The following is a 115,343-nucleotide window of genomic DNA, read 5'->3' as shown; positions in this document are numbered from 1 at the left end:
TTATAAGTTTTGACACTGATCGTATTTCCGACACAGTCATTCAACAAGAGAAGAAAAGCTATACGTTTGAGAACACGGATTGGAATCTGGACTGGTGTTATCTTCGTCATCCCAATACAGAAAATTACTTGTTAGAGCAAGGCAACATAAAGTTAAAAGGAACCGAAGTGACACTGGATGTTCCAGCATCCCCGACATTCATTGGCCTACGTCAAAAAGACTTTGGCGCGACCATCTCCGTTGACGTTAGTCTTACGAATGGAGAGGCAGGCATCACCATCTATATGGATGAACAGCACCATTATGACTTGGCTATTCGCAAAGAGCAGAGCGAGTATAAGGTAATTGAGCGTCTGAATATTGGGGATATCAAATCAGTCGAAAATGAAGTTGAACTGGGAAGTGATCATCATGCCACATTGGTTATACAGGCAAGCCATGAACGCTACAGCTTCCTTATTCATGCAGATGGCAAGGACATCCTCTTAGGTACAGCACAGACGAAATACCTTTCCTCAGAAGTTGCCGGGGGCTTTACAGGGGTGCTCATTGGTCTATACGCGAGTGGCGAAGGTTCTGTAGCTGAGTTTTCTAAATTTAAATGTGATTATATTTGAAAAGGTAAGGGGAGGGACTTTTGTTCCTTCTCTTTTTTTTGAATTCTCGTGATTTCTCAAACAAAAGTGTAATAGCGCGTGTTTATGTATTATATGCCGCAAGCAAATAACGAGTTGTATGCTGAGAGAATAGAATACATAGTACACCATATTCGGATTACCACCCAGGAATAAGCTGTAGTAGAGAGGGGAAAAGGCGATGAATGATAGTACTTCATATTCTTTAGTCGTTGCGAATCAAACTAGCTATGCCAAGTACTTTGCGACGTATAGAAAGAATATCTGGTTTAGACCGAGCTGGGCATCTCTTCAAGAAATGATGCTAGACGCAAGTGATTGTTATTGGATCTATCAAGACAATCAACGAGTGGGCGGGATTTCTTTGACAAGTAATGAACTTGGATCTTTCTTTATGATTCCTCCGTCCACGTTGACTGTAGATCTGGTTCATTTCTTAAAGAATTATGCCATTCAAAATTCAGGGGGTCAGTCAAAGGTAGATGCTTACAATGTTCTGGCTGAACATATTGATGTGTTGAAGTCAGCGGGTTTCGAAGTTTTAAACACAAGAAAATGTATGGTTAGACCTACAGAGAAGATTGAAAATGACCTCCATCCTGATTATATTTCTATCAAACCCCAATTGGAGCATTTGCCAAGCATTGTTCAAGTCATGAACGAATCATATCTTGGGGGAATGGATGAAGGAAATCTGGATACATATCGGAATGACGTGAGTTATTATTTTGAACATAACCGCCAGGATGAGCTATTGAATGCATCATCGGTTTTAGTAGATAAAAAGACGAACGAGGTCGTTGGATTTTGTTTGATTTCGATGTGGGAGGATATGCCTCTTGTGTATGATATATCGGTTAAGCCGGGCTATAGTAATCAGGGTTTGGGAAGATATATGTTATACAAGGCGATTTCTCTTCTGGAAGACTTCTCTCCAACCATTCGTTTGTTCGTTACTATAGGAAATAAGGCTGACTATTTATATACCAAATTAGGTTTTCTTTCAGGAGAGGAAGCATCTCACTTGGTTTATAGAGTCGTGTAGAGAAATGATGATAGAAACTATACTTAATGAAATTGAAGGGAGGACTACATGGAAGATCAATGGAGAATTGCAACGTATGATGCTACCTGGAGGCAAATGTTCCTCGAAACCGGGATGAGATTAAGAGAAGCCTTGGGAGAAAAGGCTGTGCGGATCGACCATGTCGGATCAACTTCCATCGTCGGAATAGATGCTAAACCCGTCATAGATATACAAATTTCCATATCTAATTATGATGGTTATCTTAACTACAAGCATGAAATCGAAGCGGTCGGCTTCATATTCAGAGAAGATAATCCGGATAAAACCAAGCGATATTTTCGCGAAATACCCGGAAGCAGGAGAACACATGTACACGTAAGACAAGCAGGGAGTTTCTCTGAGCAGATGAACTTGCTTTTTAGAGATTATTTGAGGGAACATCCAGCGGATCGATTGAAATATGCGGAAGAGAAGCACAGACTTATGGCATTATACAAGGACCAGCGACCCAAGTACGTGGAAGGCAAAGGACCGATGGTGTGGAGCATATTAGAGAAAGCTCATATATGGTCCCAAGAAATCGGTTGGCAACCGGGAGAATCTGACGCATAAGAACATCTATTGCATGTGAATAATCCTATGGGAGTGGTGAGATGAACATTGGAAGAAAGCTGCTAACGACCGTTCTAACCATCATTAGTTTTACTTTAATTGCAAGTATAATATCCATGAATGAATCCTACAACTTTGATTTTTATATTCTTGTTTATCTTGTATATGCGACTCCCCTGATCACATTGATCGGGCTACCTTTATCTTTATTGCTGGATTATCTGTTGAGTAGATCTCGTTTCGCAAATTATGTAATTTATCTAAGTTTGAGAATACTGGGCTACGCATGTGCTGGAGTCTTAGGAATGTATATCTATTATTTGCTCATGGGCGCTGGAGAAGAAATTTTGAATTTTAAAGAGTCGATAGTTTTAACCTTATTTGGCGTTCTAGCTGCTATACTATTTGTGTTGATCGATCTGGGTTTGGAAGGTTTGTTAACGGTGCGAAAACGCAAGACGTAGTCATAACAATTGCTGATTTAATACTATTTTTCAGGAGGAATATAAGATGCCAACCCACTGTGCACTTCTTGTTATCGATGTTCAGGTAGCCATGTTCGATGAATCAGATCCCGTATATCAGGGGGACGTATTGCTTCAGAGAATACAACATTTAATTTCCAAGGCTCGGCAAAAAGGTCACTCCGTCATCTACATTCAGCACAGTGAAGGAGCAGGGAGTCCCCTTGAACGTGGAACGGCAGGTTGGTCGATTCACCCGTCCATTGCGCCGATCACTGGTGACCTTGTTATTGAAAAGCAAACCCCTGATTCGTTTCACGAAACAGATCTTAATCTGAAATTGCAAGAAAACGGAGTGACGGATCTTATTCTGACTGGCATGCAGACGGAAATATGCGTGGATACGACTTGTCGCAGAGCAAGTAGCCTTGGCTATGCACTAACCTTGGTTCGTGATGCTCACAGCACATGGAATTCCAATATTCTTCAAGCTGAGCAGATTATAGAACATCACAATACGGTTCTGAGCATGTTTGCGAATGTGGTGGATACCGAAAATGTAATGAATGGATGAGATGAATTGACGTTTAATAAAAGAATATTTAATCTTTCGGCTTGGATTGCCGTGTTAGCTGTGATCTTTATTCCAGGAACAGCCTATACAGAGGGGCCTTTACGAACAGAGTATGGTTTTCCATTGCGGTTCTTTACTGATTATCACTATAAGAAACCTGATGATACGATCTGGTTCCTTTCCACTGTATATGTGAATGCTCTTCTGTATTTATTTAATGTCCTGTTTATATACGCTGGAATTCATGTTTTACTCTATGTAAAGAAGAGAATAACGACACCAAAAGAGTAGGGAGCTGCGACGATCGCGGCTCTTTTGTTTTTACCATATCAAAAGTTGCCGTGAGTTCCCAATAGAAGGCTTATGATAATTCGGGTATACAGCCAGCTAGCGGACTGACAGTAGGGATCGTTGCAGAAATGCTGACGATCCTTTTTGTATACCTTGGACATGAAGCTTAATGGGATATTATTAGTCTAATATAATTCCCCTGTTCTCTACCGTCCGCAAAGGTATACAAGAAAGTTTCATCAGATTCAGAAAACCCAAGCTTCTTTGTTCGGGTATTTTTTTGCACATGATTTCACAATTGTATAACACTTCTTTTTTAATTGGAGTAGCTTCAAGCGTCCCTCTAACGAAAAAACAACAACATACCGCTCGTTAGGAGCAGTATGCTGGGTCCGACAAGTATTAGGTCGTCGCGAATTCCTCGCAGACTGAGGGGGACGATTTCACTGAACCACCATCCACCCGCAGGGGTTTGCAGTCTAATTTCTAAATTCCCGCTTGTTTGTACAGTGCCCGTTTTTGGGATAATAACGGCAGGTATGTCGGTATCATGATTGCGATATACGCTGGCAACTTTATTCAGCACACCTTTATCAAAAAAGGCATCGAGATTTTCATAAACTCTCCTTTGATTAGGCGCTCTTGATTTGGGAGAATACCCCTCTCTATTTATTATCATCTTACTAGGCTTAGCGGTTAAAGGCTACTTGCGAAAGCAAGTGACTTTTTTGTATCATCTGTAATGTTTTTGAGCTAGCCGCCCATAAAATTTTGAAATTGGAATTATTTTATTCTTGTATATACATGTAACTTATGGTAAATTTGCAAAGCTATTTTTATGTATATTTTTGAATAAGAGGGGTTTTTAATTATGAAGAAAAGCACTTTGTTCGTAGGTTTGTCGGCATTATCCTTGGTAGCAGCTGTCACGGTTGCATCTGCAGCACCAACAAATAATGTAGGGGACTCATCAGCAACTACTGCATCTACACAAGGCGAAGGAATCATTACCCCAATGGCAGTTGATAATGAGATTGTGAATTCACAGATTTCCGGAAGTAGCTACACGAAGAGTTTTAATATCCAAGCAAATTATGGATGGGTCAAAGTTTGGGTTCAAAATACATCTAAGGAAACCCTCACTGTCCGAGTTACTCAAAGTACTCTGTCTGGTACTCAAAAAATGTTATTCTCTGTAGCTCCTGGTGCAACTTGGTCTGAATATGGAACAAAACCATGGGCAACAGGTACCCACTGGGTTAGCATCAGCACTAAAAACGGTGGCAACATGTCAGGATTGCTTTCTGTTAAACTTGCAAATACGAAGGAAGAGCTTTAATACGAAATAAAATAGAAATCTTAGGCTGTAAACTGAATTCGGTATTTACCGGCGTCAGATGTTGTTTTCAACTAGCAGGCTGACAAAAAAGGATCGTTGCAGATATGCTGACGATCCTTTTTTGTATACCGTTAGGGACGGTAGAGGACGAGAAAACGAGTGATGACGCCTTATATAAGCTATCGGGCAGGTTAGTTAAACAGATGCAGAGAATAGTCACTAATACAAATGAGTGTTTCACCGAGCGCAATTAATAGGTGGGAATTGAAATACACACGATAGTTATTTCTGCTACAAATCAGTGAAATGCCTGTCACATATCGTCAGAATGGTCTTCAACTCAAAAAAATTTCAACGGACTATCATTAGTTAGTTCTTTTTCTTTTGTTGAAGAAGTGAGGAATTACAGTGAATGCGCTGCTTAGTTTGAAATGAACGTACTTTGCCGGTTTTATTTGTTCTCACCTTGGATTTGAAACTGACAGACTCCCTCCCTTATACAATTTTGTGTTTCATAATTATAAGCAATAACCATATCGTTACTTTGCTATCCATTTGTTAGTGAAAATACCGAGGTTATACTGAAGTGCTCATCAAGTAGTGGAAGCATAAGTTTAACAACTGGAAAAATTTTAGACTTAACCCATAAAGAGGTCAGATATTTACCCATAAGTATGTCAGAAAATTCTTAGAATTTTGGTGTTTTCGTGATATTTTAAATGTAGAAATATATGGTAATATTACATTGAGAATAAGTTGCCCAGGTAAACAAGGGTATTATCTTTTATGTAAAGGAGAGGAGTACGGTTATGGTTAGTAAAGAGATAAGGGACATAATTGAAAATTATCTTGAAGCATACAATTCATTTGAAATTGAAAGAATGGTCGAACTCTTACATAATGACATAATATTCAGTAATATTTCCAATGGAGAAACTACAACGGAGACCAGAGGAATACAAGCATTTAGGGAGTTGGCAGAACAGTCGTCAACGATGTTCTCTAGCCGTCGCCAGACAATTACCAATTACAGTGTTATAAATGATAAAGTAGAGGTAGGAATAGATTATGAAGGTATTCTTGCCGTGGATTTTCCTAATGCATTAAAGAGTGGGGATAAGCTGCAATTAAAAGGAAAGATAACATTCGAGATTAATGAAGGAAAAATTTCTTTGATTGAAGATTACAGTTGAATACACCACACGTTTTTTAAGCTAACGGGTAACGTTAGTTCAAATGAGTATGAAGCAGCCTGCAGGTTGTACAGGCTGTTTCTTTCCGTTGAACTATCCGGCAGATAAGTAAGTATAATGATTTTGCCCGTTTAGCGCTGTGATTACGTAATGGATGCATAAGTTTCTATAAGTTTTTGGAAGCATGACATTGGATTTTGGAAAACACCTTGAGCATTCGGGCAAGACTTTTGCCAACATGGAACTGATCAAAACACTTAAAACGCATGATATAGAAAAGGAGAATGGCTAAATGGAATCTTTCTTTCGTTATAACTGGATCGTGCGTGAGCAATGGTTTCAGTGGTGTGAGGATGTACCGCTGGAAGAGCTGCTTCAGCCTCGAACAGGTGGAGTAGGCAATATATTACAAACGTTTTTTCATATCATTGATGTAGAGTGGAGCTGGCTCCAAGTATTGCAGGGCAAACCGGATGGTATAGAGAACTTTGAAGACTATAAAACACTGGAAGCTATACGACAGTTTGAGCGCAAACTGCGACCCGAAGTGGAGGCATTTGTTCTATCCTGGGATTCCAGCATGGAAAAGAGACCCTACATCGATCCTGAATTGGATAGCACCGTCGTCAAGGAATCGTGGGGAGAAGTGATGCGTCACGTGATTGCTCATGAGATTCACCATATGGGGCAATTATCGGTATGGTCCAGAGAACTAGACAAGAAGCCCGTGTCTGCCAATTTCATTGGTAAAGGACTTATTGCTCCTGATAACTAGGGAGAAAAGGAGAGTTTATGATTCATTGCAGAGAAGCTAGAATTGGGGATGGAGAGGTGATGAGCCAATTATCCCGTCAACTGGGTTACACCAGTACAACAGCAGAAATCAGCGAAAGATTGAATCGACTAAGCTCATTGACCGATCATTATATTTGTGTAGCCGAGATTGATTCCGTTGTTGTGGGTTGGGGTCACGTGCAGGGAAGACATTCTATCGAGAGTGCCCCTTTTGCCGAGATTGGTGGCTTGGTTGTCGATGAGCATCATAGAGGTGCGGGAATCGGTAAAAAGATCATGAGCGAATGTGAGAAATGGGCACGGATAAACGGGTTTAACAAAATCAGGGTGCGATCAAACGGGATAAGGGAAGATGCGCATCAGTTCTATATTGCCATCGAATATGAAGAGAAGAAGTGGCAGAAGGTTTTTGATAAATCATTATAAAGATTAATGGAGTATCAGATAACGTTATTTCTAATTTCACAGTGAAGGGTCGAGCAAAATGAGGTTAACTCTGGAAAGTATACGTTGGGTGGAGTTGAGCGAAGAAATTCGCTGCCTGCTTGGAAAACCATATAACATGCTTCACCTATCACCAGGGCTGGAAGCAGACGTTGTGAAGATAGAATGCGGTGATCAATCTTATGTGTTAAAGATATGGAACAAGGACTCCAAACCTAATATTCGCAACCAGTATGAACTATTATCTGAACTATACGAGAGTGGAATACAAGTCTCCAAACCGTACGGTTGGGGCATGGATATGGATTCTAATCAAGTCCTGTTAATGAGTTATGACGGGGAGCCTATAGCCAAGTTAAGCAAAACCAAGCTGGAGCAATTGGCTCAAAAGTTAATTCAAGTCCATGGTTATGATATAAAAGATACGGGTAACGCGGATGCAAATTTCATACCACAATATGATTTCGTAGGATATTTTTTTCCCTCCATTGAACTGCATGAGGATATGCATCAGATTCTGGCCAGCCTTCTTCAAAGGACTGAGTTTAGGCAGGATCATTTGATCCATGGTGATTATAACCTGGGAAATGTTCTGGAGGCAGATGACCAATACACCATTATCGATTGGACGAATGGGCAGCGCGGTGATCCCAGGTACGATATGGCGTGGTCCATTTTTTTGATGACGATCTATGCGGGGGAACGAAACGGTAAGATCTATAGTGCTCTATTCAAGAGTCTATCGGAATACACACCGGACGATGCGGAGATTTTTGAAGCTATGGCTTGTTTGCGCTGGATTCTATTAAAGCGAGTGTCTAATGTTCCTATGGGCCCGGGTGTGATACAGCGGATTAAAAAGATTATTGGCAATAATTCATATTTAAATGATGAACTGCTGTAGTTCTGTCCTAAACTCTCCTTCGTTGCATACCTATGGTATAGAGGAGCGTGATGGGTATGGAACAGAAGGTGCAAACCTATTTTGAATTAAAGCAGCAGCAAAAAGAAATTGAACAACGACTATCTGTGTTGCGAGATGAGATTGTCGGGTATTGTGAGGAGCAGGGCGTCTATGAGACGCAAGTTGGCGGATACACTGTGAAAACGGTGCTTCAGCACCGTAAGGAATATGATGATCAGAAGCTGTACGCATCCCTTCCTGATCCGGACATCTGGCGACTGCTATCCAAGGTGGACAGTCATAAGCTGAAAAGCCTGATCAAGCTGAACATACTCACTGAGGAGCAGATTAGTCCAGCTTGTACGGTGAAGCCGGTAACATTATTACAGGTGGACAAGTTGTAACCCTTCGCACGCCATTATATATTAACTATTCTATAATCGCCATCACAAAGCACCTTCCACGGCATATTGCTCTGTTGCCATCATCGACGGAATACGGAGGTGTTTTTGTTTTGCGTGGAAGCAAAAGTTGGCCTTTGGTATTCGATCAGCAGTTACAACCGAAATAATCGTTTTGGCGCATTATTAAAAAGTAGCGATCATAGGCTCTTTGTCATTCGCACATATATGCAAACGCTCCCCGAGGAGCTGATTGAATCGGTCACGAGGTGGCCGGTTTTTTTGTTGTATGTAAAATTGTGTGCCCATTTCAGCCGTGCGTTTTAAGTCATCTGTAAGCATAGGCCTGATTCAGTGCCGGAATGAAATTAAGCGGATTGCTTTAAACAGTTATGCGAGCAGTTTATATGTTATAATTTGTAATTAATTCATATGCCATCTTTGATTAGGAGGGAGAAAATGAAGATTAAGTACTGGGCTATTGTTGTGCTCTTGTTTATTCTCGTAGGATGTTCTGACAGGATAATATCCCTGAATGGGGGAAAGCGAGCATTGGAAAGTTGTGGTCACCAACAGGTTTTAAACCGGTATGGTTGAATTTACGATTCGATATATCGGGGACGAAAATATGGTGAAAGATGTTGGTTATCAATTTGGCGGTAAAGATCTAACGGCAAGCGGATTGGAAGAAAATCTGGGTACACCTTTCCGGGATATTAAGCAGGCCTCGGGTCCGAAATATTTGGAGAATGAAGACTTTCCCATCCCTGTCCATATTCAATGGAATGAAGATCAGGAAGAGACAGTATATCTTCAAAAGTTGTAGACCGATGAGTTGAGGAGATGGACCATGAGGAAAAAAATAATTTCGATCGTGCTTGCCATCTGGGTATTGATGATTGTGATCAGTGTGGTTCTTCTGTTTCTGCCCAGAACGATCCATCTTGATGGTGTGGGTGTAAAATACCGGCTGGGGGGAGAAGACAACAGGGAACCAGAGCAAACGGTTCATATCAACATGGATGGCAAGCGTTATCTAACGACCTCGGGTGATTACATATTCAGAGGAACCATTGATATTGAAGGCGAACCTTTCCCTGTACCCGAAGATCAAAAGAGGCTCGAAATTCGTTTTCATAAAGGATACGGAGTGATAGAATACATCATTTTTGAAAATGGGAAAACGGATATCTTCTTATACGGCACACTATTTGTTGATCGTGCATTCAGCAAACTCACCATCGCCATTTCGGAGGAGGATTCGAACGGAGAGCAGAACAGTAAAAGCTGGAGCTCCGAAGATGGGCTCATGCTTTCCATGCCTGCAACGAATCGTTCCGAAGCCATTCAGCTCTCTAATGAACTGATGGAAACCTACTCGGGGGCTTTACATTAAAATGAGAAATCATAAACATAAACATAAACAGGCATGCATTTACCTTGAGGGCCTTCTCCCTTCATGTAAACGACATACCTGTTTTTTTTATTTATGTTTCAAATCTCTAGTAATCTTGTGTTCAGTTTCCAAGCAAAGCTTTTTCTACTTCATCCAGAACCTGACCATAGGCAATCGGTCCAAATCCAGCTACCCAGACCGTGTTGTCCACCAGGTAAACCTGGTCGTTCTTCACAGCCTTCATGCCTTTCCAGACTGCATTGTCACGCAGCTTGGTGAGTGCTTGTTCGTTATCTGCTTCACTACCGGAGATGATCATGAAAATACGATCCGGATTCAATTCAGGCAACAATTCGAGCGACACATTCTCAATAACTTCATTCATGACAATGCCTGCTTTGGCAAGATCAGGTGCATGGAGTCCGGCTATATCGTACAGCAGGTTCGGAGAATAGAAGGCGTCGGGTGATTTGTCACTTGGGGCAAACACCTGAATCTGCTTATCGGTCAAACGAAAAATCAGAATGGTGTCATCCGCGGCATCGCTGGCAGCAACTTTGGTGCCAAGATCCTTCGCCTTTTGATACAACTGATCCACGATTTCGTCTGCCTCTTTTTCTTTGCCCAATACTTTGGCTGTATCCTTGAACCACTCAAGCGAATTGCTGAAGTAGCTGCTCATATAGACAGGTCCAATCGCGCTGATCGCGTCGTATTCATCAACAAGTACTTCATTGGACAGAATGAGATCCGACTCTGTGTCCAGAAGGGCTTCCATGTGTAAACGGGTTGCCGTTAGAGGGCAGCCTGGTATGGTGCTCAATGGATGTAAGATTGTACATCGGGATGTCCCCCTCTATGAAGTCGAGTTCAGTGTGTTTTTATAGGTACTGGAATCAAATCCTGTGTATTATCTTATTATTCTAGCGAGTAACAGGAGCGCTATCAATCATCTTCGATGTTGCCTTCGATAATCTTCTATCCTCTGTAATGATCCAGCATGCGATGATTACTGTTTAATAGCGTTTACATTGAAATTCGAAGTGAAACACCGTAATTAAATGGATTATCCTCCTAAAACGATCGATCTGCCGTTGATTAAGTATGCCAAATGTTGGTCCGATTTTATAAGCTTATTCTGTAGGCCAAAGGGCTTTTGGACTATACAAAATAAAGGATAAAGGAGAGTCTTTGTGAACCCGAACTCAATGGCAAAAGAACGCCTCCCCTGGTCAGCTCTGCTCGCTTTGGCCATGGCTGGATTTATATGCATTCTTACAGAAAGCCTGCCGGCGGGGCTGCTGCCGCAAATAGCACAAGATCTGGAGATCAGGGAAGGTTTGGCTGGACAGCTCGTCACTTTGTATGCGGTGGGATCTCTTATGGCGGCAATTCCGCTGACGACAGCAACTCGTGGATGGAGACGCAGGCCGCTGCTGCTATTATGCATCTTCGGTTTTCTGGTTTTCAACACGATTACGGCCGTATCTTCGGTATATGGTTTGACCCTTGCTGCACGCTTCATGGCGGGTGTATCTGCTGGAGTATTGTGGGGGATGACTGCGGGTTACGCACGCCGGATGGTTTCAAGCTCGTTAAAGGGAAAAGCGATGGCTGTCGCCATGGTGGGCACACCGCTCGCGCTTGCGCTGGGCGTTCCCTTGGGAACCTTTTTGGGAAATTACGTAGGATGGCGCCTTATTTTTGGAACAGTCTCCTTATTGACGGTTGCACTTGTATTGTGGGTGCTCTGGAAAGTACCTGATTATGAAGGGGAACCTGCCCGTCATCAGCTTGCGCTTCATCGGATTTTTGTTATACCGGGGGTTCGTCCCATATTGTTTGTTGTTCTGACCTGGGTACTGGCCCATAACATTCTGTACACGTATATCTCACCTTATCTGAGCGAGACGATGCTGTCCGAACGGGTGGACCTGGTTCTGATGATCTTTGGAGTGACTTCGGTGATCGGTATATGGATTGTTGGGCTGTTGATTGACCGTTACATGAGATTATTGATTCTGGTTAGCCTTGTTCTATTTGCGCTGGCCTCGCTGGCGATGGGGATCTTTATCCATCAACCGATGATGATCATTTTAGGAGTAGTCGCCTGGGGGCTTACATTTGGAGGGGCGGCTACGTTATTACAAACTGCAATTGCGCAGGCTGGAGGCAAAAGTGCCGATATTGCCCAATCCATGCTGGTGACAGCATGGAACCTGGGGATCGGAGGAGGAGGGATCGTCGGAGCCATCCTTCTGGACCAGATGGGGGCTCGTTTCCTACCGATTTCCCTGATCCTGTTGATCGTTATGGCCTTACTCGTCGCCTGGTCCGCCAGTAAACATGGTTTCCCAAGATAGGTTATTGAACAGAACATTTACACGAAAACGGAGAGGTCAGAACAAGTCTGGAGAAGCGGAGCGTTCGCCTTTATCCCCTGATTTTCCCTTATGTATAAGGGATCAAAAAAATCTGGGGATAACAGCGATCGAAAGATGGTTCTGACCGCGCAGTGATCCAGTGTAAAATCATTTGTTCAACTTATATCGATGAAATATTTACACCGGATTCGTTCCTTCGATGAGATTTTTGGTTGCAATAGGTGAAGACATCGCGATGAGGGTGGTGTAAGTACCGTATTGATCGCATCGGTCTCCGAACGCTTCAAGACCAGCAATCGAATCCGTCATGATTTTCAACAGGTAATTGTGTTCTCCGCTCACGCGATGACATTCGACCACTTCGGGTGACGAACGGCAGAAATCAAGAAAGGCATGACAATCCCGTGTGCGAAAAAGAAGGTAGGAAGTACTCGATCTCCCTATTTTCTGCGGGGAAATGATAGTTCGGTACTCCTCAATTACACCGCTTTCTTCTAGACGCTTCACGCGTTCCGTTACGGCCGGTTGAGATAAACCTACCAGCTTGCCCAGTTCCGTCATGGATAGCCTTGCCTGGTTTTGCAAATGAAAGAGGATATTAGTATCGATTTGGTCCATGAGATGGCCTCCTTTTAAATTATAGGAAATGTTTTGTAAATGCCTTTATATTTATCGCAGATTAAAGCAGATAACTTGGTTGTCTTATGTAATATGGATGAGATCATTTATATAATAAGCACACTTACTTTAAATAATCAAGCACGTGGCACATGGAGGGGAAGAGTGAGATGGGAGACAGAAATATGAAGTTTAATCCTGCATTTGTAGAAGAAGTGATTAACCGTACGTTGGCAGAAAAAAGAATTGTGGGTTCCGTTGTTCAGATTGCCTGGAAAGGGGAAGTGGTCTATAACAGCGCGGATGGCCTCGCCGATCGAGAACAGAACAGACGCATGCAAGAAAATGCGCTGTTCAGGTATGCTTCTGTAACCAAACCGATTGTATCCACCGCCGCCATGGTATTGATATCCCAAGGTGAATTAAAGCTGGATGACCCGGTTATGAAATGGCTGCCTGAATTCCGTCCCAAACAGCCAAATGGAGAAGTTGCCTCCATGACGGTTCATCATCTGATGACACATACGGCGGGGTTAACGTATCGTTTTTTTCAGGAAAACGGGGGAACGTACGAACTTGCCGGAGTATCGGATGGGATGGATATCGCTGGCATTACGCTGGAAGAAAATTTGCAGAGGATTGCTTCTGCTCCACTGCTATATGAGCCCGGGAAGATGTGGAGATATTCGATTGCAACAGATGTACTCGGTGCAGTTATTGAGAAAGTGACAGGGCTGACACTGCGAGAGGCCGTAGAACTGCTCGTGACTCATCCACTGGGCATGAAGGATACGGATTTTGTCGCTGTGGACTCGGAGAGAATAACCGCTGCCTATGCGGACAGTTCCAACAGTGCGGGGCAACCTCGTCGCTTGCGCGATGAGGACCATGTACCTTTTATTGAAGGAACGGGGGGCTTCCAACTCGCACCCGAAAGATACCTTGATCCATCGTCTTATCTTTCGGGTGGTGCGGGCATGATAGGAAGTGCAGGAGACTTTCTTATATTGCTTGAAACGCTGCGTCAAGGTGGAGGTTCGCTTCTTCCTAAAGCGATGGTCGCCGAAATGACGACTAATCAGATTAGCGATCTGGACATGCCTTATTGGCCAGGCAGAGGATTTGGCCTGGGATTCACGGTGCTGAAAGATCCGGTTGAGGCGGGTACTTTGGAATCTACTGGAACGTGGCGCATGGGTGGAACCTATGGTCACTCGTGGTTTGTTGATCCAACAGAAGAACTGAGCGTTGTCGCTTTTACGAATACGGCTCTGGAGGGCATGTCCGGCAGATTCACAACTGAACTTTGCGAGGCGGTCTATGAGGGGATTGAGCGAAAGAGATAAGTTGTGTTATGGATTTATATGGAAAATCATGAGAAGGTAGAGCAGCAGATTACAGTGAAATCTAAATTTGATTCCGAAATGAGATGAGAAGATGGATCGCATCCGCAATTACCTGTTTGTTTTCGCAGGCAATTTTCTAGCTGCCTATATGATCTTTCCTGAAAGAACCATTGGTAAATCCGTGATGTTTGCTGCACTGATGCTGTTGCTGAGCATGGGGATGGATTTCATGAAAAGCAAACGGAAAGCAAATCCAGTTCAGTAATTCCGCATCGATCATCGAAAAAGGTGTGACACTCGTCCCATTTCGGTCCCTTCTGGAGAAGCTGGGCGTCCAAGTGAAATGGGATCAAGCGATCCGTACCGTGAGCGGTTCGAATGTAGGTCCCTCTTTCTCCCTGAAGATTGGCAGCACGATGAGGAATTGTTCTCAGGAGAAGCTGTCATCATGGATCGGTTCCGGTGGGGACTTGAAGTGATGCTGCGGGGAATTAATCTCGACAATAGTTAATAAGGGAGTAATTATATTTATATGAAGAAAAGCAACTGATTAAGTTCAGTTGCTTTTCTTTGTAATGGATCTTATTCTACTGCCTAACGTTTCAGTACGAGACTAAGCTGTCGTACATAAGGTGCTAACTCGCTAACTGAATCCAAAAAGTTTATATATACCCGTAGAAGAGTACCATTAGGCTTTGGTTGTCCTAACTCTAACTTTAGCCATTCGATAACCTCAAGCAGTTCATTCTGAATGGGCTCTGGCCGTGGTAGCTCGCGGATTTTATCGGCAAAAAACTTCAGAAGCTCATCTAGATTGTCCTGCCGGGTCTGGTCATCTGGTGGATTGATTTCGTTGAAAAAAGCACTTGATGCCTTGAGCACAGGTTGGGGTTTGCTGGCGATCAAATCTCCGATAACAACATCCAGCCGATCCACAATAAATCCGGCCAATTTAGCCATGGGAACAGCAATCACCGCTTGAAAAGTGTGAGACAAATATTCTTTGACCATGCCGCGGAAGATAGCGACAACATCCCCGAGATATGGGAGAATAGGCTCGCCGTATGTTTCATAGAAGCAATCCTGATGTAAGGTCAGCAGAGAGGCACGTTTTTTTCTCCATTCGATTAGAAAGTTCTCGTTGCTTGTGACCGGAAGCTCTTTAAACTCACTGGTGAAAAAATAATTTTCAAGCATATATTGCAGCTGAAATTCGATCTTCTGGCGCAGCACTTCCTTTGGTGGAAGCCCCTCGAGCCGAAGTCTCCGATCAAGCTCCCTTGCCTTTTCGAACAGGATTCTGTGTACCTCGACAAATACCCCGGTAAATAAATCTTCCTTAGAGGAAAATACTTTATAGATGCTCGCCTTGGCCATGCTACAAGCTTCTGCGATGTCCTGCATGGAGGCAGAGAAATATCCTTTTTCTCTAAAAATGCGCATTGCTGTATCGACGATTAGTTGTCTTTTGAATTGTTCCATTTTAACCACCCCTACACATTCTGACATGTCCTCTTATTGTGGTCAATAAAGGAAATTGACGCAAAAACCCCAAAGTCATATAATGAACCTGTGAGTTTTTTTATTTTATTTCTAGGGAGGTGAGCCAGAGCATTCGCTTTGGCGCAATATGAAAATTAACGAACAGATTGAAATGCTGGTGCTTACACTTAAGATGGGCGAGCATGATTTTGTTATTAACCCGGTGGCAATCCGTGACGAGCAATCTTATGTATTGGTGGATACCGGAATGCCTGGTTCTTACGGCCAAATTACGGAGCTTTTGACCCAAGCGGGAATTGACCCTGCGGCCTCTCATTCCATTATTCTAACCCATCAGGATGTCGATCATGTAGGTAGCCTACCACAGTTTAAGGGTGAAGGTGTTAAGGTATATGCCCATGTGGATGACCAGCCTTATATCGATGGACTTAAGCCGATGATTAAGTTCAGCGGGGAACGTAAGGAGGGACTTATCGCCTCTCTTCCGCAGGATCTTGCATCTGCGTTTGAAGCTACTTTTTCGGGAAAAGAAAAGAATGTAACCGACTTGCTGACAGATGGGGAAAAGCTGCCATTCGGAGGCGGACTGACAGTAATCTATACACCAGGGCATACGCCAGGTCATATCAGCTTGTACCATGAGCCTAGTAAGACACTCATTGCAGGTGATGCATTAAATGTTGAAGACGGTAAGCTGATAGGTCCTAATCCGGCAGTTACGCCAGATATGCCACTGGCGCTGGAATCACTCCGCACGCTGAAGGCTTATCCAATAGAGACTGTAATTTGCTACCATGGAGGCATTTTTAAAGGCGATGTTCAACAGGCCCTAGATAAAATAACGGAGAACCTGTAATGGACGCTACCGGCGAAGCCCGGGCTGCGTTGTGGAAAAAGAGTAAGTGGGTCCGTTTTGTGATGACCTTTGCCATTGCTGTCCTTGGTGGATTTGTTTTTCAACTGATCCATATGCCAATTCCCTGGCTACTCGGCTCCATGGTGTTCCTCGTGATCGGCTCCAGATTATTTAAAGGAATCACCTTATACTGGCCTGGACAAGTCCGCGATACCGGCATGATTATCATCGGCTATACCCTGGGGCTTTCGTTCACCTTGTCGACCTTAACGCAGATCGGACTTCAGCTACCAACTATGGTTCTATTTACAGCTTTGTTGCTGTTATGTGCCGGGGCCATCGCGTTTTTAATTTCGAAATTGTCCGGTATTCCTTTCCCAACGGTGCTCATGGGTAGCATTCCCGGAGGCCTCAGTCAGATGATTACGTTGGCCGAAGAAGTGAAGGGCATTGATATCACTGTCGTCACCTTTTTGCAGGTGTCCCGGCTAATGATGATTATTTTCTGTGTACCGCTGCTGATCTTCAGCCCATTGTTTCATGTGAGTGACAACCATAGCGCTGTAGCTGCTGTTGCGAGCGGATCTACTGGATTTGTTACATTATCACCGCATATTTGGGTCTTTGCCGCAGTATGCGTACTGAGTGCGTTCGTTGCTAAAAAGATCAAGCTCCCAACGGCATTTCTGCTTGGACCGATGATTGGCACGATCCTGATTAATTTGACCGGATATGAAGGTCATGCACTGCCACCTTTTGTGCTCAGTCTTTCACAGCTGATGATCGGGGGCTACATTGGTCTGCTTTTGGATCTGGAAAGTCTGAAGAACAAGACGAAAATCATTCTGCTTGCAGTACTAAGCGGAGTGCTGCTGATCGGGGTCTCCATGGGGCTAAGTCTACTGCTGACGCGAATGCATGACATCACAATCGTCACAGCATTTCTCGGCTTGTCGCCAGGTGGTATGGACCAAATGGCCCTCATCGCCAAGGAAGTGAACGGCGATCTGTCGATTGTTACGTGTTATCAGCTATTCCGAACATTTTTTATCTTTTTTGCTGTTCCGCCATTGCTCAAGCTGGCTTTCCGGTCAATGCTGAAAGGAAAACAGGTTACTAATTAAGTCTATAAGTTGAATTCTTCATGGAACTATTTGGATAGCTAGGGCAAATTTTTATATGCTCTAGCTGTTTTATTGTCCAACTATAAGAATTTATATGTTCCACGCTATAAATTATCCTTATATTTCTATGAGAAACACAGCGATCATATCTTCTTTTCAGATAAAAAATAATAGTTTCGTGCAAAGATTTTTAAGGAGAAAACCATTAATATAATTACTATCAAATGAAGATACTTATGGAGGCAGCATGTGATGAGTACACAGAAATTGTGGTATGACAAACCAGCGACTTCATGGTCCGAAGGCTTTCCGGTCGGAAATGGAAGATTAGCTGCAATCGTGTATGGCGGAGCAGAACAAGAAGTTTGGAACATTACTGAATCGACCTATTGGTCTGGAAAAAGAGAACCTATTACGAGTCATTCCTCTGGCAAGGATGATTTGGCACGATTACGACAGCACTTTTTCGATGGAGATTACGAAGGCGGCGAGCGGTTAGCGAGCCAACTTCTAGAGCCAAGCAAAGCGAATTTTGGCACCAATCTTCCTGTATGTGATGTGATTTTGAAGTTTAAAGCTGGCGGACAAAATGTTACTCGCGAGCTTAATCTTGAAAACGCAATCACGAAGACAACTTATGAAATTGAGGGTGCCAAGATACACCGTGAATTGTTTGTTTCTCATGCAGATGGACTAATCGTGTGCAAGCTGTGGAGCGAATCGCCGGATGGTGTTTCATTCATTATCCATTTGGAAGGCAAGACAGATCTATTCGAAAGTTGGAACGAGCCACAGGTTGAAGGCAGACTGTCCTTTAAGGGGCAAGCTCTTGAGCAGTTGCATAGCGATGGTAAATGTGGAGTTCGTTGCCAGGGAAGCGTACACGTTGAAACCCGGGATGGAATTATTGGCGGAGACGCCGGGCGGGTTGAGGTTTCGAATGCGAAGGAAGCTATTATTTATTTTGCAATAAATACAGACTATGGCGTGACCGGCGACGACTGGCTGAGTGTGGGAGACAAAAGGAACCTACTGGCGAAAGCCAAGGGATATGAGTCTCTTAAATTGGATCATATTGCGGACTATAACAGTCTGTATGGCCGAGTCAACTTAGAGCTTGGGACATCTGAACTAACGCTATTACCTACGGACGAAAGAATCCGCAATTTATCACAGGGCAAAGGCGAGGACCCTGCTTTATTCGCGTTGTTTTTCCAATATGGCCGGTATTTAACCCTCTGTGGCGCAAGGGAGGATTCGCCTTTGCCGCTGCATTTACAGGGGATTTGGAACGATGATCAGGCTTGCCGGATGGGCTGGACCTGTGATTACCACATTGATATCAACACGCAAATGAACTACTATCCAACGGAAACAACTCATTTGTCTGAGTCTCATCAGCCGTTAATTCGTTACATTGAACAGCTAGCGGAGAGTGGAAAAGCAGCGGCTCGAGATTTCTATGGTTCTAATGGCTGGGTTGCACATACTGTATCCAATGCTTGGGGATTTACAGCCCCGGCTTGGCAGAATTCCTGGGGGCTTAATGTCACAGGAGGCCTGTGGATTGCCATGCAGCTGCGTGATCATTACGAATATACGTTGAACGAGCAATTCCTAAGTCAAACAGCCTACCCTATTCTAAAAGAATCCGCTGTATTCTTCCTAGATTATATGGTTGTGCATCCGAAAAATGGCTGGCTTGTTACGGGACCTTCGATCTCCCCGGAAAATACCTTCCATGCCAATGGCACGCAGAAGCATCACTATCTGTCCATGGGGACAACGCTGGATCAGGTATTGGTAAGCGATCTGTTCGAATTTGTCTTGGAGGCTGCAGAGAAGTTTGGGGTAGATGAGCAGCTTCAAGCGGATTTGAAAAAAGCCATTGCATTGCTGCCACCCCTTCAGATCGGCCAGAAAGGGCAGCTTCAGGAATGGTTGGAGGATTACGTTGAGGCACAGCCTGAGCACCGTCATCTGTCCCATTTACACAGTCTATTTCCAGCTTATCGCATTACACCGCAGCATACTCCTGAGCTTAGTGAGGCTGCGCGTGTTACCTTGGAGTCTCGTAAATCGACCAACAATCATGAGGATGTGGAGTTTACGGTAGCTGCCTTTGCAGGCTGCTATTCTCGTCTACATGATGCAGAAAGTGCTTATGAGCAGATTTCACATCTGGTTGGAAACTTGTGCTTTGATAACTTGATGACCTTCTCGAAGCCTGGTATTGGCGGAGCGGAGAGTCCTATCTATGTGGCGGATGGCAATTTTGGTGGAACGGCCGCGATCGCGGACATGCTGCTACAGAGTCATGCAGGGGAGCTTCATTTGCTGCCAGCCCTACCGTCATTATGGTCTTCAGGGCAATATCAAGGACTTCGGGCAAGAGGAGCCTTGGAGATAGACGTCATCTGGTCGGAGGGACGATTGGATGAGGTGTCAGTCCGCGCATTAGCTACAGGAAACACCACGCTCCGCTATGGTGAACAGAATCTACCGTTCAGCTATGAAGCAGGGCGCAGCTACAGATTGGATTCCGAACTGCGAATAGAGTAAAGAGTAGATATCCTAACTAGATTACAGTGGTGGATGTCCACACCCTTAGTTTCAGTAACCCCAGACCTACAGTCTGGGGTTATAAGCATTTGACTTAAAGTTCAGTTTAACGCTTATAATAGAGCAAGCTGAAACATCTTATGAACTGGACTTGGGGGAGAGTAATTTGTTTACAATCAAGGAAGTATCAGAAAAATTAAATTGCCCTGCTCATACGATCCGATTTTATGATAAAGAAGGGCTTTTACCCGATATTCGTAGGGATGATCACGGCAACCGCCTTTTTGAAAAAAGAGATATAGACTGGATTCGCTTAATAACATGTTTTCGTGCCACAGGAATGAGCGTAGCGGATTTGAAAAAAATCGTTGACCTCGCCTTGCAGGGAGATGAAACGATCGGACAGCGCAGAGCCATACTAGAAGCCCATCAAGCGGAGATCAAGAGGAAGCAGCAAGTGCTAAATGAGGCTTTTGAAGCCGTTAGTCAGAAGCTTGAAGTGTATAACGATATAGAAAAGGGAAATCCTGAGGAACGTTTTCTCACGTACATCGGGGAATTAGATACGACCATATAAGTCGAGATTGTGACAAGTCACTCTGTGTAAGAATAGGGTGGCTTTTGCTGTAACCAAAAACTTACCTTAAAGTGAACTTTAAGGTATATACTAGCATGGTTAAAAAATTTTCATCGGAATAAGAAAGCAGGAGAGAAATCCGCTAACTTTATCGATGGGAAGTTTCGCAATCAAATACCGACATCGATGGATTATAGTTTAAAAGATACCGCTGGAGCCCTATACGATACGATAAAAGGAAACCCAAATGGCCAACCCAAGGTAACTCTTCCAATGGAGATCTTTGATGCAAAAGCATTTTCAGACAGTACCGAGGATCAAGTCATGTGGTTTGGTCATTCGACCCTATTGATGAAGGTCAGTGGAGTGAAGCTTCTGCTAGATCCAGTATTCAGTAAATACGCCTCCCCCGTTGCTTTCGCGGGGCCAAAGAGAAGAGATATAGCAATAAGCCGCTAGCACAGATTGAGGATTTGCCTGACATCGATGTAGTCTTGATATCGCATGACCATTATGATCATCTGGACTATGAGTCTATCCGCAAGCTAAAAGGAAAGGTCAAACAATTTATCGTTCCGTTAGGGGTCGCTGGACATTTGACAAAATGGGGCGTAGATTCAAGCCAGATTAAAGAGCTGTACTGGTGGGAGTCCATTAAAAAATAATGCTTGCCTTAAAGTGAACTTTAAGGGTTACGATAACTCACGAGCCAAGCTCAATTCGTGATCTGGAGGGAATACACTTGAGTAAAACCATTTTAATCACAGGCACATCAACAGGCTTCGGCAAAGAATTGGTTCTTCAATTTGCGAAGCGTGAATGGAATGTCGTCGCTACCATGCGGGATACATCGAAAGCTGCCGCTGAATTTAGCCAATATAGTAATGTACAAGTCCTGGCCCTGGATATTACTAATCAGGAAATGACCCACGAGGTTGTGGATGCGGTAACGCGCCAATATGGACGAATTGATGTGCTGCTCAATAATGCCGGATATGCTCAAGCAGGTATTTTTGAAGAAGTATCCGTTGACCAAGCACGTCAGCAATATGAAACGAATGTGTTTGGTGTAATGACCACCATTCAAGCCGTTCTTCCACAGATGCGGGAAAATCGCTCGGGTCACATTATCAATATCTCATCTATGGGTGGCGTACAAAGCTTGCCAACGCTGTCTATCTACTGTAGCTCTAAAGCAGCGCTTGAAAGCCTGAGTGAAGGTCTGGCAGCTGAGGTTAAGGGCTTGGGCGTAAACCTTACCCTTGTAGAGCCTGCAGGATTCAAGACAGGTTTCCAAGGAAATACACAAGAAATTACAAGCGATATCCCGGACTATCAACCGCTGTATGATTGGTATAATGATCTTGCTGAGACCGCGCCTTATGGCGATGTTGAAAAAGCCATGTCAGCGGTTGCTGATATTGCCGGCACAGACAATCCTCCAAGAAGACTGGCTCTCGGAAGCATGGGACTGGTGATGGCGCGTACGCAGCTGAATGGCATGCTTGAGGAATATGACAAGTGGGAACACATTACAGCAAGCGCAGATTAAATTGAAAGAAAGAGGAGTGGATAATACATCCGCTCCTCTTTTGCATAATAAAGAATCCATCATCTATTTATAAAAGCTAGTAATTATAGTAATGACAACATTGATCGTTGTGCCAAAGCACAGAAAGGTACCGATTTTTGCGCCCCAATCTTTGAGATGATTTAACCCTAATAGGACATCTGACACCGTAAGAACCAAGACAGCAAGAGCCAAAATGGTATGATTATGAAGTCAAAAGTTATCCCCTAGATATTCAATCACAGGAACGCCATTTTGAAAAGGACATTATGATGTAGCCAGACTCCACTCCAAGCGGAACAAATCATAGAAATCCGATATGAGACGGTGGAGCGAGCGGGCCCTTTTTTCTACAATGCGAAGATAGCTCATTTTTTCCTGAATCGAAACCTTAACCCCTTCGGGAAGAGAAGCAGAGTCCTTCTTTATCCGGCTCCCATTTACATGTCCACTATTGTTCATTACACTTGGTTTATAGTACCTACTTAAATCCAAACTCAGATGATCAGGAGGAATATATTTATGCATCAATCCGCACATATTCAGGAATCCAGAGACTACATATTAAACCGTATTAATGATAAGCCTGTTGTGGGCATGATTCTGGGATCAGGGCTAGGAGCGCTCGCCGACGAGATCGAGAATGCTACCGTCATTCCATATACGGACATTCCCTATTTCGCTCAATCCGAGGCTATTGGTCATGCCAACGAATTGGTCATCGGAGAACTGATGGGCAAGACAGTCATAGCGATGAAAGGACGCCTTCATTATTATGAAGGATTTACACTGGGTGAAGTCACGTTCCCGGTTCGGATTATGAAAGCACTGGGTGTCGAGCAGTTGATCATCACCAATGCCTGTGGGGCGATCAATACCAGCTTCGAACCTGGACAGCTTATGCTGATTACCGATCATATCAATCTGGTAGGCAATAATCCGCTGATGGGGCCGAATAATGCCGAGCTGGGCGTGCGTTTCCCGGATGTGTCACAGGTATATAATCGTGAATTGCGCAGTATTGCCATGAAGGTAGCGGAGGAGCAGAATGTTGGTTTGCAGCAAGGAGTATATGCATGGTGGAGCGGTCCTGCGTATGAGACTCCAGCCGAGATTCGCATGATTCGTACGATGGGCGCGGATGCTGTGGGTATGTCGACGGTACCTGAAGCGATTGTAGCTATTCATGGCGGGATGAAGGTACTGGGCATTTCTTGCCTGACCAATATGGCCTGCGGCATTCTGGATCAGCCGTTAAGTCATGATGAAGTGATTGAAGTTGCGGCAAAAGTGAAAACTACCTTCATCGGACTGGTTGAAGGTATTCTGAAAGAGATGTAATCTGTAATCGAGAAGGATGTTTCCTTTCAAAGCACTAATATTAAGCATTGTCCAAGACGGAGTGATTCCGTTGGGCAGTGCTTTTTTTACAAGATGAACATGTGCAAAAATATTCCTATATCGGTCAAAACGACCTATAATAATAAAGATTGAAGCAAAAAGGATCGGCTTTAGGCTGAAAAAGGAGACTGATAGAAATGGAAGAATTGGGCCCTACTGAGTACGTCATTTTTGAAAGGATTCAAGCAAACTGGTTAAGAGGTTTTGAAGGAGTAGGAGGGAAGCTTTTCCTTACTAATGAACGATTAGTTTTTATTCCTCATGGCCTGAATTTTCAGACGGAATGGGTTCAAATCGAGATCTGGGCTATGACTAAGATTGAGAAAAGTGCAACATGGGGACTAATCCCTAATGGAATTACCATTACATTGGACAGTGGACATGTCTTCAAGTTTGTTGTCTGGAATCGCTCTAAGATTATCAAGGAGATTGTACAAGCCAAGAGAATTAATAACGAAATAATGTAAGAGCTTGAGATGAAGTACATAAACCAAAAAAATGTGGGAGAATAAAGTGAACGGAGTTACCCTGGCCCTAGACCAGGGTATTTTCAATCTAAATAGCATCATTGTAGAGCAAAAGGAGAGTGAGCAAGTTTAAAAATATTGATGCACTATATTAGGAAGGCTTCTTTCAGACACGCATTAATTCTATGATATTTTTATTTAGCTTTCTAGGGAGATACACTCTTTTTATGTTTAATGAAAAACAAAAGAATCGCTCCCTGGAGTGCAGGCATCAAGCCGCACCAGGGAGCGATTCTTTTATGTTGGATTTAATAGGATGCGGGCCAGAGAAGCAATAGTGAACATAGAATCAGACCTGAACCGCCGCCCAAGGTATAGACCGTGAGCTGGCGGAGTAAGGACTTTTTCCAGAACGGCAGAGCTGTCTGGGTGCGAATCCGTTCATTTTCCCGTTGCAGGGCGTTGGATTCTCTGACAAACATGCGCTTGAGATCGCTGAACCCTTGCAGAAAGGGGTTCATGAACCCACTTTGCAGCACATGGATTGCTGTTCCGGCCAAGAGACATATCAGGCCGGCGACAAACAGCTGGTCTGAACCTTCATGTAGGCCACCGGAGCCACCTAGTATTCCGCAGAAGTCCAGCAGATAGGCGGCCAGGGCCGCTATCAGACCGGACAGAGCGTAACGGATAAACATTACTCGGATACCCGCTTGGTGAAGCGGAGATCCGGGTTGGAACGAGTATCAAAGATAACGCCCTCAATACTTGGACTAATCAATGCAGTGTCGGCAGAGAAGAGGATCGGTATAATTGGCAGTTCGTCCATTAGAATGGCCTCCGCCTGATGCAGCTCTTCAAACCGTTTAACTGGATCAAGCTCAAACGTGGATTCGCTAATCAACTTGTCGTATTCAGGATTGCTCCAGTTGGTGAAGTTGTTGGAGTTCTTCGATGTGTAGTGTTCCAGCACACCCAGCGGGTCGAGGAAGTTTCCTTCCCAGCCCATACGTGCGACTTGGAAATTCTTTTGCTTGAAGGTATCGATGTATGTTTTCCATTCCTGATTCTCCAAGTTGACTTCAATACCCAGATTGGTTTTGAGCATTTCCTGAATGGCTTCGGCTACTTTTTTGTGTTTGTCGGATGTATTGTATTTGAAGGTAACAGTCGGGAGTGCAGACAAGCCTTCTTCTTTCAATCCTTCCGCCAGCAATTCTTTGGCTTTTGCCGGATCGTACGCATAATATTGGGTTGGCGCCTCTTCCCGGAAATCTTTGCCGGATGGTGCTGTTACGCCGTAAGGGACATATCCGAAAGCTGGTGTTTCACCGCCCTTGGTTACACTTGTCGTCAACGCTTCACGATCGAGTGCATAAGCGAGGGCCTGTCTGATCTTTTTGTTCGTGAAAGGTTTTTCCTCCACATTGAAGGAGTAGGTATATACGCTGAACGAAGGATGTGACAGGAATTCCGCATTGTTCCGCTCCTGATCAAGCGTATCCACTGGCAGGGAGAGGATCAGGTCAAGCTCACCCGTTTTGAACAGTTGATAGTACGTGTTGGAGTCCTGAACCATTTTGAAATGGATGGTATCCATCGTGATGTTGGATTTATCCCAGTATTGATCATTTTTAGCCAGCGTAATTTGCTCATTATGTTTCCATTCCTTAGCAATGTAAGGACCGTTACCTACGATCGTATCGGCTTCTGCTGCCCACTTCTCATTATTGTCCACAACGGAAGCTTGAACCGGCAGATAAGCATGGCCAACGACAATGGTTGGGAAGAAGGCCAACGGAGATTTCAGCTCAACCACCAGTGTATGATCATCTTTGGCGGTCACGCCGACATCCTCAGCTTTTCCTTTTCCCGTGTTATAAGCTTCTGCACCTTTAATGTAATACAGAGAAGAAGGGTCATAAGCAGCAGTCGCAGGGTTCAATACACGTTTCCAAGAGTATTCAAAATCCTTGGCAGTTACAGGTTCATTATTCGACCATTTTGCATCGTCGCGAATGGTAAACGTGTAGGTTTTACCGTCCGGCGATACATCGACTTTGCTGGCTGCGCCTTCAACGATTTTGCCTGATTTGTCGTATGTATACAGTCCCTCATACAGATTATCAATCACCCAGTAGGATGTCGTGTCGGATGCCAGTGCAGGGTCTAGTGTGTATGGTTCTCCACCGGCCAGATTGGTGTTCAGTACTTGCTCAACGTTTGCCGCTGCTGCCTGATTGTCCGGTTTTGAAGCAGTTTCACCATTGTCGGTTGTAGAACTGGAGCAGGCACTCAAGGCAACGGATGCTGCCAGCAAGAGAGAGACGGCCCAGTTCGTTTTTGTTTTGTTCATTGTTCATTCCTCCATTAATGATTAATTCGTGTTATTCGTAAAGATGACATGCTACCCAGTGTCCTGTTTCGACCTCCCTTCCGGCAGGCATGCGGTTTGCGCAAACATCCATCGCGGCGAAACATCGTTGATGAAACGGACAGCCCGCCGGGGGATGAATGGGACTGGGCGGATTTCCTTGGAGGCGAATACGCTCCCTTTGCCCTTTTAAACGGGGATGTGCGGCGGGAATGGCCGACAGCAGCGCCTGAGTGTAGGGGTGGAGCGGATTGGCAAAGAGATCGTCCCGTCCGGACAGTTCCATCATTTTACCTAGATACATGACTCCGATCCGGTCGCTGATGTGCTTCACCATAGCCAGATCATGCGCGATAAATAGATACGTCAGTTCTTCTTCACGCTGCAGATCCTTCAGCAAATTGACGATCTGTGCCTGAATGGACACATCCAGCGCGGAAATGGGTTCATCCGCTACGATGAAACGCGGCTTGACGGCAAGTGCCCGGGCTATCCCTATGCGCTGGCGCTGTCCTCCGCTGAATTCATGCGGGAAGCGGTGAGCGTGATCCGGGTGAAGCCCGACGCGCAGCAACAAGTCCGCGATGATGTCTTTTCGAGCTGCTCCTCGTGCCAACTTGTAAGCGTCCAGCCCCTCAGCGATAATATCCCCGATGCGAAGCCGCGGGTTAAGCGAAGCGTGCGGGTCCTGAAAGATCATCTGCAGATGGCGGTTCAACTCCCGCTTCTCACGCGGCTTGGCCTGTCCGATATCTTGTCCGTTAAACAAAATCTGTCCTTCCGTAGCTTTTAGCAGCCCCACGATGGTTCGACCTAGTGTAGATTTGCCGCTGCCGCTCTCGCCGACAAGTCCGAGTGTTTCTCCCCGACGGATGTTCAGGCTGATGCCGTCAACGGATTTGACGGTCAGATTGGACGGGCCGTGAAAATGCTTCTTCACATTGCGAATTTCAATTATAGATTCGGTCATACTCATTCCTTTCTGCCGGGATACGATCATCGACTTGAGGAGCTCGAGGATCGTTTAGCCAGCATCTAGCACTGTGTTTTGATGAAAATATGGTTGCATCAGGCATTTCCGTCAAACAGATATCCATCGTGTGCGGACATCGGTCTGCGAACGGACAGCCAGGCGGGAGCGCAGCAATATCCGGGGGCGAGCCCTCAATAGGAATTAGCCTGTCATGTTCTGTATCATCCAGTCGCGGGGTGGACTGGAGCAGTCCCCACGTATATGGATGGCGTGGCCGATCAAAGATATCCTCTACCGTGCCGGTCTCCACAATGGTGCCTGCATACATGACAGCAACGCGGTGAGCCACTTCGGCGACAACGCCCAGGTCATGGGTAATCAGCAAAATTGAACTGCCCGTTTGCTGCTGCAAGCTGCTTAGAATATCCAGAATTTGCGCCTGAATAGTAACGTCGAGAGCGGTCGTTGGCTCATCGGCTATCAGCAGCTTGGGATCACAGGCAAGCGCCATCGCAATGGCAACCCGCTGACGCATTCCGCCGCTGAATTCATGAGGATATTGATGATAGCGGCTTTGTGCATCAGGAATACCCACGAGGTTTAGCAGTTCTACAGATCTGGCCCGAGCATCTTTGGGCGATAGTTTGCGGTGCTTGCGAAGTCCCTCGCCGATCTGAATACCGACCTTCATCGTTGGATTCAGAGAAGACATGGGGTCCTGGAATACCATGCTGATCTCGGAGCCTCGGATTCGGCGCATGGCTTTAGCGGATAATCCGCTGATAACTCGCCCCTCAAAGCGAATTTCGCCGCTGCGAATGCGGCCGTTCGGTGACGAAAACATACCCATCAGGGAACGGGCGGTCACGCTTTTTCCACTCCCACTTTCGCCGACGATGGCAAGTGTCTCTCCTTCATCGACGTGAAAAGAAACATCTCTTACAGCTTCAAGTTCTTTGTCACGTGTGGCAAAAGAGACCTTTAAATGATTGACCTCCAGTAAATGACTCATGGTGTGAACCTCCTTAACGGTTGGAGCGCGGATCAAAAGCATCCTGCAGCCCATCACCGAAAGCGTTAAATGCAAACATGGTGAGCGAGATCATTAGACCGGGAAATAACAGTCTCCACCATTGTCCGCTCAGAATGACCCCAAGCGAATCGTTGGCCATCGTCCCCAAGCTGGCGATGGGTGACTGGATACCGAGTCCCAAAAAGCTCAGAAAGGATTCGGAGAAAATAGCGGAGGGAATCGTGAAGGTCAGGTTGACGATAATGATTCCAGCCGCGTTAGGCAGCAGGTGCCTGAAAATAATCTTGGCATGGGATGTGCCGAGCTTCTGCGCTGCGAGCACGTATTCCTGTTGTTTCAATTGCAGGATCTGACCTCGGACGACGCGGGCCATACCAACCCAACCCGTAATGGACAGGGCAATAATCATCGTTAACAATCCCGGTTTCATAACGACAAGAAGTAGAATGATAACCAGCAAATACGGGATACTGTACAAAATTTCAATGATTCGCATCAAAAGGCTGTCGATTCGATCGCCTGTCCGTCCTTGTCCGGCGCAGTAGCCGGCGATTCCGCCAATCAGGACACCAAGCACGAGGTCTATGGCTGCAGCAGTAAAGCCAATCAGCAGCGATATACGAGCTCCTGACCAGGTACGGGCCCATATATCCCGTCCGAGATCATCCGTGCCAAACCAGTGATCAGCCGAGGGTGGCAGATTGGTCTTGAGTAGGGACTGTGAGCTTGGCGAGTAGGGAACCAGTAACGGACCTACCAGAGCCAGCGCAATAATTACAACGAGCAACAACAAGCCAAGTAAAGATAATCGATGGCGAAAAATACTGTATGTACGTTGTTTCCATAAGGAAAGACCCGGGCTGGCTATACGGTTCGCAGTCAACTGGCTTCGATCTGCCGGTGTGAAGCGAGGGTCCGATGTAATGGGGTCTGTAGTTGTAGCTTTCATGCTAATCTCCTTTGCTGGACAGCTTGATTCTCGGATCGACGATCCGGTACGACAGGTCGATCAGGAAGAGGGTAACCACCAGAATGACACTGTAAAAGATCGTCGTTCCCATGATGACCGGGTAATCACGATTGAAGATGCTGTCCACAAAATATTTGCCGATTCCCGGAATGGCAAATATCTTTTCAATCACGAAGGTGCCGGTGATTACGGAGGCGAAGAGCGGCCCGATAAAAGATAATACCGGAATGAGTGCGTTTCGCAGTCCGTGCCGGATGACGACTGACCAGGTAGACAATCCTTTGGCTTCTGCTGTTCTTATGTATTCCTGCTGCAACACATCCAGCATGCTGGTCCGCATGAAGCGGGCGATGACAGCCAGTGGCGTTACCGACAAAGCCAGCGAGGGCAGTATCGTATGCTGCCAGGTTCCCCAGGATGCAACGGGGAAGAGCCTCCATTGGACAGCCGCATATTTAATGAGCAGCGGTGCAAGAATGAAGCTCGGGACGGATATCCCGATGATGGCAATGAACATGGATATGTAGTCCAAGGGCCTTTTGTGGAATAGGGCGGCGACCGTCCCCAGTGCAATGCCTGCAATCAGTGCAATGACAATGGACTGGATGCCAAGAAGGGCGGAGGGCGGAAACCCTCTTGCGATCAACGTGTTGACATCGGTCGTTTTGGACTGGATGGAGGGTCCCAGGTCCAGCACCAGCAAATTTTTCAAATACAGCGCATACTGGACAGCAAGTGGTTCATACAGATGGTATCTTGCACGCATATTTTGCAGGACAGCTTCAGGTATCGTTTTGGAATCGTTGGAAAAAGGGTCGCCAGGGATCATGTGCATGATTAAAAAGGTCAGCGTCACAATGATCCAGAGCGTCAAAAGCATGGTGAAAAAGCGTTTAACAATATACATGATGCAAATCTCCTGTTCTGTTTCTCTAGGCACTCTTCCCATTTAATCTACTACTGTTCAATTAATCTTTGCACAGATATGCACACATTCGAAGTGGAATGCGAGAAACTATTAAAAGCTGATAAGAATACTAGGTATATTAAAGTGGTTTGTATATATTGTCAACATTAGGTTGTTAGGTTTGTCACCTTGGATAACTCTCAGAACCTAAAAATGGCTTGCTTTTTCCTGTATAATTGGGGTCAGATGAATTTATCAAATCCCCCACGGACCAATGATCCATCGAATCCTATATAGACAATATTAATAGCTCGAATGAAGAATAAAATAATCGGAAAAGAAGGAGTCTTCCAATGATCCAAATAACCATGCGTCAATCCAAGCAGACAGATCAGGAGCACCTTGCAGAATTGCGAGCCCTGGTTCTATATGATGACCTACATAGGTTGGGAAGGTACGATGAGGTGAAGGTTCGTGAACGTTTCCGTAATACATTCGACCCTGTCCACACATGGATTATTGAGGTCGAGGGTGCATGGGTGGGGTGTGTAGCGATGAAACCCAAGTTGGAGGAGATACTACTGGAACATTTCTATATCCATCCCGACTATCAGGGTAAGCAAATAGGAACTCAAGTGCTGAACATGCTGCTGAAACGGGATGAGGTTAAGGGCAAACGTGTTATTTTAAATGTATTGCAGGGCAGTCCGGCTCGGCGTTTGTATGAACGTTTTGGGTTTGTTTTGGACAGTGAAGATGAGGTGGATGTGTTCATGTCCGTTCAAGTGCAGTAATCGTTACGGTCAAAATAGAAGCATCTAACAGATCCATTCATTTAATTCTTGAATGGGTCTATTGAACTTTTCTATTATACTTTCCAGTGACGGTATCCTAATATGGATAATAACCTACTTTTTATATAGGAATTATATAGTATGGAGAATACCAAGATGCCGCATTGGAAGCGAAATCTGTATATTCTGTGGTTTGGCCTGTTTTTCAATCATATGGCTTACACCTTGTCTGTTCCGTTCTTTCCGCTGTTTCTGCAAAATGATCTCGGTATTCTGAGTGGGCTGGAAGTCTGGTCCGGCATTTCGATCTCGATCAGCTTTCTGATCAGTGGACTATGTGCTCCCTTCTGGGGATCGCTGGCTGACAGATACGGCAGCAAACTGATGCTGATTCGTTCGGGCGTTGGTCTCGCCATTGCTCACCTGGCTAACTATTTCGTTTATGATCCTTACACGTTTATCGCTGTGCGGATATTTCAGGGACTTATGGCCGGCTTCAATCCTGCATCCATTACGTTGGTCGGCACCAATACACCGGAGAAGCATGTAGGTTATGCGCTTGGTGTCATCTCCACATCCACGGCTGCCGGAGGAATTCTGGGACCGCTTATGGGTGGAGTACTAAGCCATTGGATCGGACTGCGCGGTTGCTTTATCGCCTCGGGAATCATTACGCTGCTCTCGGCCGTGATGGTGATATGGGTAAAAGAAGCCCGCGGTCCCCGCACTGTGGTTCGCACAAGTATTCTGGGTGATCTGAAAAAAGCTGCCTCCACTCCGGGATTAATGCGGATCTATGGTTTGATTTTGCTCGTTTCGACTTCCGTGCTCATTATCGAACCTGTACTGACGCTTTATGTTGTCCAGATTGGTGGAGACGTCAGTAGTGCAACACTTAGTGCAGGAATCGTCTTCTCGGCCATCGGCGTGGCAACGGTAATTATGGGGCCGCGTTGGGGACGGATTGGAGGGAAGATCGGATACGAGAAAACGCTATTTATCGGTCTGCTGGGTGGCGGCATTGGCAGTTTACTGCAACTGACGGCGTATAACCTCATTTATTTTGGAAGTCTGCGATTTGTCTATGGCCTGTTCTTCGCTGCGGTGTATCCAGCCTTGAATGCGTTAATCATCAAATATGCTGACCGGGATTTCCGGGGAAGGGCTGTCAGTCTGAGTCAGACCGCCAATCAATTCGGTATTGTACTCGGCCCTTTACTCGGTGGTTTTCTTGGCGGATGGACGGGGATTCCTTTTATTTTTCTCCTAACAGGCATTGTACTTCTGGGAGCAGCCTGGACAGTCCGGTTAAGCGAAAGGAACGAGGCGAATAAACCGGGATTGGGCATGGCAGCAGCAGAAGCAGGCGGAAACAGCATAAAGAAATGATGAAATGATCCTCAGAGAAAAAAAGGTACTTGGACTGAATTAAATGGTCATCACTACAACATAGGGAGGAATTAATATGTCACAACGACGATTGAGATTGGGAGCAAACTTGAATGGAGTGGGAAATAGCATTTCTTTTTGGCGACACCCGGATATTCCGATCAATGCCAGCGTAAATCTGGATTTCTACAAGAAGCAGGCGATTAAGGCGGAGGAAGGGAAGTTCGATTTGCTCTTTATTGCGGACGGCCTCTTTATTAACGAGAAATCCAACCCGCATTTCCTGAATCGTTTTGAACCATTAACCCTGCTCTCCGTTCTTGCGGGAGCAACTTCACATATCGGGCTAGTTGCGACGTTGTCCACCTCATATAGTGAACCGTTCACAGTTGCAAGACAGTTTGCTTCCCTGGACCATATTAGTGGAGGACGAGCCGGATGGAACGTAGTCACTTCACCACTGGAAGGCTCGGCTCTGAATTTTGGCAAAGGTGAACATCCGAACCACGCGCTGCGCTACGAAATTGCAGAAGAACATCTGAATGTGGTCAGAGGCCTATGGGATTCCTGGGAGGATGATGCGTTTATCGGGGATAAAGAGAATGGTGTTTTCTTCGACCCATCCAAATTGCATACGCTGAACCACAAGGGAGATCACTTCTCCGTTCAAGGGCCACTCAATGTTGCGCGCTCGGAGCAGGGACATCCGGTCGTTTTCCAGGCAGGTTCTTCCGAATCCGGCAAGGATCTGGCGGCCCGATCGGCCGATGCTGTATATACGGGGCATGAGACCCTGGAGGAAGCTCAGGAGTTCTATTCGGATGTGAAAGCAAGAGCGGTGGCTTATGGACGTAAGCCAGAAGATATCCTGATCTTCCCTGGCATCGGTCCCATTGTGGGTAGAACGGAGGAAGAAGCGGAGCGCAAGTATCAGGAGATCGCGGAGTTGGTCAGTATTGACCAGGCACTGAATTATTTGGGCCGTTACTTCGATCATTATGACTTCGCCCAGTTCCCATTGGATGAGCCCTTCCCGGAGATTGGTGATTTGGGCAGTAACAGCTTCCGCAGTACAACGGATAAGATCAAGCAGCAGGCACGAGAACAGGGACTGACCCTCCGCCAAGTGGCATTGCTTGCATCGACACCTCGCACATCTTTCATCGGTACACCGGATCAGATCGCTGATCAGATTCAGGAGTGGTTCGAAGGCGAAGCTGCGGACGGTTTCAATATTCGCACAGTCGTGCCAAATGGATTGGCAGACTTCGTGGATCTGGTCGTACCTGTCTTACAAGAGCGCGGCCTGTTCCGTACCGAGTATGAGCATGAAACACTGCGGGGTAATCTGGGTCTTGAGATTCCACGCAATCGATATACATTGGAGACGGTAAAATAAATAAAATCACAATGATGTTATATCGGAACTGGCTTCCAGTTCAAAATGCTATAAAAGCGATCCAGAAAGCCCCTATCATAACAACAATCCCGCATACCTTGCTCAAAAAGTAATCAAAGTCGCTAGGTTCGGCATCGTTCGCCCAGAACGAACGAAGCGAGAGGTAGAAAAGGAAGTCTTGAAATTTTTGATAACGGAAGCTGCACCATCCGAAAATCACTGCGGCTAATGCGAGAAACAGAAAACCTGGAGCACCACGTGTGTAATGATATTCTGGGTAAGCTGCTGTTACAAGCGTTGCAGGAGAGAATTGTTCTTCCCCATCCTGAAGTACTCTTTGGCTGCCAACGTAAAAGAAGACCTCGGAAACGCTATTGCCTTTTGCATCAAAACTTATTAATTGTCCGGAATGATCTTGGACTTCATATTTGTTTCCGTTAGGATATATCAAGTTATACGTTGTGCTGAACGTAGAATCAATTTTCGTAATGAGATATTGCTGATGATTGATGTAAACAGTCCGCTCCTGATGATCAAGGCGTACTTGAATAGGATCTGCCGTTCCGCTGCGATAAGTCGTTAGAACACCTTGTTCACTATCGAGTGTGTACTTGTTGTTCTCAACATGGAAAATCGGCTCTGTGAAATAAGGTTTGGACTGGATTGCGACGATTACAGACACAACCAGAACGCATGAAAAGAAAATGAAGGTGGGTGATTTAATTTTTTTGAGTAACACTGCCATATAAACGCCATCCTTTCCACTTTGTTCTATATTACGCCATTGCGAGGAACGGGTTGCGAACTGTTACTGCCTGAATCACGACCGAATAACGACAACAGAAGAAACCAGCCAGTCGCCATCATCTGGGGACTGGCTGGTTTCTTTGGTTAAGCTGCTGCATTTATAGGATTATACCCTCAGATCAATCTCAAACGTCTTGATTTCATAAGGTTCAAGAGCAAAGGTTATCGGTGTATCATACAGGAGTTCGCCCTCCGGTACTTCCATAAGATTGCATTCTCTCCACGCGTGAATCCGTAGATCGCTTGTCAGTTCAAGCGTATTCATGCTGCCGGAATAATCATGAACGCGTACGATGACATGATCGGAATCCTCGGCTTTCTTGACTGCCGAGATCATGGCTGTGCTGCCGGACAAGGTGAACATGGATCGACTTGGCTGCTCTGATTGGCCCTGTGTATATCGAGCCGGAGCATTCAGAAGCCAGGCCTGCTGCACGGTTCCGCCAACCAGCCAATCTCCCTGGTGCGGAAGAAGAGCATAGGTGAAGCTGTGCAGTCCCTGATCGGCATGTGGATCAGGATGCGTAGCGCTCTTGATCAGGGTCAGACGCATGACGTTATCTTTAATGTCATACCCATATTTGGAATCATTCAGCAAACTGACGCCATAACCTCTGTCGGATAGATCAGCCCATTGATGGCCAACGGATTCGAAACGCGCCCAGTCCCAACTTGTGTTCCAGTGCGTTGGCCGTTTAACGTTACCGAACTGAATATCATAGGTGGCTTCAGTGGAGCGGATGCCAACAGGAAAGGCAACCTTCAGCAATTGTTGCTGTTCATGCCAATCCACCTCAGTGGCGTAATCGATTCGCCGATGCCCAGTATATACAGTCATGTTCTGCGTAATGGTGGAGCCAAGGTATTCCCAAGCGAAGCGAATCACGGCCTGAAGCGGCCCAGTCTCTACGACTTCAATGCTGGTGCATTTCGTAATCTCTCGCATATCCTCCTGATAGAAGATATCAATATCCCAGGCCTCATGGGCAAGCGGTTTGTCCTCGAATACCTGAAGCACGTTGCCTCTTGCACCTTTGGCAAGCACCTCACGGTGTGACTCTTTATCGTAAAGGCGTGTCAACTGCCCGTTCTCATTCCATTCGAGCTGATAGAACGGTGTTTCGATCCCATTGGCTGTGTGGATGAACGACGAATGCCCAGGGCTATCGTTTACCGTACTGCTCTGGAAGTGAACTGTGGTATACCCCAGCGAAGGAATATCCTTCACCTCGACGGACCAACGTGCATCCTGGTATTGAGCGTTCAGGATCTCACCGGAATCGCTCAGCCACGTCCCTGTTTCCAATTCGCCTGATGCCACAGGAATGCTCACAATTTCTGTAACGACCCATGGGGAGGAATTCCAAATGGTGTACGTATACGGAGATTCTCCGCTGCCAGCGATAGCCATCCGAGCCTGCGTGTCTACGTGACTGCCAATCTGCTCGGCTTCTGCATATTCAATTCTGCTATCCTCATACACCTCCGTGATGGAGGAACCGGGAATAATGTCATGGAACTGGTTGCGCAAAATGATTTTCCAACCCGCAGTCAGAGACTTCGCTTGATATAGATTCCAGTCATTGTGCACAATACTTTGCAATGCATTCAGCCATTCCGCTTCGCGGTAAGCCAGCTCAAGCTTGCGGTTCATCCGTTTGTTGTACGCCTGACTGGTATACGTTCCACGATGATACTCCAGATACAGTTCGCCATCCCATGTATGGATGTACGAATCGGTTTTCTCGACCGTCTCCTGCAGCTTTTCAAAATAATCATCTGCGCGTCCTGTCTTGACCTTGGGCAATCCGGGCAGTTGATCCAGCCGTCGTCTCATCTCCAGCATTTCGCGGTTAACTCCGCCTCCGCCGTCCCCGTATCCGTACGACAGCAGCAGATCCTGGTTCATCTCCTTATCGCGGTAGGCATCCCAGATGCCCTTGACCGTCTTCGGAATGATTTTTCCGTTATAGGTATAGAACCATGAACCCGGCTCGGACCAAGGCTCGGGTGTAGTAATGAAGTGGGTCAGCACTTCTGAGCCGTCAATTCCGCGCCAGTGAAATGTATCGAATGGCATGCGGTTGTATTGGTTCCAGCTGATTTTGGTAGTCATGAACGTATGAATGCCGGATTTTTTCAGAATTTGCGGCAGGGACCAACTGTAGCCGAATACATCGGGCAACCAGAGATATCGGCATTCCGTCCCAAATTCTTCTTTGAGAAAACGAGTGCCGATCAGCAATTGCCGGACCAGGGATTCGCCCGAGGTCAGGTTGCAGTCAGCCTCCAGCCACATGCCGCCGCCCGCTTCCCAGCGACCTTCAGCGACACGTTCCTTGATGGATTCGTACAGTTCCGGGTAGTCCTCTTTCACATATTCGTACAATTGGGGCTGTGTCTGAAGGAAAACATACTCCGGGAACATCTCCATCAGGCGCATGACAGTAGAGAAGGAGCGTGCGCATTTCTCGCGCGTATGCTTCAACCGCCACAGCCAGGCAACGTCAATATGAGTATGGCCGATACAAGTAACGGTCACATCAGAGGCTTTGTCCATCGCACTCAGTCGGACGCTCAGGTCATCTCTTGCCTCATGCACAGAGGTATAGAAGACATCAGACTTAGGCTGCGACCAATCGATCAGGCGGAAGGACCGCTGAAGCGCATGAAGCAGTTTTGTGCGTTCCGGTGCATGTGCATCCAGAATGTTGACCGTTTCCAGAATCGCCGACCCTGTAAATACAAGATCGTCAACAGCTTCATCCAACCAACACAGTTCTGCTTGTCTGAAAGTATGCGTCTGGTTGCGGGGCTGACCGCCACCTTCCAGACCGGACCATAAGCGGAAGACCAACTCGTTGGTACTGCCTGCGGCAGAAGCTGGAAAGAACACTTCCTTGTGGTTGGAATCTACGCCTTGAAACGGCTTGCCATCCCAGTAGAACAGTGATTCAAAGCCGGAATTGTTACCACCCCCGGTATCGCCGAAATCAAACAGTCCGACAATCCGTTTATCTTCCCAGGAGGCAGGGAACTCGACTTTTGTACGCAGCCACAAATAGAGATCTCGACCGGACCAACTTTCTCCTGTATGCATAGGCTTCCAATGGCCATCGTCTCCCGGCAGGACCGGGTTGATCTCTTCCCTGTGGTCTTCGCATGCAAGAAAATGATTTAAAGGCAAACGATCCCGGTAACGGAGCGCGGATAATTCATGAATACGTGCTTGTAGTTTGTTTTCAGTAAGAAACATCGTTAAAAACCCCCAGTTCATTTTATCGGGGAGTGATTCATATATAGAGAGCATCCAAAGCGAGTATGTATTACATAACTTTTATAGGGGAATGCGCCCATTATAGCGCTTCCATTCGCTTTTGACAAATTAAAATATGGATTACTGATTCTGAGCGCTGGTGATTGTCGAATTTAACCAAACGGTGATACACTGAGTTGGAAATGGGTCTGGAGGAGGTGTTCAGGCGCGAATGTCCAGGATACGAACCATCTATAAGAACTACTTGAAGAAAAAAATGTTCAACAAAATCCTCCTGTTTTATTCCATGGTCATGGTCCTGTTGTTCATCAGCATCTCGGTGCTGGCCTACCGCTACTATGAACAGCGAGTGGTACAGGAACAAATGGATGCGAGTTTGCAGGAGCTGGATATTGTCAGTATCAACCTGAATCAGCAGTACGAACGGCTGTATAATGCCGTGCAGCAGATTTATACCGACGCTATGATCGGCGATGATCTGAAGTATTTTTTGACTCATGAATACGAGGATTTTCTCAATTGGCGTCTGAACCAATATGCTTACAGCTATCGTACGGAGCGAGGGAACTTTGATTATCAATTACGTCTGCTGTTAAAGGATGAGGCTTCGATTGCAAATGTAGTCTTATACAGCACGGATCAGGATTTCTTCTATGTTCTTAACCGGGAGACCCAGCACTTTTACTATCACCCCAAGCTTTCTGCAGGGCATCAGGACTGGTTCCAGCGGCTGAGGAGTGCACCTTGGCAATACATGGGCAGCGAACCGCTTTTCGAAGGGAAAATGGCTGAAGAGCCTACCCCCTATAGCTACGCGAATGTGCTCAAAGATTCCGTGACATTGAAGCAGTACGGTGCAATTATGTTTGAGCTGAATACAGACCGTATCAAAGGGCTTCTTCGAGACAGACTCGACGGCAAGGATAGTCGGATCTTGCTGATGACAGGGGAAGGTGAAGTGATTTTCGATTCGCAGGGCAAGTATGACAACACCGTCTACCCGTACTGGGGGAAGATGAATTTGCCGGAGGATTGGGTAGATCTGGAGGAGCGCTCCAAGGTGCAGCTGCTGAATATCGGGAATACGGGAATGGTTGTGGCTTCTATTATTCCGGAATCGCAAATCAAACAGAGCCTTCAGGCGATTCGTTTCAGCCTCATTGGGATTGTGATTCTGTGCATCATGATTAGCATCGCGGTGACGTTCACCATCATCCGCCGTTATTCCAAAAAAATTCACAGACTCGTGCTTTACATGCGGCGCTGGCAGGAGGGTGATCTGAGTAAACGTATCGAGATGGAGGGGGAAGATGAGCTGCAGCAGATTTCGCAGAGATTTAATCATATGTGTGATCGGCTGGAGTCTTACATAGAAACGGTATATGTGTCGGAGATCAAACAAAAGAACGCGCAGCTTGTGGCTTTACAAGCCCAGATCAATCCCCATTTTCTGTACAATACGCTGGAAAGCATCCGCATGAAAGCCATCAGTTTGGGAGCCAGGGATGTTGGGCAGATGATCTACATTCTCGCCACGATGTTCCGTCATTTGATCAAAAAGCAGACACATGTAACCTTGGCGGAGGAAATAGAGCTGTGCGGTATGTACCTGGCTTTGGTCCAATATCGGTATGAGGACAAGCTGCACGTGGAGACCTATATTGAGAATGCAGCGGCGGGAAGCATGGTCGTCAAGTTGCTGGTCCAGCCGATTATTGAGAATTACATTGTGCATGGTTTTCGTACGAATGATGATGATAACCGGATCTCCATCACAGCTGAAGAAGAGAACGGCGTGATTTGTATCCGTGTGAAGGATAACGGAAAGGGGATTTCCGCGGAGAGATTACTTGAACTGCAACATGGGTTGCATAAGAGCGATGAAGCTGCTGAGACATCTGACCGATCTTTAGGTCTTAAGAACGTGCACGACCGCATACGTCTGAATTATGGCAATGATTATGGTCTGCACCTGAACAGTGTGGAGGGCGAAGGATGTGAGGTGACAATCAGCATTCCAGTTACAAGGGAGGAAACGGGATGAGAAGTGTAATGTTGGTCGATGATGAGCCGCTTATTGTCAAAGGAATGCAAGCTATTATTGATTGGGATCAGAATAACATGCAGATTGCCGGAACGGCCTGCAATGGGTTGGAAGCGCTAGCAATGATGGACGAGGGTCCTGTCGATCTGATTATTACGGATATCATGATGCCGCAAATGACCGGACTTGAACTGATCCGGGAGACTAAAGCGCGCAATCCATATACTAAATTCATTATTTTGAGTGGTTACGAAGAATTCAAATATGTGCGGGAGGGCATCTCGCTGGGGGTCGAGAACTACCTGCTCAAGCCAGTCAATATGGATGAACTGGAAGCGACCATCAAGCATATGCAGCGGGATTGGGAGCACGAAGAGATGCGCCAGATTCAAATGGATCAGAGCTGGAGGATTCTGCGCAACAATATTTTGCAGCGGTGGGCGAACGAGACCATTGACGCCAAAGAATTCCGTGAGCGTGCGCAGCTGCTTGAGATCCCCATGAACAAGTCCACATATTGTGCGGCTTCTCTGCGGATTGTAGGCGATGACAAAGGGGATGATCCCCAGATGTATCTGCCGGGAATTGCTGAGAAATGCGAGCTGCTCGGGAACAAAGGCCTCCCGGATGGCTGTGGTATCATCTGTTTTCCCGATCAGGACGGAGACATCATGCTGTTGTTCGTTTCAGTCGGTATGGAAGGTAGTGATGAATGGCAGATTCAGGCACTTAACAGGATGAAGCAAGCGGTCGCCGAGGACACAGGTGCACGTGTATGGGGGATCATTGGTCAATCCGAGTCGACCTATTTGGGTTTTCCGAAGAGCTGCAAGTCCGTAAAGCTGTGGCTTCAGAATCATTTATTTATGGATTGTGATACCTTCATCATGCAAGTGGAGAACGAAGATACCAATCAGCATCAAGAGAAGCCTGGGCCAGCGATGGAGCAGTTCCACAAGCTGCTGCGGGATGGGGAAGGTCCTGAGGTGGATCGGTTCATCGACGAATTCTTCATTGTTGAGGGTAAGGAACCCTGCCTCCCGAGAACACCGTTCTTCAATTCTGCGATCCAGCTTATGCTGGCCGCCAAGGAACTGGAGAAAACGCCTGACTACGGGGACATCTTCGGGCCCCTGTCCAGAATTCATACGCTCAGCAAATTGAAACAATTGGTCAGAAAGGTTGTTCATCGCACGCTGGATACATATCATACCGCCGAGAAAACGTACAGCCCGCATATCATGGCTGTGCTGGAGGTGGTGAAAAATCACTATCAGGATGAGCTTTCACTTAAGACGCTCAGTCAGAGGCTGGAGCTTCATCCGAACTACCTCGGCCAATTGTTCCAGCAAGAGGTCGGTACCACTTTTTCTGATTATGTGAACCAGTACCGAATTGAGCGTGCGACTCATTTGCTGTTATATTCGGACAAAAAAACGGCAGAAATAGCGGGCGAGGTGGGCTATTGGGACTCCACATATTTTTACAGACAGTTTAAGAAATATGCTGGCGTTTCTCCTACGGAGCTGCGTTCTATCTACATGAAAAAATAAGCCGGGGCTCCGGCTGAATAAGACACTCCCCATGTGGGGGGTGTCTTTTTTGTTATGGAATGACTATACGATCTTTAATTAATCCATCAATTTATTGGGTTTTTCAACTATCTCAAAATTGGTAGCGCTTGCATAATGAGAGTAGGAGTGAACGAGGAAATCCAAAGCAACAAAAGAGCTTAGGTCCAGTGTTGATTATAGGGGATTAATGCTGGATGCAGCTAAAGCGATAGTGAACGCGATTATAAGGAGGGACAGCCGTGCTGGGCATCTTCAAAAGTCTGATGAAGAACAAGGCGTTTCTTCTGCTGGTACTGCCGGGAGCAGCGTGGTTTATCATTTTTGCCTATTTGCCAATGTTCGGAACGATTATTGCTTTTAAGGACTTCCGGATTCATCCGGGCGGATTTCTTGAAAGCGTTCTAAAAAGCGAATGGGTCGGGTTCAAGAACTTTGAGTTTCTGTTCTCAACCAGTGACGCCTATATCATCACACGTAATACCATTCTGTATAACCTGGGGCTGATCTTTCTCGGGTTGGTACTCGCGGTGACGCTTGCGATCATCATGAACGAACTGCTGAACAAACGACTGGCGAAGATCTACCAGACCGCGATGTTTATGCCTTATTTCCTGTCCTGGGTTATTATCAGTTATTTCGTCTTCTCGTTTCTGAGTGTGGAAAAAGGTGTGTTCAACCAGATCATTACCTATTTCGGTGGAGATCCGGTCAGTTGGTACAGTGAGACAGGGTATTGGCCGTATTTTCTCATTCTGCTCGGCCTGTGGAAAGGTGCAGGTTATGGAAGTGTAGTGTATCTGGCAGCAATCGCAGGTATCGACCGTTCTTATTATGAGGCAGCGATGATCGACGGCGCCACCAAGTGGAAACAGATCAGGTACATTACGCTGCCACTGCTCAGGCCACTAATGATCATCCTCACCATTCTGGCGATCGGCGGGATCTTCCGTTCCGACTTTGGACTATTCTATCAGGTTCCGCGGGACTCTGGTGCGCTGTATCCGGTCACCAATGTCATCGACACGTTTGTATACCGCGGCTTGACCATTATGGGTGATACAGGAATGAGTACAGCTACAGGATTGTATCAATCGGTTGTCGGTTTGATTCTTGTCCTGCTGGCAAACTATGCTGTGCGTAAAATTGAAAAGGATTATGCCGTATTTTAGGTTTGCGGCAAGGGGGTGCTGTCCATGAGTAATTTAAGCGAACCGGTAAAGCGGGCATCTGCCCATGCGAAGAGGACCAGAAAGAAATCGAGAGATCTGAATGCCATTTCGCCATTATCCAATGTGATTTTTAATATAGCTATCGGTCTGTTTGCCTTATCATGTATCTTTCCGTTTCTGTTCATCGTTATCATCTCATTTACGGATGAGAAGGCGCTGGCGATCAATGGATTTAAGTTATTCCCTGAAGTCTGGACGCTGGATGCCTACCGATTCCTTATGGAATCCGGGCAGCAGATGGCCCAATCGTTTGGGGTTACCTTAACGGTGACGGTTGTCGGAACCGCGCTAACACTGTATTTGGTCACCACGTATGCGTATGCCATCTCGCGCAAAAATTTTGCGCAGCGTCGGTTTTTCAGCTTTTTGGCCTTCTTCACCATGCTATTTTCCGGCGGTCTCGTTCCCAGTTACATTGTGGTTACGCAGGTGCTGCACTTGCGGGATTCGATATGGGCGCTGATCCTGCCGTCGATCATGAATGCTTTTTACATTATCGTCATGCGTACATTTTTCACGACCACCGTGCCGGATGCGGTTATTGAGTCGGCCAAAATCGACGGAGCTACTGAATTCGGTATCTATACGCGCATCGTACTGCCGATTTCGTTGCCGGGCATTGCGACTATTGGATTATTCAGTACGTTAGGGTTCTGGAATGACTGGTTCAATGCGCTGCTCTATATCGACAATGCGAATTTGATTCCGCTCCAGACATTGCTGATTCGAATACAGAACAATATGGATTTTGTTGTGCAAAACAGCAGCCGGGTCGTTTCCTACGACATTGCCTCGACACTGCCGACGGAGACCGTCCGCATGGCGATGGTTGTCCTGGCTACACTGCCGGTAGCGCTGGCGTATCCTTTTTTCCAAAAGTATTTTATACAAGGCCTGACCATTGGTTCGGTCAAAGAATAAGTCTGGTTGTGCCTGCCCTCAAAGGGCAGTAACAATAACATTGATAAGGGGGATACACATGAAGACAAGAAAAATCGCTCTGCTCATGGTTACTTTACTGCTTGCTTTTTCTACTGTTCTAGCAGGCTGCGGTGGCAGTAATACCAATGATACAAGCGGGAATGCGGCATCCGGGGGAGAATCCGGCGATAAGGACACAGTGAAGCTCAAGGTATATCTGATTGGTGGTCCACAGCGCGATCTGCCAATGGTACAGGAAGAAATGAACAAATACTTAATGGAGAAAATAAATACAACCGTCGACATCACGATGATTGACTGGGGTGATTATTCCAAACGTATGCCAGTCATTACCGCTTCGGGCGAAAATTATGATATCGCTTTCACCTCTTCCTGGGCTTATGACTATCTGCCAAATGCCACTAGAGGAGCATTCCTGCCAATCAATGATCTGTTGGATAAATATGGTCAAGACATTAAAGAGCAGCTTGATCCACGGTTCCTTACCGGATCGCAGATCGGTGGCCAAAACTATGCCGTGCCAGTTAACAAAGAGTTGGCTTCGCAATGGGTATGGCGCTTCAACAAGCAGTACGTTGATAAATACAACATGGACATCACCAAGATTCGCACATTAGAGGATCTGGAGCCTTACCTGCAGCAAATTAAGGACAATGAACCAGCCGACATTACTCCGCTGGCTGTTCCGAAGGGCTTTAAGCCTTATCTGGCGTTCGACTTCCTGCTGGGTGACGAATTCCCGGTTGGCATCAACATGAATGGTGACACCAGTAAATACGTTAATGTGCTGGAATCCGAAGAGCTGAAAAGCTCGTTGAAAACCATCCGTAAATACTATCAGGCTGGTTATCTGCGCAAGGATGTAGCAACACTGGAAGGCATCGACAACATCAAGACAGGCAAATGGTTTGTTGACCGTGAACAGACACAGCCGTACGCCGAACTGGGATGGTCCAGAAGTGCGGGCTATGATATCGTGACTACACCGATGCAGGATCCGGTTATTTTCACTGGCTCGGCAACAGGCGCTATGCATGCAATCTCGGCGAACTCCAAGAACCCGGAACGGGCCATGATGTTCCTGAACTTGCTGAATACCGATCCATATCTGCGTAACCTGATCAACTACGGCATTGAAGGTACACATTACAAAAAGATTTCGGATAATGTCATTGAGGATCTGCCAGCAATGAAGGACGGATTCCAGATGCCTGGTTTTGCCCTGGGTAACCTGTTCTTGACTTACATGCACAAGGAAGATCCAGCCGATAAGTGGGAAGCGTTCAAGGAATTCAACAATTCCGCGAAGGTTGCTCCGAGCTTTGGCTTCAACTTCAATCCTGATCCGGTGAAGACGGAAGTGGCTTCCATCTCCGCCATCGTGAAAGAATTCTACCCATCCATCATGACGGGGGCTGTTGACCCGGATGAGCATCTGCCGAAAGCGATCGAGAAGTTGAAAGCGGCAGGTTTGGATAAAGTGATTGCAGAAGCGCAAAAGCAGTACGACGAATGGAAAGCTGCAAATCAAAAATAACCTGAATCATAAAGTAGACATGGAAACGTCTGTCCGGTTTGACGGGCGTTTCTTTTTTTACCCTGAGTGGATTGCCAAAATTGGATTGGAGGGTATGGCATGAAAAAGCTTGGTGCGAGTCTCCTATTTGTAATATTGTTATGCGCTGTTCTTTCCTCAGCGGCCTTGGCGAAGCAACCTTATTCATCCTATTGGCTGCCTGAACAATTGCTTAACTGGAATCCAGCTTCCGACCCGGATGCGGCCTTTAACCGGAGCACCATTCCGCTCCAGAGTCGATTCACAGGAGAGGCAGTTAACCCGAACGCAACGAAAGATCCCAAAGTCATGGCCTTGTCTGCGTTGAATCAGGGAACCAGCGGCGTTCCATCACAGGGCTCGGATACATTTTCTGCAAATACGTTCTCTTACTGGCAGTATGTCGACAAGCTCGTATATTGGGGTGGCTCGGCGGGAGAAGGCATTATTGTGCCGCCAAGCGCCGACACGATTGATGCGGCACACCGGAACGGAGTGCCAATCATGGGCACAGTGTTCTTCCCGCCATCCGTATACGGTGGCAAATATGAGTGGGTGAAGCAAATGCTTCAGCAGAACAGCGACGGCTCCTTCCCGGCTGCGGATAAACTGATTGAGGTGGCGGAGTACTACGGTTTTGACGGCTGGTTTATCAACCAGGAGACCGAGGGAGGAACAGCCACTGACGCACAGTTAATGAAGACATTCCTCCGTTATCTTCAGGATCATAAGCCCGCGGGTATGGAGATCATCTGGTATGATTCCATGACGAAGGAAGGCAATATTTCATGGCAAAATGCGCTGACGGACCGGAATGCGATGTTCCTGCAGGATAACGGGAACAAGGTATCAAACAGCATGTTCCTGAATTTCTGGTGGAATGATCTTGGTAGTTCTGCGGCCAAAGCCAAAAGCCTGGGCAGATCGCCATTCGAACTGTTCGCAGGTATCGATGTCGAAGCTAAAGGATACGATACCAGTCTGAAATGGAATCTGCTGTTTCCTGAGGGGAAACCGGCGGTGACTTCCCTCGGCATTTACCGGCCGGATTGGTCGTTCAACAGCGCGGACAGCATGACCGATTTCTTTGCCCGTGAAAATAAGTTCTGGGTAGGGCAGAACGGCAACCCGGCCAATACGGCGACAAGCCAGGCCTGGAAAGGGATTGCGAACAATGTGGTTGAGTCATCGCCGGTGAACCAACTTCCATTTACGACCAACTTCAACACGGGCAGTGGCGAGAAATTCTATGTTGATGGCACGCAGGTGCGGGAGACTGGATGGAATAACCGCAGTTTGCAGGACGTACTTCCGACATGGCGCTGGCTGACAGAGAGTAAGGGTAAAGCACTTACGCCGTCCCTGGATTGGTCGGATGCCTACTATGGGGGCAGTTCCCTTAAGGTAGCGGGTACGCTAAGTTCGGCAAATGCCACCCATCTGAAGCTGTATCAAACCGATCTGAAGATTGAGCCAGCTACCAAGCTGTCGATCACGTACAAAACGCAGAACAAGCCAAGCATGAAGGTTGGCCTGGCTTTTGCAGACCGTCCTGACCAGTTCGTCTTTTTGGATGTAAAAGACAAAAAGGCATTGGGTTGGACGACGGACATCTTGAATCTGACGCCTTACAAAGGAAAGCGGATTGTGGCATTGTCTTTGTATTTTGACAGCAAGGAAATCATATCGGATTATGACATCCATATTGGTCAGATATCCATTCAGAACAATGCTAATCCAGTGAAGCCACTTGAAGCAGTTCAAGCATTGAATGTCATCCAATCCGATTTCCGCGGGGGTATTTACGGTGATGCCAGATTGCAGTGGAAAGCGTTGGACGAGGAAGTTCAACAATATGAGATTTACCGTGTACTACCCGACGGCAAAGAGACTTGGGTGGGTGCGACCACGAATAACGTCTTCTATGTGCCTGAGATGAAGAGAATCAACGCTGAGCAGGGAACTGTACTGAAAGTCGTGGCAGTGAATGCAAAATATGAGCGCGGCCAAGCTGCCAGCGTGACCATCCAGTGGCCAGCGTATCCGAAGCCGGAAGCAGGATTCAAGGCCGATGCAACGCTGATCACACCGGGTCAGCAGGTGCATTTCACTAATCTCTCTTCCGAGGTGACGGAAGGCTGGTCATGGACTTTTGAGAATGGCAGCCCGGCTGTCAGCACGGAGCAGAATCCAGTGGTAACGTATGACAAGGAAGGCACGTACAATGTGACGCTTACAGCTACCAACAGCTCGGGGCAGGATACGGTAACGAAGCAAGCTTTGATCACCGTAAGTAAGGGTGCTTCCGGGATCAAAAATGTCGCACTTGGCAAAACGGCCACTGCCGACCATGCCTGCGGACCTGCTGAAGGTGCGGGAAAGGCAATTGACGGCAAGGTGACGGACAACAGCAAGTGGTGCGCACTGGGTAACCAGCCGCATTGGCTGCAAGTTGATCTTGGCAAAGAACATCAGATCAGTGGTTTTGTCATCAAACATGCGGAGAGTGGTGGGGAGTGGGCAGGTTTTAATACGAGCGACTATTCGATCCAGGTCAGTGCTGATGGCGTGAATTGGTCAGATGTAGTTCATGTACAGGGGAATACCGCAGCCGAAACCTCGGATGCAATTGCACTGGTCAAGGCTCGTTATGTGAAGCTGAATGTGCTGAAACCTACGCAGGGCGGCGATACGGCAGCCCGAATCTATGAGTTTGAGGTTCATGGGTTGCAGCCGTAGTTGGCGATTGAGAAGTGACAAGTGTAGCTGTGAAATTAGCAAAAAAGGAACCATGCGGCCAATCCGGTTTCAATGACGGCTGGATATCCTTGAAGTAGCCGGTCGTCTAACGGGTGTACCGCACTGCGTCAGACTACGTCTGAATATGACTGAATTTGAGGCTCACAGATCATTGGATCTTGTGAGTCTTTTTACGTTTATGTTGGATTCGCTTGCAAAGGTTTTAAAATCGTTGTTTTAGATAAAAAATCGGTTTTGCAATCAAAGACAATGCGAATGAAAAGTCTTATATTGTAGTTAAAAAGATAAGAAAGGAGTGAAGGTGATGAAGAATAGAAAGATCATGTTTGCTCGTCCGCTGCAAGTGGAGACGGTAGAAGAGGATTTTATTTTGCCAGCTCTAGGTGAGAAGGAAGTATTGGTGAAATTGATCTATTCCCTCATCAGTCCGGGAACGGAGCTGGCCATGTTATCGGGAAAAGAAGAATGGGCCAAGCTTCCCGTATGTCCGGGGTATGCGAGTGTAAGTGAAGTGATCGAGGTGGGACAGGGTGTACACCATGTTCAGCCCGGCGACGCTGTGTTCCATTATGGTCAACATGCTGAATATCAAGTGGTATCCACAGATCATGTTTTCATCAAGGTACCTGAGCATTTGGATTTGAAGTGGGTTCCCTTCACCCGTATGGCAACCGTGGCATTCACCTCAGTTCGTGTATCCAATATTGAACTTGGGGACGTTGTTGGCGTGACGGGGCTTGGATTGGTAGGGAATTTGGCTGCTCAATTGGCACGCCTTCAAGGTGCAACTGTGATTGGCGTGGACCTGTCACCAGAACGAATTCGGACTGCCCAGACATGTGGGGTTGACTATACGCTTCATGGCGGAGAAGATAAAGTAAAAGAAAAGATACATGCCATAACAAATGGAGTAGGTGTATCCACTCATATTGAGGCGACGGGTGTACCCAGTGTAGGTGTTCAAAGTCTGGAGTGGATCGGGAAGCTAGGAGAGATTATTTTCCTGGGCAGTCCACGAGGCGAATATAACACGGATGTCACCGATATATTGAACTACTGCCACCTGTATGGACGAGGCTGCATTACGTTTAAGGGGGCACATGAATGGCGCTTCCCGGTTGAGCCGAACGAATTCGTTAAGCATTCCCTGGTGAGAAATTCGAACATTGTATTTGAACTGATGTTAAAGAACAAGCTGCATATCGAACCATTGATCAGTCATGTGATGAAGCCGGATCAAGCGCAAGAAGCATACGAGGGCCTGAGAATGAATAAAGACCAGTATAACGGTGTACTGTTTGACTGGTCCTAGGAGGAGATTGGAATGATTAGAGGGTTAACAAGAGCAGGCTTAGGGAACATCGAGTCCAATGAACAATATATTACGAATGCTGCAACATACGGATTTCAGTCTGTAGATTTGAATCCGCTCTCATTCATTGAAGAGGTTGGCAAGGAACAGGCCAAACATCTGTTGGAAAGCAATCAGGTGATCATCGGTTCATCCGATCTGACCGTAGACTGGAGAACCACAGATGAACAGTTTCGTGAAGGACTTCAATCGCTGGTTCAAATGGCAGAAGCTTCTGCTGCATTGAACTGTTATAGCTGTTGTACCTATATTTTACCTTCCACAGACCAGCCAGCAGCATCATTTATGGCGGCAGCTACCAAACGATTGAGATTATGTGCAGATATTCTGGACGCATATGGAATTCGACTGGGCCTGGAGTTTGTGGGTTGTCATCATCTGCGCACTCAATGGAAGAATCCATTCATTTGGAGTGTGGAGGATACGCTTGACTGGATCGAAACAATTCATGCTCCGAATGTTGGTTTATTGGTGGATTCCTATCATTGGCATACAAATGGATTAAAGATCGAAGAGGTGTTGGATCTTAAGAAGGAACAGATTGTCCATGTTCATATCAATGATGCTTATGATCTGCCCATTGAAGAATTGCTGGATCATGAGCGTTTATACCCTGGCGAGGGAGTAATCGATCTGCAGGGGTTCTTGAAGAATCTGAAGACCATTGGATACACTGGCGTTGTATCTCAAGAGGTGCTGGCACCAACGCCAACCCTCGATTCAAGTGAATTGTTTGCCAAGTCCAAAGCAGGCTTCGATAAAGTGTTTGCGAAAATATAACCGGATCAGTGAGAAGGCAGTTGGGAGGAATACATGTGTATGAGCCATGGATGAATAGCATTTCGCCATTCGTAAGAGCGGCAAGAGTGACGGAATCATTTTCTTTGGCAGGGGAATGGATAGACCACGATCATGTGTATACATACATCGAACAAGGGGAAGCAGAGTTCTTCTTGAGTGGTGTGAAATACCTGGTCAAAGAAGGCGACATTGTGCTGATGCATCCATTCATGTCTCATATCATTCGGTCCACCTCCACGCAGCCATTGATTCAGTATATTTTTCATTTTGATCTGTATTATGAGGAAGAGCGTAGTTTATTGAAGAATACGAGTGCAGCTCATAGTGAACGACCTGATCTGGCGGATAGGGAAATGAAGCTGGCTTCCATACGCCCAATCTCTCATTTGCAGCTAGCCGATCGAATCGAATGGAAAAAGAGATTTGCGCTTATGCATAAGGAGTTTCAGGAGCAGCGGGGAGGATCTTCGTTAATCACGAAATCCATATGTTTGGAGTTGCTGCATCTGTTTATCAAAAATCAATCCGAAGATCAGGACCAAGAGGGGAACATGACCAAGGGGTGGGCATTCATTGAAAAGTCGATTCGTTATATTCATGAATGCTACGCCGACCCTCAATTAAATAATGTTGCCATCAGTAGACATGTCGGTGTATCGACGAACCATTTATCGCATTTGTTCAAAAGCAAGCTGGGGATTACCCTTCACAAATATGTGACACATATCAGAATAGAGCAGTCCCAGAAAAGAATTATAGAAGGAAAACATAATTTAACCCGGATTGCCGAGGAGGTAGGCTTTTCGAGTATTCATCTGTTCAGTCGGTCTTTCAAGACTGCTGTAGGTATCACTCCCAGTAAATATGCAGCGATGAAATCGAGGGTAGAGTGGGAATAGGCTGATAGTTGCTAACTAAACATAAAAGATATATAGTATATTTAGAAAAGAAATAGTTAGGATGGATGCAATGGCATACTCTACAGCCTTATCACAGGGAATCTCGATTCTGCTCTACGTTCACGTATACACGGAGAAGAACTGTCATAACTATCTATCGACCAAAGTGATATCGGAGCAGCTAAATATTCCGGTACCTACGACGGTAAAAGTCATTCGCAACCTGAATAACGCCAAACTGACGATGGCAAAAGAAGGGGCCAAGGGCGGCATATTGCTTGCTCAGCCTTTATCTGAAATCACGATGTTGGACGTATTCCTGGCGGTTGAACCCGGCAAAGATTTGTTTAAAATTCATACCGATGTAACACTCCAGGGACAAGACGTGGATGACGTGAAAGAAAAGGTCATTCATCATCTTGAAGGCGCAGAGATCGCAATGCAGAATTATTTAAAAGACATCCGGTTAACCGATCTGTTTCATGAAGAAAAAAAGGGTTAACCTCTTTTTTTGGCTTTAACTAGATATAATATATATCAAGTATATTCCGTTTTGAGAGGAGCAGTCAAAATGAATTTGCATACCAAAGTGATTGAAGCAAGAAACGGAGTTCCCATTCCTCAACTGGGTTTTGGGGTTTACAAAATAACGAAAGAAGCAGAATTTACAACAGCGACTCGCGAGGCCATTCAGGTCGGGTACCGACATTTTGATACTGCCAGAATCTATGGGAATGAGAAAGCGCTGGGAGCAGAGATCCGGCATAGTCAGATTCCGCGCGAGCAATTCTTCATCACGTCGAAAGTCTGGAATACGGATCATGGCTATGAAGCGACCAAGAAAGCTTTCCAGAAAACGATAAACAAGCTGGGTGTCGATTACCTCGACATGTATTTAATCCATTTTGCCTCGCCAAAGTATATCGAAACGTGGAAAGCGATGGAGGAATTATACGAGGAAGGCAAGATCAGAGTCATTGGGGTCGCGAACTTTGAGATTCAGCATCTGGAAGAATTAAGGAAGCACGCGAAAATCTTGCCGATGATCAACCAGATCGAGACGCACCCGGAATTTCCACAGAACGAACTGCGTGCCTATATGGACAAACATCAAATTTTACATGAGGCGTGGGGTCCACTGGGGCAGGGGAATAAAGTGTTATTGCAGCATCCCGTATTGAAGGAAATCGCTGATCATCACGATAAGACGGTGGCTCAAGTGATTTTGCGTTGGCATCTGGAACGGGGCGTCATCCTGATTCCCAAATCATCCAATCCAAAGCGGATCAGAGAAAATAGTGAAATCTTTGATTTTGAGCTTTCCACTGAAGAAATGGAGAAGATCAGCCGTCTGAACTCGGGTAAGAGGTATTCTATCCATCCGACAGGTTATATTGTGAATCCGATTTTTAATACATTGATGAAACTTTTTATCTAGGAAAATAAGTCGAAAAAAGAGTCGTGGGTCATATTCCAATGACTCTTTTTTGTGTGTTATGAAAACATTGACAATTCGTTAACAATTCCAGGATTTACCGTTTACAAATCTCTCCTATAATTACAATCGTGATAGGTCATTTTTACTATGAACGTGGAAGTTTGGGGGGATGAGCCGGACAAGCTCTCATAAAGACGATATATGCAGAATACCAGACAGCAGGGCATGACAAAACAAGGCAAATTAAATGGAATAGAGAAGGGTGACAAGAGCCAATGTCAATGAAAAAAGTGTTAGTAGTGTCCATGGTAGCAACAGTGTTAGGTACTTCTGTGGTTAGTGCAGTATCGGCTGCTCCTGCAGTAAAACCTGTGGCTAATGCAGCTCAGGTGCAAAATTCCACGCTTACAATAAACGGTAACAGCGTCATCGTTCGTTCCATCGTTAAAAATGGCGAGACACTTGTGTCACTTCGTGATGTGATCAAAGCCATCGGCGCACAAGCCGAAGTACATAGCGGAACGACGGTGATCAAGCTGAATGATCACAGCGTGACGCTCCAAAACAATAGCAAACAAATCGTGGTAGATGACGTCAAAGTGAATCTGAATCAACCAGTTACTATCATCGGTGGTACAAGTTACATCGCTCTTCGTCCACTGGTGTCGGGCGTTGGCGGTACGATTGTCAAGCGAAACGGACTGCTTGAGATCAGTACGGTATCCTTGATCGATGAAGTCGAGAATCCTCGTTTTGCCGGAGCGGATAAGCTGATTGTCTCCAAGAGCGATAACAATGGCAGAAACGATTATCTCGTCAATACAACAAGCGGCAAATTTGAGTTGTTGTTAACGACAGACGGTGGATCGGATCTCGTGATTTCGCCAAGTGGTGATCAAGCGGCGTATACGAATGCCGAAGGAGCCGTTTATGTTATTGATCTGAAGACCAAGGCTTCGAAACTGATCACGAGCGACAACAGCATCAAGCCTGAGTTGGTATGGTCTGCTGACGGGAATACAATCTACTTCCTGCAAGGGGATAAAGGGTCCGTGATTGCCAAGCTGAATCTGGCGGATGGCGCGATTACGAAAGTGGTCGAAGACAAGGTGGACTATAAGGAAAACCTGAATGTTTCTGCTGACGGTAAGAAATTCATCTATACCGTAACAACACTTGGTACCGTAACTTCGGATACAACCAATGTGGATGAAGACAATGTCTCCATTGATTTCTCATCCAATCAACAGCAAATATTTTCGTATAACACAGGAAATACAAAACCAGAGGCTGTGAAGCTCACAACATCAACCGACGACAAGGTATTTGTATGGTCTGCTGACGGACAAAAAGCCTACTACGTGAGTGTACCTTCCGAAGACGGTAAAGCATCATTGCTGTCTGTGGATTCATCTCAAAAGTCTACGCCGGTGTACACCGAGTACGATGTAGAACAAGCTATTCTGTCGGGTGGCATCTTGTATGTACTGGCGGCCCAGGATGACAACAACAGCGTGATCCTTTCGATCGACCCGGTAACTGGAAAACAAACCAAGCTGTACACCGTATCTTCCGATGTATCATCCATCGCGGTTGCCGGAACACAAATCTCTGTGGTTGAGAACGGCCGAGTTCTGGTGCAAGCTGGCGGAAGCTGGAGAGCCGTTACGAAGTAATGTTTTATATCAAATATGATCACAAGCTTTTTAATTCGAGAGGAGTTTAATTAACATGAAAAAATGGATCAAACCCTTCACAGCAATGCTTATGGCTGTATCTCTGATTGGTGGACTGGGTGGCGCAACGACAGCATCAGCTGCCAAGAGCACAGAGAAAGGTAAAATTGTCATTAACGGTTCCTCCGCATTACTTCCACTGACACTTCAAGCTGCCAGCGAATTCAAAAAAGATAATCCAAAAGTTAAAATCTCGGCTTCCGCAGCAGGTTCCATCACAGGTCCTCAATCCGTTCGTAAAGGGATCGCGGACATTGGGGCTGTAGACTGGGATGCATCCAAAGATGTACCTGGCTTCAAGAAATTTGATGGCTTGGTAGCCAATCCGGTAGCTGTAACAGTGTTCACGGCTGTCGTTAATACCAATGTGGGTGTAAGCAATCTGACAACAAAACAACTGCAAGACATCTTCTCCGGCAAAGTGACAAACTGGAAGGAAGTTGGCGGATCGGATGCCAACATCGTTGTGGTTAACCGCAAGTTTGGTTCCGGTACACGGGTTAACTTCCAACAAAAAGCTCTGGATGGCAAGGATTTCATGAGCAAAGGGGATAACTACAAAGAGGTTGGCTCCAGCGGCGATATGAAAACAACGATTGAAACGACACCAAATGCAATCGGGTATATTGACCTTCCGTATGTGACTAGCAAAATGAAGGCTGTATCCATCAATGGCGTAGCACCAACAGAGAAAAACGTCCTGAACAAAACATACAAAGTATGGGGCATTGGATATTACATGACCAAAGGTCAACCTACGGGAGCAACCAAAGCGTTCATCGAGTATATCCAAAGCAGCAAGTTCCAGAACGGTTCCCTGAAAAAACTGAAATTCATCCCGCTTGCTGCCGTTAAATAACGAAAGCTGCGAACGTCCATCATTCTCGCATTTCATAAGGAAAGGGATAGCCAGCTTCTGCGCACGGTCGCCAAGCTGGCTTCTCTATGTGAAAGGAAGAGCCCTTCATGATCGATTTAAATCCATCCACGAACAGCCCTGCTCCGAGTGAGCTTGGTTCAAGCATCGGCAAGGCTCCCGGATCGGGAACCTGGTTTGACCGTAAGGCGCGTTTAAGATGGTCCAATAAACTGTTTCGCATGATCTGTATTGGCAGTACACTTTTCGTTTGTCTGGTTCTGTTATGCATTCTGGTCCTTATGCTTCGTACGGGCGTTCTGACCTTTGCGGATGTTTCGCTCAGCGAATTCTTTTTCTCTACCAACTGGGACCCGGAAAATGAGCATTACGGTGCGCTGACCTTTATTCTGGGAACGCTGGCACTCACGGGGCTCACGATGCTGTTTGCCATTCCGATCTCCGTCATCATTGCTGTGTTTCTGGCCGAAATGACGCCCAAATGGCTTCGCCATATTCTGCGACCCGTATTGGATCTGTTGGTGGGTATTCCTTCTGTGGTGTACGGTTTCTTGGGACTGACGATTCTCATCCCTTGGCTTAGGGATATCAGTGGACATGATCTGGCGGACGGTTTGCTCGCAGCGTCCATCGTTCTGACGATTATGGTGCTGCCTACCATCAGCCGGATCAGTGATGATGCCATATCTGCTGTACCGAACAAATACCGGGATGCAGCTTATGCACTTGGTACAAACCGATTCCAAACCATAACTCGTGTGGTCTTGCCTGCTGCAAGAGGCGGAATCATGTACGCCGTCATTCTCGGGATGACTCGTGCCATTGGAGAAACGATGGCGGTGGTGATGGTCATCGGCAATACGGCGCAGCTCGCTAACAGTCTGTTCACACCAACAGCGGTGCTGACAAGTAATATCGTCATGCAAATCTCAAGCGTTGAATTCGATTCTACCTGGAATCATGGGCTATACATGATGGGCTTTATCCTGCTTGCCATTTCCATCTTGATGATTGTAGCCGTAAGAATGCTTCAGAAGAAAGGGGGACGCTACTCATGAGTATGAAGAAACAGGCGAACGCTGTCCCCGCCTATTCGTTCGGCAAACGCAGAGGTGCATCCACGCTGATGGACCGGATTTTTACGGGCATGGTATGGGGTGTAGGGATTGTCGTCATTTTATTCATTGTTGGACTGTTATTTCTTCTTCTGGAAAAAGGGTTGCCCTTGCTGAGCTGGGACTTTCTATATGGTGTTCCAAGCGAGATTGAAGAAGGAGGTGGGATTGGACCGGCGCTGTTCAACTCGTTCTATGTGCTGATTCTATCCCTCCTGATTTCTATTCCCATCGGCATGGCTGCCGGAATTTACCTAGCGGAATTTGCCCCAAACAACAAACTCATGGAGATCGTGCGGATTTGCGTGGAGGGACTGTCATCTGTTCCATCCATCATCTTTGGATTGTTTGGTATTGCCCTGTTTGTGGAGTTCTTCGAAATTGGTCTTACGATTCTGGGCGCCGCCGTCAGCCTTGCCTTTCTGAATCTGCCTGTGCTCACCAGAGTAACCGAGGAATCGGTCCGGGCGGTCCCGGTTGAACTTCGTAATGCGTCCTTTGCACTTGGTTCTACCCATTTGCAAACGATCCGTAATGTATTGCTGCCGGTGGCTATAAACGGAATCATGACAGGTATTTGCCTCACGGCAGGTCGGGCATTCGGTGAGAGTGCCGTCATTATTCTGACCGCAGGGGTGTCTACATCCGGGGAAATGTGGGACTTCAATTTGCTATCGCCAGGAGGAACCCTTGCTGTACATCTGTGGTACATTCAATCCGAAGCCATTGTGCCGGATGCCGAGGAAATTGCGCAAAAGACAACGGCTGTACTGATCTTTGTGGCTTTGCTCATTAATATTCTGTTCCGTGTGCCGCTGTGGCTGAATGCACGCAAAAATCAAGCCTGATAGATCAGAATGATGGCAATTAGTTGAACTATGCATTTACACGAGACGTAGAGGACAGAAATAAGCTGGAGAAGCGGAGCGTTCGCCTTTATACCCGGATTTTCACCTCTTTGTTCTGTGGGAGTGGCAAGTGTAAATATGTTTAGTTCAACTTCCATTAACAAGATCAATTTCAACACCGGGAGGAACTATTGTGCAGCCAATCATTGAGATCAACAAATTGAATTTATATTACGGTCAGTTTCAGGCGCTTAAGGATGTCTCCATTGGAATTCCGGAGCGGGCCATTACCGCTTTTATCGGGCCGTCCGGCTGTGGCAAATCCACGCTGCTGCGGACCCTCAACCGCATGAATGACCGGATACCCGGAACACGTATTGATGGTAAAGTGGCCGTAGGTGGAACGGACATTTACAGCGGCGAGGTGCATGTGGAAACCATTCGCAAGAAGATCGGTATCGTTTTTCAGCAGCCAAATCCCTTTCCGAAATCCATCTACGATAATGTGGCCTTCGGCCCACGACAACACGGCATTCATGGCAAAAAGAAGCTGGATGAAATCGTGGAACAGAGCCTGCGTTCTGCTGTCCTGTGGGATGAAGTAAAGGATAACTTGAAGCGTTCCGCGTTAAGTCTATCCGGAGGACAACAGCAGCGCCTATGCATCGCACGTGCACTGGCAGTGGAGCCGGACATTCTGCTTATGGATGAGGCTACGGCATCGCTTGATCCCGTCTCGACCTTCAAGATCGAGGAGTTGGCTCATGAGTTGAAGGAACGTTATACCATCGTGATGGTCACACACAATATGCAGCAAGCAGCTCGGGTTTCTCAGCAGACGGTGTTCTTCCTGAATGGAGAGGTCGTGGAATACTCCGCTACCCAAGACATGTTCGCCGAGCCCGTCGATTCGCGTACACAGGACTATATTAGTGGTCGTTTTGGTTGATTCTGAATCGGCAAGAGGTGGAAGTCTTTCAGATATGATCTGAAAGGCTTTTTTGTTTTTGATTATTTCAACAGACCACGATACAGATTGATTCAATTATCTCATACTTAATGAAGTAATCACTAAACTAACAGAGCACTTTAGTTCAACAAATTAAGGAGCAGTATCGCCGGTGGCGACTGCTCCATTTTTTTATTACGCTAATAGGCTTTTGATGATTTTGTAGTGCTCATGCCCACCAAATTGGCCAAAAGAGCCAGTCCAGAGAACAACTTACCATCGCGATTGCCGTCGTTTACCCTCCAAAGCATTATCGTCGAGCAGATGGTTCCTCATAGCTTTGCAAGCCGGCCTCGCGCAAAGTTCTTCCGACATAGCCCAACTCCCGACGTGCAGCGGCATCGTTAACGGTGAACTCACGCCCAATCATGCGTATCATCGAGCGTGAGATCGGCGGATCGCTGTCTTTCCGCGTGACGCCCCAGATCGTGTCGAACAGCCGGCCAATGGCAGAGGCGAGCCAGTAGGGTATCGAACGCAGTTTATCGATGGACAGGTCCTGCAAGTTCGCAAGCGAGGCGACGAACTCACGGAAAGTCTGCCCATCCAGGTCTTTGATGAAGAAAGCATGGCCGCCTTCTCCGCGTTCAAGAGCGCATTGTATGGCTTCAACTACATTGTCCACATGGCAGGTTGAAAAAGGGTAATCTCCACGGTCGATGAACGCGAACTGTCCAGATTTGACTGCTTCGGGAAGCGCTCGGCTAAACGGATCACCCGGCCCCCAGATAGCCGGTGGGCGAAGCGCGATCGTGCGAAAGCCGGGTTTGTTGGCTGCCAGAACTAATGAATCGGCCCGTGCCTTGCTCGCCAGGTAGGCGGAGAAGTGGTTCGGGAAAGTCGGCGCGCTTTCATCGGCGTTGCGGATGAGCGTACCGCCGTTATCCATGTGGATCCCCGCCGCGCTGATGTAGACGAATGTTTTCGCACGGGCGGACTCGGCTGCCTTCAGCAATGCTGCGGTGCCATCGACGTTGGTTCGGAAGAAGGGCTCCCGTGGCCCTGAAAAGCGGAAAAGGGCGGCCGCATGCACAACTGCATCGATCGTCGGTAACACGATTGGCGTGCTGCTTTCGAGATCGGCATCAACCGGCGTCGCACCCTTGGCCCTGAGTTTGGCGTGAGATGATACAGAGCGTGTGAGGGCGAAAATCTGGTGACCATCCTCCACGAGCTTCGGGATCAGGCGGCCGCCGAGCATGCCAGTGCCTCCCGTGACGAGAATTTTCAATGTGATCATCCTTTCGGTTCGGAATCCAGGATAGTCCGCATGGCGCCGCCGCGGTTTTACTCAAGAACTGCAGAAGTGGGTGGTTCCACCTTGCGTAGCCGATCTGTGACGTGAAAGCAGGGATGCAGCATTCGCAGACGCCCACTAGCGTCAACAGATTCGCCTCCCGTCAAAACCAGACTAATGCCAAACAATCGATCATCGTAAGTGGAGTTCATCCTTCATGGGATTTTCCTTCTCTCCATCCTTTGATTATTTATCTAGCGATCTTAGCGAAGTGCTCCAGCGTACGAACCAATTGGGCTGTATAAGACATTTCGTTATCGTACCAAGCTGCGGTTTTCACCAATTGCTGGTCACCGACTGTCAGAACTTTCGTCTGCGTGGCGTCGAAGAGCGAACCGAATGTGATACCTTTGATATCGGAAGATACAATTTCGTCTTCCGTGTAGCCGAAAGTTTCTGGATCGGAAGCTTCTTTCATAGCAGCGTTAACTTGTTCAACCGTTACCTTGGTATTCAAAACGGCAACGAGTTCTGTCACGGAACCTGTTGGAACAGGTACACGTTGAGATGCCCCATCCAGTTTGCCCTTCAGTTCCGGAAGAACCAGACCAATGGCTTTTGCGGCACCAGTGGAGTAGGGAACGATGTTCTCCGCTGAGGCGCGCGCAGCTCGGAAATCGCCTTTTGGATCCGGAGCGTCAAGCGTGTTTTGGTTACCCGTGTAAGCGTGAACGGTCGTCATCAGCCCGGATTGGATACCAAACTTGTCGTGCAGAGCTTTAGCCATAGGGGCCAGGCAGTTGGTTGTGCAGGAAGCGCCGGAAATGACGGTTTCCGTTCCGTCCAGTGTGTCATGGTTCACGTTGTATACGATCGTTTTCATGTCGCCTGTAGCAGGGGCGGAAATGACGACTTTCTTCGCTCCGCCTTTCAGGTGAAGCTCGGCCTTTTCTTTCGTGGTGAAGAAGCCTGTACATTCGAGAACAATATCAACGCCAAGCTCTCCCCAAGGAAGCTCTTCAGGATTCCGCTTAGCCAAAACCTTAACCTCTTTGCCGTTTACTTTGAAGGTTCCGTCATGAACTTCAATGTCACCGTGAAAAGTGCCTTGTGTCGTATCATATTTGAGCAGATGAGCTAACATTTTAGCGTTCGTAAGGTCGTTAATCGCTACAACCTCGACGCCTTCCACATCTTGAATTCGGCGAAAAGCTAGTCGTCCGATTCGTCCAAAACCGTTTATACCTACTTTTACAGTCATTGAAAAATCCCCCTATAAAGTTTTATTTATTCCAATAAGCGAATGCCAGTGATGAAATAAAATGGGCCAGCGCTATTTCATTCTAGAATGGCCTATTGTATAATGTTAAAAGAGACCGATCGGTATCTTCATATTAGCATGATATTAATGAATTGCAAGACGAATTGAGTAATTCATTTAAAACAAATGAAATAAAAAAAAGGTTCATACGGAGGAACTCATGAAAAAAGGGGACAGAACACGGGAACATATCATTATGAAATCGGCTGAAATTTTTAACCAGAGAGGATATGCCGGTACATCGCTAAACGATATTATTGCCGACACAGGAATTAAGAAGGGGGGCATCTATCGACATTTTGCCAGTAAAGACGAGATAGCGCTTGAAGCCTACAATTATGCTGCCAGTATGGTCGCCAGAAAATTTTCTGATGCGGTCGATCAAGAGCAGTCTGCGTCAGGAAAGTTGGTTGCTTTTTTTCGTGTCTATGAGAATGTCGTCAACGATCCACCATTTATTGGCGGGTGTCCCATGCAGAATACAGCTGTAGAAAGTGACGATACTCACTTGGAGCTTTGTGGTCAGGCAAGGCAAGGGCTGCATAGCTTTTTGGATATGATGAAACGTATTATTCGTGACGGCATTCAAGCTGGGGAGTTTAGGGAGGATCTGGATGTGGATGCGCTAGCATCATTTGCATTTTCCTTGTTGGAGGGAGGGATTTTACTCAGCAAGTTGGATGGGGATAACAAGCACATGCTCATGAATAAAAAAATCTTCTCGTCCTATTTGCAGCAATGCTGCTTAAAGACCTGTTAATCTGGTGTACTGGCACATCGAAATGGAGCTGGGCATCATCGATGACAACTCAAGTTCAATGATAAATATGTCATAAATTGAGTATGTAATAATACGCCAGAACGGAAGCCAGCCATATTCCTAATAGACCACTAGTAGTGGTGGAAATTCCCTGAATGGTGAACAAAATATGAATTTTTATTCACCCTCTTGCAACTTCTTTCTAGCACATTTCAAGACCTTAATATGGAGTAAGACTGAGCACGATCTTCATATACAAAGTAAGAGAAATTGTTAATGAAATGTAAAGCAATGCAGATATATGTCAAATTTTTAATAGGCGCTTTCATTGCGTTGACCCTTCCCTCAAAGTCACTTATATTTACTCCCGACACAACAACTCAGAACGGTGGTGGGATGACTTTGTTCACAATAAGGGAAAGAAAATGCTCGCTAGGCTTACGCTTATACCACTGGCTACGGGCCTTGTAATGGGGGCTTTTCCTGCTGCGGTAACCTATGCAGATGCGGGAGATAACACACCAACCAACAGCTCGGCAACAGGTTCATGGCAAACGGGGGATTTGCACGTACATACCTTTGAGTCCGATGATGCACAGAATTCGCTAGAAAATGTACTCGACGCGGGACTGACGAAGTATGGTCTGGACTGGATCGCGCTTACGGATCATTTGCGGTTATCCAAGCGGGATCAGAATGGAGTAGACATTCCAGGTGGACCGATTCCGATGTCCAAAGGGATGAACGAGTACCAGGTGCCACAGATCAAAGCACTTCAGGAAGCAGGCAAATACGCAGGCAAAACGATCTTCTCCGGTTTCGAATGGGACATGCCGACACATGAACATGTTGGGGTGGGGATTCTTACGGATGAACCAAATTCGACCGAAGCGCTGGAAGCTGCGAACGAATTTGAGTATCGTTTTACCAATCGGGATGCGAATCTGTTTGATGCGGCTGACGTAGCGAATTGGGATCTGACGGGGGGACGTGCCTATACGACTCATCAGGATGCACTAGCTGCTATCAATTGGCTGGCAACCAAGTATCCAACGACGAGTTATGCAATGATCAATCACCCTTCACGGGGCAAAAACAAATATACCATCGCGGACTTCCGTGAGTTCAACGATCTGGCTCCGCAAGTCGTTTTTGGTATCGAAGGTATGCTGGGCAACCAGATGGAACCGGATCGCGGTGGGTACAACACAACATACAATGTAGCTAATCCGACAGCAGATGATGGATACAAATACCGTACATACGGCGGTGTAGACTATATGGTCGCCAAGGTGGGCGGTCTGTGGGATGCATTGTTGGGAGAAGGACGTCACTTCTGGAACTATGGCAATTCGGATTACCATTTCAAGACAATTGACACGAATTCCAGCGGTTATTTTCCGGGAGAATATGCCAAGACCTATTCGTGGGTTGATGGTATAGGTATGCAAGCCGTGCTGGAAGGACTGCGTTCGGGGAAATCATTTTCCGTATTCGGTGATCTGATCAACGCACTGGACTTCACGGCTTCCGGCGCGGGTACTCAGGCTGAAATGGGCGGAGACCTGGGTGTGACCCAAGGTGACGAAGTGGAACTGAAAATCCGTTTCAAGAGTCCAACCACGAGCAACAACTATGAAAAACCTATCAACAGCGGTACGTCCGCTGGACAAGTACCGGTGGTAGATCACGTAGATCTCATCGCGGGAGATGTGACGGGCAAGGCTGAGAAGGGCACACCCGCATATTCCAAAGACACGAACGACTCCACCAAAGTACTGGCTACCTTCACGTCCAACGATTGGACAACAGATGCCGAAGGTTACAATGTCATCACGTACAAGATCAAAGCTACAGACCAGGATAAATATTATCGCCTGCGCGGTACAAATCTGGGTATGAATGTTACTGGTGAGACTGTAGATGGTGAACCGCAACTTGATCCGAAGATCACAACAGCGGATGCAGAGACTCGTTTCAACGAGATTAATGATCAGAACTATCACGATCTGTGGTTCTACTCCAATCCGATCTTCGTGAGTGCTACACCTTATAGTGATGCACAGGCGGTAACGGATACGCTTCAAGCGATTGATCTGGGCGATCTGAACGCGGTCACTTCCGACCTTACCCTTCCTGTTGAAGGAAAACATGGAGCCACGATTAACTGGTCCAGCTCCAACCCGGAATTGATGGATGCACAGGGGAAACTTCTTACACAGCCTGAGAATAATGAGCGACTGGAATTGACAGCAACGGTACAACGTGGCAGCGAAACGGATACCAGAACGTTCACTGTCATTGTGGAGGGATCAAATAATCAGGTATTGGTGTTAAAAGGCAACATGACCACCGCTGACGGCCAGCAATATCATACGGATACATGGACAAACCAGGCCGTAACGGTTAGTGTAACCAGCGCAGTATACGCGCCAGCCACTTCGGCGACTATTGAGTTATCCCGTGATGGAGGACAGACGTACGAACCATATACGGAGAATACACCTTTGGAGGTAACCGAGCCTGGAGAGCATAAGCTGTTATTCAGAGCGACGGACGATCTGAACGAAACGTATACCTTACCTCTGGTCATTAAAATAGACCGCGAAATTCCTGTCATCACCCTGCAAGGCAGCAGCCAGATGACATTAACTGTGGGAGATACGTATAACGATCCTGGAGCACAGGCTACCGATAATGTGGGCATCCGTGGTTCCGTGCAGATTGACGGCACAGTGAACACACAAGTGGCGGGGATCTACACCCTTCGTTATAACGTGAAAGATATTGCCGGCAATGCTGCACAGGAAGTCACACGTACGATTATCGTACAAGCCCGTTCGGGTAATGGAGGCGGGGGTTCAGGTAGTGATGGAGGCAACGCTGGAGGGAATTCCGGTGGAAGTACACCTAGCGTACCTACAACACCTAGCGTACCTACAACACCTACCGTACCAACCACGCCAATCAACCCGGATCCGGGATCAGATTCAACTACTGAAGTGAAGGTAGAGGTCGAAGCGAATCAGCCAGTACAAACGGGTCTGAAAGACATCGTGCAATTCAACGCTCCGGCTGGAGCTATTGGGGAAAAAGATACGTTGCAGCTGTCCGTTGTATCCCAGGACCAATTGCAGAATGCAGCTTCGCTGAATGTACTGGGCCAAGCAGTACAGATTACTCGCAGTGGAGGACGGACATTGAACGATCAGGCAGCATTGAGTCTGCAATATGATGCTTCCAAGCTGCCTCAAGGAACACAGCCAGCGATCTACTATTATAATGAAGCACGTCAGAGCTGGGTATTCATCGGTGGAAAGATGAATGCAGCAGGAACAATATCGGCTAATGTGAATCATCTGGGTACCTTTGTTGTGTCCAGTTACACAGCTGCTAATCTGTCCGATCTGAACGGACACTGGGCATCCGACTATGCAGACCGCTTGATAGGCATGGACGTTATCCAGGGCTACACAGATGGTACATTCCAACCATCCAAGAAGATTACACGGGCAGAGTTTGTTACATTGATCAGTAAGGCACTGGCTTTGAAGTCCGTGCAGTCGGATACGACGTTTGCAGATCAAGGCAGTCTGCCAGACTGGGCGAAGAGCGATATAGCCGCAGCCATGCAAGCCGGAATCGTGAAGGGCTATGGAGACAATACGTTCAAGCCTAATCAGACGATTACTCGTGCGGAGATGGCTGTGATGATGGCGAATGCATTGAAGTTAAGTGCAGATGCACAGTCGGGAACGAGCAATGATGCTGTAAAACCAAGCTTCACTGACGAGTCGCAAACTCCGGCTTGGGCACAAGATGCACTCAATACAGCCGTTCAGGCCAAAATTGTGAACGGATATACGGACAATACGGTTCGTGCAGGAAATATGACGACCCGTGCGGAAGCTGCGACGATGATCTATAACTTGTTGCTGGCAATGTACGTATAAGTAGTGAAGAAGAGAATTAATCGCATATAAAGCAGCAGATATAAAGTAGATAAAAAAACTGATATCCTTTTGGGTATCAGTTTTTTTGGTTAAAACATTCTCATCTTCGGGTGCTATTACAAGTTACTGTGATAGAATGAGTTAGTTTGGATGATCAAACGGTAGGGGCTAGAAAATGAACAAACGTAAAATCAGCTTTATGTACCTGAAAAAAATGCCGGGAACGGATGGGAATCGGTATAACATGCGTGAGGTTTCTCCATATGGACTCTCACTGGTTCAGGAGAATTGGGTATTGATCGCACGTTGTGATATGCGACAAGACATTCGTCATTTTCGTTTGTCACGCATGACTGAACTTTCCGTGCTGGAGGATCAGTTCCTTTTACCGTCTGGCTTTGATCTAAACAGTTATCGACCTCCTGACGACGACCGTAACGAACAAATATTAATTCGGGCTAAACCTGAAATTGCTGACAAAATTATGGAGGCAATTCATTTTTATATGGATGCATTTGAGGAGCGGGAGGAAGGTGTCATTTTTCATTTTCGTGTCCGTTATCCAGAGGAAATATTGCATTATTTACTTGGCTGGGGTGGAGATATCGAGGTTTTAGAGCCGGAGTCTTTACGCTTCCGAATGCAGGAAGTAGCCAAAAACGTCTTAAAACACTACTGACATACACCTGTCAGTAGTGTTTTTTTATACTTTGACATATCACAGATCAAGAGGAATTGGAGTTGGTTGCAGGATGAGAAGTGCAACGGAAGCATTGAAATCATTGGAAACGACAGACAGCAGATATTGGATTGGTGTTGTATCTGCTTCTCATCTAAGTGTAGCCGTAGAGGGAGGATTTGCGCAGCTGTGCCATGGCAAGGCAGCACTTTTGCGACAAATGTCCCAGGATGATTGGATGATATACTACTCTCCACGTACAGACATCTCAACAGGGAAACCACTTCAGGCGTTTACCGCTATTGGTCAAATTACCGACGATAGGATATACCAATACCAGATGTCGGAATCATTTGTACCCTTTCGCCGAGATCTCCGTTATCTTCCGTGTCGAGAAGTAAAGATCGCAACGTTGTTAGACAAACTCAGTTTCACACGCGAAAATCGCAATTGGGGGTTTCCATTTCGTAAAGGCCATTTTGAGATTGGGGCTGAAGACTTCATGATAATAGCTTCCTCCATGTTAGAAGATGAGACACAGTCACTACTAGATATCGGCTTAATCCAGAAATGTTAACCAAACCAAAAGCCCATAGATTGTCTATGGGCCTTTTTGCTTTATGGATAATCAAATCCGCCACCGTTGATATTACATTTACGAAGATGCTGGTCTTGTTTCGTTGAGGTTTAAATTCATTTGGAAAAGTCAATAAAAGCTCTGTAAGCAACGCTGTACAATCCACTGAAAACCAGTACAATTGATCCTATAAGAACATGAGATAAAGAGAGGTATTTCTCCATGACGGATACAAGTGGGAATCGCAAGGTTGACGGCTATCTAAAGAAACTCAAAACGTGGAAGGAAGAGTCCACAAAGCTGAGAGAGATTATTCGGAATTTTGAACTGACAGAGGATATGAAATGGATGCATCCTTGTTACATGCTGGATGGGAAAAACATCGTACTAATTCATGGATTCAAAGAATACGTGGCCATTCTATTCTTCAAAGGTGCTCTGCTGAAGGATACACACGGCATTTTGGTCCAGCAAACGGAGAATGTACAAGCAGAACGCCAGCTTCGTTTCACCAGTCTTGAGCAGATTGTGGAGCAGGAGGCTATGATCAAAGCCTATATCCAACAAGCAATTGAAGTGGAACAGGCTGGATTGCAAGTGGAAATGAAAAAAACTGCCGAATATAGCGTTCCCGAGGAACTTCAGCAGCAATTCGATGAGAATCCTGCCTTCCGAGATGCATTTGAAGCACTGACACCCGGACGGCAGCGGGCATATCTCTATTATTTCTCACAACCAAAGCAATCCAAAACAAAAGTGTCACGAATAGAGAAGTACATGCAGCCGATTCTGGAAGGCAAAGGATTGAATGATTAATAGATGAGTGATGACTAGCGATGCTGTTCCAAGCGATAACGAACCTGAGAAACGTTATTCCTGCCCGAAGGGGAGCGTCAGCCTAAAAAACGGCCCATATTGTCGAGATAACATCTCTGTGATTCGTTACAATTCGGAATTGTACAAAAAAGAGGGAATTAGCGTATCCACAATTCGTTAGAATGAAGCGAATTCCAGAACAAGGCGATAGAGAAAAGGCATCGAGCAAAGCCACAGAGCAAACCCCAAAAGGGCATTCCCTGTCTTCCGTATGACGTATGACAGGGAATGCCTTTTTTATTATGATTTTTAGCTAGAGTCCTTCTATGCTGAGCTACTGATTATACTGAAGCACTAACCAGAGGCCATGTTCTCTGCAATCTGACGTAGGCACGCTCCGCACCGCTGCGTAGCAACTCAACCCACAACCCTTGCAGATGCACCATGAAAAAGGCGAAGGAGCTTTCCGCAGCGGGATAAGGTTTCGTTCTTTGCAAGGGAACAGCAACCTGATATTGTCCAGAGTTAGCAAGGGATATGTAGAATTCCTGATCCGCCGGCTCCTTACTGAACACAGTGAACAAAATCCGCTCCAATTCATCGATATAATGATTACGCAAGTCCTGAATTGGAGCTTGCAGGTGCTGCGGAGGATAAAGGAATGTTTTGAGCATATAAGAAACACTCGGTTCGCTCTCGTAACGATCAATGAAGCTGGACAAGAATTGAAAGAGCACTTCTTTGAAAGCTCCGTCAGAACGAATTTTCGTTAACTGACGGGCGAAGTCCAACTCCTGTGTAAGTGAATCATGCAGTAATTCGAGATACAACGCATCTTTATTTGTGAAATACGTGTAAATAGAAGGCTTCTGTATACCGACTTGTTGTGCAATGGTTTGTAACGAAGTGCCGTCAAAGCCGTGGATGGAAAATAACATCAGGGAAGCTTGTTTGATTCGTTCCAACGTCACAGCAATCCCTCCCGTTACGCGCTATTCTATTACTCTATCTGTTGGCTCTACATGCTGTGTTCTATCAATCCGTCAGTGGGTTAAGCACTACCCGCCAAATCTCGTGTGCCCTCACTAACTGACATGATCAAACGAACAACTGAACAATCAAAGTACCATTGAACAAAATCACCTTTGTTTACAAGGCTTCATCCACTTTGGATATGCTCATGGTTGCGGGCTTCAAACGTTTAACAAGGTAGTATATGAGTCCAGCTACGAGCCATCCGGAGCCAAGCATCAACGAGGAAACATCGAGTAGCGTGATAAGATAAAATACAAATCCGGCACCGAGTAGCGGACATAGGAAACGTACGAACATATCACGGGGAGAACGCTGCTTTTCACGAATAATATAGTGGAATATAACGGATAGATTGACGAACAGAAATGCGGTTAATGCACCAAAACTAACAAACATGATCGCTGTCTCCAGGCTGATAAACATAGCCGATAACGAGATGACACTCATGAGAACAATGTTGAACACTGGAGTTCGAAGTGTAGGGTGGAGTGATGCGAATGCTCGTGGCAACAAGGACGTTTTTCCCATCACGAACATAAGACGTGTTACGGTCGTCATGGAGGACATTCCCTGAGATAGTACAGAGAATATAATGACAAAGGTGAAGATCGAGGCAAGTAAAGGACCACCGATCGATTGCATGAGTTCAAAACCTGCGGAATCGACATGATTAAACGTGAATGAAGGGTACATCTGCTGAATCAGGAAAGCTGTGACGAAATACATTAGTCCTGCCAATAAAACGATGATAATAATGGCCCGAGGGATAGTTTTCCTTGGGTTTTTCGTTTCTTCGGTCATGGTCGTAATGGAATCAAAACCAAGGAACGAGAAGCATACGAGCGAAGCTCCGGCAAGAATAGTGGAAATGGGGACACCATCTTGAGTATTAAGCGGATTCCAGCCTGCGGTGATTCCGCCTTGAAAGGCTCTGTATACAAGTAAGGAGCAAAAACCTGCAATGAACAGGATCTGCATGGATACGAAGATTTTGCTGACATTGGCTGATGTTTTGATCCCGATAATATTAATGATCATGACCACAAGGGTACATAACAGAATCCAGACAAAGGAAGGGATCGAGGTGAATTGTGCGTGAAGATTAATACCGAACATGAGCACGGCGATAATACAGGAGAAGAGATAATCGAGCAGGATGGCCCACCCGACAAGGAAGCCGATAAACGGGTTCATGGATTTGGTCACATAGGTATACGCTGATCCCGACACGGGGAACGCCTTGGCCATCTGACCATAACTTAGCGCGGTGAACAAGATGGCTATAAATGCAAGCAAGTAAGCTGCCAGTAGCATGCCTTTGGAACCTTCATGTAACACACCGAAACTGGTGAAAAAGATCATGGGTGACATCCAGGACAGACCCATGGTCACGACATGAGACAACGATAAGTCTCTTTTCAAAGTTAGTTTATCTGACATAGTATCTCCCCCTGATTTCGGAATGTATCGATTTTTTGCAATAGTGTTTGTCATGACACCTCACATTTAACCAATATTTTTTGTAAATCACAAGCTTTTTTTTCGTAAAACGAGGTGAAAACGCCTGAAAATATAACATGAATCCGATCGCTATATTGAAGAAAATAATTGAAATAAAAATATTCTTGTCACTTTTTTTGTTGTGTGTTAGGATTGTTCACATGAACAACAACCGAATACAAAATGTTTTCTAGGGTTCCGAACGGTGGCTCACACTGTTGCCTGGTCCGAGAGAAAACGCATGGAAGCAGCTGATCTGGCTCACTTCCATGTACACGGCGGGAAAAAAGCCCGGGAGAATGTACCAAATTCATTTTTGGTATTTCTCCCGGGCTTTTTTATATTTTTTTCTACTACACAGGAGGTACTGATATGACTTCAATTCGCATCCAAGCAGGTGGCAAGTGGTCAAGTTACATTAGTCGGGGCAAGAACATTCGAATGACAGCGCTGGGGGATCGCGCTAACCTGACAACACTTCTGTTTCAGGCTTCCGATCCTTCCGAACGTTACAACATGCCGGATTCACTCAAAGCGCAACACACCGCATACCTGACATCAGGTCATGTGTTGATGAGTGATCAGGGCCGTGTCCTTGCATCCATCATTGATGACACGACGGGTTGGCATGATACGTTATCGGGATACACAACACGTCGAAGTACGGATCGCAAATATGGAGTCACGACCTATCAGAAAGAGCGAAATGATTGGTACCGCAGCGGATATGAGAATCTGGTGGTAGAGATGTATCGACATCGCCTGACGCCGCGTGATCTTAGTACGCCGATTAACTTTTTTTCCAAAGTGGTCTGTGAACTGAATGGCACGATGCAATACGAATCTCAACCGACTGCAGGTACTTCGGTAACGCTCCGCACGGAAATGGAACTTCTTCTCGTCGTATCCAATACACCGAATCCGCTGGACCCGGAAGGGCGTTATCCAGATTCAATTATAGAGCTGACGTTCAGTGATGCCGAACCTGTGAAGCAAGATGATCGCTGCCTTGTTCATTGTGAGGAGAATCGGAGAGCATTTGAAAATACCTGGCAAGCACAATCGTTACTGAAAGGGGCCTATTAATATGAGCACAACAACATTTGTAGCGACCACGAGCACACGGGAACCCGTCAAAGCGATCTACGACCACATCATCCCGGCAGGGGATGGATGGATCCATGATCTGGCCGCAGGCCAGGTACTCCGCATTGTCGATCTGGAAGGGAATCAGGCGGTGGATACACTCTTTTATGCTACGGAAGATCCGGGGGATCATTACAGCGCTATTCAAACGATTACCGGACAGCAGAACCTGTATCTGACGACCGGATCAGTGCTGGTTGCCGAGTCGGGGCGGGAACTGCTTCAGATTACCGCGGATACCTGTGGCAGACACGATACGATTGGTGGAGCTTGCTCGGCACAGAGCAATACCGTTCGGTACTCCCATGACACGCTGCCGATGCATAACTGCCGGGATACGTTCATGCTCATGCTGTCGAGTCGCCCGGAGTTCTCCAAACGGGATCTGGCCCCCAATGTCAATTTCTTCATGAATGTGCCGGTTACACCCGAAGGCAAGCTTACATTTGCAGATGGGGTATCGGGGCCAGGCCGGTATGTGGAACTGGTGGCTCTCGCTCCTGTCACGGTGTTGATCAGCAACTGCCCACAGCTTAACAATCCATGCAATGCATACAATCCGACACCTGCTCAGGTGCTGATCTGGGAAGCTGAAGGGAGCGATTCTCATGTTTAAAAAAGTACTCATTGCCAATCGCGGAGCGATTGCCGTCAGAATCATTCGTACGTTGCGTCAGATGGGCATTGCTTCTGTGGCCGTCTACACCCAAGCAGATCGCGATAGTCTGCATGTTGAACTGGCAGATGAATCCATCCTGATCGGTGATGGCCCGGCGAAGGAGAGTTATGTGAATGCCGAGCTTATCCTGAACACGGCCTTGGCGGCTGGTGCAGATGCAATTCATCCGGGGTACGGATTTCTAAGTGAGAATGCGACCTTTGCGAGAGCGTGCGGAGAGCAGGGAATTACGTTTATTGGACCAACTGCGGAGCATATTGAACTGTTTGGCCTGAAACATACGGCGCGTTCCATTGCGGAACAGGCGTCTGTACCGTTACTTCCGGGTACAGGGCTGGTACCATCGCTGGATGTGGCGATGGAACAGGCCGCTGCGATTGGTTATCCGGTTATGCTCAAGAGCACCGCAGGTGGCGGCGGGATCGGGATGCGCATCTGCACGGATGAACAAGCGTTGCAAGAGGCATACGATTCGGTAACCCGACTGGCTGTCGCGAATTTTAACGATGGCGGCGTGTTTCTGGAGAAATATATCGCAAGAGCAAGACATGTCGAGGTGCAAGTTTTCGGTAATGCTTTTGGAGAAGCGGTGGCACTGGGTGAACGGGATTGTTCCGTACAACGTCGGAATCAGAAGATTATTGAAGAGACCCCGGCACCTAACCTGCCGGAAGCAACGCGAAGCGCCATGCATGAAAGCGCCAGAAGGCTTGCTGCGACAGCGGGATATCGTAGTGCGGGTACGGTCGAATTCCTGTATGACCCGGAGACAACACAGTTTTATTTCCTGGAGGTCAACACCCGGTTACAGGTGGAGCATGGGGTAACGGAAGAGGTGCTTGGCGTCGATCTGGTTGAATGGATGGTTCGGGAAGCAGCCGGAGAGATGGAAAGTCTGGCGGCACGGGTTCGTCAGCCGCAAGGTCACAGCTTGCAGGTGCGCCTGTATGCCGAGGATTGTTTGCATGATTTTCGCCCGAGTGATGGCCGGATCGATGCTGTCGTGTGGCCAGAACATGTTCGGGTGGAAACGTGGATTCGCAGCGGTGTACAGGTGACCACCCTGTATGATCCGATGCTGGCCAAAGTAATCGTGCATGCCGAATCCAGACAGGTCGCCATAGAGAGCATGATTGAAGCACTCGCTGCATTGCGAGTATACGGTATAACGACCAACCAGACTTACATTCAGGCGTTTCTGGATACGGAGCCTTTTCGGGAAGGGTTGGTATATACGAACATGCTCGCTGGATTCAGTCCGGCAGAGCATGCCATTGAAGTGCTGGACGGTGGGATTCAGACTACGGTACAGGATTATCCGGGCCGTAAAGGGTATTGGGATATCGGTGTACCGCCTTCGGGTCCGATGGATTCGCTTGCGTTTCGAATCGGCAATCGTCTGCTAGGTAATGATGAAGGTGTGGCGGGGCTGGAAATGACTTTGCGCGGAGGCTCGTACCGCTTCCGTGATGAAATGACATTCTGTCTGACAGGTGCGGAAATGTCTGCAACGCTGGATGGAATACCGATTCCGCTCTACACACCCACACTTGCGGCTCAGGGTTCTACTTTAGTTCTGGGTGAAGCTGTGGTCGGCATGCGGGGTTACCTACTTGTCTTCGGGGGACTGGATATGCCGCTGACGCTGGGCAGTGCGTCAACCTTTACTCTGGGGGAGTTCGGCGGGCATACGGGCAGTGCACTGCGAACGGGTGCGGTATTGCGAGTTCATCCAAAGCGGCAGCAGGAGAAACAGGTAAGTCAGCAGTGGAATCAGGAACAAGAGCAAGTGCAGCAGTCTAAGCAAGAGGGAATGCAGCAACAAGTGCGGCAAGACCAGCAACGGAAAACTGTTTTGCAGCCGCTCTCTCTTCATCAACAACCGGAATTAACCCATAACTGGATGATTGGTGTTATTCCGGGGCCTCACTGCACGCAGGAATATCTGTTACAGGAGTATTTGGAGCAGTTGACGGAGACGGAGTGGGAAGTTCATTTTAACAGCTCACGTACAGGCGTGCGATTGATTGGACCTAAGCCGCTGTGGGCAAGAGAAGATGGCGGAGACGCCGGGCTTCATCCATCCAACATTCATGATAATGCCTATGCGGTTGGGGCACTTGATCTGACCGGAGATATGCCAATTCTTTTGGGGCCGGATGGACCGAGTCTGGGAGGATTTGTATGTCCGGTGACAACGGCGTCAGCGGAGTTCTGGAAAGTCGGACAGCTGTCTCCGGGCGACAAAATAAAGTTTAAGCTGATCACAGTGGAGGAAGCCGAGCAGCTCCGGGATGCACAGCATACCTATCTCGATTCATTGATCGAGGGGGGCGAACGTCTTTCTTTGCCGAAACTGTTGGATATTTCTTCTGGCGCCTATATGCCAATTCTCGCTTATGAGGAGCAGGGACGTCGGTTCAAGATCGGTATTCGTTGCTCTGGTGACGAGAATATTCTGATTGAATATGGAGATCGGGAACTGGATCTTCTGTATCGCTTTCAGGTCTATGTGTTAATGCAAACGGTGCGTGACAGTGGACTGATACCGTTCATCGAGATGACACCGGGCATTCGCTCCTTGCAGATTCATCTGGACAGCAACCGAATGACGGTGAAGGAAGCCGCGGCAATCATTATGGAACTGGATCTGCAGTTGCCGTCGCTGGATTCGATTGAAGTGCCATCCCGGATTGTGAAGCTGCCGCTGTCCTGGGATGATCCGGCCACCCAACTGGCGATTGAACGTTACCAGCAAAATGTACGCCCGGATGCGCCTTGGTGCCCCAGTAATCTGGAATTCATTCGCCGCATGAACGGACTCGGCTCGTTGGAAGAAGTCGCTGAGGTGGTATTTAATGCCTCTTATCTGGTGATGGGACTTGGCGACGTATATCTCGGAGCGCCTGTAGCTGTACCGCTTGATCCGCGTCATCGTCTGGTGACGACCAAATATAATCCTGCACGCACATGGACACCGGAGAATGCGGTTGGCATTGGCGGCGCGTACCTGTGCATTTATGGCATGGAGGGGCCGGGTGGATATCAATTTGTCGGTCGTACGATCCAGATGTGGAACAAATTCAGAGAGACAGCCAACTTCCAGCAGGGCAAACCGTGGTTGCTGCGTTTCTTTGATCAGATTCAGTTCTATCCGGTATCCAAGGAGGAGCTGTTGCAGATGAGAGAGGACTTCCCGCGTGGGCAGATGGTGGTTGACGTGGAAGAGACAACGTTCAATCTGGGTGAATATCTCAGCTGGCTGGAAGAGATTCAGGAGCCTTCCGCACGTTTCCGGGATTCACAGCAGGCTGCATTCCAGCAGGAGCGGGAGTATTGGAAGGAGCTTGGCATCGCAGAACATGTGTCCGAACCGGAAGTTGCGAGTGCGGCGGAGCATGAGGCTTTGCCCGAAGGCAGTCTGGAAGTGAACAGTTCGATGTCCGGCAGTGTATGGAAGGTGCTTGTGGAAGTGGGTCAGAAGGTACTCCAAGGCGAAGACATTATAATAGAAGAAAGTATGAAAATGGAGTTCCCGCAAAAGGCACCGTATGACGGAATTGTCGCTTCCATCTATGTCTCATCGGGGGATCAGGTTCGTGCCGGGGACTGCATTGCAGCTATATATCCTGTAGAAGAGGTGAACGCGTCATGAGCCAATCATCTGTACCAGGGCAATTCACCGTAGCTAACTTGCAAAAAGCTTATCGCCATCGCCACTTCACCCCTCAGGATGTGATCGAGGTTATTATCCAGCGGGCAGAGCATGCCCGGGATCGTAACATCTGGATTCTGCCGCCGACCCTTGAACGGATACAGCCGTTCCTGGATCGACTGGCGCAGATGAAACCGGAGGATTGCGCGTTATGGGGCATTCCGTTTGCCATCAAAGACAATATTGAGGTAGCCGCGTGGACGGTTACGGCGGCTTGTCCTGACTACGCTTATGTCCCGGATCGCCATGCGACCGTGGTAGAAAGACTTATTGCTGCAGGTGCCATTCCGGTGGGGAAATGCAATCTGGATCAGTTCGCCACCGGACTTGTGGGCACACGAAGTCCGTATGGCGATACACATAATGCGCTTCGTCCCGAGCTGATCAGCGGAGGCTCCAGTTCGGGATCGGCCATAGCGGTAGCGTCTGGTCAGGCGGCGTTTGCTCTCGGAACGGATACCGCCGGATCAGGACGTGTGCCAGCAGCGCTAAATAATCTTGTTGGCTATAAGCCGGCGGTGGGTGCATGGTCTTCGGCTGGGGTCATTCCCGCTTGTCGCAGCATCGATTGCGTCACTGTATTCGCTCATGAGCTGGTCGATACACAGCGCGTGGACGAGGTGGTGCGGGGTGTCGATGTGCAAGACCCGTATTCTGTGCATCGCCCGTTGAGTCGAGGGGAGATGCCGCGTACCTTTTTGCTGCCGTCCAATGTACTGGAATTCTATGGTCCTTATGCTATAGCGTATGAAGAGGCATGGTACCGGAAGAAGGAAGCCATTCTTGCATCCGGCGTAGCTGTGAAAGAGATCGATATTGCTATGCTACAGGAAGCGGCGGCGCTTCTATACGAAGGTCCTTTGGTTGCGGAGCGCTGGTCTGATCTGGATGAATATGTGGAGGCACATGGGGAAGCGGTCTTTCCGGTTACGAAGACGGTACTGGAGTCTGGGAAAAAAGAAGCCTTTACCGCTTCAGCCTTGTTCAAGGCTCAGCATCGCTTGGCAGAGATTCGGCGGCACACCGCGACTTTGCTGGAGGATGCCGTGCTGATTCTGCCGACATGCGGGGGAACCTGGACCCGCGAGCAGGTGATTGCGAATCCGATCGAAACGAACAGCAAGATGGGGCTATACACCAACCATTGCAATCTGCTTGATCTGAGTGCCGTGGCGATTCCCGCAGGCTGGGCAGAGGAAGGGCTTCCTTTTGGCATAACACTGTTTGCCCGTCCGGAAGAAGAAGCAAATATCATCTTGGCATCTGAACTTCTGCTTCAGCAGGAAGATGTCATTACGGTTGCCGTGTGTGGACTTCACCTGCGCGGAATGCCACTGGAACCCCAGATGACTGGACTCGGTGCCGTATTCCGGGAAGAGTCGCTGACGGCGCCTGTGTATGAGATGTATGCACTGCCCACCACGCCAGCCAAGCCTGGTCTTGTGCGCACAGTAACAGGCGGCTCATCCATTGAAGTCGAGCTGTGGGATATGCCGCGCGCTTCGTTTGGAGCCTTCACCGCGTCGATCCCCGCCCCGCTTGGCATCGGTCAAGTCGAGATGATCGATGGCAGAAGTGTGAGCGGATTTGTCTGTGAGGCCTATGCTGCGGAAGGTGCCGAGAACATCAGTGACTCGGGCGGATGGAGAAAGTGGATTGAGGCAAGGGTTATATCTTGAGAGGGATTAGCGATATGAATAAATAAGGTGGCAAAAACAAGTCTTTCGGATATGATCTGAAAGACTTGTTGCTGTATGTTTAGATGGGGGAACCAAGTGGTAACTGATAGAAAAAGCGGTGCTTTACCTGAAGTTGTACGTTATGATAATAATCCAGTGATGAAAGGAACGTCTGCACGTATACGGATGGGGTTCAAGTGCGCAAGTCCCACAAACGCAATGTGAAGCGATTGAAGTGGAACAGGCCGGACTAAAAGTGAGAATGAAAAATACTGCAGAATATAGCGTTCCAGAGCAACTTCAGCAGCAGTTCGATGAAAAAAGCAATCCAAAACGAAAGTTTCACGAATAGAGAAATACATGCAGCTGATCCTGGAGGGTAAAGGATTGAATGATTAAGGTTTGTGCTTGATAAAGGCATCTACCATCCAATCAAAGAATCTTTGCTTCTCTTCATAATGTGGGTAATGGGCCGAGTTATTATAGGCAATGAATTCCTTTTGGTTTCCTTCAATCTGGTCAAAAAACACCTTGGCGGCATGGGTTGAAGTCATAAAGTCGTAATCTCCCATGACAAAATAAAAGGGTAGGTCCAGCTTCGTAATCAAGGAAGGCAAAGGACGGCTCATGGCTTCACTTATCAGTATTTCTTGCGAATAAATGATTCCTTTATTATAACGAATGGTATCAAGCATATTGTATTCATGGCTGAACGTCATTCCCAGGAAGCTGGTGTCAGGGCTGTCCATCAACCTTGATGTGCCCCCATAACGTTTAACGATATCTCGCGGCGTGAATGCCTGTCCTTGTTTGATCGGTTCATAGATCTGCTTCAACTGGTTTACGTCTTCATCATTATCAGCCAGCTGGGCTTGCTCCATAACGTAATTCCATCCGTCCATCTCGCTCTGTTGTGTATCTGCCATCTGCCCGATTCCAATGTAGGCTTCATATTTATCGGGTGCTCGATGCGCAGCAAAAGTTCCTATGTATGTTCCGTAAGAATGACCAATCAGGATCACCTTTTTCTTCCCCAGACGTTGAGCAATATAATCCGTGACGGCCAGTGCATCCTCAACTAGCAAATCAGCTGAGAGATTGGAATAGTCCTCGAAAAAATGATAGGATTTGCCGCTTGCTCTCTGATCATAGTTCACAATCGTAAACTGCGATTCTAATAAATCTTGGTACTTTTTCGCGTACGGAAGTTCAGATGCACCCGGTCCCCCGTGTAAATAAAGGATAACTGGGTTGTCCAGATCCTGTCCTCTGATCATGATTTCATGTCCTGTACCGTTGATTTTAACTTGTTCCAATACATGAATAGGGTTTGAACCTTTTATTTTTGGCGTCCATGTTGGAAAATAAAGAACTGCGAGTGATAGCGTTAGAGTCGTAATGCCGAGCCACAAACCTGTTTTTTTCATTTTGTTCATAGGATATGTCTCCTCTGGTTCAATGTCTTGAAGTGATTGTGATTATTGTTCATGAACACATAACTCTATCTTACTTGACTCGTCATTGATTCAAATCGTACGCCAGATTGAATTTGTTCTCAGTCTTAGGTTGGGCATAAAAGACCTCAGTCCTGATGAATTCAGGACCAAGGCCGCCGCTTAACTATCTTTTTATGTTTATGAAAAGACCTCAGCATACTGAAGCTACAGCAGAAAGATCGGGATAAATAAGGCAGGTAGCAGATTCAACACTTTGATCTTCGTAATCTTCAATATGTTTAACCCCGTACAAATCGCCAGGATGCCACCAATGAGAGTAATTTCATTCATGATGTTCGTCGTCATGAAGACGGATAAGAAATCAGCGGAGAAGAAGACCAGAATTTCGATCACCAAAAGAATGAAAGCTGAAAAGATGATGCCGATCCCAAAGGTGGATGCCAGAATCAATGATGTAATACCAGAGAAGATCGTATTGATTTGCAAAAAGGTGTTATCCCCCTGTAATGCACTCTGCAGTGGCCCCAGGATCGGGATCGATCCCACGAACAACAATGAGATGGCAACCGTTAACCCTTCGTTTAAACCATTGGACGAGAATTTGGTCATAATGTTGGACAAGATATGCTCGAAATTAATCAGTTGCCCAATGATTCCGCCTAAGGTAAGGAAGATGATAAACATAATCTGATATTGACTGGTGGAGATGCTGCTAATGGTTGTACTTATGCCTATGATGAGCGCGCTGATCCCAATCACTTGATTGAGTATGGACTTATAACCGTCGTTAATGAACCTTTTGGAGATGGCTCCAAGAGTACTCCCGCATATAATGGAAAAACAATTGATCAATATCCCAAGCATGATTTCACTCCTGAATTCACCAAACTGAGTTTAGAACATCGTCGACTTCTTTGATTCTTGTGACAGATGGTGTTTGAATTAGATTTCCTTTGAGCATGACCATAGAGATGTCTGACAAGGCCTCGATATGTTCCAGCGGATTTTGCTCCATAATAATCAGATCGGCATGTTTCCCGATATCGACCGTCCCTGTAACATCATCAACGCCGAGGATCTTCGCATTGGTTCGGGTCACCATGTCGATGACCTGTTTGTTGTTCAGGTTGGCCTGTCTCATGTAGTGGTCCATCTCTCTCCACATATCGTAGTGAGTCACGTAAGGCATGGCGGCATCAGTACCGATACCAATGATGATGTCGTTTTCGATCGCTTGTTTCACACCTTTGAGCATGGAGTCATAAACGAGTCTGGAGTTCTCTTTTACCGTAGCACTTACCTTTGTTACGTTGGTATCCAGTGAAGCGGATGGATAAGCAGCTTGCAGAGTAGGGATGAGTGCGGTGTAGCCATTCAGGGCATTGGGATTATTTTTGTACAAACGAATGATTTCGTCGTCCATCTCCGAACCGTGTTCGATGGTATCGACGCCACCTTGTAACGCAACCCGTACGCCTTCCGTGCTCTCGACATGCGCTGCCACCCGCAAACCAATCTTATGCGCTTCATCGCAGATCGCCGCAACTTCGTCCACCGTCATCTGTAAACGTCCAGCTTCGCCCACCATTTTCGCATCTGTCACGCCACCCGTCACACAGATTTTGATCAGATCCACGCCGTGTTTCACATTAATGCGCACATTCTTTCGTGCTTCCCACGGAGAGTCGCCCACCAGAGCGAGGAATGGAGCACCATGTCCGCCCGTTACACTTAGGAAAAACCCGGAGATAAGTAGATTAGGGCCGACAAAGTCGCCGTTATTAATCTCATCCCGCAGCTGGACGTCCGTGCAAAAGAATTCCCCCACACTACGCATCGTCGTCACACCCGCATGGAGTGCGGTCAGTGCATTGCGTTTCATGCGTTTTTTCAAAACGTTCCGGCCAAACTTCGTGTTCAATATCCGATCATAGGCAAACAGCAATAATCCTTCACTGACCGAGAGACTGAACGGTTTACCATCTGCAAAGAGATGTACGTGGGCGTTGATCAGTCCTGGCATTACGTATTTCCCTGAGAGGTCGATCGTTGTGTAGTGACCTGGGGTAAGCGGTTCGTTATCTTGACCGATATCCGTAATAAGTCCTTGTTCATTGATGAGAATCGTCATGTTTTTTTGCAGATTGCGGCTTGAGTCACCGTGGATCAGATGGACGTTTTTCAATGCGTAAGCGGTGTTCATGTTGTGTTCCTCCTTAGAATGTGGGTGAGGTGAGTGGTTAGGGGAATGCTAGATACTCTCTCAAAAATGAATAATTAATTCATTTTTAAATCAAAAAAATAGGCTGATCTGTGATGAAGTTTTTTTGCGTGCAAATCAAGTGGAGTTGATATGATCTGCACGCTTTGTCTACCCGGCATTAAGTGATGAGATGGAGCGTTATTCGTTGAGACTCTTCATACCGTACAGTCTGTATACATACAAAGCTTCGAATATTTGCTTCCGGCTGTCTTCACTCATATCCCGCTTCAATAGATCTAAATTCATGTCGATCACATTGTGTGCGAGAATATTCAGCAAGATCAAATTCTCCTCGGTGCCAATTTCATACCGTTTATATTGGTTCTTGAGATAGGCCTTCTTGGTTTCGATCATCAGCTCAACAAGCTCGTTCTTGGCGTTGGTGTAGATCGTGCCTTTATTCTTTTCGAAGATGATGACAATCTGATTCCGGTATTTCCGTAATACGTCCACCTGTTCCTGCAACAGCGCAGACTTTCGCTCGCTATGCGTTTCCTCGAACAAGGTCTGGTTATCGAAGTGAATCGTCTCAACCAGCACATTTTTCAAATAATCCACCAGATCCGGCGGCACAACGGCGTAGAATAGTTCTTTCTTGTTCTTAAAATAAGTATAGATATTGCCCACGGAAATATTGATCTCATCCGCGATATCGCTCATCTTGGCATCCACATAGCCTTTTTCGAAAAAGACCTTGAGCGCCGCATATTCAATCTCTTTCCTGACTTCGTCTTTCTTGGCTTGCACCATCGGGAACGACTCCTTAATAGTGAATGGCTGGTTCGTTATTAGGATAGACCCTTTTTAAGGGGGTGTCAAATGGTTGATGAATTGCAGTTAATAGACTACAAAGCTTTAGAGGATATATGTTATGCTGTGAATGAAGAATACTGTGCGAACGTGTCCGAAAGATAGAATAATAACTCACCGAAAATCGTTATTTATATTTCGTTGGATTAGATTCATGTGTTTAAGCTTTTGATTTAAGAAAAGCAGAGGTGAGAGGAATGAGAGAGTATTTTACACAAAAGGAAATGTTGGATCATATAGGAAAACTGCAGGATAGAGAAAGACAGAAGATAGCATCAATGGGGCTTAGTAATTGGGTGCTTTTCGTAACTATTGCAACATTAAGTTATTTTCTTTTCCCTGGTATAAATTTAATACGAGCTAACTTGTCATATACACTTCTTAGTTATGTACTTTTTTTAAATCTTGCCATTGCTCTGTTTGATATATTTAATTCTAGGTTTAGACAAACAAAGATCGGAGCTTTTAGAGAATTGTCTGGAAGAAGAACCATGGTTGATAGTCAAATAATTCTGCGGGATTTTGAGTTTATATTAGTAGTAATGAGTCTTTTAATGAACGTAGTTGTTTCAATTATGTATCCAATTTATATTATTTTAATAATACCATTTATACATAGACATTTTTGGAATCTATTCGGGATAATATACACTTCATCTGAATGGTTACCAAAAGTTTGGAATAAATTGATAAAATTCTTTAACGAAAAAGCTTCCATTTCTGAGGAAGAAGCAAAGCGTATGAGTGAAGAGAAAGAACAGTTAGAATATGTTGATGTGAGGAAGTATTCAAAAAATAAAATTGTATTATTACTTTTATCGATAATTCCTTTTCTGTACCGATTCTTAATGGATAATCTTACTGATTTAGATCTCAAGCTGAATTTATATGGCTTCATTTTAGTGTTGATTACTTTTATGATTCAATTTTTATTCGTAATATTCTCAAAAAGAATGAAAATTGGATGGCTTGAAACATTTGAAAGGGAAATTATACAAAACAACTTATCCGCTTCAACAATTAGAGCAAGGTTAACCAAAGAATATTATAGCTTAAGTAATATTGATGACTACTTCTAGTGCTAGGGACAACTAGTATAAGTAATTGCTACATATAACTAAAATTTTGTGTTTTACAAATTTCAACATATAGCTTGAAAATATATCAAAATATGCTATAATTTCTTTACTTCATATTTTAGATATGAAGGTTGGAGATTGTTGTCAATCTGTTTATGAACAATTCTTGAAAGTATAATAAGAATCTGTTCTCAGTTGATAGCTGATCGGTAATCATGAATGTAATTAACCAGAGTACAATCTTGGTCACTGAGCATCCCTCCTTAACTATTATATCATAGTTGCTAATTCGGGAAAATTTGGGTAGTTGGATTTAGCGTGCACTCATTTAATTATCGCAACTAAATACAAGTTTTTAAGCTATACCTGCCATCTAAGGGATACTACCCCCCGTGTTGGCAGGTATTACGCTTTTTAAGGAGAATTTGAGTGGAACTTCGGGAATGGAAGGAAAAAAATAAGCATAGAAGAAATTATGCACATTTTGATTCAAAGATTTCTTTAAACAGAGTTTGGAGCTATATAAGTAATCCTGAAAAAGTAGCGAAACATGGATTTTATCCATTTATACACTATACGATTATCTTTCATAAATTTAATAAAAGGAAAGGTAAGTTAAAAAAATATCGTGAAATTTATTACTCCGGACATAGGGATCGATACATATATCAATACTACGGATTTAAATTAAACCAGTTATATAATGCAAGAGTAAAACTTGATAATACTGATGATGTGGCAATAGCTTATAGGAATAACATGCATAAAAATAATATTCACTTTGCTAAGAGAGCTATTGATTTTATCAAAAGCCAAAAAGAATGTTATGTAATTATAGGTGATTTCACTAAATTTTTTGACAGCTTAGATCACTTATATTTAAAACAAATGATATGTAGTTTATTAGAAGTAGAGAGATTGCCAGAAGATTATTTTGCGGTTTATAAGAATATAACAAAATACTCAAAGTGGGATCTTAAAATCCTCCTTGAACTAAACGGTTTGGAAAATGACATGAGTGCCTTCAATAAATTGGAGTATGCTATCCCACCAAACGAATTTAAAAAGTTAGTAAAAAAATATGCAGAAGCTAATCCCAATGATTATGGAATACCACAGGGATCTGCAATAAGTGCAGTTCTTTCAAATATATATATGTTAGATTTTGATAAAGCAATTAATGATTTTGTCAAAAATAATAAGGGGTTATACATGAGGTATAGCGATGATTTTATAGTTATACTTCCTAAAGAAGATTTGAATGGATTTCAAAAGAAATTCCAATTTATTAATTCAATTATTATTAATACTCCTAATGTTGACTTAGAACCAGATAAAACACAAATCTTTGAATTTGATAAAGGTAAATTGATAAGCTCTAATGAAAAAGTATTGGACAATGTTAAGAATGGAAGCAATATTATGAATTATTTGGGCTTTTCTTTTGATGGCAATAATGTTGCTTTAAAAGACAAGACGATCTCTAAATATTATTATAGAATGTATAAAAAGTTAAATAATATCATTGCTAATAGTGGTTTAACCAAAAAAGGAAATAAAGTGAGTTTCGAAAATTTATATAAAATATATTCAATTAAGGGTTCTGAAATTGAAAAAGGGAATTTTATATCATATGTAAAAAGAGCTGAAAAAATCTTTAAAGATGAGAAAAACATTGGAACAGTGAAGAGAAGACATATGCAAAAAATAAGAAAACAAATAAATAAAATTAATTAAAATGAAACTGAGAGTAACAGCCATTTTTTTCTTATTACTTAGTGGTACGTCTTTAAGTACCACATCCACTCTGTCGATATGATAATCTCTCCTTAACAAAGGAGTGGTGACATGACAAGTACCAACAGCGATGACCTCGCTTTGCAGTACACACAACTCGTCCAACAGGAAGATGATTACGTCGACCAACTGGTCACTTGCAACAAACTTATCCTAGACGCCATGGACATCATCGCAAAGCAGGCAGGTGTGCTTGAGATGGATACTGTGAAACGGGCTGCATATCATCTTCATTCCATGGAACAGGACCTAAACCGAAAGTTATTTAAAGTCCGACTGGAGAAGAGCATCTTGGCAAATCAAATGAGTCAGTCTACATAAAACCACCTTAACTAAAGGACAGCGCAGGATCATATAAGATGATCTTGAACTGTCTTTTTTCTTTCCATCCAAACGTTTATCGCTCCTAATTTAGCATTGACTTTCCTCCCAAATCCCCCTACACTTCAATTATTAAAATACTTTTAAAAACATTCATTGAATGGTTTGAAATGAACGAAAGGAGGTATATAACTTACCATGTTACCCACATCACACAACACCCAGCAGGTGAAGCGGATCAACGTTGAATTGGTAAAGAATACGCTCCGATCCATGGGCGTAGGAACGAAGGCTTCCATTGCGAATCTGACAAAACTGAGCGTGGCGACATGCGGCACGATCCTGAACGAGTTGCTTCAGACGGGTGAGATTATCGATCTGGGTCCAGATGAATCGAGTGGGGGAAGACCTGCCAGTCGGTATCAATTCAATGCGGACTACGCCAGTGTACTGTGTCTGATTATTCGAACAGAAGGCGGCATTCACTCAATCACACATACATATGCCAATCTGAACGGAGAGATGGCGGACGAACAGACGCTCATTTTGGAAGAGATTAATGTCACGGTGGTAGAGGATCTGATTGCAAATCTGATCGAACAACACCACAATGTGCAGGCTATTGGTATCGGCATACCTGGGGTGGCGCACAACGGGGTTATTGGGATTTGCGACGTACCGGAGCTGATGTATCAGCCACTTGGGCCAAGGCTCAAGGAGCAGTACGATGATGTGGAAGTAGTCATTGGCAACGACATGAATCTCACGGTGTACGGACTGTATAACCAGCAGCAATTTGAGGAAGAGAAGAACTTCGCGGTGGTTACGTTTCCTGAAAACCATTTTCCAGGTGCGGGTTTTATTATTGACGGTCGTCCGCTCACAGGGAACACGCAATTTGGGGGCGAGGTATCTTTTCTGCCATTTGGCGTGTCACGGGAAGAACAGCTGAGAATGTTGAAAACTACTGAAGGGTTGCAGGAACTTGTGGTACAAACGCTGGTATCCATTATCGCGATCATTAACCCGGCTACGATTGTAGTCACAGGTGATACGATGGACCCGGCGATGAGGGATGGCCTGACGCAAGGCTGTCTGGATCGAATGATTCCACTGGAGCATATGCCGGAGTTGATTATTCAGAGAGACACTCGGCGCGAATATGTGACTGGGCTGGTCGCTGTTACACTGGAGAGCCTGACCTACCGCATCCAGGTGATTGAGAAGCAGTGGTAAACGAACAATGAAGTTTAAGATGGTTATTTTTATCCGAGTAGTGAAGTGTAACAATCCTTCTATATTCATTGAACTAATCAATTAAACAGTAACGGAGAGGACAGAAAAAACCTGAAAAAGCGAAGCGGTCGCCTAAAAGCTTTCTGAAAGAAAGCTACATCGGAAGCATACGCTTATCTCCGGATTTTCCCTTTGAGAAAAAGAAATCGAAGAAATCTGGGGATAAGAGCGATTGGAAGGTTGTTCTGTCATCGTAGTGTCCGTGTTAATTACCTTTAAGTTCAACTTATATAGACACAATGGAGGAACTTATTTTGAATCAGCAAGCAGGTACGCAAGGGAACAAACGAAAGTTCAACAAATTGTATGCCATGCAACTGGCAACAATTTTTCTGGGATTTATCGTATTTGGTATATCGGAAAATATTAAGGGACCAGCCATCCCACGCATTCAATTCGACTTCAATCTGGATGAGAAACAGCTTGGGACGTTATTGTCCCTGAATGCACTGGGGTACCTGATCGCCTGCTCCTTCACCGCCATCCTGGTACGCAAATGGGGCATTAAGGCGGTTAGCATCATTTCGTTTGCATCGATGATTCTCTCGGGTGTGTTCATTTACGTATCTCATACATATCCACTCTTTGCTTCATCATACTTCTTCATGTACATCGGAAACGGCATGCTGGAGATTGCTTTGGCAATCCTAGGTGCGCGGATCTTTGTGAAAAACACAGGTACGATGATGAACCTTTCCCATTTCTTTTATGGGTTGAGTTCAACGGTAGCTCCTTTGCTGGCGACAGGTGTGATGTCGTTGCATGTGTTTGGTCACGAACTGGACTGGCGCGGTATGTATCTGGTGATGTTGTCGCTCTGCCTGCTGCCGATTATTGCGGCGCTGCGCAGCAAGTTTCCGGGGGATGATCTTCCTCATGAAGATCGGACTTCACTCAAGACGTTAACACGTGATCCAGCCATCTGGCTGATGGTGCTCATTCTTTCTTTTGGCGTGGTATCTGAACTGGCGGTTGGGGGTTGGCTCGTTAACTTTCTGGAGAAAGCCTATACGTGGGACACGGTCAAAGCATCTGGCCTGCTGTCTGCGTTCTTCCTCAGCTTCTCGTTGGGACGCCTGCTGCTAGGGCCGCTTACGGACCGGATCGGATTCGTATTGTCGTTGATTCTATTTTCTGCTTTCTCGGCGGTATGTACGTTCGTCGCCATTGCAGGCGGAGAGGGGCTGGCATTCTTCTTTGCCGTATCGGGAGCGGGTATTGCGATGATCTATCCAACAGTCATGGCATTTATCGCACGCAGATATCCAAACGGCAGTGACACTGCGATTACGTTCACAGTTACCCTGATGGGGATTGGTAGTGTCATCGGTAACTATGTGATTGGTTGGGTGATTGAAGGTGTGAAGAATATGTACGGTCCAACGACTCAGTTGGGGCTGCTGCGCGGACTTCAGGCGGGGTACGGATTCATCGGACTATGTGCTGTGATCTGTGCGGCATCTGGAATAGTGTTGTACGGGTATCTGAAGCGGAAGCAGGAACTGATTTAGATATGTAGATTTGATGTAGAAAGGAAATAAAGTGTTGATTGACGACGTTTCTTTAAGCTAACGGGATACGATAACTCAATAAAAACAAGGAGGCAGCCGATCAACGTGATCGGCTGCCTTTGTTCAATTAACTTAGGTTAGTTCATAACTGCAAGTGCAGTCACAAATTTTTAGAGATTAATACTTAAATTGAATTGTCAAACGCTCTAACTGCTGTGACATATCCGACAAGGTTGTGGCTAAGCTCGTAATTTGCTCCATTGAAGCCAGTTGTTCTTCTGAAGATGCAGCTATATTTTGTGAGTTGTCTGCAGCTTGAAGCGCAAGATTGGAGACCTGCTCTTGACCCGCTGTTATTTCCTGGACACTTGCAGTTATCTGCTGTGTAACACTGGCGAGTTCTTCCGTTTGTTGCGCGATAAAGTTTGTGGACCCCACAATTTTGTTGAACTGTTGTTCTGTCTCACTAGCAATCTGTATACCGGAGTCAACGTCCTGTTTAACTCGTTCCAACGTTTTAAGAGATTGCTCTATGTCTGTACGCATATCATGAATCAACGTGGAAATCTGCCCGGATGACTGATTCGATTGTTCAGCAAGTTTTCTCACTTCAGCAGCAACTACGGAGAAACCGCGGCCTTCTTCTCCTGCACGGGCAGCCTCAATCGAAGCATTTAAAGCCAGAAGGTTAGTCTGCTTTGCGATATCCGTAATGGCATGTAGCATCGTACCGATCTGCTGGCTGCGTTCATCAAGCATCCTCATTACTACATCGGTTTCATTAACGGAATGGTTAATCAGGTTCATTTGCTTCGTCGTGTGCTCTATGGCAGTACTACCTATATTCGCTAATTCCATCGCATCAACAGAAGAATCAGCAATAGTTGATGAGCTTTCCGCTATTCGCTGGATACCAATTGATATTTCCTCGAGTGAGTTGGTTGTCCTTTGAAGCATCATTTGTTGCTCTTGTGCGCCGACTGCGGATTCTTGGATCGAAATGGTGATATTCTCAGTTGCTTGACTGGTGTGCTCTGCCCCAAGGGTCAATTCTTTGGAGGATGAAGCTACCTGCTTTGTGGAGAGATCGACTTGTCTAATAAGATGTCTCATGTTTTTAATCATTTCATTAAAGTCTTTAGACAGCTCGCCTATTTCATCTTTGGACTTCATTTTGACTTCTTCAACGGTTAGATCACCGTCCGCAACTGACTTCAGTCGTTTGGCGATCTTAAGGATAGGCTTCGTTAGACGCCCTGAGACGATGCTGACGATAACTGATCCGAGAACTACTGCAACTGCCGTAACCATTATTACAAGATAAAGAACTTGCGTTGCACCGCTGTTGAACTCACTTAAATATGCACCTGAACCAATTATCCAGCCCCAATGTGGATCCATTTCAACATATGAAACTTTCGTTTCTATTTCACCTGTATCAGGTAGAGCCCACTTGTAGGTGACAAATCCCCCTCCTGCTGATCCAACCTTAACAAGCTCTTTCCCCAAATACACGCCATCTTCCGTTACGACATCTGTCAAATCCTGACCTTCATTTGAAGGATTCATCACGGAATGAGCACCCTTATCAACTGCCCATGGATATCCTGTTTCCCCTACAGTATATTCACTTTTTACAGGCCGCTTATTATCTGCATTTTTTTCACCGAGCAGTTCGACGCGGAGTTTTTCCTGTGCTTGCTCCAATGTTAAATCTCCGCTCTCTACTTGCTCATTGAGGAGGCTAATCATGCCAATAACCATATTCACACTATTTTCAAGTGCTGCCTTGCCTGATTCATTCATTTCATTTTTCGAAACCGTATACGAAGTGAACCCTATCACGATCGTGGGCACAATTAGTATAGCCAAGCATAGAGTGACTAACTTTGTTCTCAAAGATCTCATTTTTAGTATTGATATAATCTTTGTTTTCACTGCATTTCCCCCTCAACACATCAATTTACAGCTCCCATAACTTTAATAGTTAAAATTTAAAATAAAAGTCTGTACATAATATATCGAAAAAATATACTGTAAAATGAAGTCCTTGATCTATGCCTTTCCTCTTATCTAAATCCACTTGACCTACTAATAACATTACGACTAGGATTTCGTGTTGGTTTATTGGTTTTTGTATAGAAATGCTGTTAATGGACTACGCTTAAGGTTAAATGTGATCTTATGAAGGAGGGCATCGCTTTTTGAAATTTGAACTAGGACGTTGCTTACTGAATGAACGATTGATGGAATCCGGAAAATCAGCGGAATGGCTGGCAAAAGAATTGCTTTTTAAACCGGAACGAGTTTACGACTTTATTGAAAACAAAAGAGTGATGCCACTCAAAATTGCCATATCGATCGCTGATTCCGTCGGTTGTGATGTTCGTGCCTTGTATGAGTTAATTCCAAATGATTATGAAGTAATGGGAGATTAATGGAATAAGTGGAATAAGTGGTAGGTTCAATTAAGGCTACACATGTTGATTCATTAAGCTAACGGGCAGGATAGCGTAACTAGGGCGACTTGAAAAATTGGAACCGCAATCGATATATAATCGTAAATAAGGTTCCTTTTAAATCATCCTCAAACAAATATAAAAAAAGTTCTTATCCTGAGTAAGGATTAGCACTTTTTCTACCACCAATTGTCGAGGGACAAGAACATACTCCCATTGAAGTCGCTATTTTAGCGGCTTTTTTTATTTTATCGGTACAAGTTCGTATCCCGAGCCTTGAAACAGGTTATGCCGAGGGAAAGGCTTGTACCGATTATCGTTTAGGCAAGTATCTAATTAATTTTAGTCCACTATTTCATAAAGCTAACGGGCTGGTATGCAACCTTTTCACGGACTCAGCTACCTAAAGAACAGTTAAATTCTTATTTTCTTATTGTTTTACTAGGGAATATAAAGTATTTTTTAATAGGGTATTACCTTAAATGTTTATATTAGTACTTCTTTATGGATCGGTTCTAATATGCTGGAAGTGGTTATGCGGTAAGGGGAGAATTCAGAATGAAAATAAGAATAAGACATAAGCTAGTGTTGTTTGTATTGATCGGTGTTCTACTGACGAGTGGCATCAGCCTTTTATACGTACAAAATATGCATAAGTTATATGAACAGATTGTCTATGAACAAACAAGTGAGAAGCTGTACTTGTATTCAGAGCGAATTGAGGACAAGCTAGCAGCCATTGATCGTATGACACAATCGATAGCAAGTGACGCTGACATTCAACATGGGTTAGAGAAGATAAAGCAGAACAAGAATAGTCGCGAAACCTATTATGCGATTCATGCAATGGAAGAGAAGCTGTTATCGTACCGTTTTTTTAATTATCCGATTCGCTCTGTAGCGATTATTGATTATTGGGGCAATGATTACTGGCTGGGCACAACTAAGGATGAGACTGCACCAGCTTATAGTAAGCAATTTATTGCAATGGCCGCTCAGAAAGAAGGGGGAAGCCTGTGGAAGGGTGGGGAAAGAGATTCCAAGATTTTTACTTCCCTAAGGGAAATAAGAGCAGTGAAGAGTATGGATTTTCCATCATTAGGGACGTTAATTGTTCGAGTGAATGCGAGTGATTTGATTGAATCCATAGGCTCTAATCACTCATCTTCCAATAATAAATTGCTCATCTATGAAGATCATACTCCAATCTATTGGAATGATGAGCAGTGGAAAGATAAGCCTATGCCAAGCTCTTTAATACAGAATGAACGATCAGGTGAACGCTATGAGATGATCACGTTAAATCATCACAAGTACTTGAGTACCTTATCTACAATGAGCTTTACAGGTTGGACATTAGTGAACCTTGTACCATACGAATCGTTATTTCAGCAAGCCATTCTGATGAAGAAAATCCTACTGCTTTTATATACTTTTATTCTAGTCTCACTTGTGTGGATAGGCTTAATATTTGCTAGAAGCATTACACGTCCTTTGGAGACGCTGGCTTTTCGGATGAGCAAGGTAGAGCAAGGAGATTTTGTCACTTATCGAGAAGAGCCTGTGAGAAATGGGGATGAGATCGGATGGTTAACGAATAGCTTTGATAAAATGACAGTCTCATTAGACCGCTTAATTAAGGATAACTACATCAAGCAAATCCATATCAAGGAGTCTCAGTATGAAGCGCTGAAGGCGAAGCTGAATCCTCATTTTCTCTACAATACGCTTGATTCTATTAACTGGCTAGCACGCAGACAGGGACAAGAGCGCATCTCTAGTATGGTCAAAGCTTTGGGTGATATGTTGCGAAGTACAACAAGTAGAAAGGAAATGACCATGTTACAGGAAGAAATACAGCATGTAAATAACTATTTACTCATTCAGAAATATCGATTTGAAGAACGGCTGCAATGTGAAATCAATATCCCTGATGAATTAAACAGATGTTATATTCCTGCAATCATCCTCCAGCCTATTGTTGAAAATGCTATTAAGTACGGTATTGATGAATTGACAGGGGAATGTCACATTACGATTAGTGGAGAACGTTTTGGCGAGCAATTAGATATTTGGATTGCGGATCAAGGTCCAGGGATGGACACACATTATTTAGAGCAAGACTCAGGAGATGGAATTGGACTAAGAAGCATTCATGAACGTTTGCGATTACTGTATGGAGAGCCATATGGTATTGGAATTTTGGAAGGCATAGATCAAGGAACCATTATTCGGATTCGAATTCCTGTTTTATTGAAAGAGGGAGTAAGTTATGTCTAGTTATCGGGTATTAATCGTCGATGATGAACGAATGGCAAGAGAAGGTATTGCAGAAGCCATAGACTGGATTACCCTTGGTATGGAGTTGGTAGGGACAGCTATCAATGGACAGCAGGCATTAGAGAAGATTCAAGAGCTCCAGCCGGATGTAGTCATTACGGATATTAAAATGCCTATTATTGACGGTCTTCAATTAATTGAGCAGGGCTCAAAGATTTCTTCTGAGATAATATTTATTGTATTATCAGGATTTGGAGAATTTGAGCTAGCTACTCAGGCGATGCGTTTTGGGGTGCGACGGTATTTATTAAAGCCAAGTGATGAGCATGAGATTACTGAAGCTTTGCATTGGTCTAAGGGTGAGGTAGATGCAATTCGCAGTAATTTTGCGAAAAATAGACAGCCCATTGCTTCGATTACGCCCCAAAGTCAAGGGATCATTTCTTCCTCTATACCTAGCGATTTGCTGCAGGCGATTGTTGATGCTGATGAAGCCCAATTAATGAGGATATCGCGATTATGGATCGAGCAATTATTAAGCGAGGGGGTATCATTACAAGCCATCCAAGACAACAATAATCATGTCCTATCCTATATCCGCAATCAGTTGAAATCAGAATGTGGCATTAGTACAGCACCTGCAGTTGTAGAGAGTCAAGATATACAAGCGTTCCAGAAGGAGTTAGGAGAGCTGTATACAAGCTATCATTATCGTAAGATTGATAAGAAGGCGATGCTGGTTATAAAAATAAAGCAATTAACCATCCAGCATATTCAGAGTAGACGGCTTTCTTTGCAATGGCTAGCTCAGCATTATTTATTTCTTAACTCCGAATATTTAGGCAAGCTGTTTCGACAAGACACAGGAGAGAAGTATACCCAGTTCTTGACCTCTGTTCGCATGAAAAAAGCGAAGGAGCTATTGCTTTCACATCCTACAATGAAAATTTATGAAGTAGCTGAACAGTGTGGATTTGAGCAAGATCCACAGTATTTTTCCAATGTATTCAAGAAATTTTATGGGTTTACACCTAATGAATATCGTAAACAGCATTTGGAGAACAACTAACTAGTACGGTTTTTTACAATAAAAAACTCGGATTTTTTATATTCAAATTTCAAGGGAATAACATTACTATTAAACAAAGTAAACCAATGAGAATTATTAGAAAGGCAGTTGTTAATGATGACATACTCTGATTCTTCAGATCGTTTTATACGAAATGAGCGGGAAGCGAAAATTGCAGCAAGAGCAGATCAGCTAGCAAGGATTTTTGCAGAGCGAGCTCCTAAGCATGATCTTGAAGGAACATTTCCCTTTGAGAATTTTAATGAGTTAAGAGGTAGCGGATACCTTGCTCTTACCGTACCAAAGCAACATGGAGGAGAGGAAGCATCAATTTATGAACTGGTTCTTTCTCAAGAGCGACTGGCAAGAGGAGACGGCTCCACTGCACTAGCAATCGGGTGGCATATTGGTTTATTGAAGCAGCTTCATCTATCAGGAGCAATTCCAGAAGAACTTTTTAGTGAGCTATGTCTTGAGGTTGTACATGATGGGCTAGTATTGAACGAACTGGTAAGTGAGCGAGCAATGGGTAGCCCGACTCGTGGTGGAAAACCTGAAACAAAAGCAGTTAAGGTTGAGGGTGGCTGGCTGATAACGGGTCAGAAATCGTACTGTACGTTAAGTCCGATTCTTAACAAGTTTATTGTTGCGGCTACGATGTCGGATACCGATACTGTAGGATCATTTATCGTAGAAGCTGGCGATGGCGTCAAAGTGCTGGAGACATGGAATACGATGGGAATGCGTTCAACAGGCAGTCATGATATTGCCATGAATGAGGTGTTTGTTCCAGATCGATATCACATCCGTGGTAAAGCAAGTGACCAGCTGCGCAAGCCAGTCCCCACAGACGGTAATATGCTTCATATTCCTGCGTGTTATCTTGGAATTGCACATGGTGCCAGGGATTTTGCCCTTTCATTTGCTGCTAAACATCAGCCTAATTCATTACAAGTTCCAATTGCTGACTTGCCAAATATTAAGCGATTAATTGGAGAAATTGAACTTGATTTAATTACAGCAAGAACCTTCCTTTATGATACTGCAGATCGTTGGGATAAGGAAACGGGTAATCGCGAAAATTTGAAGATTGAGCTAGGTGTTGCCAAGCATCTTGCTACCAATGCGGCACTACGTGTTGTTGATCACGCGATGAGAATTGTAGGCGGCTTGAGCCTTTCTAAGGCTTTCCCGCTTGAGCGTATGTATCGCGATGTTCGTGCAGGGCTTCATAATCCGCCAATGGACGATGTTGTCATTACGAATCTGGCTAATCGCGCATTAGGGAAATAATCTCTATATGGTACATAAAAAGAAGTAGTTAGGGGAGAAAGAGATGAAAAGAAGTGCAAAGCTAGCTGTTACAGCTATGTTATTAATGTCCATAATTCTGACGGCATGCGGGAAGGAAAACGTAGCAGATAACGGAAATTCAAGCAAGAGCGATGTTGTTAAAATCGAGTTTTTCCAGCAGCAGGGTGAGGAAGCCATTCAAAATGCCTATCACGAAATTATTGCTGATTTTACAAAGGAATACCCGAATATTGCGATTAATATGAATACCGTGCCTGACCCAGTTAAAGTATTAACGTCTCGGTTTGCAACAAATGATATTCCACCCCTATTTACTGATTTTCCTACACAGCTTCAATTTAAGGAAAAAGTAAAAAATGGCTATATCGAAAACTTAAGCGATCAACCCTTTATTAAAGATGTTAACGAAAAATATTTGGATATGACTGTAGCAGATGACGGTGGATACTACTCTTTGCCGTACGCTCGAAATTATATGGCAGTATACTATAATATCAATCTATTTGAACAAAATAACGTGAAAATCCCAACCACCTATGCTGAATTTGTCGAAGCATGTAAATTGTTTCAAAGCAAAGGTATTACACCGCTTTATCTTCCATTGAAGGATGTAGGACACATCTTCCAAGCTACGAACATTGCTTTTGCACCTGGTGGCGTTGAAGAAATGGTTAAAGTGGCTAAGGGTGAAGGTCAAGTGGAAGGCAATCCGGTATTCTTGGAATTTGCCAAGAAGCTAAGAGAGTTAACGCAATATGCTAATAAGGATGCTTTTGGTGTGAGCGCTCAAATGATGCAAGAAGCATTTGCTAATGGTCAAGCCGCTATGATCATTTCTGGCTCATACGGCCGTGGGAATATTAAGGTTGCTAACCCTAATATGAAATTCGGTGCGTTCCCGCTTCCGAATGATACTGTTGATACAACGACAGCCTTATCAGGTGTCAATGCTTCCCTGTCCATCTCTGCAAAAGCTAAGCCTGAGGAAAAAGAAGCTGCGCTTACCTTCTTAAAATATATAGCTCGACCAGAGGTTGCTCAGAAATGGTCTGATCTCTCTGGCGAACCTTCCATTATTAAGGGTACAACCTATGGCGATCAATATTTACAGCCTATACTTGATTTTATCGACAATGGTAGAGTTCATGACTGGATGTCTTCAACGCTTGAAAGTGCGATTGTAACGGAATTATATAGTACAACTCAAGGTTATCTCATTAATAACGAGACGCCTGAACAGTACCTGAAGAACATTGATGAAACAATCAAGCTTAACGCTGTTAAATAAATATAATAGCTTTGATCTGAGCGACAATTTGAGAATTCAAATTGTCGCTCCCTATTTACTAGCTCTACGTTACATTGAGATGAGGAAGGTGCAGCATGATAGGCAAATTTCTAGAACGCTCAACTTATTTCTTATTCACGGTTCCGGCTATCATTCTGTATACACTATTTTTCGCTTATGCAGTTATTGTAGGTATTCAATATAGCTTTACGGATTGGAATGGGATTAGTTCTAGCTATAATTATGTAGGGTTTAGTAACTATACGGAGCTATGGAACAACCCGAATTTTAGGCAATCATTATTAGTTACTGGAAAGTATGCGGTGATGCTTGTAGCAGGAGTAATGAGTCTGTCATTAATTCTAGCTTTAAGCTTAAACTCTCTTAAGAAGCTTCAAACCTTTACAAAGTCGATATATTTCCTACCGGCCATCATTAGTGCTGTAACCATTTCGTTAATTTGGGACCAGGTATTTGTTCGAGTCATTCCTCCGATTGGTCAGAGCTTGAATATTATGGAATTATATCAAAGTCCTTTAGCCCATCCCAAGTATGCTTTAATGGCTGTTGTGATTGTTAACATTTGGCAGGCTGTAGCCTTGCCAACCCTTATCTTTATTGCAGGCTTACAATCGGTTCCCTCTGAGCTGTATGAAGCGGGTAGAATCGATGGGGCCAGTACCTTTAATCGTTTTCGTTATATCACATTTCCATTTCTAATTCCTACGATTACCGTAAATATGGTCCTTGCGATTAAATCAGGTATCACTTCCTTTGATTATGCCTATACGCTGACAGGTGGAGGTCCTGTGAAATCTACTAATGTTATTGGGATCATGATATACAATGATGCATTTCAGAATCTAAAGTTTGCGATGGCTAATGCGGAATCAGTTATATTGTTTATTATTATTGCAGTGCTATCCTTTATCCAAATTAAATTAACACGTAAAGGTGGTGTCCATTAAGTATGAATTTAGCGATACGAAAAGAAGGGCTTGGCTGGCGTATTCTCCGAAATATCATTTTACTTATTGGAATCATCATTATAATGGGGCCAATATATCTTGTCATAGTTAATTCCTTTAAGACATTAGAGGAGGCAGGCAAAGGTTTTTTCAGTTTTCCCAAAGCACTGAATTTTTCTAATTACGGAGAACTACTTTCTAAGGGGAATTACTGGAGAGTTGTATGGAATACGACCTTGATTACAATTGGATCTGTAATCATAGTTCTTATTATTAATCCTACCGTTGCTTATGCTATTGCTCGTAATCGACATAAGAAATATTATAAATTTTTATATCTCTATATCCTGTTAGGCTTGTTTGTACCATTTCAAGTGATTATGCTTCCTTTAACAAAAATTATGACCAATATTAATCTATTAAATCCTTTTGGACTCATTTTATTATATGGAGCGCTTAGCTTAACAAGAGGGGTATTCCTACTCGTCAACTATATTGAAGGAATGCCAACTGAAATTGAAGAGGCGGCAAGAATTGATGGCTGCAGCACTTTTAAAATCTATTATCTTATTACTTTACGTTTAATTATGCCGATGCTAGTTACGCTTGTCATTATGGATTCATTATGGTTCTGGAATGATTTTATGCTTCCACTACTAATTTTGAATAAAGCGAAGGAATTTTGGACACTCCCCTTATATCAATACAACTTCAAGACTGAATATTCCTTTAACTATACAATGGCCTTCACTTCTTATTTAATGGCGATGTTGCCTATTATTGTGATCTATGCAGCCGGCCAGAAGTACATAATCGCCGGGCTAACTGAAGGTGCAATTAAAGGATAATGAACAAGATAATCCAAGATTGGGGGGAAGTAAATGAGAGGTTTTGTTATTGAAGAACAGATTGAACAATGGATGGAGAAGCATAAGACAGAGCTATTAGAAGACATTGCTGGATTAGTAAGTATTCCAAGTGTGGCAAGCTATGATCCATCCTCTCCTCATCCTTTTGGGGGGAAATGTGCAGAGGCTATTCAGTATATATTGGATTTAGGTCAACGATATGGATTGCAAACGTTTAATCGGGAGTATTATTGTGCAGAAATTCGTATGGGGGATGAGGCAAATCGGTCTATTGGAATTTGGGGGCATGTCGATGTTGTTCCTGCAGGGGAGGGGTGGAGCTACCCCCCTTTTTTTTGTACACAAAAGGGCAATTTTCTCATAGGCAGAGGAGTGCAAGATAATAAAGGTGCAGTCATTGCTGTTCTTTATGCACTTAGATTTATTCAGGAACGGGGTATCCCCTTAAACTATCAGCTTCAGCATATTATCGGTAGTGGTGAGGAAATAGGGATGTTTGATGTTGCGTATTATCGTAAGCATTATCATGCCCCTGATTTCAATATTGTGGCGGATAGCGGATTTCCGGTCTGTTATGGAGAGAAGGGAATGCTCTCTGTTACCTTATGCTGTGATATTGCTGATTCGTCAATCCTTCGCATACAGGGGGGAGTGGCTTCTAATAGTGTACCTGGTTATGCTGAGCTTATTATACGACGTGATGAAGCAGCGACCGCCAAGCTATGCCTCCTGCCATCTCATATTCAGTATAGTCAGACGGATGAAGAGATTACATTATTCGCAGTCGGCAAGTCCGGGCATGCCGCGTTTCCTCAAGGTACTAGTAATGCGATAGCGATCCTTCTTGAGCCATTGTTGCAGAGTACATGGTTTGAGGAGTCTACACACTACCAGCTTGAGAAAATTTATGATATTTGCAAGCATTATGATGGGCGGGCATTAGGGATACATTGTGAGGATAAGCTATCTGGAGCTTTAACATGTGTCGGAACTTTGTTACAAGGGCGGGATGGAAGACTGGAGATAGAGTTGAATATTCGCTACCCTATTCATCAGTCATCCAAGATGCTGCTGCAGCAGTTGCAGGAAAGCGGCTTTACCCTGACTAATGTTCATGACAGTGAGCCGAGTTATTATAATCCTGATACGCCAGAGGTTAAGTGTCTCATGCAAGTATATCAAGTCGTAACAGGAGAGCAAGCGGAGCCATTTGTAATGGGTGGAGGTACTTATGCCAGAAAGCTGCCTTATGCGGTAGGCTTTGGCCCTGGTTTGCCGACTGATGTGTCAGAGCTTGACTTGCCTCCTGGTCATGGTCAAATTCACGGCCCAGATGAGGTGCAGTCTATTCCTAATCTGATCACTGCATTAAAGATTTATATTGTAGCACTACTAGAGCTAAATGAGCTATAAATCAGCCTTATCGAGAAACTCCAGACAACAGTATCTTCGCTTTAGAAGCTTCTTCGCCGTGCTGATGGATGATCTCAGGTATTTACAAGTTTCCTTATTGCTGTGCTACAATGTACGGGGGAATGAGTGGAGGGTGCCTAGATGAAGCTTGTCAAAGTGAGTATTATAACAAAAATTATTGTTAGCTTGATCGTAGCGACAACTGTCCCATTCATTATTTCAAATTATTTGTCGTATCAGATTACAGGCAACTCAATCAAACGCCAGCTAGTTGAGCTGAATCAAAATTCTATGTCAATTACGATGTCAGCATTGCAGTCTTATTTACATGAATTGTCACTACTAGGCTTGACGTACTTTTCTGATCCTGAGCTTGTTAGACTGTTGTCGGAAAAAAAACCTCAAAATCCTGCTGAAAGTGTCTATATTGAGCAAAGGCTTGAAAAAATATATGCGAATTATAGCGAGATAGGTGCAGTTTCTTACAAGAGCGCGCTAACAAACAAGCAGTTTAATATTCGAAATCATTATAATGAAATAGTGATCATTCCTGACTTTAAAGATCATGAGATGTCGGATGCACATAGTGAGCTGAAGCAACCGTTTCAAGTTACACTTAATAATAGAGAGCCAAGATTGCGTGTCAATAAGCCATTCATAGATATTTATACTCGAGAAGTAATCGGTTTGACTACCTTTGATGTTAAACCATTACAAATCAAAAATTTTCTTACTTCCTTAACAACAAGTGAGCAAGGACCGGTATACTTATTTATCGGAAATAATCTCGAACTACTCTATACAACTGCAGATGAGATGGATTCGACATCCGAGCTATCACTCTCAAAAGGAGTTAAACAACCCACGCAACAGGAGACTGCACAAAAAACTAGAGAACCATGGCAGGTAGAACTTTATCAAAGGCTTCATACACCCCAACTATCTACAGATAAAGGGGAACTACAAACTACTGAAGGCAGTTATGTCTATTTTACCAAGACAGATGAAAATGGTTTAATCATGACAATAGTTAAGTTTATACCTCGCACACTTATTAATAAGGCACGTAATTCTGCACTTGGTAAAACTTTGTTAATTCAAGCAGTTTCAATTATTTTTATTTCCATTTTGGCGACTTTAATCTCTTATTACATGTTGCGTAGGATTAAAATAATGTTTCAGCACATTAAGCAATTGCAAATGGGTAACTTCCAATTAAAGCGCAAGCCTGTACAGAAAACACCGGATGAGTTAGATTTGTTGGAAATTAGATTGCATGAAATGGCTGGTGAGCTAGACGAGCTATGGAATAAGCAATATCGTCATCAGCTTGAGTTATCGCAAGCTCGTTTGAAAATGCTGCAAGCTCAAATCAATCCTCATTTCTTATATAACACGTTGCAATCGATTGCAACTTTAGCAATTAAATCTAAAGCTCATGACGTCAGTGATCGACTTGCTGACTTTGCAGCTATGTTTCGCTATTCTATGGATATTGAGAACGAGGATGTTTCGCTAGAAGAAGAAATCGAACATATACAGCATTACATGGTACTTCAGCAAGGTCGTTATAAGCAAAGGCTTCAATTTGAGTTAGAATATCCAAATGAAGCGAGTTGTGTTCTTGTACCCAAAATGACTTTGCAGCCGCTTGTTGAGAATAGTATTATACATGGTTTAGAACGAGGAAATGGTCAAATTCATATAGTGATAAACATTGTTTTGACCAAACATTCATTGTTGATTGAGGTAATTGATAACGGAAAAGGCTTTACAGATCAGCAAATTGAACAGGTCAAAGCTGGTTACCTTGAGCAAGTTGTTGTATCGGAGAAGCGTGGAATTGGCTTGTCCAATGTATTGAAGCGATTAATGCTTTATTATGGAAACGGATTCACTTGGTCGATTTCTAGTAAGCCCTATAAAAAAACCATAGTAGCATTATCCTTGCCAATTGAATCATCAAGAGAGGGACAAGCAGATGAAGTTATTAATCGTAGATGATGAAGAGCATGTACGTGAAGGTGTTGAGCTATCGATTGATTGGCAACAGTATAAAATCAATCAAATCTTGATGGCTGAAAATGGATTAGAGGCATTGGAACTTGTACGGAAGCATATTCCCGAGTTAATAATTTGCGATATGAGCATGCACCTTATGGATGGCACAGAGTTTTTAGAGAAGCTTCGGGAGGAAGGCTGGGGCTCCAAAGTTATTGTGCTAAGCGGTTATCAAAAGTTCCATTACACTAGGGCGGCTCTGCTAGCTAACGGTGTGGATTACTTACTAAAACCATTTAAAATTCGTGATCTGGAAAAGGCTATTCAAAAAGCATGCAATCAAATAAAACAAGAGCAGGAAGTAAGGTTAAAGGAACTTAGCACTAATTTTCGTTTAAATGAAGTGAATAATCTTGTTATGGAGCAGAGGTTTTCTCGCTTAATTGAGGAAGAACAGGTTTCTAAAGAAGAGCTTAATACTTTTCTTACTACCATTGGAATCAACCCTGATTATTTTTATGTAGTTTCTTTTTTACCCAGAAATAAAGATGCGATTGTAAAGAAACATTTCGCTCGAGACGAGCAACTGTTTAATTATTCGATGAAAAATATTGTTAAAGAGCTGGTTGAATCGCTGGGGAGTTGGTATGTGCTTCAACATGAAGAATTTATCATTGTGTTTATAAGTTCTAATTATTTACTTGCAGATATAGAGATATCAGTAAAAAAAATACAGGATGCATGGAAAAGAACTTTGCGCCTATCTTCATTTTCTGGTTTCTATAAAATGAGCCTGACCGCTAGTAGACTTCAATTAGCTTTGTTTGAGGAAAAATCAATGATTCTTAATTGCAATATTTTTGATCATATTAAGAGTGGCCGAAAGTCATCAGCCATTAACTTTTTTATAGATAAGGAACGAGTTATTTTAGAAGCAATTCTCGCAAAAAACAAACAATATCTTCATGAATTGGTTGAGTCTTTTAAAATGGAGTTGGCATCGTATGAGTTTGTAAGCATAAGAGAGCTCCAGCACTATACCGTAGAAATCAACCTTCTGCTCGTGCGAATTTATAGTCAAATTAACAGTGATAACTTTCATGAGACGATGCCGCTTTGGATATCACAACTGGAAGAATGGTCCTCAAAACTTAAACAAATTTTTAGTGATATGCTAGAATCAATCAACTACAGTAGGCTGGAAATAACTCATGTTCAGTCTATCGCTGCGGTAAGAAATTACATTAACGATCATATGAAGGAAGAGGTTACATTATCGGGTTTGGCAGAAATATTTCATTTTTCACCGCAATATCTGGCGAAAAAGTTTAAAGAAGAGTATGGCACAACGATTATGAATTATCTTACTCAGTTAAGGATAGAAAAAGCATTCTCATTGCTTGGTCATACCGAGTTATCCATTCAAGAGGTTGCGAGTGAAAGTGGCTTTGAAAATTTAAATTATTTCAGTAAAGTATTTAAAAAACATACTGGTATCACACCAAGCGCTTATCGAAAAAATTAAAAATGTAACATAGAACACATTCGTTTCCAGATTACTTCTGTCGAAAATATTGACGGCAGTTGTTGGAAATGAATGTGTTTTATTATTAATACTTTATTAAGCAATTCAGGTTCATAATTTACTCATTTAGGCGAATATTACACCTGTAATCGGTAATTTTTTATAGTTATAATCAAGCTTATGTTGTGAAATAAATTCCAAATACGTGATAGGGGGAAGAAATAATGAAGAGAAGATGGGGTCTTGTATTACTTACTACTATGCTTTTTATTTTTTTAACAGCATGTAGTAACAATACGGATGAAGGAACAGGTGATGGCAGAAATAATGTTGAGAAGCTTGCTAAAATTACTTTATTTCAAAGTAAAGTTGAAATTGCTGAGTCACTTGAGAACTTGGCATCTAAGTATAAAAAAGAAACAGGAAATGAAGTTGAGGTCTGGGGTTCCGCAGGTGATTCCTACATTACACAGTTACAAACAAAGTTAGCTGCTAATGAAGGTCCAACCATTTTTTCTGTGCAACAAGGTGTTGAAGCTGAAAAATTTGCATCATATTTCTATGACATGACGAATGAATCTTATACTAAGTATATCGTTCCAAATATGGAATTGGAAATAGACGGTAAAATTGTAGGTGTTCCAATTGGAATAGAGGGGTTTGGGCTCGTTTACAATAAAAACTTATATGATCCTTCAACTGTTAAAGACACAAAGTCATTAATACAAGCTCTTGAAAAATTCAATGCTGATGGTATCAATGGTTTGGGTCTGTCTCAAACAGCGTATTTCTTGATTGGACATATTATTAACGCGCCATTTGCATTGCAAGAAGATCCTGTAGCTTTCATTAAGAAAGTAAACAAAGGTGAAGTTGATTTGAAGGAAATACCAGAATTCCAGGAGTTCTCCGAATTGATGGCAGCTATTCGTGCTTATACTGTTAATCCACTTGAAGTAACTTATGATAGACAAATGGGTGATCTGGCAACAGGTAAAACAGCAATTGTGCACCAAGGTAACTGGAGTTACAGTATGCTTGCTGACTATGAGGATATTAATATTGGTATGGCTCCTGTTCCGATCGTTGGAAATGATAAATTGGAAGTGGGCATCCCAGCTGGTTGGGTTATCAATAATAAAGCATCTCAAGAGCAAATTACAGCAGCTAATGCGTTCTTGGAGTGGTTGTATACTAGCGAGACAGGTAAAAATACAATTCTTAATGATTTTGGTTTTGTTCCAGCGGTTACAACGATTGAACCAATTGGCTTAGATCCATTATCGCAGCAAGTTTATGAAGCAGCACAATCTGGAAATACAATTCCTCGGGCTTTGAATTATTTCCCACAAGGAATTATCATTAATGATCTTACACCGCTAGCATCTGAATTTTTCCTTAATCCTTCAATGACACCAGAACAATTCCTTGATAAACTTCGTGATGTTTGGGTAAAAGCTGCTAATTAATACAATGCATACATTTTGAAAGCCTAAACCCTTATAAAAGGTGTTAGATGTTCCTATTTTCTTCTAAGTCAAACTTGATAAAAGGGAGTTTCGTATGCCAAATAAAAAACTATGGTATTTCATATTCACTATGCCGCTGTTTTTGGTTTTTTTTATTGTTGTTCTTGTTCCGTTTTTGATTGGAATTTACTATTCCTTCATTGATTGGGGGGGAATTGAGGGTACCCCTAAAGTATTTGTTGGTTTTGATAATTATACTGCCTTGTTGCAGGATAAGCGTTTTCTTACATCTTCGTGGAATACAATAAAATTCACTATATTTGCACTAGTTAGCGTTAATTTATTGGGTTTAGTTTTTGCTTTGCTGGTTACTTCTGGATTCAAAACAAGTAATCTTGTTCGCACGCTATTGTTTATGCCGAATCTTATTGGTGGCTTGATTCTTGGATACATCTGGCGCTTCATTTTTACAGATGGAGGTAACCAAATAGGGTTATTAACTGGATTGGATAATATATTCTTTAATTGGCTTATAGATCCAAATTATGCTTTGCTTGCATTGGTAGTTGTCTTCACTTGGCAGATGGCAGGCTATACGATGGTTATCTATATTGCTGGTATTCAAGGGATTTCTGATGAAGTAATGGAGGCAGCTAAAGTTGACGGAGCAAATATATGGCATCGCATGACCAAAATCGTATTTCCGTTATTAATGCCATCGTTCACAGTTTGCTTATTTTTAACTTTGTCGGGTGCGTTCAAAATCTACGATGTTAACTTGTCATTAACTAATGGCGGCCCAATTCACCATACCGAGTTGTTTGCTATGAATGTATTTAATGAGATATTTGGATATGGTAATTATGGGCTTGGTCAAGCAAAAGCAATTCTGTTCTTTATCATTATTGCGCTTGTAACGATTACTCAAGTCATCATTACTAAGCGAAGAGAGGTGCAGATGTAATGAGTAAGACTAAAAATGGAATACTCTCTTTGTTAATCGTAATTATCTCACTGGTGTTTTTATCACCAATTTACATTGTAATTGTTAATTCATTTAAAACACGGGCCGAATTATATGAAAATGTACTATCTTTACCAGGCACCTTCAGCTTCGAATATTATATAACAGCAATTAAGAAAATGAACTTCCTAGTTGCACTTGGAAATTCACTATATGTGACGATTGTAACTGTTATTTTTGTCATTGTGCTTGCTTCAATGACGGCATGGATGCTTGTACGTCGCGACAATGTCATGAGTAAAATCATTTTCTTCTTGTTTGTAGCGACGATGCTTATTCCATTTCAAACATTAATGATGCCACTTATGCAAGTGATGGATTGGATACGTACTTATTTACATTTGCCAGTTCTTAATACGCATGGAGGATTGATCTTTATGAATATTGGCTTCCACGCTGGCATAGCTGTATTTCTATATCACGGTTTTATTAAATCTATCCCTGTAGCTCTAGAGGAAGCGGCTGTTCTTGATGGTTGCAGTACATTAGGCGTATTCTGGAGAATTGTATTTCCTTTACTAAAAAGCATATCAGTAACAGTAGCGATTCTCGATGTTATTGCTTCATGGAATGATTACTTGCTTCCGTCACTGGTGCTATCTGAAAAAGGTTTGCGAACTATTCAATTATCAACGTTCTATTTCTTCGGCGAGTTTACAATTGTTTGGAATCAAGCGATGGCAGGCTTGACATTAACCATTATCCCTATTGTTATTTTTTATGCTATAGCTCAAAAATATATTATTAAAGGGATTGCAGCAGGGGCAGTAAAGTGAAATTTATCATTTGTACAAGCCAGATGAATTGCAAGGGGGAGAGCATAAATGAACAAAACATGGTGGAAAGAAGCGGTTGTCTATCAGGTGTATTGGCGCAGCTTTTATGACAGCAACGGCGATGGATATGGGGATCTTGAGGGGGTATATAGCAAGCTGGATTATATTCAAAGCCTAGGTGTGGACGTCATCTGGCTAAATCCATGCTACGATTCGCCTGACGTCGACAACGGCTACGATATTGCGGATTACCGTTCGGTTATGCCAAAGGCGGGCACGATGGCCACATACGAGAAGTTGCTGGCTGCCGTCCATGACCGCGGAATGAGGCTTATTATGGATTTAGTCGTCAATCACACCTCCAATCAGCATGCCTGGTTTCAGGAATCGCGATCCAGCATCGAATCTCCAAAGCGCGATTATTACATTTGGCGCAAGCAACCGAATAATTGGCGTTCCTACTTCGCCCCCTCCGCTTGGACATACGACGAAACAACGGGTGAGTATTACTTCCATTCCTTCTCTGACGAGCAGCCGGATTTGAATTGGGAGAACGAGATGGTACGGGAGGAAGTATATGATTTTATGCGTTTTTGGCTGGATAAAGGGATCGACGGCTTCCGGATGGACGTCATCAATTTGCTTGCCAAAATCCCGGGCTTCCCGGACGCCGAGCGGCCCGAGGATATTTCGTATTTGGGCAATAACCCCGGAATTCACGAGTATTTGCAGGAAATGCATGACAAAGTGTTAAAGCATTATGATGTGTTTACAGTCGGCGAAATTCCGTTCGTGAACCCCGAGGACGGCGTGCTCTACGTCGGCGAGGACCGTGGAGAGTTAAACACGCTTTTCCACTTTGAAGTGTGCGATTATATGGCCCATTGGGATTTGCCGCGCTTCAAAAAAATCCAGGATCACTGGTACAAGTGCTTGTGGGGGAAGGGGTGGAACTCCCAATTTTTGAACAATCATGACCATACGCGGGTTGTATCGCGTTTCGGCAACGATACCGTATATCGAGAACAATCGGCCAAATGCTTCGCCACCCTCATTCACACCCTACCGGGCATGCCTTATATATATCAAGGCGAAGAAATTGGGATGACGGGTATCCGGTTCGATTCTATCGACGAATATAACGATATTGCAATGAAGAATAAGTATAAGGAAGAGGTCGGAAAAGGCCGCGATTCGGAGGCAGTACTAAAGGAGCTTCAGCATCTATCCCGCGATAATTCCCGCACTCCTATGCAGTGGAATGACGGATCACAAGCCGGCTTCACAGAAGGACAATCGTGGATCGGCGTCAATCCTAATTACAAGGACATCAATGTCGAACAAGCTCTGGCGGACGAGAATTCTGTTTTCTATTACTACAAGCAGCTCATCGCTTTAAGAAAGAGTAACGAGGTCATGGTTTATGGCGACTTCGAGACATATCTGGATCAGCATGAGCAGATTTACGCTTATACGAGAAAGCTCGGAGAGGAGTCATGGTTGGTGCTGCTGAACATCTCGGAGCAACCAGCGACTTGCAGCGTCTCCGACCTCGGCGTAGGGAAGCTGGGCGACATCGTCATCGGCAATAACCCTGAACGAACCAATCAGGATGTGGTGATCGATTTCCTACCTTACGAGGCTATTGTATATCGGGTGTAAGAAAAGCATGTAAGAATGACAAAAAATCATGATATGGAGGATGGAGAATGAAACCATTGCAATTGGAAAAACGAGGAATATCCACAAGTCGTATGGTGATGGGATGTATGGGATTGGGCGGTGGCTGGAATCAAAATCCAATCACAGAAGAAGATATAAAGCAGGCCCATCAGGCAGTTGATGCAGCACTCTCAATTGGTATTAATTTTTTTGATCATGCGGATATTTATACCTTTGGAAAAGCAGAAATTGTATTTGGGCAAGTTTTAAAGGAACGTAAAGATCTGAGAGAAAAAATACTAATTCAATCTAAATGTGGTATTCGCTTTGAAGACGGTCCAGGAAGGCCCGGAAGATATGATTTTTCTTCTGACTATATTCGCAACAGTGTCGACGGAATCCTAAAAAGACTTGGGGTTGAGTATATTGATTCTTTACTACTACATCGTCCAGATCCACTGATGGAACCGGAAGAAGTTGCTGAAGTAATTCATGAATTAAAAGAATCCGGTAAAGTAAGACACTTTGGTGTCTCGAATATGAGTGCAGCACAAATCAAACTGCTACAATCCTATTCTAATGAACCATTAATCATCAACCAACTGGAGATGAGTCTGGCTAAACTTGATTGGTTAGAAATGGGAGTACTTGTAAACCATAATGAACGTATAAATGCTCATTTCCCTGAAGAAACTTTAGAATACTGTCGTCTTGAAAATATACAAATTCAAGCCTGGGGATCTTTAGCACAAGGGCTGTTTTCAGGAAGAAATTTAGAGGGTCAAACCGAATCTATAAAAGAAACAGCATTACTAGTTAAAGATATGGCTGATCAAAAAGAAACATCACCCGAGGCAATTCTATTAGCATGGCTATTGAGACATCCCGCAGGGATTCAACCTATTTTAGGTACTACTAGACCAGACCGTATTCAAAAATGCGGGGAGGCAATGAATCTAACTATGACGAGAGAAGAGTGGTATTCTCTATTTGTAAGTTCAAGAGGCAGACGACTACCATAGGAAAAATGTGTTGTTATCCGTATACAATATACGATGATAATTTAGATCAATAATTCTCACGATAGAGTTGCTGGAGGTATCTATGAATCAGGTGAATTTTATAAGTGAAGATATCGGAAACGTTGATTTAAAAGGTTCTATTGAAAAGGTTGATACAGGGTACGATGTAATTGCAGGCGGGCAAGACATCTGGGGGACGTCAGATCAATTCCATTTTAGCTATGTAACGATTCATGATGATTTCGATATGGCAGTAAGGTTAGAATCACTTAGTATGGCTGATCTCTATACGAAAGCGGGCCTAATGGCTCGTAAATCATTAGTTGCTGATAGTGAGCATGTATTCTTTATGGTTTTTCCTGATAATAGCTCACGAAATAAAAATAATGGTGGTTATGAATTTCAATATCGGGAAAAGTCTGGCGGTGATTCTTTAGCAATATATCCTAAGGATTATAGCTCAGAACCAGCAGAGTTCCCAATTAATTATCCAAATACTTGGTTAAGGCTAAAGAGGTCTGGTAATGTTTTTTACGGATTCTATAGCACAGACGGTGAGACCTGGATATTATATTCGATTCATGAAATGAAAATCGATCGAACTGTCTATTTAGGGTTAGCTGTCACTTCGCATAATGAGAACAATACGGTGAAAGCATCATTTAGGGATATAACGATCACAAGTAACTCCATCGCCTCCGAAAAGGTCTGGTCTGGGTTTGATTAACGCTCATTAACGCTCACGAATCTATGCTGATTATAATTACAAAAAGCAACCATCTAACGAGGGTCAAATGGTTACTTTTGAATCCGCTCAAAAGCAATATGCTAGAAAAGCCATTGTCTTTTACAGACAATGGCTTTTCTAATTACAGAATCATAAAAGTGTTGCGTCACATCATATCTTAATTTTTTACTGGAAAAGTCGGAAAGGACAAGAAATTGTACCGATTATCGATTAGATAAGTATTTGTATTTGCAAGCGATGCAGCATACGTACATTCAAGTATCCCTGATGATATGTACAAAGTAAACGTTAAATGGCCAAATCTACATTGTAGACTCTGAAGCCAGATGTTTGGATATTACTGCACTTCATAAAGGCTTGTCATGATATACAGTATATCGGAAAGTGGAGATCTGGAGGAGATAGCAGTATCAATAATCTATCATGTTCTGTAATGGACATAGGTTGTGAAGCTCGGTATGGACAACTCTACCTTACTCACCTGGAGGTGAATAAGTATGTTACGAAAAATACTTTTAAATGTTTCTGTAATAATGCTGATCTCAGGAATAACGCAGTCTACGAATTTATTTGAAGAACATCATGTTCAATCTCATCAATTAACTCCGGTATTTAAACCTACAGAGAGTAACAATGACTTGGAACTAAAATCAACATGTTCTAGCAAACCAGTACAAGATCCTGATCTAAGTCCACACTTAGATCAGGATAAATTCAGATTCAATGGTCAGATATCTACAGAACATGGTACTTTTGCATGGGCAGAAAAACAGACAATTTTCAACGAATCCGAAATAGCCCGTGAATTAAATCAAGTCAACGATAAGACTAAACAATTGATGATTCCTATGTTTTGGATTGGATCAGTATATCTCAGAGTAGATGATGACGCTGGAGAGAGTTAGAGAATAACATTTAAGATTATCAACTGAAAATCATTTGCCCTTCATTAAATATAAGCTGGTCCACACGAATAATGGCGGAAATCTCAGAGTAACAGACTCTGGGATTTTTTGTGTTTAAATTAAGGGGAAGAATAATTGAATTAAACAATGGCATAATATTACCAAAAAATATGGAGGGAATGCCATTGCTTAAACGAATTGTTTCATTGATTTTTATCTTTACGCTTTCTGTTGGAATCAACAATGACCTACTCATCGCATCAGCTAAACCTACGCTAGCTTTTTCAAATGTTGATTTGGACAAGCTGCAAACTGCTGCGGATTTCAAACTCTTTACGCCGTCTTGCTCGGATCAAAGCTATAAATTAGAAATTAAGGAACCTTACCCGTTTGTTTTTGTTCCTAGTCCATCCGTTTCAAAAGTTAGACTTCATTTTTTTGATGAATCAGGACAGACATATTTGTTTGGAATTGAAGAACATAAAGCTGGTGGATATAAAATAAACCGAGTTGTCACTAACGTCGATGTTCGTAATCGAACAAGTACAACAAGAACTATAGTCGAGGATTTTAAATTAAATGAACATGGAGAGAAAATTAACATAAATGGAATCCAAGGGCGATTTGAACCATGGGCTAACCATATACCAGGAGGATACCTACGATGGGTACAAAATGATACTTTCATTGAAATGGACAGCGGAGAATTAACTAGAGAGGAAATGATCGCGTTAGCAAAATCAATGAGATGATTCGGTAATTCAAACTAATGGAAAACGAAAGCAATTAAGGCTGCCAGCTTACATGGGAGCCTTTTTAATATTTGACTTTAAGTAGACTATGAAAGCGGAATGACTTGTATCCTTGAAATTAAACAACAAATTCGATATAAATCCGTTGTAGTATGAGAGAGGTGATATGATGTGACAAAAATGAATAGTTGGATCTTAATGTTGGTATTAGTGGTATCCATGATATTTGCTGGGTGTTCATCAACAGAAAAAAATGAAGATACTGTGACTCAAAGTGTAGTAGCATCTGATTTTGTTCTCGAAGTAACAACGCCAACTATTATAGTTACTGGTGAAGCAATAAAAGTAAAAGGGACTCTTAAATATACGGGTATTAAATCCATTGAAGTTTCCCATGGAGAACCAATCATTCGTTTTTTCTTTTCGGGTAGCCATTTTGTGAATTACAGATGTAACTTTCATTGATTTGATAGCGTTATTAATAACGAGGAACGTCTGATAGGTTCTAGAATAACTAATAAATGAATACGAGGGATAAAGTTGTGAAAAAAAAGGGACTTTTTTTTGCTGTTTTATTATTATCTTTAACAACAGCGACCTTAACTGCCTGTGATTCAACCAGTCCAACTCAAGAGAATACCTCTACTCCAAAGTCTGGTGTATTATCAAGCAAGTCAACAAGTACAACCCTTACTAATTCTTTAAGTGAAGAAGAGGATAAACCCTCGCACTATATTGCTTCTGGGGGCGCAACGGTACAGCAACCCTTTTCAATAAATCCTGAATATGTACATATAAAACTTTTAATGAAGAACAATAGTAGACACGAAGTCAATGTTAGTTTAACACACTTAGAAACTAGTAAAGTATATTTCGCTATAACGATTGCTGCCGGGGAATCTTCGGATTGGATAAATATTAATCAAGGTTTCACGCAAGGCATGCGTACTGGAGGCTACTTGCTTCAATGGAGCGGTGGCGGTTATAACGTTGATGGGGAAGTATGGGGAGCAGCTGGTTCAGACCCGGACGATACTGCTCCTCTATCTTATTGAACTAACGGGCAGATTAGTTTTAATTTGTGGTGTCACTGCGCTAAATCACTAGAACAAGCTGTATGGTAAAATATAGGGGTGTTATTCAAAAAAAATGAGGAGGCAACAAAGATATAATGGTCAATGACCTATACCGAAAAATTGGTCCCTTCTTACTAAAGAAAAATCTATTTCAGTTAGCATTTCAGTTTTTTATTTCAGCGTTAATCGGAGTTATATATACATTTATGATCATTGATGAAACAATAGGTGGCTATATTAATAAAGTATTACCCAGTAAGGATGGACCGGATCTTTATCATTATCTGCCCATTGTGATCACTGTGTTAATTTACTCGTGTTTCATTCAAAAAAAAGAAAGAATTTTTCTAGAAAAAATCTCATTCAGTTGTCTTCATATTTTGATTGCAATACTAAGCTGTATTTCTTCTCTTATCGTTATAATGATGGTTCAATTCCGAATGATGTAACTAATAAGTTATTACTTTAATGGGAAAGGTTGGTTAAATAAAACAAGAAGGCAGCCGATTTATGTAACCGGCTGCTTTCTTGTTAAAACGGAAAACGATAACTCAATAAACTAAGAAGACAGCCGACCAACATGATCGGCTGTTTTGTTTAATTAACGTGAGATCAGAAACGTTTGGCAACTTCCTTTGCTTTTGCAATTGCTTTTTCCTTAATAATTGGTGCTTGCTCTAATGATGCCGTTCCCTCCACAAAAATTGCCTCAATAGATTGAATACCATAGAAATGTAATATCTTTTGTAGATAGCTGTATCCCATTTCAATCGGAGCAAGTGGACCTTCCGAATAAACGGATCCGGAAGCTTGAATGTGTAATGCTTTTTTGCCGGACAACAGACCCACAGGTCCATCCTTGGTATATTTGAAAGTCTTACCCGGAACTGAAGTCACATCCGTGTATGCTTTCAGAACCGGTGGGATCGAGAAATTCCACATAGGTGAAACATACACATACTTATCGGCAGCCACGAATTGGTCTATAATCGTCTCATGACGAGCCACTTTTGATTTCTCAGCATCAGTCAGTTGATCGAAAGACGAACCTGATCGCATCTTTCCCCAACCGCGTAAGACATCAGCATCGATTTGCGGAATGTTCTCTTGGTACAGGTCTAAATAAGCAACTTCATCTGTTGGATTTGCCTCACGGTATGCTTCAATAAATTCATTTCCAACTGCGAGGCTATAAGATGACTGAGGATCAAGAGGATGTGCGGTGATGTATAGTACGGTTGACATGAATTAAAACTTCCCTTCTGTAATTAAATTAAATACACTTTCTGAATTAATCATATCGCATATATACTATTTGTGAAGTACGCACAATCATGTGGTATAGTATTAAAAAAGGTACTGTAACGGAGGAGAACACATGCAAAAGGACCCTGTCCAATGTCAATTCGTTGTTGCGCTGGATTCAATTGTCGGCAAGTGGAAGCCGATGATTCTTTATCATTTGTTTCAAGGTGAACCTTTGAGGTTCAATGAATTAAAAAGATTGCTGCCTGATATCACGCAAAGGATGCTTACGCTCCATCTGCGCGAGTTGGAGGAGGAAGAGATCGTGAAGCGAGTCATTTATCCTCAAGTCCCTCCGAAAGTGGAGTACTCGATCACGGAATACGGCATGAGCCTTTCTCCGATTTTGGAAATTTTACATCAATGGGGGAAGGCCCATATCGAGAGAAAGCAGCTCAAAAAAGCGGAAAATGAAGATACAAAATCGGAATAGCGTTACTTTTGTCATTATTCTTCAATAGACGTTAAAGTCGCTAATTTAGCGGCTTTTTTTGTTTTATTGGTTTAAGTTCTTGTCTCGAGTCAAGATAAGAACTTGTACCTGTTGCCGAAATGGACAAACATGGTTCGATTAACGATTAGTCACTAAGCTAACGGGCAGTTTAGTTTAATTCCTACGTAGAACAAACTATTTGAGCGGGGGCTAAGTTATACTAAAGGGCAGAATACCAAGAAGCTTAGGAGGAGTAGGAAGATGATTCGGGGTGTAATTATCGAAGGGATGTCTACTGTAGGGAAAACATCATTATTTTCTGCAATAAAGAGATTACATAGTCAAACACAGAATAGTGAAAAAACTATAATTGCAATAAGTGAACACTATTCACAAGTATTGCATTCATACCAAGGTGTTTTAAGATCAATGGATAAGGATGAACATATTTCACTTCTAAAGCGACATGTTGATTATCTGGAACAACAATACGATTGGATTAACTCTCTTGGTCATTCAAAACCATCAAAAGGTATATTTTTTCTTTTAGAGAGGTTTCATGTAAATCATAGAGCCGCATTTAAAGCCTCTCCTGAGATTGAGTTGCTTGAGAAACGTCTATCCAGGATGAATGCACATTGTGTACTCTTAACCTTGACCCCGGATGCTGTTGAGTCTAGGTTTATTGAAAGTCGCGGTGAAGCGTGGAAGTCATATGTGATGGGAAAGTCTACTACTCCCCAAGTATG

The 115,343-nt window shown here is 44.4% G+C and carries 101 protein-coding genes and 1 riboswitch (2 of these 102 running past the window's edge); of the genes, 80 read left to right on the top strand and 21 right to left on the bottom strand.

Annotated elements, in window-relative coordinates:
• The 13 genes from AC3ITG_RS24880 to AC3ITG_RS24820 form a co-directional block, all read left to right on the top strand.
• Positions 1-617 carry the end of a glycoside hydrolase family 43 protein gene (locus AC3ITG_RS24880; RefSeq protein WP_489251671.1) on the top strand. Its footprint begins 874 nt before the window's first position, so only the last 617 of its 1,491 coding nucleotides appear in the window; its start codon lies off the left edge, out of view; it ends in the stop codon at positions 615-617.
• A 199-nt stretch (positions 618-816) separates the two neighbouring features.
• Positions 817-1,680 (top strand): GNAT family N-acetyltransferase, encoded by an 864-nt coding sequence (locus AC3ITG_RS24875; RefSeq protein WP_489251670.1) that lies wholly within the window; start codon positions 817-819, stop codon positions 1,678-1,680.
• Between the two features lie 48 nt (positions 1,681-1,728).
• Positions 1,729-2,274, top strand: a complete 546-nt coding sequence (locus AC3ITG_RS24870; protein ID WP_489251669.1) for a GrpB family protein — start codon at positions 1,729-1,731, stop codon at positions 2,272-2,274.
• Positions 2,275-2,315: 41 nt separating this feature from the next.
• A complete protein-coding gene (locus AC3ITG_RS24865) occupies positions 2,316-2,738 on the top strand; it encodes a hypothetical protein (RefSeq protein ID WP_489251668.1) in 423 nt (140 codons plus the stop codon).
• 46 nt (positions 2,739-2,784) lie between these two features.
• Positions 2,785-3,312 (top strand): cysteine hydrolase family protein, encoded by a 528-nt coding sequence (locus tag AC3ITG_RS24860; protein WP_489251667.1) that lies wholly within the window; start codon positions 2,785-2,787, stop codon positions 3,310-3,312.
• A 1,162-nt stretch (positions 3,313-4,474) separates the two neighbouring features.
• Positions 4,475-4,942: a hypothetical protein gene (locus AC3ITG_RS24855; protein WP_413373023.1), complete on the top strand. Its 468-nt coding sequence runs from the start codon at positions 4,475-4,477 to the stop codon at positions 4,940-4,942.
• Positions 4,943-5,751: 809 nt separating this feature from the next.
• On the top strand, positions 5,752-6,135 hold the full coding sequence (locus AC3ITG_RS24850) for a nuclear transport factor 2 family protein (protein WP_489251666.1): 384 nt from the start codon (positions 5,752-5,754) through the stop codon (positions 6,133-6,135).
• A 292-nt stretch (positions 6,136-6,427) separates the two neighbouring features.
• Positions 6,428-6,910: a DinB family protein gene (locus AC3ITG_RS24845; RefSeq protein WP_413373021.1), complete on the top strand. Its 483-nt coding sequence runs from the start codon at positions 6,428-6,430 to the stop codon at positions 6,908-6,910.
• Positions 6,911-6,969: 59 nt separating this feature from the next.
• Positions 6,970-7,356, top strand: coding sequence for a GNAT family N-acetyltransferase (locus AC3ITG_RS24840; RefSeq protein WP_413373020.1), 387 nt, complete (start codon positions 6,970-6,972; stop codon positions 7,354-7,356).
• Between the two features lie 58 nt (positions 7,357-7,414).
• Entirely contained in the window at positions 7,415-8,278 is an 864-nt protein-coding gene (locus AC3ITG_RS24835) for an aminoglycoside phosphotransferase family protein (RefSeq protein WP_489251665.1), read from the top strand.
• Between the two features lie 50 nt (positions 8,279-8,328).
• On the top strand, positions 8,329-8,682 hold the full coding sequence (locus tag AC3ITG_RS24830; RefSeq protein WP_489251664.1) for a hypothetical protein: 354 nt from the start codon (positions 8,329-8,331) through the stop codon (positions 8,680-8,682).
• Positions 8,683-9,268: 586 nt separating this feature from the next.
• Positions 9,269-9,505: a hypothetical protein gene (locus tag AC3ITG_RS24825; RefSeq protein ID WP_489251663.1), complete on the top strand. Its 237-nt coding sequence runs from the start codon at positions 9,269-9,271 to the stop codon at positions 9,503-9,505.
• 24 nt (positions 9,506-9,529) lie between these two features.
• Positions 9,530-10,075 carry a hypothetical protein gene (locus AC3ITG_RS24820; protein ID WP_413373016.1) on the top strand — a complete coding sequence of 182 codons (546 nt, stop codon included), beginning with the start codon at positions 9,530-9,532 and terminating at the stop codon, positions 10,073-10,075.
• Between the two features lie 121 nt (positions 10,076-10,196).
• Here the strand turns inward: AC3ITG_RS24820 and AC3ITG_RS24815 are convergent, their stop codons facing one another.
• Positions 10,197-10,898 (bottom strand): ABC transporter substrate-binding protein, encoded by a 702-nt coding sequence (locus AC3ITG_RS24815; RefSeq protein ID WP_489251662.1) that lies wholly within the window; start codon positions 10,896-10,898, stop codon positions 10,197-10,199.
• A 385-nt stretch (positions 10,899-11,283) separates the two neighbouring features.
• On the opposite strand from AC3ITG_RS24815, the gene AC3ITG_RS24810 reads away from it, so the two are divergent.
• Positions 11,284-12,438 carry an MFS transporter gene (locus tag AC3ITG_RS24810; RefSeq protein ID WP_489254528.1) on the top strand — a complete coding sequence of 385 codons (1,155 nt, stop codon included), beginning with the start codon at positions 11,284-11,286 and terminating at the stop codon, positions 12,436-12,438.
• A 198-nt stretch (positions 12,439-12,636) separates the two neighbouring features.
• Here the strand turns inward: AC3ITG_RS24810 and AC3ITG_RS24805 are convergent, their stop codons facing one another.
• Positions 12,637-13,077, bottom strand: coding sequence for an Lrp/AsnC family transcriptional regulator (locus AC3ITG_RS24805; protein WP_064635951.1), 441 nt, complete (start codon positions 13,075-13,077; stop codon positions 12,637-12,639).
• 185 nt (positions 13,078-13,262) lie between these two features.
• Between AC3ITG_RS24805 and AC3ITG_RS24800 the strand changes: the two genes are divergently transcribed.
• The 3 genes from AC3ITG_RS24800 (at position 13,263) to AC3ITG_RS24790 (ending at position 14,902) form a co-directional block, all read left to right on the top strand.
• A complete protein-coding gene (locus AC3ITG_RS24800; RefSeq protein WP_489251661.1) occupies positions 13,263-14,423 on the top strand; it encodes a serine hydrolase domain-containing protein in 1,161 nt (386 codons plus the stop codon).
• A gap of 91 nt (positions 14,424-14,514) precedes the next feature.
• Complete coding sequence (locus AC3ITG_RS24795; protein WP_157258401.1) at positions 14,515-14,688, top strand: hypothetical protein; 174 nt, start codon at positions 14,515-14,517, stop codon at positions 14,686-14,688.
• 25 nt (positions 14,689-14,713) lie between these two features.
• A complete protein-coding gene (locus AC3ITG_RS24790; protein ID WP_489251660.1) occupies positions 14,714-14,902 on the top strand; it encodes a stalk domain-containing protein in 189 nt (62 codons plus the stop codon).
• 115 nt (positions 14,903-15,017) lie between these two features.
• Here AC3ITG_RS24790 and AC3ITG_RS24785 read toward each other — a convergent pair whose 3' ends face one another.
• Positions 15,018-15,905 (bottom strand): TetR/AcrR family transcriptional regulator, encoded by an 888-nt coding sequence (locus AC3ITG_RS24785; RefSeq protein ID WP_489251659.1) that lies wholly within the window; start codon positions 15,903-15,905, stop codon positions 15,018-15,020.
• A gap of 148 nt (positions 15,906-16,053) precedes the next feature.
• Between AC3ITG_RS24785 and AC3ITG_RS24780 the strand changes: the two genes are divergently transcribed.
• The 8 genes from AC3ITG_RS24780 to AC3ITG_RS24745 all read left to right on the top strand — a co-directional run bounded on the left by AC3ITG_RS24780 (position 16,054) and on the right by AC3ITG_RS24745 (position 24,483).
• A complete protein-coding gene (locus AC3ITG_RS24780) occupies positions 16,054-16,782 on the top strand; it encodes an MBL fold metallo-hydrolase (RefSeq protein WP_413373010.1) in 729 nt (242 codons plus the stop codon).
• Positions 16,782-17,906: an AbrB family transcriptional regulator gene (locus tag AC3ITG_RS24775; RefSeq protein ID WP_489251658.1), complete on the top strand. Its 1,125-nt coding sequence runs from the start codon at positions 16,782-16,784 to the stop codon at positions 17,904-17,906. The genes AC3ITG_RS24780 and AC3ITG_RS24775 overlap by 1 nt, the downstream gene beginning before the upstream one ends.
• A 252-nt stretch (positions 17,907-18,158) precedes the next feature.
• Complete coding sequence (locus AC3ITG_RS24770; protein WP_489251657.1) at positions 18,159-20,468, top strand: glycoside hydrolase family 95 protein; 2,310 nt, start codon at positions 18,159-18,161, stop codon at positions 20,466-20,468.
• Between the two features lie 166 nt (positions 20,469-20,634).
• Positions 20,635-21,045: a MerR family transcriptional regulator gene (locus tag AC3ITG_RS24765; protein ID WP_163757687.1), complete on the top strand. Its 411-nt coding sequence runs from the start codon at positions 20,635-20,637 to the stop codon at positions 21,043-21,045.
• Positions 21,046-21,443: 398 nt separating this feature from the next.
• Positions 21,444-21,710: an MBL fold metallo-hydrolase gene (locus AC3ITG_RS24760; protein ID WP_489254527.1), complete on the top strand. Its 267-nt coding sequence runs from the start codon at positions 21,444-21,446 to the stop codon at positions 21,708-21,710.
• Positions 21,711-21,787: 77 nt separating this feature from the next.
• The gene (locus AC3ITG_RS24755; RefSeq protein WP_413373004.1) at positions 21,788-22,597 is read left to right on the top strand and encodes an SDR family NAD(P)-dependent oxidoreductase; all 810 of its coding nucleotides are present in this window, start codon (positions 21,788-21,790) and stop codon (positions 22,595-22,597) included.
• 540 nt (positions 22,598-23,137) lie between these two features.
• Positions 23,138-23,956, top strand: coding sequence for a purine-nucleoside phosphorylase (locus tag AC3ITG_RS24750; protein ID WP_489251656.1), 819 nt, complete (start codon positions 23,138-23,140; stop codon positions 23,954-23,956).
• A 197-nt stretch (positions 23,957-24,153) separates the two neighbouring features.
• Positions 24,154-24,483 (top strand): GRAM domain-containing protein, encoded by a 330-nt coding sequence (locus AC3ITG_RS24745; protein WP_053781552.1) that lies wholly within the window; start codon positions 24,154-24,156, stop codon positions 24,481-24,483.
• A gap of 308 nt (positions 24,484-24,791) precedes the next feature.
• On the opposite strand, the gene AC3ITG_RS24740 is transcribed toward AC3ITG_RS24745, so the two are convergent.
• From AC3ITG_RS24740 to AC3ITG_RS24715, 6 genes are read right to left on the bottom strand one after another with little or no spacing between them, the layout of a single operon-like run.
• Positions 24,792-25,181 carry a DUF3899 domain-containing protein gene (locus tag AC3ITG_RS24740; RefSeq protein WP_413373000.1) on the bottom strand — a complete coding sequence of 130 codons (390 nt, stop codon included), beginning with the start codon at positions 25,179-25,181 and terminating at the stop codon, positions 24,792-24,794.
• The gene (locus tag AC3ITG_RS24735) at positions 25,181-26,839 is read right to left on the bottom strand and encodes a peptide ABC transporter substrate-binding protein (RefSeq protein WP_489251655.1); all 1,659 of its coding nucleotides are present in this window, start codon (positions 26,837-26,839) and stop codon (positions 25,181-25,183) included. The genes AC3ITG_RS24740 and AC3ITG_RS24735 overlap by 1 nt, the downstream gene beginning before the upstream one ends.
• A gap of 31 nt (positions 26,840-26,870) precedes the next feature.
• On the bottom strand, positions 26,871-27,827 hold the full coding sequence (locus AC3ITG_RS24730) for an ABC transporter ATP-binding protein (protein ID WP_053781549.1): 957 nt from the start codon (positions 27,825-27,827) through the stop codon (positions 26,871-26,873).
• Positions 27,808-28,842, bottom strand: a complete 1,035-nt coding sequence (locus AC3ITG_RS24725; RefSeq protein WP_489251654.1) for an ABC transporter ATP-binding protein — start codon at positions 28,840-28,842, stop codon at positions 27,808-27,810. Before AC3ITG_RS24725 ends, AC3ITG_RS24730 begins: the two co-directional genes overlap by 20 nt.
• A 13-nt stretch (positions 28,843-28,855) precedes the next feature.
• A complete protein-coding gene (locus AC3ITG_RS24720) occupies positions 28,856-29,812 on the bottom strand; it encodes an ABC transporter permease (RefSeq protein WP_489251653.1) in 957 nt (318 codons plus the stop codon).
• Between the two features lies 1 nt (position 29,813).
• Positions 29,814-30,740, bottom strand: a complete 927-nt coding sequence (locus tag AC3ITG_RS24715) for an ABC transporter permease (protein ID WP_489251652.1) — start codon at positions 30,738-30,740, stop codon at positions 29,814-29,816.
• Positions 30,741-31,093: 353 nt separating this feature from the next.
• Here AC3ITG_RS24715 and AC3ITG_RS24710 point away from each other — a divergent pair, with 353 nt between their 5' ends.
• The 3 genes from AC3ITG_RS24710 to AC3ITG_RS24700 all read left to right on the top strand — a co-directional run bounded on the left by AC3ITG_RS24710 (position 31,094) and on the right by AC3ITG_RS24700 (position 34,322).
• Positions 31,094-31,534 carry a GNAT family N-acetyltransferase gene (locus AC3ITG_RS24710; protein ID WP_413372995.1) on the top strand — a complete coding sequence of 147 codons (441 nt, stop codon included), beginning with the start codon at positions 31,094-31,096 and terminating at the stop codon, positions 31,532-31,534.
• Positions 31,535-31,675: 141 nt separating this feature from the next.
• Positions 31,676-32,923: an MFS transporter gene (locus tag AC3ITG_RS24705; protein ID WP_489251651.1), complete on the top strand. Its 1,248-nt coding sequence runs from the start codon at positions 31,676-31,678 to the stop codon at positions 32,921-32,923.
• Positions 32,924-32,999: 76 nt separating this feature from the next.
• Positions 33,000-34,322, top strand: coding sequence for an LLM class flavin-dependent oxidoreductase (locus AC3ITG_RS24700; RefSeq protein ID WP_489251650.1), 1,323 nt, complete (start codon positions 33,000-33,002; stop codon positions 34,320-34,322).
• A 40-nt stretch (positions 34,323-34,362) separates the two neighbouring features.
• On the opposite strand, the gene AC3ITG_RS24695 is transcribed toward AC3ITG_RS24700, so the two are convergent.
• Positions 34,363-35,067, bottom strand: coding sequence for a DUF6199 family natural product biosynthesis protein (locus AC3ITG_RS24695; RefSeq protein WP_489251649.1), 705 nt, complete (start codon positions 35,065-35,067; stop codon positions 34,363-34,365).
• 168 nt (positions 35,068-35,235) lie between these two features.
• Positions 35,236-38,385, bottom strand: coding sequence for an alpha-mannosidase (locus AC3ITG_RS24690; RefSeq protein ID WP_489251648.1), 3,150 nt, complete (start codon positions 38,383-38,385; stop codon positions 35,236-35,238).
• Between the two features lie 232 nt (positions 38,386-38,617).
• On the opposite strand from AC3ITG_RS24690, the gene AC3ITG_RS24685 reads away from it, so the two are divergent.
• From AC3ITG_RS24685 to pstB, 16 genes are all read left to right on the top strand, one after another.
• Positions 38,618-40,450: a cache domain-containing sensor histidine kinase gene (locus AC3ITG_RS24685; RefSeq protein ID WP_489251647.1), complete on the top strand. Its 1,833-nt coding sequence runs from the start codon at positions 38,618-38,620 to the stop codon at positions 40,448-40,450.
• Entirely contained in the window at positions 40,447-42,003 is a 1,557-nt protein-coding gene (locus AC3ITG_RS24680; RefSeq protein WP_489251646.1) for a response regulator transcription factor, read from the top strand. The genes AC3ITG_RS24685 and AC3ITG_RS24680 overlap by 4 nt, the downstream gene beginning before the upstream one ends.
• Positions 42,004-42,287: 284 nt before the next feature.
• On the top strand, positions 42,288-43,193 hold the full coding sequence (locus AC3ITG_RS24675; protein WP_205524889.1) for an ABC transporter permease: 906 nt from the start codon (positions 42,288-42,290) through the stop codon (positions 43,191-43,193).
• A gap of 24 nt (positions 43,194-43,217) precedes the next feature.
• The gene (locus AC3ITG_RS24670) at positions 43,218-44,174 is read left to right on the top strand and encodes a carbohydrate ABC transporter permease (protein WP_413372987.1); all 957 of its coding nucleotides are present in this window, start codon (positions 43,218-43,220) and stop codon (positions 44,172-44,174) included.
• Between the two features lie 58 nt (positions 44,175-44,232).
• A complete protein-coding gene (locus tag AC3ITG_RS24665) occupies positions 44,233-45,732 on the top strand; it encodes an ABC transporter substrate-binding protein (protein WP_489251645.1) in 1,500 nt (499 codons plus the stop codon).
• A 99-nt stretch (positions 45,733-45,831) separates the two neighbouring features.
• Positions 45,832-48,489: an endo-beta-N-acetylglucosaminidase gene (locus AC3ITG_RS24660; RefSeq protein ID WP_489251644.1), complete on the top strand. Its 2,658-nt coding sequence runs from the start codon at positions 45,832-45,834 to the stop codon at positions 48,487-48,489.
• Between the two features lie 325 nt (positions 48,490-48,814).
• Positions 48,815-49,822 carry a zinc-dependent alcohol dehydrogenase gene (locus AC3ITG_RS24655; RefSeq protein ID WP_489251643.1) on the top strand — a complete coding sequence of 336 codons (1,008 nt, stop codon included), beginning with the start codon at positions 48,815-48,817 and terminating at the stop codon, positions 49,820-49,822.
• Positions 49,823-49,834: 12 nt separating this feature from the next.
• Positions 49,835-50,662: a sugar phosphate isomerase/epimerase family protein gene (locus tag AC3ITG_RS24650; protein WP_489251642.1), complete on the top strand. Its 828-nt coding sequence runs from the start codon at positions 49,835-49,837 to the stop codon at positions 50,660-50,662.
• 35 nt (positions 50,663-50,697) lie between these two features.
• On the top strand, positions 50,698-51,582 hold the full coding sequence (locus tag AC3ITG_RS24645) for an AraC family transcriptional regulator (protein WP_489251641.1): 885 nt from the start codon (positions 50,698-50,700) through the stop codon (positions 51,580-51,582).
• 70 nt (positions 51,583-51,652) lie between these two features.
• Entirely contained in the window at positions 51,653-52,084 is a 432-nt protein-coding gene (locus tag AC3ITG_RS24640) for an RrF2 family transcriptional regulator (protein WP_489251640.1), read from the top strand.
• Positions 52,085-52,153: 69 nt separating this feature from the next.
• Positions 52,154-53,020, top strand: a complete 867-nt coding sequence (locus AC3ITG_RS24635; protein WP_489251639.1) for an aldo/keto reductase — start codon at positions 52,154-52,156, stop codon at positions 53,018-53,020.
• A gap of 281 nt (positions 53,021-53,301) precedes the next feature.
• Positions 53,302-54,696, top strand: a complete 1,395-nt coding sequence (locus AC3ITG_RS24630; protein ID WP_489251638.1) for a stalk domain-containing protein — start codon at positions 53,302-53,304, stop codon at positions 54,694-54,696.
• Positions 54,697-54,751: 55 nt separating this feature from the next.
• Positions 54,752-55,615, top strand: coding sequence for a phosphate ABC transporter substrate-binding protein (locus AC3ITG_RS24625; RefSeq protein ID WP_063565318.1), 864 nt, complete (start codon positions 54,752-54,754; stop codon positions 55,613-55,615).
• A gap of 107 nt (positions 55,616-55,722) precedes the next feature.
• Positions 55,723-56,691 (top strand): phosphate ABC transporter permease subunit PstC, encoded by a 969-nt coding sequence (gene pstC / locus AC3ITG_RS24620; RefSeq protein WP_489251637.1) that lies wholly within the window; start codon positions 55,723-55,725, stop codon positions 56,689-56,691.
• The gene (gene pstA, locus AC3ITG_RS24615; RefSeq protein WP_413028306.1) at positions 56,688-57,596 is read left to right on the top strand and encodes a phosphate ABC transporter permease PstA; all 909 of its coding nucleotides are present in this window, start codon (positions 56,688-56,690) and stop codon (positions 57,594-57,596) included. Before pstC ends, pstA begins: the two co-directional genes overlap by 4 nt.
• A gap of 193 nt (positions 57,597-57,789) precedes the next feature.
• Positions 57,790-58,545 (top strand): phosphate ABC transporter ATP-binding protein PstB, encoded by a 756-nt coding sequence (pstB, locus tag AC3ITG_RS24610; protein WP_489251636.1) that lies wholly within the window; start codon positions 57,790-57,792, stop codon positions 58,543-58,545.
• A 310-nt stretch (positions 58,546-58,855) separates the two neighbouring features.
• Here pstB and AC3ITG_RS24605 read toward each other — a convergent pair whose 3' ends face one another.
• Positions 58,856-59,845: an NAD-dependent epimerase/dehydratase family protein gene (locus tag AC3ITG_RS24605; protein WP_449006455.1), complete on the bottom strand. Its 990-nt coding sequence runs from the start codon at positions 59,843-59,845 to the stop codon at positions 58,856-58,858.
• A 247-nt stretch (positions 59,846-60,092) separates the two neighbouring features.
• Positions 60,093-61,103 (bottom strand): type I glyceraldehyde-3-phosphate dehydrogenase, encoded by a 1,011-nt coding sequence (gap, locus tag AC3ITG_RS24600; protein ID WP_163757747.1) that lies wholly within the window; start codon positions 61,101-61,103, stop codon positions 60,093-60,095.
• Between the two features lie 256 nt (positions 61,104-61,359).
• Here gap and AC3ITG_RS24595 point away from each other — a divergent pair, with 256 nt between their 5' ends.
• From AC3ITG_RS24595 to AC3ITG_RS24575, 5 genes are all read left to right on the top strand, one after another.
• Positions 61,360-61,923 carry a TetR/AcrR family transcriptional regulator gene (locus tag AC3ITG_RS24595; protein ID WP_413372969.1) on the top strand — a complete coding sequence of 188 codons (564 nt, stop codon included), beginning with the start codon at positions 61,360-61,362 and terminating at the stop codon, positions 61,921-61,923.
• Between the two features lie 425 nt (positions 61,924-62,348).
• Positions 62,349-65,876, top strand: coding sequence for an S-layer homology domain-containing protein (locus AC3ITG_RS24590; RefSeq protein WP_489251635.1), 3,528 nt, complete (start codon positions 62,349-62,351; stop codon positions 65,874-65,876).
• Positions 65,877-66,051: 175 nt separating this feature from the next.
• Complete coding sequence (locus AC3ITG_RS24585; RefSeq protein WP_489251634.1) at positions 66,052-66,555, top strand: helix-turn-helix transcriptional regulator; 504 nt, start codon at positions 66,052-66,054, stop codon at positions 66,553-66,555.
• Between the two features lie 73 nt (positions 66,556-66,628).
• Positions 66,629-67,132 (top strand): EVE domain-containing protein, encoded by a 504-nt coding sequence (locus AC3ITG_RS24580; protein ID WP_413028316.1) that lies wholly within the window; start codon positions 66,629-66,631, stop codon positions 67,130-67,132.
• A gap of 222 nt (positions 67,133-67,354) precedes the next feature.
• Positions 67,355-67,948: a YdeI/OmpD-associated family protein gene (locus AC3ITG_RS24575; RefSeq protein WP_163757768.1), complete on the top strand. Its 594-nt coding sequence runs from the start codon at positions 67,355-67,357 to the stop codon at positions 67,946-67,948.
• 341 nt (positions 67,949-68,289) lie between these two features.
• Here AC3ITG_RS24575 and AC3ITG_RS24570 read toward each other — a convergent pair whose 3' ends face one another.
• Both AC3ITG_RS24570 and AC3ITG_RS24565 read right to left on the bottom strand, forming a co-directional pair.
• Complete coding sequence (locus AC3ITG_RS24570) at positions 68,290-68,919, bottom strand: TetR family transcriptional regulator (RefSeq protein WP_163757770.1); 630 nt, start codon at positions 68,917-68,919, stop codon at positions 68,290-68,292.
• Between the two features lie 178 nt (positions 68,920-69,097).
• Entirely contained in the window at positions 69,098-70,423 is a 1,326-nt protein-coding gene (locus AC3ITG_RS24565; RefSeq protein ID WP_163757772.1) for an APC family permease, read from the bottom strand.
• A gap of 239 nt (positions 70,424-70,662) precedes the next feature.
• Positions 70,663-70,783: riboswitch (guanidine-I (ykkC/yxkD leader) on the top strand.
• 72 nt (positions 70,784-70,855) lie between these two features.
• On the opposite strand from AC3ITG_RS24565, the gene AC3ITG_RS24560 reads away from it, so the two are divergent.
• From AC3ITG_RS24560 to AC3ITG_RS24545, 4 genes are read left to right on the top strand one after another with little or no spacing between them, the layout of a single operon-like run.
• Positions 70,856-71,569, top strand: a complete 714-nt coding sequence (locus tag AC3ITG_RS24560) for an urea amidolyase associated protein UAAP1 (protein WP_489251633.1) — start codon at positions 70,856-70,858, stop codon at positions 71,567-71,569.
• 1 nt (position 71,570) lies between these two features.
• Positions 71,571-72,245, top strand: a complete 675-nt coding sequence (locus AC3ITG_RS24555; protein WP_489251632.1) for an urea amidolyase associated protein UAAP2 — start codon at positions 71,571-71,573, stop codon at positions 72,243-72,245.
• Complete coding sequence (uca, locus tag AC3ITG_RS24550; RefSeq protein ID WP_489251631.1) at positions 72,238-75,963, top strand: urea carboxylase; 3,726 nt, start codon at positions 72,238-72,240, stop codon at positions 75,961-75,963. The genes AC3ITG_RS24555 and uca overlap by 8 nt, the downstream gene beginning before the upstream one ends.
• Positions 75,960-77,702, top strand: coding sequence for an allophanate hydrolase (locus AC3ITG_RS24545; RefSeq protein ID WP_489251630.1), 1,743 nt, complete (start codon positions 75,960-75,962; stop codon positions 77,700-77,702). Before uca ends, AC3ITG_RS24545 begins: the two co-directional genes overlap by 4 nt.
• Positions 77,703-78,097: 395 nt before the next feature.
• On the opposite strand, the gene AC3ITG_RS24540 is transcribed toward AC3ITG_RS24545, so the two are convergent.
• From AC3ITG_RS24540 to AC3ITG_RS24525, 4 genes are all read right to left on the bottom strand, one after another.
• The gene (locus AC3ITG_RS24540) at positions 78,098-79,138 is read right to left on the bottom strand and encodes an alpha/beta hydrolase (RefSeq protein ID WP_489251629.1); all 1,041 of its coding nucleotides are present in this window, start codon (positions 79,136-79,138) and stop codon (positions 78,098-78,100) included.
• A 225-nt stretch (positions 79,139-79,363) separates the two neighbouring features.
• Positions 79,364-80,023 (bottom strand): DUF554 family protein, encoded by a 660-nt coding sequence (locus AC3ITG_RS24535; protein ID WP_489251628.1) that lies wholly within the window; start codon positions 80,021-80,023, stop codon positions 79,364-79,366.
• Between the two features lie 16 nt (positions 80,024-80,039).
• Positions 80,040-81,362 carry an amidohydrolase family protein gene (locus tag AC3ITG_RS24530; RefSeq protein ID WP_489251627.1) on the bottom strand — a complete coding sequence of 441 codons (1,323 nt, stop codon included), beginning with the start codon at positions 81,360-81,362 and terminating at the stop codon, positions 80,040-80,042.
• A gap of 198 nt (positions 81,363-81,560) precedes the next feature.
• Entirely contained in the window at positions 81,561-82,172 is a 612-nt protein-coding gene (locus tag AC3ITG_RS24525; RefSeq protein WP_489251626.1) for a TetR/AcrR family transcriptional regulator, read from the bottom strand.
• A 257-nt stretch (positions 82,173-82,429) separates the two neighbouring features.
• On the opposite strand from AC3ITG_RS24525, the gene AC3ITG_RS24520 reads away from it, so the two are divergent.
• The 5 genes from AC3ITG_RS24520 to AC3ITG_RS24500 all read left to right on the top strand — a co-directional run bounded on the left by AC3ITG_RS24520 (position 82,430) and on the right by AC3ITG_RS24500 (position 88,236).
• The gene (locus tag AC3ITG_RS24520) at positions 82,430-83,311 is read left to right on the top strand and encodes a hypothetical protein (RefSeq protein WP_489251625.1); all 882 of its coding nucleotides are present in this window, start codon (positions 82,430-82,432) and stop codon (positions 83,309-83,311) included.
• Positions 83,312-83,740: 429 nt separating this feature from the next.
• Complete coding sequence (locus tag AC3ITG_RS24515; RefSeq protein WP_489251624.1) at positions 83,741-85,048, top strand: reverse transcriptase/maturase family protein; 1,308 nt, start codon at positions 83,741-83,743, stop codon at positions 85,046-85,048.
• A 111-nt stretch (positions 85,049-85,159) separates the two neighbouring features.
• Positions 85,160-85,429: a hypothetical protein gene (locus AC3ITG_RS24510; RefSeq protein ID WP_489251623.1), complete on the top strand. Its 270-nt coding sequence runs from the start codon at positions 85,160-85,162 to the stop codon at positions 85,427-85,429.
• Positions 85,430-85,627: 198 nt separating this feature from the next.
• Complete coding sequence (locus tag AC3ITG_RS24505) at positions 85,628-86,665, top strand: ROK family protein (protein WP_489251622.1); 1,038 nt, start codon at positions 85,628-85,630, stop codon at positions 86,663-86,665.
• A gap of 371 nt (positions 86,666-87,036) precedes the next feature.
• Positions 87,037-88,236, top strand: a complete 1,200-nt coding sequence (locus tag AC3ITG_RS24500) for an MFS transporter (protein ID WP_489254526.1) — start codon at positions 87,037-87,039, stop codon at positions 88,234-88,236.
• A 177-nt stretch (positions 88,237-88,413) separates the two neighbouring features.
• On the opposite strand, the gene AC3ITG_RS24495 is transcribed toward AC3ITG_RS24500, so the two are convergent.
• Complete coding sequence (locus AC3ITG_RS24495) at positions 88,414-90,174, bottom strand: methyl-accepting chemotaxis protein (protein WP_449006494.1); 1,761 nt, start codon at positions 90,172-90,174, stop codon at positions 88,414-88,416.
• 266 nt (positions 90,175-90,440) lie between these two features.
• Here AC3ITG_RS24495 and AC3ITG_RS24490 point away from each other — a divergent pair, with 266 nt between their 5' ends.
• The 20 genes from AC3ITG_RS24490 to AC3ITG_RS24395 all read left to right on the top strand — a co-directional run bounded on the left by AC3ITG_RS24490 (position 90,441) and on the right by AC3ITG_RS24395 (position 112,835).
• The gene (locus tag AC3ITG_RS24490) at positions 90,441-90,674 is read left to right on the top strand and encodes a hypothetical protein (protein WP_053779192.1); all 234 of its coding nucleotides are present in this window, start codon (positions 90,441-90,443) and stop codon (positions 90,672-90,674) included.
• A gap of 579 nt (positions 90,675-91,253) precedes the next feature.
• Complete coding sequence (locus AC3ITG_RS24485; RefSeq protein WP_413028345.1) at positions 91,254-92,975, top strand: cache domain-containing sensor histidine kinase; 1,722 nt, start codon at positions 91,254-91,256, stop codon at positions 92,973-92,975.
• Entirely contained in the window at positions 92,968-94,044 is a 1,077-nt protein-coding gene (locus AC3ITG_RS24480) for a response regulator transcription factor (RefSeq protein ID WP_489251621.1), read from the top strand. The genes AC3ITG_RS24485 and AC3ITG_RS24480 overlap by 8 nt, the downstream gene beginning before the upstream one ends.
• Positions 94,045-94,161: 117 nt before the next feature.
• Positions 94,162-95,337, top strand: coding sequence for an acyl-CoA dehydrogenase family protein (locus AC3ITG_RS24475; protein ID WP_413028349.1), 1,176 nt, complete (start codon positions 94,162-94,164; stop codon positions 95,335-95,337).
• 43 nt (positions 95,338-95,380) lie between these two features.
• Complete coding sequence (locus AC3ITG_RS24470; protein ID WP_489251620.1) at positions 95,381-96,646, top strand: ABC transporter substrate-binding protein; 1,266 nt, start codon at positions 95,381-95,383, stop codon at positions 96,644-96,646.
• 95 nt (positions 96,647-96,741) lie between these two features.
• Complete coding sequence (locus AC3ITG_RS24465) at positions 96,742-97,614, top strand: carbohydrate ABC transporter permease (protein ID WP_413028353.1); 873 nt, start codon at positions 96,742-96,744, stop codon at positions 97,612-97,614.
• Positions 97,615-97,616: 2 nt separating this feature from the next.
• Positions 97,617-98,462, top strand: a complete 846-nt coding sequence (locus tag AC3ITG_RS24460) for a carbohydrate ABC transporter permease (RefSeq protein WP_413028355.1) — start codon at positions 97,617-97,619, stop codon at positions 98,460-98,462.
• 33 nt (positions 98,463-98,495) lie between these two features.
• The gene (locus tag AC3ITG_RS24455; RefSeq protein WP_489251619.1) at positions 98,496-99,896 is read left to right on the top strand and encodes a Sapep family Mn(2+)-dependent dipeptidase; all 1,401 of its coding nucleotides are present in this window, start codon (positions 98,496-98,498) and stop codon (positions 99,894-99,896) included.
• A gap of 141 nt (positions 99,897-100,037) precedes the next feature.
• The gene (locus AC3ITG_RS24450) at positions 100,038-101,900 is read left to right on the top strand and encodes a sensor histidine kinase (RefSeq protein WP_489251618.1); all 1,863 of its coding nucleotides are present in this window, start codon (positions 100,038-100,040) and stop codon (positions 101,898-101,900) included.
• Complete coding sequence (locus AC3ITG_RS24445) at positions 101,878-103,422, top strand: response regulator transcription factor (RefSeq protein ID WP_449006507.1); 1,545 nt, start codon at positions 101,878-101,880, stop codon at positions 103,420-103,422. The genes AC3ITG_RS24450 and AC3ITG_RS24445 overlap by 23 nt, the downstream gene beginning before the upstream one ends.
• 224 nt (positions 103,423-103,646) lie before the next feature.
• A complete protein-coding gene (locus AC3ITG_RS24440) occupies positions 103,647-104,891 on the top strand; it encodes a sugar ABC transporter substrate-binding protein (protein ID WP_489251617.1) in 1,245 nt (414 codons plus the stop codon).
• Between the two features lie 94 nt (positions 104,892-104,985).
• A complete protein-coding gene (locus AC3ITG_RS24435) occupies positions 104,986-105,855 on the top strand; it encodes a carbohydrate ABC transporter permease (RefSeq protein WP_489251616.1) in 870 nt (289 codons plus the stop codon).
• Positions 105,855-106,691 (top strand): carbohydrate ABC transporter permease, encoded by an 837-nt coding sequence (locus AC3ITG_RS24430; RefSeq protein WP_413028362.1) that lies wholly within the window; start codon positions 105,855-105,857, stop codon positions 106,689-106,691. The genes AC3ITG_RS24435 and AC3ITG_RS24430 overlap by 1 nt, the downstream gene beginning before the upstream one ends.
• Before the next feature lie 48 nt (positions 106,692-106,739).
• Positions 106,740-108,353 (top strand): glycoside hydrolase family 13 protein, encoded by a 1,614-nt coding sequence (locus tag AC3ITG_RS24425; protein WP_413028363.1) that lies wholly within the window; start codon positions 106,740-106,742, stop codon positions 108,351-108,353.
• 47 nt (positions 108,354-108,400) lie between these two features.
• Entirely contained in the window at positions 108,401-109,375 is a 975-nt protein-coding gene (locus AC3ITG_RS24420; RefSeq protein ID WP_413028365.1) for an aldo/keto reductase, read from the top strand.
• Positions 109,376-109,457: 82 nt separating this feature from the next.
• Entirely contained in the window at positions 109,458-110,102 is a 645-nt protein-coding gene (locus AC3ITG_RS24415; protein WP_489251615.1) for a DUF1349 domain-containing protein, read from the top strand.
• A gap of 518 nt (positions 110,103-110,620) precedes the next feature.
• Entirely contained in the window at positions 110,621-111,028 is a 408-nt protein-coding gene (locus AC3ITG_RS24410; RefSeq protein WP_489251614.1) for a hypothetical protein, read from the top strand.
• 185 nt (positions 111,029-111,213) lie between these two features.
• Complete coding sequence (locus AC3ITG_RS24405; RefSeq protein ID WP_489251613.1) at positions 111,214-111,780, top strand: DUF4367 domain-containing protein; 567 nt, start codon at positions 111,214-111,216, stop codon at positions 111,778-111,780.
• 171 nt (positions 111,781-111,951) lie between these two features.
• Positions 111,952-112,245 carry a hypothetical protein gene (locus AC3ITG_RS24400; RefSeq protein WP_413028368.1) on the top strand — a complete coding sequence of 98 codons (294 nt, stop codon included), beginning with the start codon at positions 111,952-111,954 and terminating at the stop codon, positions 112,243-112,245.
• Between the two features lie 77 nt (positions 112,246-112,322).
• Positions 112,323-112,835: a pilus assembly protein gene (locus tag AC3ITG_RS24395; RefSeq protein WP_489251612.1), complete on the top strand. Its 513-nt coding sequence runs from the start codon at positions 112,323-112,325 to the stop codon at positions 112,833-112,835.
• A gap of 633 nt (positions 112,836-113,468) precedes the next feature.
• Here the strand turns inward: AC3ITG_RS24395 and AC3ITG_RS24390 are convergent.
• On the bottom strand, positions 113,469-114,101 hold the full coding sequence (locus AC3ITG_RS24390; protein ID WP_489251611.1) for an FMN-dependent NADH-azoreductase: 633 nt from the start codon (positions 114,099-114,101) through the stop codon (positions 113,469-113,471).
• A gap of 133 nt (positions 114,102-114,234) precedes the next feature.
• Between AC3ITG_RS24390 and AC3ITG_RS24385 the strand changes: the two genes are divergently transcribed.
• Both AC3ITG_RS24385 and AC3ITG_RS24380 read left to right on the top strand, forming a co-directional pair.
• Positions 114,235-114,594: a winged helix-turn-helix transcriptional regulator gene (locus AC3ITG_RS24385; RefSeq protein ID WP_489251610.1), complete on the top strand. Its 360-nt coding sequence runs from the start codon at positions 114,235-114,237 to the stop codon at positions 114,592-114,594.
• A gap of 261 nt (positions 114,595-114,855) precedes the next feature.
• A protein-coding gene (locus AC3ITG_RS24380; protein WP_489251609.1) for a hypothetical protein crosses the window boundary here: on the top strand, positions 114,856-115,343 show its 5' portion. 133 nt of this gene lie beyond the right edge of the window; the window shows 488 of its 621 coding nt (coding positions 1-488); it begins with the start codon at positions 114,856-114,858; the stop codon falls past the right edge of the window.

Source organism: Paenibacillus sp. GL_099_B (genome assembly GCF_057835695.1).
This window is presented reverse-complemented; position numbering and strand designations above follow the sequence as displayed.

Coding starts and splice junctions, on each gene's coding strand:
- AC3ITG_RS24500 (WP_489254526.1), top strand. CDS start 87,037: ATGCAACTGGCAACAATTTTTCTGGGATTTATCGTATTTGGTATATCG.
- AC3ITG_RS24770 (WP_489251657.1), top strand. CDS start 18,159: ATGAGTACACAGAAATTGTGGTATGACAAACCAGCGACTTCATGGTCC.
- AC3ITG_RS24660 (WP_489251644.1), top strand. CDS start 45,832: ATGAAAAAGCTTGGTGCGAGTCTCCTATTTGTAATATTGTTATGCGCT.
- AC3ITG_RS24875 (WP_489251670.1), top strand. CDS start 817: ATGAATGATAGTACTTCATATTCTTTAGTCGTTGCGAATCAAACTAGC.
- AC3ITG_RS24800 (WP_489251661.1), top strand. CDS start 13,263: ATGAAGTTTAATCCTGCATTTGTAGAAGAAGTGATTAACCGTACGTTG.
- AC3ITG_RS24605 (WP_449006455.1), bottom strand. CDS start 59,845: ATGATCACATTGAAAATTCTCGTCACGGGAGGCACTGGCATGCTCGGC.
- pstC (WP_489251637.1), top strand. CDS start 55,723: ATGATCGATTTAAATCCATCCACGAACAGCCCTGCTCCGAGTGAGCTT.
- AC3ITG_RS24525 (WP_489251626.1), bottom strand. CDS start 82,172: ATGGTGCAAGCCAAGAAAGACGAAGTCAGGAAAGAGATTGAATATGCG.
- AC3ITG_RS24850 (WP_489251666.1), top strand. CDS start 5,752: ATGGTTAGTAAAGAGATAAGGGACATAATTGAAAATTATCTTGAAGCA.
- AC3ITG_RS24735 (WP_489251655.1), bottom strand. CDS start 26,839: ATGAACAAAACAAAAACGAACTGGGCCGTCTCTCTCTTGCTGGCAGCA.
- AC3ITG_RS24635 (WP_489251639.1), top strand. CDS start 52,154: ATGAATTTGCATACCAAAGTGATTGAAGCAAGAAACGGAGTTCCCATT.
- AC3ITG_RS24540 (WP_489251629.1), bottom strand. CDS start 79,138: ATGAACAAAATGAAAAAAACAGGTTTGTGGCTCGGCATTACGACTCTA.
- AC3ITG_RS24870 (WP_489251669.1), top strand. CDS start 1,729: ATGGAAGATCAATGGAGAATTGCAACGTATGATGCTACCTGGAGGCAA.
- AC3ITG_RS24695 (WP_489251649.1), bottom strand. CDS start 35,067: ATGGCAGTGTTACTCAAAAAAATTAAATCACCCACCTTCATTTTCTTT.
- AC3ITG_RS24470 (WP_489251620.1), top strand. CDS start 95,381: ATGAAAAGAAGTGCAAAGCTAGCTGTTACAGCTATGTTATTAATGTCC.
- AC3ITG_RS24420 (WP_413028365.1), top strand. CDS start 108,401: ATGAAACCATTGCAATTGGAAAAACGAGGAATATCCACAAGTCGTATG.
- AC3ITG_RS24865 (WP_489251668.1), top strand. CDS start 2,316: ATGAACATTGGAAGAAAGCTGCTAACGACCGTTCTAACCATCATTAGT.
- AC3ITG_RS24715 (WP_489251652.1), bottom strand. CDS start 30,740: ATGTATATTGTTAAACGCTTTTTCACCATGCTTTTGACGCTCTGGATC.
- AC3ITG_RS24860 (WP_489251667.1), top strand. CDS start 2,785: ATGCCAACCCACTGTGCACTTCTTGTTATCGATGTTCAGGTAGCCATG.
- AC3ITG_RS24415 (WP_489251615.1), top strand. CDS start 109,458: ATGAATCAGGTGAATTTTATAAGTGAAGATATCGGAAACGTTGATTTA.
- AC3ITG_RS24460 (WP_413028355.1), top strand. CDS start 97,617: ATGAATTTAGCGATACGAAAAGAAGGGCTTGGCTGGCGTATTCTCCGA.
- AC3ITG_RS24725 (WP_489251654.1), bottom strand. CDS start 28,842: ATGAGTCATTTACTGGAGGTCAATCATTTAAAGGTCTCTTTTGCCACA.
- AC3ITG_RS24485 (WP_413028345.1), top strand. CDS start 91,254: ATGAAAATAAGAATAAGACATAAGCTAGTGTTGTTTGTATTGATCGGT.
- AC3ITG_RS24385 (WP_489251610.1), top strand. CDS start 114,235: ATGCAAAAGGACCCTGTCCAATGTCAATTCGTTGTTGCGCTGGATTCA.
- AC3ITG_RS24530 (WP_489251627.1), bottom strand. CDS start 81,362: ATGAACACCGCTTACGCATTGAAAAACGTCCATCTGATCCACGGTGAC.
- AC3ITG_RS24520 (WP_489251625.1), top strand. CDS start 82,430: ATGAGAGAGTATTTTACACAAAAGGAAATGTTGGATCATATAGGAAAA.
- AC3ITG_RS24505 (WP_489251622.1), top strand. CDS start 85,628: ATGTTACCCACATCACACAACACCCAGCAGGTGAAGCGGATCAACGTT.
- AC3ITG_RS24740 (WP_413373000.1), bottom strand. CDS start 25,181: ATGTTTATCCGTTACGCTCTGTCCGGTCTGATAGCGGCCCTGGCCGCC.
- AC3ITG_RS24475 (WP_413028349.1), top strand. CDS start 94,162: ATGACATACTCTGATTCTTCAGATCGTTTTATACGAAATGAGCGGGAA.
- AC3ITG_RS24705 (WP_489251651.1), top strand. CDS start 31,676: ATGGAGAATACCAAGATGCCGCATTGGAAGCGAAATCTGTATATTCTG.
- AC3ITG_RS24840 (WP_413373020.1), top strand. CDS start 6,970: ATGAGCCAATTATCCCGTCAACTGGGTTACACCAGTACAACAGCAGAA.
- AC3ITG_RS24545 (WP_489251630.1), top strand. CDS start 75,960: ATGAGCCAATCATCTGTACCAGGGCAATTCACCGTAGCTAACTTGCAA.
- AC3ITG_RS24510 (WP_489251623.1), top strand. CDS start 85,160: ATGACAAGTACCAACAGCGATGACCTCGCTTTGCAGTACACACAACTC.
- AC3ITG_RS24535 (WP_489251628.1), bottom strand. CDS start 80,023: ATGCTTGGGATATTGATCAATTGTTTTTCCATTATATGCGGGAGTACT.
- AC3ITG_RS24745 (WP_053781552.1), top strand. CDS start 24,154: ATGGAAGAATTGGGCCCTACTGAGTACGTCATTTTTGAAAGGATTCAA.
- AC3ITG_RS24805 (WP_064635951.1), bottom strand. CDS start 13,077: ATGGACCAAATCGATACTAATATCCTCTTTCATTTGCAAAACCAGGCA.
- AC3ITG_RS24425 (WP_413028363.1), top strand. CDS start 106,740: ATGAACAAAACATGGTGGAAAGAAGCGGTTGTCTATCAGGTGTATTGG.
- AC3ITG_RS24775 (WP_489251658.1), top strand. CDS start 16,782: ATGGACGCTACCGGCGAAGCCCGGGCTGCGTTGTGGAAAAAGAGTAAG.
- AC3ITG_RS24625 (WP_063565318.1), top strand. CDS start 54,752: ATGAAAAAATGGATCAAACCCTTCACAGCAATGCTTATGGCTGTATCT.
- AC3ITG_RS24690 (WP_489251648.1), bottom strand. CDS start 38,385: ATGTTTCTTACTGAAAACAAACTACAAGCACGTATTCATGAATTATCC.
- AC3ITG_RS24795 (WP_157258401.1), top strand. CDS start 14,515: ATGGATCGCATCCGCAATTACCTGTTTGTTTTCGCAGGCAATTTTCTA.
- AC3ITG_RS24455 (WP_489251619.1), top strand. CDS start 98,496: ATGAGAGGTTTTGTTATTGAAGAACAGATTGAACAATGGATGGAGAAG.
- AC3ITG_RS24435 (WP_489251616.1), top strand. CDS start 104,986: ATGCCAAATAAAAAACTATGGTATTTCATATTCACTATGCCGCTGTTT.
- AC3ITG_RS24710 (WP_413372995.1), top strand. CDS start 31,094: ATGATCCAAATAACCATGCGTCAATCCAAGCAGACAGATCAGGAGCAC.
- AC3ITG_RS24665 (WP_489251645.1), top strand. CDS start 44,233: ATGAAGACAAGAAAAATCGCTCTGCTCATGGTTACTTTACTGCTTGCT.
- AC3ITG_RS24440 (WP_489251617.1), top strand. CDS start 103,647: ATGAAGAGAAGATGGGGTCTTGTATTACTTACTACTATGCTTTTTATT.
- AC3ITG_RS24555 (WP_489251632.1), top strand. CDS start 71,571: ATGAGCACAACAACATTTGTAGCGACCACGAGCACACGGGAACCCGTC.
- AC3ITG_RS24590 (WP_489251635.1), top strand. CDS start 62,349: ATGCTCGCTAGGCTTACGCTTATACCACTGGCTACGGGCCTTGTAATG.
- AC3ITG_RS24810 (WP_489254528.1), top strand. CDS start 11,284: ATGGCAAAAGAACGCCTCCCCTGGTCAGCTCTGCTCGCTTTGGCCATG.
- AC3ITG_RS24670 (WP_413372987.1), top strand. CDS start 43,218: ATGAGTAATTTAAGCGAACCGGTAAAGCGGGCATCTGCCCATGCGAAG.
- AC3ITG_RS24720 (WP_489251653.1), bottom strand. CDS start 29,812: ATGAAAGCTACAACTACAGACCCCATTACATCGGACCCTCGCTTCACA.
- AC3ITG_RS24835 (WP_489251665.1), top strand. CDS start 7,415: ATGAGGTTAACTCTGGAAAGTATACGTTGGGTGGAGTTGAGCGAAGAA.
- AC3ITG_RS24655 (WP_489251643.1), top strand. CDS start 48,815: ATGAAGAATAGAAAGATCATGTTTGCTCGTCCGCTGCAAGTGGAGACG.
- AC3ITG_RS24675 (WP_205524889.1), top strand. CDS start 42,288: ATGAAGAACAAGGCGTTTCTTCTGCTGGTACTGCCGGGAGCAGCGTGG.
- AC3ITG_RS24855 (WP_413373023.1), top strand. CDS start 4,475: ATGAAGAAAAGCACTTTGTTCGTAGGTTTGTCGGCATTATCCTTGGTA.
- AC3ITG_RS24445 (WP_449006507.1), top strand. CDS start 101,878: ATGAAGTTATTAATCGTAGATGATGAAGAGCATGTACGTGAAGGTGTT.
- AC3ITG_RS24595 (WP_413372969.1), top strand. CDS start 61,360: ATGAAATCGGCTGAAATTTTTAACCAGAGAGGATATGCCGGTACATCG.
- AC3ITG_RS24680 (WP_489251646.1), top strand. CDS start 40,447: ATGAGAAGTGTAATGTTGGTCGATGATGAGCCGCTTATTGTCAAAGGA.
- AC3ITG_RS24390 (WP_489251611.1), bottom strand. CDS start 114,101: ATGTCAACCGTACTATACATCACCGCACATCCTCTTGATCCTCAGTCA.
- AC3ITG_RS24820 (WP_413373016.1), top strand. CDS start 9,530: ATGAGGAAAAAAATAATTTCGATCGTGCTTGCCATCTGGGTATTGATG.
- AC3ITG_RS24450 (WP_489251618.1), top strand. CDS start 100,038: ATGAAGCTTGTCAAAGTGAGTATTATAACAAAAATTATTGTTAGCTTG.
- AC3ITG_RS24480 (WP_489251621.1), top strand. CDS start 92,968: ATGTCTAGTTATCGGGTATTAATCGTCGATGATGAACGAATGGCAAGA.
- AC3ITG_RS24640 (WP_489251640.1), top strand. CDS start 51,653: ATGGCATACTCTACAGCCTTATCACAGGGAATCTCGATTCTGCTCTAC.
- AC3ITG_RS24750 (WP_489251656.1), top strand. CDS start 23,138: ATGCATCAATCCGCACATATTCAGGAATCCAGAGACTACATATTAAAC.
- AC3ITG_RS24430 (WP_413028362.1), top strand. CDS start 105,855: ATGAGTAAGACTAAAAATGGAATACTCTCTTTGTTAATCGTAATTATC.
- AC3ITG_RS24845 (WP_413373021.1), top strand. CDS start 6,428: ATGGAATCTTTCTTTCGTTATAACTGGATCGTGCGTGAGCAATGGTTT.
- AC3ITG_RS24580 (WP_413028316.1), top strand. CDS start 66,629: ATGAGAAGTGCAACGGAAGCATTGAAATCATTGGAAACGACAGACAGC.
- pstA (WP_413028306.1), top strand. CDS start 56,688: ATGAGTATGAAGAAACAGGCGAACGCTGTCCCCGCCTATTCGTTCGGC.
- AC3ITG_RS24685 (WP_489251647.1), top strand. CDS start 38,618: ATGTCCAGGATACGAACCATCTATAAGAACTACTTGAAGAAAAAAATG.
- AC3ITG_RS24730 (WP_053781549.1), bottom strand. CDS start 27,827: ATGACCGAATCTATAATTGAAATTCGCAATGTGAAGAAGCATTTTCAC.
- AC3ITG_RS24630 (WP_489251638.1), top strand. CDS start 53,302: ATGAAAAAAGTGTTAGTAGTGTCCATGGTAGCAACAGTGTTAGGTACT.
- AC3ITG_RS24830 (WP_489251664.1), top strand. CDS start 8,329: ATGGGTATGGAACAGAAGGTGCAAACCTATTTTGAATTAAAGCAGCAG.
- uca (WP_489251631.1), top strand. CDS start 72,238: ATGTTTAAAAAAGTACTCATTGCCAATCGCGGAGCGATTGCCGTCAGA.
- gap (WP_163757747.1), bottom strand. CDS start 61,103: ATGACTGTAAAAGTAGGTATAAACGGTTTTGGACGAATCGGACGACTA.
- AC3ITG_RS24785 (WP_489251659.1), bottom strand. CDS start 15,905: ATGGAACAATTCAAAAGACAACTAATCGTCGATACAGCAATGCGCATT.
- AC3ITG_RS24575 (WP_163757768.1), top strand. CDS start 67,355: ATGACGGATACAAGTGGGAATCGCAAGGTTGACGGCTATCTAAAGAAA.
- AC3ITG_RS24560 (WP_489251633.1), top strand. CDS start 70,856: ATGACTTCAATTCGCATCCAAGCAGGTGGCAAGTGGTCAAGTTACATT.
- AC3ITG_RS24465 (WP_413028353.1), top strand. CDS start 96,742: ATGATAGGCAAATTTCTAGAACGCTCAACTTATTTCTTATTCACGGTT.
- AC3ITG_RS24780 (WP_413373010.1), top strand. CDS start 16,054: ATGAAAATTAACGAACAGATTGAAATGCTGGTGCTTACACTTAAGATG.
- AC3ITG_RS24585 (WP_489251634.1), top strand. CDS start 66,052: ATGAACAAACGTAAAATCAGCTTTATGTACCTGAAAAAAATGCCGGGA.
- AC3ITG_RS24650 (WP_489251642.1), top strand. CDS start 49,835: ATGATTAGAGGGTTAACAAGAGCAGGCTTAGGGAACATCGAGTCCAAT.
- AC3ITG_RS24410 (WP_489251614.1), top strand. CDS start 110,621: ATGTTACGAAAAATACTTTTAAATGTTTCTGTAATAATGCTGATCTCA.
- AC3ITG_RS24825 (WP_489251663.1), top strand. CDS start 9,269: ATGGTTGAATTTACGATTCGATATATCGGGGACGAAAATATGGTGAAA.
- AC3ITG_RS24700 (WP_489251650.1), top strand. CDS start 33,000: ATGTCACAACGACGATTGAGATTGGGAGCAAACTTGAATGGAGTGGGA.
- AC3ITG_RS24565 (WP_163757772.1), bottom strand. CDS start 70,423: ATGTCAGATAAACTAACTTTGAAAAGAGACTTATCGTTGTCTCATGTC.